The organism is Amycolatopsis sp. cmx-8-4, from assembly GCF_046548675.1.
GTDB lineage: Bacteria > Actinomycetota > Actinomycetes > Mycobacteriales > Pseudonocardiaceae > Amycolatopsis.
This window is the reverse complement of the sequence record NZ_JAEBDZ010000020.1, coordinates 57,672-159,486: the sequence shown is the minus strand read 5'-3', so window position 1 is coordinate 159,486 and position 101,815 is coordinate 57,672. Positions and strand designations below refer to the sequence as shown.

At 72.7% G+C, this 101,815-nt stretch carries 113 protein-coding genes (1 of these 113 running past the window's edge); 60 read left to right on the top strand and 53 right to left on the bottom strand.

The features are described from left to right. Positions 1 to 358: 358 nt before the first annotated feature. Positions 359 to 1,180, bottom strand: coding sequence for an SGNH/GDSL hydrolase family protein (locus ACLJQZ_RS34315; RefSeq protein ID WP_410624080.1), 822 nt, complete (start codon positions 1,178 to 1,180; stop codon positions 359 to 361). Beyond that, positions 1,177 to 2,511: an MFS transporter gene (locus tag ACLJQZ_RS34310; RefSeq protein ID WP_410624078.1), complete on the bottom strand. Its 1,335-nt coding sequence runs from the start codon at positions 2,509 to 2,511 to the stop codon at positions 1,177 to 1,179. The genes ACLJQZ_RS34315 and ACLJQZ_RS34310 overlap by 4 nt, the downstream gene beginning before the upstream one ends. Before the next feature lie 112 nt (positions 2,512 to 2,623). On the opposite strand from ACLJQZ_RS34310, the gene ACLJQZ_RS34305 reads away from it, so the two are divergent. Continuing rightward, entirely contained in the window at positions 2,624 to 3,280 is a 657-nt protein-coding gene (locus ACLJQZ_RS34305; protein WP_328649321.1) for a TetR/AcrR family transcriptional regulator, read from the top strand. A gap of 30 nt (positions 3,281 to 3,310) precedes the next feature. Here ACLJQZ_RS34305 and ACLJQZ_RS34300 read toward each other — a convergent pair whose 3' ends face one another. Continuing rightward, positions 3,311 to 3,703: a hypothetical protein gene (locus ACLJQZ_RS34300; RefSeq protein WP_410624076.1), complete on the bottom strand. Its 393-nt coding sequence runs from the start codon at positions 3,701 to 3,703 to the stop codon at positions 3,311 to 3,313. A gap of 85 nt (positions 3,704 to 3,788) precedes the next feature. After that, positions 3,789 to 4,694, bottom strand: a complete 906-nt coding sequence (locus ACLJQZ_RS34295; protein ID WP_410624074.1) for an aldo/keto reductase — start codon at positions 4,692 to 4,694, stop codon at positions 3,789 to 3,791. Between the two features lie 78 nt (positions 4,695 to 4,772). On the opposite strand from ACLJQZ_RS34295, the gene ACLJQZ_RS34290 reads away from it, so the two are divergent. The 5 genes from ACLJQZ_RS34290 (at position 4,773) to ACLJQZ_RS34270 (ending at position 7,916) form a co-directional block, all read left to right on the top strand. Next, a complete protein-coding gene (locus ACLJQZ_RS34290) occupies positions 4,773 to 5,354 on the top strand; it encodes a TetR/AcrR family transcriptional regulator (RefSeq protein ID WP_410624072.1) in 582 nt (193 codons plus the stop codon). A 97-nt stretch (positions 5,355 to 5,451) separates the two neighbouring features. After that, positions 5,452 to 5,856 (top strand): DUF6069 family protein, encoded by a 405-nt coding sequence (locus ACLJQZ_RS34285; RefSeq protein WP_410624070.1) that lies wholly within the window; start codon positions 5,452 to 5,454, stop codon positions 5,854 to 5,856. Positions 5,857 to 5,876: 20 nt separating this feature from the next. Then, entirely contained in the window at positions 5,877 to 6,347 is a 471-nt protein-coding gene (locus ACLJQZ_RS34280; RefSeq protein ID WP_410624068.1) for a polyketide cyclase, read from the top strand. A gap of 9 nt (positions 6,348 to 6,356) precedes the next feature. Continuing rightward, positions 6,357 to 6,710 (top strand): YciI family protein, encoded by a 354-nt coding sequence (locus ACLJQZ_RS34275; RefSeq protein WP_410624067.1) that lies wholly within the window; start codon positions 6,357 to 6,359, stop codon positions 6,708 to 6,710. Positions 6,711 to 6,716: 6 nt separating this feature from the next. Then, positions 6,717 to 7,916 (top strand): RNA polymerase sigma factor, encoded by a 1,200-nt coding sequence (locus tag ACLJQZ_RS34270; RefSeq protein ID WP_410624065.1) that lies wholly within the window; start codon positions 6,717 to 6,719, stop codon positions 7,914 to 7,916. An 85-nt stretch (positions 7,917 to 8,001) separates the two neighbouring features. Here ACLJQZ_RS34270 and ACLJQZ_RS34265 read toward each other — a convergent pair whose 3' ends face one another. Continuing rightward, on the bottom strand, positions 8,002 to 8,874 hold the full coding sequence (locus ACLJQZ_RS34265; protein ID WP_410624063.1) for a LysR family transcriptional regulator: 873 nt from the start codon (positions 8,872 to 8,874) through the stop codon (positions 8,002 to 8,004). Between the two features lie 92 nt (positions 8,875 to 8,966). On the opposite strand from ACLJQZ_RS34265, the gene ACLJQZ_RS34260 reads away from it, so the two are divergent. Further along, on the top strand, positions 8,967 to 9,794 hold the full coding sequence (locus ACLJQZ_RS34260) for a TIGR03620 family F420-dependent LLM class oxidoreductase (RefSeq protein ID WP_410624061.1): 828 nt from the start codon (positions 8,967 to 8,969) through the stop codon (positions 9,792 to 9,794). Between the two features lie 80 nt (positions 9,795 to 9,874). Continuing rightward, positions 9,875 to 10,369, top strand: a complete 495-nt coding sequence (locus ACLJQZ_RS34255; RefSeq protein ID WP_410624059.1) for a winged helix-turn-helix domain-containing protein — start codon at positions 9,875 to 9,877, stop codon at positions 10,367 to 10,369. Here ACLJQZ_RS34255 and ACLJQZ_RS34250 read toward each other — a convergent pair. The 4 genes from ACLJQZ_RS34250 to ACLJQZ_RS34235 all read right to left on the bottom strand — a co-directional run bounded on the left by ACLJQZ_RS34250 (position 10,356) and on the right by ACLJQZ_RS34235 (position 12,201). Further along, positions 10,356 to 10,877: a hypothetical protein gene (locus tag ACLJQZ_RS34250; RefSeq protein ID WP_410624057.1), complete on the bottom strand. Its 522-nt coding sequence runs from the start codon at positions 10,875 to 10,877 to the stop codon at positions 10,356 to 10,358. The genes ACLJQZ_RS34255 and ACLJQZ_RS34250 overlap by 14 nt on opposite strands. A gap of 271 nt (positions 10,878 to 11,148) precedes the next feature. After that, entirely contained in the window at positions 11,149 to 11,577 is a 429-nt protein-coding gene (locus ACLJQZ_RS34245; protein WP_247050188.1) for a cupin domain-containing protein, read from the bottom strand. A gap of 10 nt (positions 11,578 to 11,587) precedes the next feature. Then, entirely contained in the window at positions 11,588 to 12,007 is a 420-nt protein-coding gene (locus ACLJQZ_RS34240; RefSeq protein ID WP_410624054.1) for an RrF2 family transcriptional regulator, read from the bottom strand. Between the two features lie 8 nt (positions 12,008 to 12,015). Continuing rightward, positions 12,016 to 12,201, bottom strand: a complete 186-nt coding sequence (locus ACLJQZ_RS34235) for a hypothetical protein (RefSeq protein WP_410624052.1) — start codon at positions 12,199 to 12,201, stop codon at positions 12,016 to 12,018. A gap of 29 nt (positions 12,202 to 12,230) precedes the next feature. Here ACLJQZ_RS34235 and ACLJQZ_RS34230 point away from each other — a divergent pair, with 29 nt between their 5' ends. Then, complete coding sequence (locus ACLJQZ_RS34230; RefSeq protein WP_410624050.1) at positions 12,231 to 12,455, top strand: hypothetical protein; 225 nt, start codon at positions 12,231 to 12,233, stop codon at positions 12,453 to 12,455. 6 nt (positions 12,456 to 12,461) lie between these two features. Here the strand turns inward: ACLJQZ_RS34230 and ACLJQZ_RS34225 are convergent, their stop codons facing one another. Together ACLJQZ_RS34225 and ACLJQZ_RS34220 are read right to left on the bottom strand one after the other, a co-directional pair. Beyond that, a complete protein-coding gene (locus tag ACLJQZ_RS34225) occupies positions 12,462 to 12,863 on the bottom strand; it encodes an ATP-binding protein (RefSeq protein WP_410624048.1) in 402 nt (133 codons plus the stop codon). Positions 12,864 to 12,957: 94 nt separating this feature from the next. Continuing rightward, complete coding sequence (locus ACLJQZ_RS34220) at positions 12,958 to 13,908, bottom strand: collagenase (RefSeq protein WP_410624046.1); 951 nt, start codon at positions 13,906 to 13,908, stop codon at positions 12,958 to 12,960. Between the two features lie 290 nt (positions 13,909 to 14,198). Between ACLJQZ_RS34220 and ACLJQZ_RS34215 the strand changes: the two genes are divergently transcribed. The 5 genes from ACLJQZ_RS34215 to ACLJQZ_RS34195 all read left to right on the top strand — a co-directional run bounded on the left by ACLJQZ_RS34215 (position 14,199) and on the right by ACLJQZ_RS34195 (position 22,824). After that, a complete protein-coding gene (locus ACLJQZ_RS34215; RefSeq protein WP_410624044.1) occupies positions 14,199 to 16,859 on the top strand; it encodes a LuxR C-terminal-related transcriptional regulator in 2,661 nt (886 codons plus the stop codon). A gap of 621 nt (positions 16,860 to 17,480) precedes the next feature. Continuing rightward, positions 17,481 to 18,422 (top strand): ABC transporter permease, encoded by a 942-nt coding sequence (locus tag ACLJQZ_RS34210; protein ID WP_410624042.1) that lies wholly within the window; start codon positions 17,481 to 17,483, stop codon positions 18,420 to 18,422. Then, complete coding sequence (locus ACLJQZ_RS34205) at positions 18,422 to 19,417, top strand: ABC transporter permease (protein WP_410624040.1); 996 nt, start codon at positions 18,422 to 18,424, stop codon at positions 19,415 to 19,417. The genes ACLJQZ_RS34210 and ACLJQZ_RS34205 overlap by 1 nt, the downstream gene beginning before the upstream one ends. Positions 19,418 to 19,435: 18 nt before the next feature. Further along, entirely contained in the window at positions 19,436 to 21,118 is a 1,683-nt protein-coding gene (locus ACLJQZ_RS34200; protein ID WP_410624038.1) for an ABC transporter substrate-binding protein, read from the top strand. Then, positions 21,115 to 22,824 carry a dipeptide ABC transporter ATP-binding protein gene (locus tag ACLJQZ_RS34195; RefSeq protein ID WP_410624036.1) on the top strand — a complete coding sequence of 570 codons (1,710 nt, stop codon included), beginning with the start codon at positions 21,115 to 21,117 and terminating at the stop codon, positions 22,822 to 22,824. The genes ACLJQZ_RS34200 and ACLJQZ_RS34195 overlap by 4 nt, the downstream gene beginning before the upstream one ends. On the opposite strand, the gene ACLJQZ_RS34190 is transcribed toward ACLJQZ_RS34195, so the two are convergent. Both ACLJQZ_RS34190 and ACLJQZ_RS34185 read right to left on the bottom strand, forming a co-directional pair. After that, positions 22,816 to 24,087, bottom strand: coding sequence for an LLM class flavin-dependent oxidoreductase (locus ACLJQZ_RS34190; protein ID WP_410624034.1), 1,272 nt, complete (start codon positions 24,085 to 24,087; stop codon positions 22,816 to 22,818). The genes ACLJQZ_RS34195 and ACLJQZ_RS34190 overlap by 9 nt on opposite strands. Next, a complete protein-coding gene (locus ACLJQZ_RS34185; RefSeq protein ID WP_410624032.1) occupies positions 24,084 to 25,073 on the bottom strand; it encodes an LLM class flavin-dependent oxidoreductase in 990 nt (329 codons plus the stop codon). Before ACLJQZ_RS34185 ends, ACLJQZ_RS34190 begins: the two co-directional genes overlap by 4 nt. A 144-nt stretch (positions 25,074 to 25,217) precedes the next feature. On the opposite strand from ACLJQZ_RS34185, the gene ACLJQZ_RS34180 reads away from it, so the two are divergent. Together ACLJQZ_RS34180 and ACLJQZ_RS34175 are read left to right on the top strand one after the other, a co-directional pair. After that, on the top strand, positions 25,218 to 25,397 hold the full coding sequence (locus ACLJQZ_RS34180) for a hypothetical protein (RefSeq protein ID WP_247050215.1): 180 nt from the start codon (positions 25,218 to 25,220) through the stop codon (positions 25,395 to 25,397). Between the two features lie 50 nt (positions 25,398 to 25,447). Beyond that, positions 25,448 to 25,570, top strand: a complete 123-nt coding sequence (locus tag ACLJQZ_RS34175) for a hypothetical protein (protein WP_410624030.1) — start codon at positions 25,448 to 25,450, stop codon at positions 25,568 to 25,570. A gap of 115 nt (positions 25,571 to 25,685) precedes the next feature. On the opposite strand, the gene ACLJQZ_RS34170 is transcribed toward ACLJQZ_RS34175, so the two are convergent. From ACLJQZ_RS34170 to ACLJQZ_RS34160, 3 genes are all read right to left on the bottom strand, one after another. After that, positions 25,686 to 27,137, bottom strand: a complete 1,452-nt coding sequence (locus ACLJQZ_RS34170) for an MFS transporter (RefSeq protein WP_410624028.1) — start codon at positions 27,135 to 27,137, stop codon at positions 25,686 to 25,688. After that, a complete protein-coding gene (locus ACLJQZ_RS34165) occupies positions 27,134 to 27,607 on the bottom strand; it encodes a MarR family winged helix-turn-helix transcriptional regulator (protein ID WP_410624026.1) in 474 nt (157 codons plus the stop codon). Before ACLJQZ_RS34165 ends, ACLJQZ_RS34170 begins: the two co-directional genes overlap by 4 nt. Before the next feature lie 61 nt (positions 27,608 to 27,668). After that, positions 27,669 to 28,811 carry an AI-2E family transporter gene (locus ACLJQZ_RS34160; protein WP_410624024.1) on the bottom strand — a complete coding sequence of 381 codons (1,143 nt, stop codon included), beginning with the start codon at positions 28,809 to 28,811 and terminating at the stop codon, positions 27,669 to 27,671. Between the two features lie 195 nt (positions 28,812 to 29,006). Between ACLJQZ_RS34160 and ACLJQZ_RS34155 the strand changes: the two genes are divergently transcribed. After that, positions 29,007 to 30,002, top strand: coding sequence for an iron-containing redox enzyme family protein (locus ACLJQZ_RS34155; RefSeq protein ID WP_410624022.1), 996 nt, complete (start codon positions 29,007 to 29,009; stop codon positions 30,000 to 30,002). Positions 30,003 to 30,007: 5 nt separating this feature from the next. Here ACLJQZ_RS34155 and ACLJQZ_RS34150 read toward each other — a convergent pair whose 3' ends face one another. Then, positions 30,008 to 30,208: a CDGSH iron-sulfur domain-containing protein gene (locus ACLJQZ_RS34150; protein ID WP_410624021.1), complete on the bottom strand. Its 201-nt coding sequence runs from the start codon at positions 30,206 to 30,208 to the stop codon at positions 30,008 to 30,010. A gap of 47 nt (positions 30,209 to 30,255) precedes the next feature. Between ACLJQZ_RS34150 and ACLJQZ_RS34145 the strand changes: the two genes are divergently transcribed. Then, a complete protein-coding gene (locus ACLJQZ_RS34145) occupies positions 30,256 to 31,407 on the top strand; it encodes a glutamate--cysteine ligase (protein WP_410624019.1) in 1,152 nt (383 codons plus the stop codon). A gap of 45 nt (positions 31,408 to 31,452) precedes the next feature. Here the strand turns inward: ACLJQZ_RS34145 and ACLJQZ_RS34140 are convergent, their stop codons facing one another. Next, positions 31,453 to 31,719 (bottom strand): hypothetical protein, encoded by a 267-nt coding sequence (locus ACLJQZ_RS34140; RefSeq protein WP_410624017.1) that lies wholly within the window; start codon positions 31,717 to 31,719, stop codon positions 31,453 to 31,455. A 268-nt stretch (positions 31,720 to 31,987) separates the two neighbouring features. On the opposite strand from ACLJQZ_RS34140, the gene ACLJQZ_RS34135 reads away from it, so the two are divergent. Together ACLJQZ_RS34135 and ACLJQZ_RS34130 are read left to right on the top strand one after the other, a co-directional pair. After that, the gene (locus ACLJQZ_RS34135) at positions 31,988 to 32,329 is read left to right on the top strand and encodes an HPF/RaiA family ribosome-associated protein (RefSeq protein WP_410624015.1); all 342 of its coding nucleotides are present in this window, start codon (positions 31,988 to 31,990) and stop codon (positions 32,327 to 32,329) included. Positions 32,330 to 32,475: 146 nt separating this feature from the next. Then, positions 32,476 to 33,000 (top strand): STAS domain-containing protein, encoded by a 525-nt coding sequence (locus ACLJQZ_RS34130; protein ID WP_410624013.1) that lies wholly within the window; start codon positions 32,476 to 32,478, stop codon positions 32,998 to 33,000. 6 nt (positions 33,001 to 33,006) lie between these two features. Here ACLJQZ_RS34130 and ACLJQZ_RS34125 read toward each other — a convergent pair whose 3' ends face one another. Together ACLJQZ_RS34125 and ACLJQZ_RS34120 are read right to left on the bottom strand one after the other, a co-directional pair. Then, positions 33,007 to 33,249, bottom strand: coding sequence for a hypothetical protein (locus ACLJQZ_RS34125; protein WP_410624011.1), 243 nt, complete (start codon positions 33,247 to 33,249; stop codon positions 33,007 to 33,009). Between the two features lie 140 nt (positions 33,250 to 33,389). Continuing rightward, entirely contained in the window at positions 33,390 to 33,722 is a 333-nt protein-coding gene (locus ACLJQZ_RS34120) for a hypothetical protein (RefSeq protein WP_410624009.1), read from the bottom strand. Positions 33,723 to 34,027: 305 nt separating this feature from the next. Here ACLJQZ_RS34120 and ACLJQZ_RS34115 point away from each other — a divergent pair, with 305 nt between their 5' ends. From ACLJQZ_RS34115 to ACLJQZ_RS34100, 4 genes are all read left to right on the top strand, one after another. Continuing rightward, complete coding sequence (locus ACLJQZ_RS34115; protein ID WP_410624007.1) at positions 34,028 to 34,651, top strand: hypothetical protein; 624 nt, start codon at positions 34,028 to 34,030, stop codon at positions 34,649 to 34,651. Positions 34,652 to 34,746: 95 nt separating this feature from the next. Next, entirely contained in the window at positions 34,747 to 35,472 is a 726-nt protein-coding gene (locus tag ACLJQZ_RS34110) for a GAF and ANTAR domain-containing protein (RefSeq protein ID WP_410624005.1), read from the top strand. A gap of 42 nt (positions 35,473 to 35,514) precedes the next feature. Further along, positions 35,515 to 36,261, top strand: a complete 747-nt coding sequence (locus ACLJQZ_RS34105; RefSeq protein WP_410624003.1) for a GAF and ANTAR domain-containing protein — start codon at positions 35,515 to 35,517, stop codon at positions 36,259 to 36,261. A gap of 304 nt (positions 36,262 to 36,565) precedes the next feature. After that, complete coding sequence (locus ACLJQZ_RS34100) at positions 36,566 to 37,222, top strand: phosphoribosyltransferase (RefSeq protein WP_410624001.1); 657 nt, start codon at positions 36,566 to 36,568, stop codon at positions 37,220 to 37,222. Positions 37,223 to 37,237: 15 nt separating this feature from the next. On the opposite strand, the gene ACLJQZ_RS34095 is transcribed toward ACLJQZ_RS34100, so the two are convergent. Then, positions 37,238 to 37,882: a hypothetical protein gene (locus ACLJQZ_RS34095; protein WP_410623999.1), complete on the bottom strand. Its 645-nt coding sequence runs from the start codon at positions 37,880 to 37,882 to the stop codon at positions 37,238 to 37,240. Positions 37,883 to 37,900: 18 nt separating this feature from the next. On the opposite strand from ACLJQZ_RS34095, the gene ACLJQZ_RS34090 reads away from it, so the two are divergent. Continuing rightward, positions 37,901 to 38,077: a hypothetical protein gene (locus tag ACLJQZ_RS34090; RefSeq protein WP_328649286.1), complete on the top strand. Its 177-nt coding sequence runs from the start codon at positions 37,901 to 37,903 to the stop codon at positions 38,075 to 38,077. Between the two features lie 4 nt (positions 38,078 to 38,081). On the opposite strand, the gene ACLJQZ_RS34085 is transcribed toward ACLJQZ_RS34090, so the two are convergent. The 4 genes from ACLJQZ_RS34085 to ACLJQZ_RS34070 all read right to left on the bottom strand — a co-directional run bounded on the left by ACLJQZ_RS34085 (position 38,082) and on the right by ACLJQZ_RS34070 (position 40,416). Then, positions 38,082 to 38,222: a hypothetical protein gene (locus ACLJQZ_RS34085; protein ID WP_326948432.1), complete on the bottom strand. Its 141-nt coding sequence runs from the start codon at positions 38,220 to 38,222 to the stop codon at positions 38,082 to 38,084. Then, the gene (locus tag ACLJQZ_RS34080; RefSeq protein WP_410623997.1) at positions 38,219 to 38,719 is read right to left on the bottom strand and encodes a GNAT family N-acetyltransferase; all 501 of its coding nucleotides are present in this window, start codon (positions 38,717 to 38,719) and stop codon (positions 38,219 to 38,221) included. The genes ACLJQZ_RS34085 and ACLJQZ_RS34080 overlap by 4 nt, the downstream gene beginning before the upstream one ends. A gap of 135 nt (positions 38,720 to 38,854) precedes the next feature. After that, positions 38,855 to 39,703 (bottom strand): slipin family protein, encoded by an 849-nt coding sequence (locus ACLJQZ_RS34075; protein ID WP_410623995.1) that lies wholly within the window; start codon positions 39,701 to 39,703, stop codon positions 38,855 to 38,857. A gap of 38 nt (positions 39,704 to 39,741) precedes the next feature. Further along, positions 39,742 to 40,416 carry a BON domain-containing protein gene (locus tag ACLJQZ_RS34070; RefSeq protein ID WP_410623993.1) on the bottom strand — a complete coding sequence of 225 codons (675 nt, stop codon included), beginning with the start codon at positions 40,414 to 40,416 and terminating at the stop codon, positions 39,742 to 39,744. 91 nt (positions 40,417 to 40,507) lie between these two features. On the opposite strand from ACLJQZ_RS34070, the gene ACLJQZ_RS34065 reads away from it, so the two are divergent. Further along, positions 40,508 to 41,188 carry a response regulator gene (locus ACLJQZ_RS34065; RefSeq protein ID WP_247050248.1) on the top strand — a complete coding sequence of 227 codons (681 nt, stop codon included), beginning with the start codon at positions 40,508 to 40,510 and terminating at the stop codon, positions 41,186 to 41,188. On the opposite strand, the gene ACLJQZ_RS34060 is transcribed toward ACLJQZ_RS34065, so the two are convergent. Then, on the bottom strand, positions 41,148 to 42,047 hold the full coding sequence (locus ACLJQZ_RS34060; protein WP_410623991.1) for a hypothetical protein: 900 nt from the start codon (positions 42,045 to 42,047) through the stop codon (positions 41,148 to 41,150). The two genes, ACLJQZ_RS34065 and ACLJQZ_RS34060, sit on opposite strands and share 41 nt — an antisense overlap. 165 nt (positions 42,048 to 42,212) lie before the next feature. Here ACLJQZ_RS34060 and ACLJQZ_RS34055 point away from each other — a divergent pair, with 165 nt between their 5' ends. The 9 genes from ACLJQZ_RS34055 (at position 42,213) to ACLJQZ_RS34015 (ending at position 53,475) form a co-directional block, all read left to right on the top strand. After that, the gene (locus ACLJQZ_RS34055) at positions 42,213 to 43,811 is read left to right on the top strand and encodes a GAF domain-containing sensor histidine kinase (protein ID WP_410623989.1); all 1,599 of its coding nucleotides are present in this window, start codon (positions 42,213 to 42,215) and stop codon (positions 43,809 to 43,811) included. Positions 43,812 to 43,969: 158 nt separating this feature from the next. Continuing rightward, complete coding sequence (locus ACLJQZ_RS34050) at positions 43,970 to 44,368, top strand: STAS domain-containing protein (protein WP_410623988.1); 399 nt, start codon at positions 43,970 to 43,972, stop codon at positions 44,366 to 44,368. A gap of 20 nt (positions 44,369 to 44,388) precedes the next feature. Then, positions 44,389 to 45,885: an NAD-dependent succinate-semialdehyde dehydrogenase gene (locus ACLJQZ_RS34045; RefSeq protein WP_410623986.1), complete on the top strand. Its 1,497-nt coding sequence runs from the start codon at positions 44,389 to 44,391 to the stop codon at positions 45,883 to 45,885. A gap of 132 nt (positions 45,886 to 46,017) precedes the next feature. After that, positions 46,018 to 48,246, top strand: coding sequence for a glycoside hydrolase family 3 N-terminal domain-containing protein (locus ACLJQZ_RS34040; protein ID WP_410623984.1), 2,229 nt, complete (start codon positions 46,018 to 46,020; stop codon positions 48,244 to 48,246). Between the two features lie 278 nt (positions 48,247 to 48,524). Next, complete coding sequence (locus tag ACLJQZ_RS34035) at positions 48,525 to 48,965, top strand: MarR family winged helix-turn-helix transcriptional regulator (protein WP_326948442.1); 441 nt, start codon at positions 48,525 to 48,527, stop codon at positions 48,963 to 48,965. Continuing rightward, positions 48,958 to 50,343, top strand: coding sequence for an MFS transporter (locus tag ACLJQZ_RS34030; RefSeq protein ID WP_410623982.1), 1,386 nt, complete (start codon positions 48,958 to 48,960; stop codon positions 50,341 to 50,343). Before ACLJQZ_RS34035 ends, ACLJQZ_RS34030 begins: the two co-directional genes overlap by 8 nt. A 30-nt stretch (positions 50,344 to 50,373) precedes the next feature. Further along, positions 50,374 to 50,922: a cysteine hydrolase gene (locus ACLJQZ_RS34025; RefSeq protein ID WP_410623980.1), complete on the top strand. Its 549-nt coding sequence runs from the start codon at positions 50,374 to 50,376 to the stop codon at positions 50,920 to 50,922. 132 nt (positions 50,923 to 51,054) lie between these two features. Further along, the gene (locus ACLJQZ_RS34020) at positions 51,055 to 51,753 is read left to right on the top strand and encodes a hypothetical protein (protein ID WP_410623978.1); all 699 of its coding nucleotides are present in this window, start codon (positions 51,055 to 51,057) and stop codon (positions 51,751 to 51,753) included. Between the two features lie 159 nt (positions 51,754 to 51,912). Beyond that, positions 51,913 to 53,475: a DNA polymerase Y family protein gene (locus tag ACLJQZ_RS34015; RefSeq protein WP_410623976.1), complete on the top strand. Its 1,563-nt coding sequence runs from the start codon at positions 51,913 to 51,915 to the stop codon at positions 53,473 to 53,475. 1 nt (position 53,476) lies between these two features. On the opposite strand, the gene ACLJQZ_RS34010 is transcribed toward ACLJQZ_RS34015, so the two are convergent. Continuing rightward, complete coding sequence (locus ACLJQZ_RS34010; protein WP_410623975.1) at positions 53,477 to 53,851, bottom strand: fluoride efflux transporter FluC; 375 nt, start codon at positions 53,849 to 53,851, stop codon at positions 53,477 to 53,479. Continuing rightward, entirely contained in the window at positions 53,848 to 54,321 is a 474-nt protein-coding gene (crcB, locus tag ACLJQZ_RS34005; protein WP_410623973.1) for a fluoride efflux transporter CrcB, read from the bottom strand. Before crcB ends, ACLJQZ_RS34010 begins: the two co-directional genes overlap by 4 nt. A gap of 329 nt (positions 54,322 to 54,650) precedes the next feature. On the opposite strand from crcB, the gene ACLJQZ_RS34000 reads away from it, so the two are divergent. The 3 genes from ACLJQZ_RS34000 (at position 54,651) to ACLJQZ_RS33990 (ending at position 59,564) form a co-directional block, all read left to right on the top strand. Continuing rightward, positions 54,651 to 57,977 (top strand): error-prone DNA polymerase, encoded by a 3,327-nt coding sequence (locus ACLJQZ_RS34000; RefSeq protein WP_410623972.1) that lies wholly within the window; start codon positions 54,651 to 54,653, stop codon positions 57,975 to 57,977. Beyond that, positions 57,974 to 58,579, top strand: a complete 606-nt coding sequence (locus ACLJQZ_RS33995; RefSeq protein WP_410623970.1) for a GNAT family N-acetyltransferase — start codon at positions 57,974 to 57,976, stop codon at positions 58,577 to 58,579. The genes ACLJQZ_RS34000 and ACLJQZ_RS33995 overlap by 4 nt, the downstream gene beginning before the upstream one ends. A 178-nt stretch (positions 58,580 to 58,757) precedes the next feature. After that, on the top strand, positions 58,758 to 59,564 hold the full coding sequence (locus ACLJQZ_RS33990; RefSeq protein WP_410623968.1) for a polysaccharide lyase family 7 protein: 807 nt from the start codon (positions 58,758 to 58,760) through the stop codon (positions 59,562 to 59,564). Positions 59,565 to 59,611: 47 nt separating this feature from the next. Here ACLJQZ_RS33990 and ACLJQZ_RS33985 read toward each other — a convergent pair whose 3' ends face one another. Then, complete coding sequence (locus ACLJQZ_RS33985; protein ID WP_410623966.1) at positions 59,612 to 61,192, bottom strand: SMI1/KNR4 family protein; 1,581 nt, start codon at positions 61,190 to 61,192, stop codon at positions 59,612 to 59,614. A 100-nt stretch (positions 61,193 to 61,292) separates the two neighbouring features. On the opposite strand from ACLJQZ_RS33985, the gene ACLJQZ_RS33980 reads away from it, so the two are divergent. Together ACLJQZ_RS33980 and ACLJQZ_RS33975 are read left to right on the top strand one after the other, a co-directional pair. Beyond that, complete coding sequence (locus ACLJQZ_RS33980) at positions 61,293 to 62,132, top strand: LLM class F420-dependent oxidoreductase (protein WP_410623965.1); 840 nt, start codon at positions 61,293 to 61,295, stop codon at positions 62,130 to 62,132. Positions 62,133 to 62,329: 197 nt separating this feature from the next. Further along, the gene (locus tag ACLJQZ_RS33975) at positions 62,330 to 62,464 is read left to right on the top strand and encodes a hypothetical protein (RefSeq protein ID WP_410623963.1); all 135 of its coding nucleotides are present in this window, start codon (positions 62,330 to 62,332) and stop codon (positions 62,462 to 62,464) included. On the opposite strand, the gene ACLJQZ_RS33970 is transcribed toward ACLJQZ_RS33975, so the two are convergent. Continuing rightward, positions 62,461 to 63,558: an NADH:flavin oxidoreductase gene (locus ACLJQZ_RS33970; RefSeq protein WP_410623961.1), complete on the bottom strand. Its 1,098-nt coding sequence runs from the start codon at positions 63,556 to 63,558 to the stop codon at positions 62,461 to 62,463. The genes ACLJQZ_RS33975 and ACLJQZ_RS33970 overlap by 4 nt on opposite strands. Before the next feature lie 101 nt (positions 63,559 to 63,659). Between ACLJQZ_RS33970 and ACLJQZ_RS33965 the strand changes: the two genes are divergently transcribed. Next, positions 63,660 to 64,025 (top strand): MerR family transcriptional regulator, encoded by a 366-nt coding sequence (locus ACLJQZ_RS33965; RefSeq protein ID WP_410623959.1) that lies wholly within the window; start codon positions 63,660 to 63,662, stop codon positions 64,023 to 64,025. 4 nt (positions 64,026 to 64,029) lie between these two features. On the opposite strand, the gene ACLJQZ_RS33960 is transcribed toward ACLJQZ_RS33965, so the two are convergent. From ACLJQZ_RS33960 to ACLJQZ_RS33950, 3 genes are all read right to left on the bottom strand, one after another. Next, positions 64,030 to 65,406 (bottom strand): alpha/beta hydrolase, encoded by a 1,377-nt coding sequence (locus tag ACLJQZ_RS33960; protein WP_410623958.1) that lies wholly within the window; start codon positions 65,404 to 65,406, stop codon positions 64,030 to 64,032. A gap of 64 nt (positions 65,407 to 65,470) precedes the next feature. After that, entirely contained in the window at positions 65,471 to 65,929 is a 459-nt protein-coding gene (locus tag ACLJQZ_RS33955) for a DUF664 domain-containing protein (RefSeq protein WP_410623956.1), read from the bottom strand. After that, positions 65,926 to 66,495, bottom strand: coding sequence for a class I SAM-dependent methyltransferase (locus ACLJQZ_RS33950; protein WP_410623954.1), 570 nt, complete (start codon positions 66,493 to 66,495; stop codon positions 65,926 to 65,928). Before ACLJQZ_RS33950 ends, ACLJQZ_RS33955 begins: the two co-directional genes overlap by 4 nt. Before the next feature lie 68 nt (positions 66,496 to 66,563). Here ACLJQZ_RS33950 and ACLJQZ_RS33945 point away from each other — a divergent pair, with 68 nt between their 5' ends. Then, on the top strand, positions 66,564 to 67,178 hold the full coding sequence (locus ACLJQZ_RS33945; RefSeq protein WP_410623952.1) for a helix-turn-helix domain-containing protein: 615 nt from the start codon (positions 66,564 to 66,566) through the stop codon (positions 67,176 to 67,178). Here the strand turns inward: ACLJQZ_RS33945 and ACLJQZ_RS33940 are convergent. After that, entirely contained in the window at positions 67,137 to 67,529 is a 393-nt protein-coding gene (locus tag ACLJQZ_RS33940; protein WP_410623950.1) for a nuclear transport factor 2 family protein, read from the bottom strand. The genes ACLJQZ_RS33945 and ACLJQZ_RS33940 overlap by 42 nt on opposite strands. A gap of 54 nt (positions 67,530 to 67,583) precedes the next feature. Between ACLJQZ_RS33940 and ACLJQZ_RS33935 the strand changes: the two genes are divergently transcribed. After that, positions 67,584 to 68,606 (top strand): LLM class flavin-dependent oxidoreductase, encoded by a 1,023-nt coding sequence (locus ACLJQZ_RS33935; protein ID WP_410623949.1) that lies wholly within the window; start codon positions 67,584 to 67,586, stop codon positions 68,604 to 68,606. An 82-nt stretch (positions 68,607 to 68,688) separates the two neighbouring features. Here ACLJQZ_RS33935 and ACLJQZ_RS33930 read toward each other — a convergent pair whose 3' ends face one another. Further along, positions 68,689 to 68,886, bottom strand: a complete 198-nt coding sequence (locus ACLJQZ_RS33930) for a hypothetical protein (RefSeq protein ID WP_410623947.1) — start codon at positions 68,884 to 68,886, stop codon at positions 68,689 to 68,691. 33 nt (positions 68,887 to 68,919) lie between these two features. Continuing rightward, complete coding sequence (locus tag ACLJQZ_RS33925; protein WP_410623945.1) at positions 68,920 to 69,372, bottom strand: MarR family winged helix-turn-helix transcriptional regulator; 453 nt, start codon at positions 69,370 to 69,372, stop codon at positions 68,920 to 68,922. A gap of 89 nt (positions 69,373 to 69,461) precedes the next feature. Between ACLJQZ_RS33925 and ACLJQZ_RS33920 the strand changes: the two genes are divergently transcribed. The 5 genes from ACLJQZ_RS33920 (at position 69,462) to ACLJQZ_RS33900 (ending at position 78,381) form a co-directional block, all read left to right on the top strand. After that, positions 69,462 to 70,331 (top strand): alpha/beta fold hydrolase, encoded by an 870-nt coding sequence (locus ACLJQZ_RS33920; RefSeq protein WP_410623944.1) that lies wholly within the window; start codon positions 69,462 to 69,464, stop codon positions 70,329 to 70,331. A gap of 66 nt (positions 70,332 to 70,397) precedes the next feature. Beyond that, positions 70,398 to 71,852, top strand: a complete 1,455-nt coding sequence (locus ACLJQZ_RS33915; protein WP_410623942.1) for an FAD-dependent oxidoreductase — start codon at positions 70,398 to 70,400, stop codon at positions 71,850 to 71,852. Further along, the gene (locus ACLJQZ_RS33910) at positions 71,849 to 72,919 is read left to right on the top strand and encodes a hypothetical protein (RefSeq protein WP_410623941.1); all 1,071 of its coding nucleotides are present in this window, start codon (positions 71,849 to 71,851) and stop codon (positions 72,917 to 72,919) included. The genes ACLJQZ_RS33915 and ACLJQZ_RS33910 overlap by 4 nt, the downstream gene beginning before the upstream one ends. 28 nt (positions 72,920 to 72,947) lie before the next feature. Then, positions 72,948 to 73,547: a TetR/AcrR family transcriptional regulator gene (locus ACLJQZ_RS33905; protein ID WP_410623939.1), complete on the top strand. Its 600-nt coding sequence runs from the start codon at positions 72,948 to 72,950 to the stop codon at positions 73,545 to 73,547. Between the two features lie 301 nt (positions 73,548 to 73,848). Beyond that, complete coding sequence (locus ACLJQZ_RS33900; protein ID WP_410623937.1) at positions 73,849 to 78,381, top strand: RHS repeat-associated core domain-containing protein; 4,533 nt, start codon at positions 73,849 to 73,851, stop codon at positions 78,379 to 78,381. A 51-nt stretch (positions 78,382 to 78,432) separates the two neighbouring features. Here ACLJQZ_RS33900 and ACLJQZ_RS33895 read toward each other — a convergent pair whose 3' ends face one another. From ACLJQZ_RS33895 to ACLJQZ_RS33880, 4 genes are read right to left on the bottom strand one after another with little or no spacing between them, the layout of a single operon-like run. After that, positions 78,433 to 79,551 carry an alpha/beta hydrolase family protein gene (locus ACLJQZ_RS33895; protein ID WP_410623935.1) on the bottom strand — a complete coding sequence of 373 codons (1,119 nt, stop codon included), beginning with the start codon at positions 79,549 to 79,551 and terminating at the stop codon, positions 78,433 to 78,435. A gap of 21 nt (positions 79,552 to 79,572) precedes the next feature. Further along, positions 79,573 to 80,562: a transporter gene (locus ACLJQZ_RS33890; RefSeq protein WP_410623933.1), complete on the bottom strand. Its 990-nt coding sequence runs from the start codon at positions 80,560 to 80,562 to the stop codon at positions 79,573 to 79,575. Beyond that, positions 80,559 to 81,440, bottom strand: coding sequence for an ABC transporter ATP-binding protein (locus tag ACLJQZ_RS33885; protein WP_410623931.1), 882 nt, complete (start codon positions 81,438 to 81,440; stop codon positions 80,559 to 80,561). Before ACLJQZ_RS33885 ends, ACLJQZ_RS33890 begins: the two co-directional genes overlap by 4 nt. Further along, entirely contained in the window at positions 81,437 to 81,832 is a 396-nt protein-coding gene (locus tag ACLJQZ_RS33880; RefSeq protein WP_247050352.1) for a GntR family transcriptional regulator, read from the bottom strand. Before ACLJQZ_RS33880 ends, ACLJQZ_RS33885 begins: the two co-directional genes overlap by 4 nt. 148 nt (positions 81,833 to 81,980) lie before the next feature. On the opposite strand from ACLJQZ_RS33880, the gene ACLJQZ_RS33875 reads away from it, so the two are divergent. From ACLJQZ_RS33875 to ACLJQZ_RS33855, 5 genes are read left to right on the top strand one after another with little or no spacing between them, the layout of a single operon-like run. Beyond that, entirely contained in the window at positions 81,981 to 82,130 is a 150-nt protein-coding gene (locus ACLJQZ_RS33875; protein WP_410623929.1) for a hypothetical protein, read from the top strand. Between the two features lie 49 nt (positions 82,131 to 82,179). Continuing rightward, positions 82,180 to 82,902: a hypothetical protein gene (locus ACLJQZ_RS33870; RefSeq protein ID WP_410623927.1), complete on the top strand. Its 723-nt coding sequence runs from the start codon at positions 82,180 to 82,182 to the stop codon at positions 82,900 to 82,902. Between the two features lie 51 nt (positions 82,903 to 82,953). Continuing rightward, on the top strand, positions 82,954 to 83,433 hold the full coding sequence (locus ACLJQZ_RS33865; RefSeq protein ID WP_410623925.1) for a MarR family winged helix-turn-helix transcriptional regulator: 480 nt from the start codon (positions 82,954 to 82,956) through the stop codon (positions 83,431 to 83,433). Position 83,434: 1 nt separating this feature from the next. Next, positions 83,435 to 84,532 (top strand): FAD-dependent oxidoreductase, encoded by a 1,098-nt coding sequence (locus ACLJQZ_RS33860; RefSeq protein ID WP_410623924.1) that lies wholly within the window; start codon positions 83,435 to 83,437, stop codon positions 84,530 to 84,532. Beyond that, on the top strand, positions 84,529 to 85,188 hold the full coding sequence (locus ACLJQZ_RS33855; RefSeq protein ID WP_410623922.1) for a VC0807 family protein: 660 nt from the start codon (positions 84,529 to 84,531) through the stop codon (positions 85,186 to 85,188). Before ACLJQZ_RS33860 ends, ACLJQZ_RS33855 begins: the two co-directional genes overlap by 4 nt. A 21-nt stretch (positions 85,189 to 85,209) precedes the next feature. Here the strand turns inward: ACLJQZ_RS33855 and ACLJQZ_RS33850 are convergent, their stop codons facing one another. Then, positions 85,210 to 85,569: a hypothetical protein gene (locus tag ACLJQZ_RS33850; RefSeq protein WP_410623920.1), complete on the bottom strand. Its 360-nt coding sequence runs from the start codon at positions 85,567 to 85,569 to the stop codon at positions 85,210 to 85,212. An 84-nt stretch (positions 85,570 to 85,653) separates the two neighbouring features. Here ACLJQZ_RS33850 and ACLJQZ_RS33845 point away from each other — a divergent pair, with 84 nt between their 5' ends. Beyond that, positions 85,654 to 86,427: a maleylpyruvate isomerase family mycothiol-dependent enzyme gene (locus tag ACLJQZ_RS33845; RefSeq protein ID WP_410623918.1), complete on the top strand. Its 774-nt coding sequence runs from the start codon at positions 85,654 to 85,656 to the stop codon at positions 86,425 to 86,427. Between the two features lie 15 nt (positions 86,428 to 86,442). On the opposite strand, the gene ACLJQZ_RS33840 is transcribed toward ACLJQZ_RS33845, so the two are convergent. Continuing rightward, positions 86,443 to 87,324, bottom strand: coding sequence for an aminoglycoside phosphotransferase family protein (locus ACLJQZ_RS33840; RefSeq protein ID WP_410623916.1), 882 nt, complete (start codon positions 87,322 to 87,324; stop codon positions 86,443 to 86,445). A gap of 70 nt (positions 87,325 to 87,394) precedes the next feature. On the opposite strand from ACLJQZ_RS33840, the gene ACLJQZ_RS33835 reads away from it, so the two are divergent. Next, positions 87,395 to 88,156, top strand: a complete 762-nt coding sequence (locus ACLJQZ_RS33835; RefSeq protein WP_410623914.1) for an MBL fold metallo-hydrolase — start codon at positions 87,395 to 87,397, stop codon at positions 88,154 to 88,156. A 10-nt stretch (positions 88,157 to 88,166) separates the two neighbouring features. Here the strand turns inward: ACLJQZ_RS33835 and ACLJQZ_RS33830 are convergent, their stop codons facing one another. Further along, positions 88,167 to 88,730 (bottom strand): hypothetical protein, encoded by a 564-nt coding sequence (locus ACLJQZ_RS33830; protein ID WP_410623912.1) that lies wholly within the window; start codon positions 88,728 to 88,730, stop codon positions 88,167 to 88,169. A 195-nt stretch (positions 88,731 to 88,925) separates the two neighbouring features. On the opposite strand from ACLJQZ_RS33830, the gene ACLJQZ_RS33825 reads away from it, so the two are divergent. Beyond that, entirely contained in the window at positions 88,926 to 89,741 is an 816-nt protein-coding gene (locus ACLJQZ_RS33825) for a hypothetical protein (RefSeq protein WP_410623910.1), read from the top strand. 12 nt (positions 89,742 to 89,753) lie between these two features. On the opposite strand, the gene ACLJQZ_RS33820 is transcribed toward ACLJQZ_RS33825, so the two are convergent. The 7 genes from ACLJQZ_RS33820 to ACLJQZ_RS33790 form a co-directional block, all read right to left on the bottom strand. Beyond that, positions 89,754 to 91,598 carry a glycoside hydrolase family 5 protein gene (locus ACLJQZ_RS33820; RefSeq protein WP_410624084.1) on the bottom strand — a complete coding sequence of 615 codons (1,845 nt, stop codon included), beginning with the start codon at positions 91,596 to 91,598 and terminating at the stop codon, positions 89,754 to 89,756. 79 nt (positions 91,599 to 91,677) lie between these two features. Further along, entirely contained in the window at positions 91,678 to 92,412 is a 735-nt protein-coding gene (locus tag ACLJQZ_RS33815) for a cupin domain-containing protein (RefSeq protein WP_410623908.1), read from the bottom strand. A 15-nt stretch (positions 92,413 to 92,427) separates the two neighbouring features. Further along, positions 92,428 to 92,991: a TetR/AcrR family transcriptional regulator gene (locus tag ACLJQZ_RS33810; protein WP_410623906.1), complete on the bottom strand. Its 564-nt coding sequence runs from the start codon at positions 92,989 to 92,991 to the stop codon at positions 92,428 to 92,430. A 387-nt stretch (positions 92,992 to 93,378) separates the two neighbouring features. Continuing rightward, a complete protein-coding gene (locus ACLJQZ_RS33805) occupies positions 93,379 to 93,954 on the bottom strand; it encodes a PadR family transcriptional regulator (RefSeq protein ID WP_410623904.1) in 576 nt (191 codons plus the stop codon). A 34-nt stretch (positions 93,955 to 93,988) separates the two neighbouring features. After that, positions 93,989 to 94,384, bottom strand: a complete 396-nt coding sequence (locus ACLJQZ_RS33800; RefSeq protein ID WP_410623903.1) for a nuclear transport factor 2 family protein — start codon at positions 94,382 to 94,384, stop codon at positions 93,989 to 93,991. 51 nt (positions 94,385 to 94,435) lie between these two features. After that, a complete protein-coding gene (locus tag ACLJQZ_RS33795) occupies positions 94,436 to 94,696 on the bottom strand; it encodes a hypothetical protein (RefSeq protein ID WP_410623901.1) in 261 nt (86 codons plus the stop codon). Positions 94,697 to 94,806: 110 nt separating this feature from the next. Continuing rightward, positions 94,807 to 95,715, bottom strand: coding sequence for an SDR family NAD(P)-dependent oxidoreductase (locus ACLJQZ_RS33790; protein ID WP_410623899.1), 909 nt, complete (start codon positions 95,713 to 95,715; stop codon positions 94,807 to 94,809). Between the two features lie 134 nt (positions 95,716 to 95,849). Here ACLJQZ_RS33790 and ACLJQZ_RS33785 point away from each other — a divergent pair, with 134 nt between their 5' ends. Then, positions 95,850 to 96,515 (top strand): TetR/AcrR family transcriptional regulator, encoded by a 666-nt coding sequence (locus tag ACLJQZ_RS33785; RefSeq protein ID WP_410623897.1) that lies wholly within the window; start codon positions 95,850 to 95,852, stop codon positions 96,513 to 96,515. Here ACLJQZ_RS33785 and ACLJQZ_RS33780 read toward each other — a convergent pair. Next, the gene (locus tag ACLJQZ_RS33780) at positions 96,512 to 97,096 is read right to left on the bottom strand and encodes a TetR family transcriptional regulator (protein ID WP_410623895.1); all 585 of its coding nucleotides are present in this window, start codon (positions 97,094 to 97,096) and stop codon (positions 96,512 to 96,514) included. The genes ACLJQZ_RS33785 and ACLJQZ_RS33780 overlap by 4 nt on opposite strands. A 107-nt stretch (positions 97,097 to 97,203) precedes the next feature. On the opposite strand from ACLJQZ_RS33780, the gene ACLJQZ_RS33775 reads away from it, so the two are divergent. Continuing rightward, a complete protein-coding gene (locus tag ACLJQZ_RS33775; protein ID WP_410623893.1) occupies positions 97,204 to 98,100 on the top strand; it encodes an SDR family oxidoreductase in 897 nt (298 codons plus the stop codon). A gap of 3 nt (positions 98,101 to 98,103) precedes the next feature. Here the strand turns inward: ACLJQZ_RS33775 and ACLJQZ_RS33770 are convergent, their stop codons facing one another. Further along, positions 98,104 to 98,829 (bottom strand): helix-turn-helix transcriptional regulator, encoded by a 726-nt coding sequence (locus ACLJQZ_RS33770; RefSeq protein WP_326948509.1) that lies wholly within the window; start codon positions 98,827 to 98,829, stop codon positions 98,104 to 98,106. Between the two features lie 53 nt (positions 98,830 to 98,882). Here ACLJQZ_RS33770 and ACLJQZ_RS33765 point away from each other — a divergent pair, with 53 nt between their 5' ends. Then, positions 98,883 to 100,154 carry an MFS transporter gene (locus tag ACLJQZ_RS33765; protein WP_410623891.1) on the top strand — a complete coding sequence of 424 codons (1,272 nt, stop codon included), beginning with the start codon at positions 98,883 to 98,885 and terminating at the stop codon, positions 100,152 to 100,154. On the opposite strand, the gene ACLJQZ_RS33760 is transcribed toward ACLJQZ_RS33765, so the two are convergent. Beyond that, positions 100,144 to 100,761, bottom strand: coding sequence for a hypothetical protein (locus ACLJQZ_RS33760; RefSeq protein WP_410623889.1), 618 nt, complete (start codon positions 100,759 to 100,761; stop codon positions 100,144 to 100,146). The two genes, ACLJQZ_RS33765 and ACLJQZ_RS33760, sit on opposite strands and share 11 nt — an antisense overlap. A gap of 222 nt (positions 100,762 to 100,983) precedes the next feature. Here ACLJQZ_RS33760 and ACLJQZ_RS33755 point away from each other — a divergent pair, with 222 nt between their 5' ends. Further along, positions 100,984 to 101,815: the 5' portion of a GMC family oxidoreductase gene (locus ACLJQZ_RS33755; protein WP_410623887.1), read on the top strand. It continues 812 nt past the right edge of the window; only the first 832 of its 1,644 coding nucleotides appear in the window; its start codon is at positions 100,984 to 100,986; its stop codon lies beyond the right edge, outside the window.

The window sequence follows — 101,815 nt, the reverse complement described above, 5'->3', positions numbered from 1 at the left end:
ACGTCCGCGAGTGGATCAAGGACTGGAACGAGGACCCCAAGCCGTTCGTGTGGAAGAAGACTGCCGAAGAGATCCTCGACTCGCTCGCCCGATATATCTCACGAATTTCCGGCGCAGGACACTAGTGTCGCGCGTCGTAAGTCCCCTGACGGCCAGGAGGCCAGTCCAGGGTCGCCCTTGAAGCTCACTTTCCCGGCCGGGCCGCGATGGTTCCGGGAGCGTCCCGGCCCCCAAACGCCCCAATGTGGCGTTGGGTGCGTCCAACGCACCCAATGTGGCGTTCGGTGCGTCCAACGCACCCAACGCCACATTGGGGCGCATCACCCGGACCCCGCCAACGAACCTCAGACGCACGACACTAGCGGGCGACCGCGGCGGCCGCGATGATCGCGGCCGCCGCGGCCATGCCCGCGGCGTTCGGGTGGTACGGGTACGCCGGGGACGCCGGCACCGCGCCTTCCAGCCACCGGGTCGCGGGTGCCGCGCACAAACCGTGCCGGGCACTCGGGTTCCGGATGTCCACATAGGACGCCTTGTTACGGGCCGCTTGGCCGGCCAGCATCACCATCAGCCGGTCGAACGTCGCCTGGATGTAGTTCGCGTCGGCGGCGGTGTACGGGTCGGCCGGGTAGCAGCCACCCGGTTGCCAGTAGGTCAGGTAGCCGACGACCACCACGCGGGCGGCGGGGGAGCGGCGGTGGATCTCGGCCAGCGCGGCGGCCACTTTCGGTGCGGTGGCGGCGATCCGGGCCTGGAACTGGTCGACGCCACCGGTGGTGTACTGGTCCCGGCACGACGGGACGACGGGTCCGTCCGGGCTCGCGCACGTCACGAACGCCGAGCTGAGGACGATGTCGTTGGCGGCGATCGCGAGCGTGACGAGGTCGGTGTCCCGGCGCAGCGCGTCGAACTGCGGTGCGACGATCCCCGCCTGCCGCCCGGTGAGGTCGGCGGTCGTCGCGCCGGAGCACGTCACGTCGGTGAGCGTCGCGCCCAGCCGGCCGGCCAGGACGTGCGGCCAGTTCCGGTCGGAGCGCAAGCACGTCGCGTCGATCTGGTCCGGGATCAGGGGGCCCGCGGCCGACGAGTCGCCGAGCGCCACGTACCGGATCCGCCCGCTCGCCGCCGCCGGTGCGGCGGCCAGGCAGGCCAGCAGCACCAGCACCAGTACGTACCTCACTGGACCGGCTGCCCTTCGCTCGCCGTGACGGCCTGGTCCTTCACCGCGGCGCGCCGGATCGACATGCCCAGTACCGGCACCAGGGCGACGGCGACGCAGGCCGCGGCGGCGAACACGTAGTACGGCGTGACGAGGCTGTCCGTCGAGCCTTCGATGAGGCCGTAGACGTACGGCCCGACGAAGCCGCCGGTGATCCCGAGCATGTTGATGAACGCGAGCCCGGCCGCGGCCATCAGGCCGGACAGGCGTGACATCGCGACCGACCAGAACAGCGGCAGCGTGCCGAAGGCGAAGAAGTTCGAGATGAAGAGCAAACTGATGCTCCACACCGGGTTCCGCGACACGAGGAAGCCCACGAGGACCAGCAGCACCGCGCCGGCGCAGATCCCGATGAGCGTCACCTCGTGGCCGTACCGGCGCTTGAACCAGGGGAAGAACAGCACTCCGGCCAGCCCCGAGATGCCGCCGCTGCCCGCCACGAGGCCGATCAGGAACGGGCTCTGCAGGCCGAGCGACTGGATGTAGGCGGGGAAGTTGAAGCCGATCCCGCCGCCGATCGACTGGTTGATCAGGTAGATCGCGCCGAGCAGCAGCACGGTCGGGTGGCCGAACGCCCGGCGCAGGTTCCCGCGCACCCGCGTCGGCGACGCCGTGGTGTCGCCGACGGCCCGCTCCGAGAGCATGGCCGCTTCCTCCGCCGTGAGCCACTTCGCGTCGGTGGGCCGGCTGGGCAGCGCGAACCAGACGACGATGCCGATGAGGACGGTGACCAGGCCTTCGACGAGGAACATCCACTGCCAGCCGCGCAGTCCGGCGACGCCCTGCAGTTCCATCAGCGCGCCGCCGACGGGGGAGCCGATGATGACCGCGACGCAGGGCGCGACGTAGATCAGGCCGACGATCGTGACGCGGTGCTTCTGCGAGAACCACTGCGTGACCATGTACATCATCGCCGGGAACAGGCCCGCCTCGGCGGCGCCGAGCAGCAGCCGCAGGACGTAGAACGACACGTCGTCGCCCACGAACATCATCGCGGCGGAGACGATGCCCCACGTGATCGCGATGCGCGTGATCCACAGACGCGCGCCGACGCGGTAGAGGATCAGGTTGCTCGGCACCTCGAGCAGCGCGTAGCTGATGAAGAACAGGCCGGCGCCGAGCCCGTAGGCGGCCGCGCTGAGGCCGATGTCGGCCGCGAGCGAGGTCTTGGCGAGCGCGACGTTCGTCCGGTCCACATAAGACATGAAGTAGGCGAGGCCGAGCACCGGCAGCAGCCGGGTGACGGCCTTCTTGGTGGCGAGTTCGTGCAGGAGGTCTCGTGCGTTCGTCATTGGACGCCTTTCAGGTGACTTCTCACGCTGATACCGTCTGACCTGCAATACTACGGAGTATCACGGTAGAGTTCGGCGCGTGTTGGTGTCAACAGCCCGAGCCGGACATGGGATGATGGGACACCTGAAGAACGAGGAGGACGACCAGGTGAGCGCGAGTCCCGACGTCGAGCCCGGTGCGCGGAGCAGGATCCTCGACGCCGCGGCGGAGGCCTTCATGGCGACCGGGTTCGCCAACGCCACGATCGACGACATCGCGCGCGACGTGGGTGCGACCAAAGGCCTGGTGTACTACCACTTCCGGTCGAAGTTCGACATCTTCCTCGCCGTCTACGAGGAGGCGATGGGGCGCGTGCGCGAGCGGATCGAGGTGCTCGCCCACGGCGACGGCACGGGTCGCGACCGGCTCGTGGCGATGTCGGAGGCGCACGTGGTCAACCTGATGCAGGACCTGGCCTACCACCACGTCGTCCACCAGGCGGTGCGTGGCCAGGTGGCGACCGCGCTGAAGGCGCGCCAGGTCGAGGCGCTGCAGGAGCTGAACCAGCTGCGCAGCGACTACGAGCAGCTGTTCCGGAAGGTGGTGGAGGCCGGCCTCGCCGACGGCTCCCTGCGCGCGGTCGACGCGTCGCTGGCCACGCGGACCCTGCTGAGCAACCTCAACGCCGTCGACACGTGGTTCCGCCGGATCGAGGGCCAGCCCGCCGAGGAGATCCACGCGCTGGCGCGCGGCGTCGTGGACCTCCTGATCGGCGGCCTGGCCGGCTGAGCCCGGCCAGGGCCGCCTATCAGCGCGGGATCAGAACTCGTCCGCTTTGGTCAGCTCGTGCTCGAAGGCGTCCGCCCGGGCGACGAGCGTCTTGAGGGGACGCTCGAACTCGAGCTCGATGCTGAGGTCCTCCAGGGGCAGCGTGTGCTTGAGCAGCGCGACCCCGTCCACGACCGCCGCGCCGCCGGCGGCCGCGGCCCCGGCGAGTTCCAGCAGCTGCCGCAGGTCGATCTTGTCGGCCCAGCCGACCGGCGAGGAGATCTCGACCCACGCGCCGCCGTCCAGCTCGGGCAGGTGGTGCACCGTCGCCTGCTGCGTCCGGTCCTGCGGCCCGGCGAGGCGGAAACGCAGCCAGTCGTCCTGCTCCTCGAGGACTTCATACCGCGTCCGGACAAAGTTGATCACATCGGTCCAGGTGGTCACCCGCTCCGCCTCTCGCCTAAGACCTTCCAGCGAGAGGAGCATCTCACGCCGCCGTCGGCCCCGGCACTCCGGACATACCGACGGCTCAGCCGAGCGCCATGTCCTGAGAGCGCGACGGGACGGCGTCGAGCGTGGCGAGCGTCGCCTCGTCGAACACGATGGCACCGGCGGCGACGTTCTCCTCGAGGTGCCCGGCGGTCGCGGTGCCGGGGATGAGGTGGACGTTCGGCGCGTGGTGCAGCAGCCAGGCCAGCCCGATCTGCGACGGCGTGGCGCCGAGGGACTCCGAGACGGTGTGCACGGCCGGCTCGTCGGTCACCTTCGGCAGGCCCGGGAACGCGCCGCCGAGCGGGAAGAACGGCACCCAGGCGATGTCCTCGGCGAGGCAGAGCTCGAGCATGTCCTCGTCCTCGCGGCTCACCAGGCTGTACGCGTTCTGCACGCAGGCGATGCCCGCCGGGAGCGCCCGGCGCAGGATCTCCAGGGTCACGCTGCTGAGCCCGATCGCGCCGATCTTGCCTTCGTCGCGCAGTGCCGTCATGACCTCGAGCTGGTCGTCGAGGTCGACCAGCTGGTCGCCTTCGGCCTTCAGGCCGGGCCGGGTGTCCAGGCGGCGCAGGTTCACGACGCCGATCTGCTCGGTGCCGAGGGTCTTGAGGTTGTCCTCGACGCTCGCGCGCAGCTCGTGGGGGCGCTGCGCGGGGCGGAGCCGGATCGGCCCGCCGGGGTTGGGGTCGGCGCCGACCTTGCTGACGACCAGCACGTCGTCCCCGGGGCGGAGCGCGTCGCGGATGACGCCGTTGACGAAGGTGTTGCCGTAGAACTCGGCGGTGTCGAGGTGGTTCACGCCGAGGTCGATCGCGTGGCGCAGGAGCGTGACGGCCGCGTCGCGGTCGTCGTGCAGGCGTTCGAGCTGCATCGCCCCGTACCCGACGCGGTTGACGGTGCGGCCGGCGAGCGGAGCGGTGGTGGTGATGGGGGGCATGGGCATCCCGTCAGTCGTGCGATGATGGCGAAGCGGAGGAACCTCCGCTAAGTCGACCGTAGCACAACCGGAGGTGCCTCCGTTTTGTCGTCACCCGATCCGGCCGCCGCTGACCGCCCGGTCCGCTCCGACGCGCGCCGCAACCGCGAGAAGCTCGTCGCCGTCGCGCAGGCCGCCTTCGCCGGCGCCGACGGCCCCGTCGCGCTCGAAGCGATCGCCCGCGAGGCCGGCGTCGGGATCGGCACGCTCTACCGGCACTTCCCGACCCGCGAAGCCCTCGTCGAAGCCGTCTACGCCGCCGAGCTCGACGACGTCGCCACCAGCGCCCCGGCGCTGCTCGGCCGGCTCCCGCCCGAGGCCGCCCTGCGCGCCTGGCTGGATCGCTACGCCGCCTTCTTCCAGACCAAGCGCGGCATGGGCGACGTCTTCCGCGCCGGGGTGGCGTCTGGGCGCATCGCGACCCCGGTGACGCGCAAGCGGATCACCGGCGCGATCGGCACGATCCTCACCGCCGGGGCGGCGGCCGGCGTCTTCCGCGCCGACGCCGACCCCGAAGACTTCACACTGATCGTGCTCGGGATCTTCCTGTCCACGGTGGAGGACCGCGACCCGGAGCGGATCGGGCGGTTGCTCGACCTCGTCGTCGACGCCCTGCGCCCGAAGTGATTTTCTTTTCGCGGCGATGTCGAATGGGGTCGCCGTCGTTCGTCGCTCCAGTGAGAGACCGGCACCGGGCCGGTCGCCCCCACACCGGAGGCCCGCGATGTCCGTCATCACCGTCACTCCCGCGAAGTCCCTGCTCACCGGCGGTCTGACCGCCGTCGTCGCCGCCACCGCGGCGACGTCGCTCCTGGCCGCGGCGGCCGAGTTCGCCGGCATCGGCGCCGTCGTCGCCGGCGCGCCGATCCCGGTGTCCGGGTTCGCCGTGCTGACCGCCCTCTTCTCCACGGTGGGCGTGGTGCTCGCCCTGGTGCTGGCCCGCACGGTGCGCCACCCCCGCGCGGTGTTCCTCCGCACCACGCTCGCGCTCACCGCGCTGTCGCTGGTCCCGGACGTGCTCGCGGACGCGCCGGCGAGCACGAAGGTGCTGCTGATGCTGGCCCACGTGGTCGCCGCCGCGATCGTCATCCCGGCCGTCGCCCGCCGGACCCCCGCCGCGCGGGCGTGACCGCCGTGGACCACGAAAACGTGAGTGCCACCTTGACGATCGCCGAGCCCGCCGCGACGGTGTTCGCCGTGCTGGCGGACCCGGCGGCCCACGCCGCGATCGACGGCACCGGCTGGGTCCGGGACCCCGTCGAACAGGCGCCGTTGACCGCGGTGGGGCAGATTTTCCGGATGGACATGCACCACTCCGGCCACCCGGACGGCGACTACCAGGTCGTCAACAAGGTCGTGGTGCTCGACGCGCCCCGCGTCATCGGCTGGCTCACCGGGTCCGCCCAGGGCGACGGCGAGGTCGAGTACGGCGGCTGGATCTGGCGCTACGACCTGACGCCGCGCGGTCCGGCCGGCACCGAGGTCACGCTCACCTACGACTGGTCGGGGGTGCCGCGGTTCGTCCGGGAGCGCGGCATCGAGTTCCCGCCGTTCGGTCCCGCGCACCTCATCGACTCGCTGCACCACCTGGCCGACCTCGCCCACCGCGTGTCCGTTTAGGAGTTCGTCATGACGCAGTACCTGCTCGCCGTCCAGCTCGACGAGAGCGTGCCGGAGACCGAGGAAGAGACCCGGACGCAGATGGCGCGGACGGGCCGGGTCGTCGACGACATGAAGGCCGCCGGGGTGTGGGTGTTCGTCGGCGGCCTGAAGCCCTCGCACGCCTCCACGGTCGTCCGCCCCGGCGGCGGCACGACCACGATCACCGACGGCCCGTTCGCCGAGACGAAGGAGCAGCTCGGCGGGTTCTGGGTGATCCGGTGCGCCGACCTCGACCAGGCGCTGGCCTGGGCCGGGAGGTGCGCGCTCGCCTGCGGGCGGCCGATCGAGGTGCGCCCGTTCGACGAGTTCTCGCAGGACTGAGCGCGGATGGACCTCGACAGCGTCTACCGGGCCGAGTACGGCCGGTGCGTGGCCACGCTGACGCGGCTGCTCGGGGACATCGGGCTCGCCGAGGAGGCCGTCCAGGACGCGTTCGCCGTCGCCGCCGTGAAGTGGGCCGAGGCGCCGCCGGCCAACCCCGGCGCGTGGATCGTGACCACCGCCCGCCACCGCGCGATCGACCGCCTGCGCCGGGAATCCACCCGGGAGGCCCGCCACGCGCAGGCCCTGCTGCTGCACCAGCCCGACGAACCGGAGGAGGCCGGACCGGTGCGTGACGACCAGCTCCGCCTGATCTTCACCTGCTGTCACCCGGCGGTGTCACCGCTCGCGCGGACCGCGCTCACGCTGCGCCTGCTCGGCGGGCTGGAGGTGGCGGAGATCGCGCGGGCCTACCTGGTGCCGGAGGCGACCGTCGCGCAGCGGATCGTCCGGGCCAAGAAGAAGATCCGCGACGCCGGCATCCCGTACCGGGTACCCGGCGCCGCCGAGCTCCCCGAGCGGCTGGGCTCGGTGCTGACCGTGCTGTACCTGGTGTTCAACGAGGGGTACACCTCGACGTCGGGGGAGCTGCTGCGGACGGACCTGTGCCTGGAGGCCGTCCGGCTGACGCGCGCGCTCGCCGACCTGATGCCGGACGAGCCCGAGGTGATCGGGCTGCTGGCGCTGCTCCTGCTCACCGAAGCCCGCCGGCCGGCGCGGGTGGGGCCGGCGGGGGAGCTGGTGGTGCTCGCGGAGCAGGACCGCTCGCGGTGGAACCGCGAGCTGATCGCCGAAGGACACGACCTGGTGCGCCGGTGCCTGCGCCGCGACCAGCCGGGGCCGTACCAGATCCAGGCCGCGATCAACGCCGTGCACACGGACGGGCCGGCCACCGACTGGACGCAGGTACTGGCGCTCTACGACCAGCTGCTGCGGCACACCCCGACGCCCATCGTGGCGCTCAACCGCGCGGTCGCCGTCGCCGAGGTCCACGGCCCGGCACTGGCCCTGGCCACCGTCGACGAGCTGGACCTGCCGGGCTACCACCTGCTGCCCGCCACCCGCGCGGACCTGCTCACCCGCCTGGGCCGCACGCCGGAGGCGACCGCCGCCTACGACGCGGCGATTTCCTTGGCCACCAACGAAACCGAACGAACCTTCCTGGAGACGCGGCGGGCGCGGGCGGCTGGGGTCCGGATGTCCTGAAGGGCACCCTCAGGGACGTGCAGTCCCTGAGGGTGCCCTTCAGGACGTTGAGCCCCGGGGTCACTCGGCGGCGACGGGACAGGCGTCAGGTCGTCACGGCGTCGCGGAAGGCCTCGACGTGGGCTGCGGCGCACTCGGTCGGGAGGTCGGCGGGGATGACGACGCTGCCGGTGATCGTCATGGCCGGCTTGAGCGGGATCGCGCTGACGCGGGTCGAGCCGATCTCGGCGACCTGCCCGGCGGGCAGCACCGCCCAGCTGCCCGGGTCGGAGCCGACCTCGACGATCGTGTCCTGGGTCGTGCCCACCGGCCGGCCGAGCCGGGGGCTCACGCCGGCCTCGCGCAGCGCGGCGGTGAGGGCGTCGTGCAGCGGCGGGTCGTGCTGCCGCGACGGGAGCCGCAGGACGCTCTCGGCCAGTTCCGCGATGCCGACGACCGTCCGGTCCGCGGCCGGGTGCTGCCGGGACACGACCGCGAACAGCGGTTCCGTCCAGGTCGGCAGCACCTTGAGCCCGGGGGCCGAGAGCACGCCCCGGGCCAGCGCGACGTCGAGCTCGCTGTGGCGCAGCGCGTTCAGGCGGGCGTCGAGCGGCAGGTCGACGAGCACGACGTCGAACGGCGAGCCGGCTTCGCGCAACGCGTCGATGCCGCGCTCCAGCCGCGTGGTGAATCCGGCGGCCGTGCCGATGCGCATGGTGCCCGCTGACGTCGTGGCGGCGAGCCGGACCCGGTCGGCGGCCGCGAGGGCGGCCCGCGCCGCGTCGAGCACGCGGCGGCCGGTCGCGGTGAGCTGGACGCGGCGTGGCGAGCGGTCGAACAGCCGGACGCCCAGCTCGCGTTCCAGCCGGGCGATCTGCTGGCTGACCGCGGGCTGCGCGATGTGCAGCCGCTCTGCGGCCCGGCCGAAGTGCAGCTCGTCGGCGACGGTGACGAAGTACCGCAGCGCCCTCAGTTCCACTGGTCCTCCCACCTGCGACGATAAGGCCACCTTATCGCTGCGCGTGCGCCCTGGACCTGGTTCGCCGCGGGGCGCGGTGCTGAAGTCGTCCCATGAGTATCGACCTGGGTTTGCTCGGCGCCCACCTGCGTGAGCACGAAGTGTCCCCGGAACGGGCCGCCGAACTCGAGGCGGCCGGTTACGGCACGCTGTGGCTGGACGCGTCGCCGCCGGCCGACCTGAAGCTGGTGGAGGAGCTGCTCGACGCGACCACCCGGCTGGCCGTCGGGACGAGCGTGGTGAACGTCTGGACCGCCGACGCGCAGACCGTCGCCGCGTCCTACCACCGGATCGTGGCCCGGCACCCCGACCGCTTCCTGCTCGGCGTGGGTATCGGGCACCGTGAAGTCGACACCGGATACGCGTCGCCGTACGAGAAAATGGCGTCCTATGTGGACACCTTGACCGCGGCCGGGGTGCCCGCCGACCGGGTGGTACTGGCGGCCCTCGGCCCGAAGATGCTGCGGCTGGCCGGCGAGCGCACCGCCGGGACCGTCCCGTGCATGATCACCACCGAGCACACCCGGCGGGCGCGGGCCGTCCTCGGCGCGGGGAAGCTGGTGCTGCCCGGGCACTTCGTGCTGCTGGACACCGACGTCGACCGCGCCCGCGCGACCGCCCGGTCCGCCCCGCCGGGGACGGCGCTGGTGGTCACCAACTACGTCGCCAACCTCCGGCGGCTCGGCTTCACCGACGACGACTTCGCCGGCCACGGCAGCGACCGCCTGATCGACGCGCTCGTCCTGCACGGCGGGCCCGCCGCGATCGTCGCGGGCGTGCAGGCGCACCTGGACGCGGGCGCGGACCACGTCGGCATCTACCCCCTCGGCGACGACCCGATCGGCACCCTCCGCGGCGTCGCGGAGGCCGTGTTGGCTTAAGACATCCCGGCGGCGAAGGCCAGCGGTTCCGCTCCGTGGACGCGCTGGCCGGGCGCGGCGCGGGTGTCCAGAATGCCCGCATGACAGCGTGGACGGACGAAGTCTGGACCGACGAAGCCCGGCCGGCGGTCGAGCTGACCGTGGCCGTCCGGATCCGCATCGACCCGGGGCACGCGGCCGGCCTCACCGCGCGGCTGCTGGAGTCCTTTGAGGACACTCTCGGCGTGCGGTTCGACGAGCGCCCGGACGCGCAGGTGGTGGACCTGGCGACGCGCCGCCCGGCCGTCCGGATCGAGGCGGGCTCGCGGCGGGTGCTGGTCCGGGGCACCGCGCTGGAGCTGACGCGGCTGGAGTTCGAGCTGCTGCTGTTCCTGGGCCGCCACCCGGACGTGGTGTTCAGCCGCCGCACGCTGCTGACCGAGGTCTGGGGCTCGCCCCACCACGGCGGCGAGCGCACGGTGGACGTCCACGTCCGCAAGCTGCGCCACAAGTTCGAGCCGGAGCCGGCCCCGATCACGACGGTCCGCGGGGTCGGCTACCGGTTCGACAGTTCGGCGGAGGTCATCGTGGTGTGAAGCGTGGTGGCCGCAGCGCCGTGGCCTCCGGGACCGGGCCCTCGAACCGCTCGACCTCCACCGCCGCGTGCTGGCCCGCGCAGCCCTGCGACAGCCGGGACGACGGGACGTCCGCCGTCAGGACGTTCGGGTTGCCGTGCGCGCACAACGGGCCCGTGGGGTGGTCCTCGACCGGGTCGAACCACGCGCCCGTCGGGAGCTGGACCACGCCCGGGCGCAGGGCGTCGCCGCCGTCGAGCTGGCTGTGCAGGCGCGTGCGCGGCTGGTTCGCGATCAACCACAACGGCCCGGATTCCCGTGGTGGCAACCAGACCGGGTGCCCGGGGCAGTCGTCGTACCCGAACCCGGCCACGACGAACCGGCCGCCGGGGCCGGTGAAGGTCAGCGTCGGCAGGGCGTAGCGGACGTGGTGCTCGAGGTGCTTCGCGCGGCCGCTGTGCGGTCCGGGCGCGGTGATGTCGAGGACTTCCGTGCACGGGTTCCGGGTTTCGCGCCAGTCCGCGCGCACGGCCCTGGCGGACGGCGTCGCTCAGCATGGCCGCGTGGTCCAGACCGGGGACGCCGTCGACGGCGGCGAGCACCCGATCGGTGTCGTCGGCCGGGGTGCCGAGGACGAACGTCGTCTCGCGCAGCCGGCTCAGGACGTCCTCGGCGACGGTTTCCCCTTGGGCTTCAGCGGCTTTCGCCGCCAGAGAAGCCGGCCAGCTCGTTCGCGCCACCCAAGCCAGGTGCGGCGCCTTCGGAGCGCCGGTGTATTCGACGACTTCGAGCGCCACGGGTCACTCCGTGGGGACGTCGACCGGGGACCAGAGACTCGGCAGGTTGACCACGATGCCTTCCTGGCTGCTGCGCGCGATGATCACGACCGCCTCTTCGTCGGTCGGGTTCTCCTCGCGGTGCGGCACGTACGGCGGCACGAAGATGTAGTCGCCGGGCCCGGTCTCCAGGCGGATTTCCTCGTCACCGTCGGCGAAGACGAACACCGGGTGGCCCGACTTGACGTAGATCGCCGTCTCGGCTTCGCCGTGGTGGTGGTCGCCGGAGTTGGTCACCGGCGCGACGTGCGTCTCGCCCATCCAGACCTTCTGCGACCCGACGGTCTTGCCGGAGATCGCCTCCAGGCGCTTCATCCCGGTGGTCTGGTTGGTGTCGCCGGTGAGGTCCGCGCCGCGGATGTGGCGCAGGGGCTGGTGCCAGAGGTCGGTCATCGGGGTCCCTTCAGGTGACGGCTTCGGCGGCCGCGTCGGTGAGCAGGTCGGCGATGGTCGTCGCGCGCAGGATGGCGGCCAGGCCGGACTCGAGCCCGGACCAGAACGGCGTGAGCCCGGCGGCCGTGCCGTGGTAGGCCAGCGCCGGGCGTGGCTCGCCGCGGACGCTCAGGAACTCGCCGTCGACCGCGACGACGGCGTCCCGCACGGTGATCTCCGCGGCGTCCCGGGCCAGCCAGTAGCCGCCTTCGCAGCCGCGCTGGCCGCGGACCAGCCCGGCCTGGCGCAGGTCGCGCAGCACGGCCTTGATGAACCGCGCCGGGATGTCCTGGGTGGACGCGACGGCTTCGCAGGTGATCGGCCGCGCGGTGTCCGCGGCGCGCTCCAGCAGGACCCCGATCGCGTAGTCCGCCCTGGCCGAGATGCGCATGCCCGCCATCATCCCCGGACCAGCGCCGGTGTGCCCGTTCCGGTCCGCAGCCATTCCAGGAACTGGACGATCTCGGCCGCGATCTCCTGGACGCCCGCCGGGTCGTAGCCGAGGCGGGCGAAGACGGCGAAGGCGGCCGTGAGGATCGCCTCGCGTTTGTCGATCCGGCCGCGGGACCCCGTCGCGTTGGTCACCCGCGCAGTTCAACTCGAAGGAGTACAACGTGATCGTCAACTTGCTCCGGTTCAGCTTCCGCGTCGAAGACCTCGACGCCCTCCAGCGCTACCTGCACGACCCGGTGCACCTGGCCGGCGACCACGAGATCTGCCGCGGCCGGCCGTGCTCTCCGCGGTGCGGTTCGCCGACGACGGCGTCCGGACGTCGGCGCGAAGATCGCCGGACTGCACGGGTGAAGTACCCCGGGTGGGGGAGCCTCCCGAACGCGTGAGCGGGCTCAGCTCAGCGCGACTCGCGCCCACACGGTCTTGCGGCCGTCGCGGACCCGCTGGCCCCAGCCCGCGCTGACCGACTTGACCAGCTGCAGCCCGAGGCCGCCGTCGGGGATGGCCGGGCGGGTGCTCTCGTCGACGACCTCGAGCAGCGCGTGCTCCTCGTCGACGGTCAGCCCGATCCGGCGGCGGCCGGCGCCGTGGAGCAGCGCGTTGGAAGCGAGTTCGTCCAGCACGAGCAGCACGTCGACGACGCGGTCCTGGTCGATGCCCGGCAGCTGGCCCTCCAGCACGGCGCGGGTCCACTGGTGCGCCTGCGGCAGGTCGTCCCGGTCGGTCAGGCTCATGTCGCAGTGCACCGCGGCCTGGGCGGTGAGTGGGCTTTCGTACCTGTCGTCGGACGTCACCCGGGTCCCCCTCGTGGTTCGGCAACGCCGGGAGGTACCCACTCCGCGGCCGGTTCAAGCACGCCGGTTCGCCCGGCGTGCTTGAACCGGTTCATCACGTCAGCAGCCAGCGGTACCAGTCGGTGTCGTAACGGGTGCCGATCGTCTGCTTGAGGAAGGTGCGCGCGGCGGTCCAGGCGCCGGTCCGGTAGTAGCCGAGCAGCTTCGTGACGTCGGCCGGGTGGTTCTCGACCATGTACCAGACCGCCAGGTAGCCCCACACATATGTACGGGTCTGGTCGTTGCCGGGCGCGTTGTCGAAGACCGTGCTCAGCGCGTACGTCCGCTTCGGCGCTTCGGTGGCGGCCTGGCTGTTGAAGACGCCGCGGTAGCCGTAGCCGACGTATTCGGCCAGCCCTTCGATCCACCACTGCGTCGGCGTGGCGATATTGGCCTGGTAGTCGCCGTACAGGTCGAACCGGCCGTCGAGGTAGTGGGTGTACTCGTGGTTGAGGTTCTTGATCTCGAACGCGGACTTCGTGTCGTCGCGGTAGGCGACGAACCGGGCCTGGTTGCCCGTCGCGGCCGGGTTGCCCTCGAGGTAGACGCCGCCGTTGTCGGTGCTGACGCCGAACATCGACGGCGCGTAGTACTGGTAGTCGGCCCGGGAGGCGAAGACGTCGACCTCCAGCGACGTGTTCTTGTCGCCGGCCACCGGCCCGCTGTCGCTCACCAGCCGGTGGAAGTAGCCGTCCTGCCCGGTGAGGCTCGTGCAGGTCGCGGACAGCTGGGCGGCCGTCATGGCCTGGGCGCGGATCCGCAGCGACGTCGTGCAGGAGCGGGTCACCGGCAGGACGTCCACGGCGGCCTTCGCCGGTGTCGCCGCGGTGCCGATGTCGGCGGCGGCCGGGCCGAACGGGTGGGCCGCGGTGGTGGTGGCCGGGACGCCGGGCCGGGCGGTGAGGCTCGACGCCGGCGGGGCCGTGACGAGCGTGAGGGTCGCGCACAGGGCGAGGGTGGGGACGGCGGCGCGTTTCAGGCCGAGGCCCAGTGCCATGCGTTTCATGGACGTGCTCCAAGCGGAGAAGGGGAGGAGAGGGAGTGCGGTGCCCGGCTCGGGGACCGGGCACCGCACCCGGGCACGGATCGCGGTGACGTCGTCGTGCCGGCAGGTCCGGGGCCGCCCGTTCGCGGATCGGGAGGACGGGGTCTTCCGCCGGCCCCGGGACGCTGCGGGACCGATCCTGAACCGCCGTCCGGCCGGTGACCATGCGCGCCGGCGGAACTACGGATACCCAATCAATTCCCCGCCTTTCGTTCGGTGCGCGGGTGTGGCGGCCGATCTAGGCTGCGCCGATGAGCCCGCCCACGGCGCCGGGCGACCTCGTGGCCGAGGCCGTGCGGCGGACCCTCGCCGGGGACCAGGCCCGGCCGCTGCTGCTGCACGTCACCGGGGCCGCGGGCACGGGCAAGACCGTCCGGGCCGCGGGCCTGGTCGCTCTCGCGCGCGCCGCGCCGGTGTCCTCGCTGGACCTGTCGTTCACCTCGGCCGGGAGCCTCGTCGTGCGGTCCGCGTCCGGCGTCGGCCCGCCGCCCGACCCGGCGCTGCGCGACGACGTCCGGGAGTGGCGCGACCGGCTGGCGCGCGAGGTGCCCGCGCTGCTGGTGGTGGAGGACGTCCAGCGCGCGCCGGCCGGGTTCGTGGCGCTGGTGCGCGACTGGGTGGAACGCGCGCGGGGCGGCTGCGTCACGGTGGTCACCGCGCGCCCGGAGGAACTCGCGGACCCCGCGCTCCCGCTGGGTGCGGGACTCGCGCTGCCGTCGGCCGTCGTGGTGCGCCACGAGCACCTGGCCGGCTGGGACGGCGACCGCGTCCGCGACGCCGTGCACGACCGCCTGGGCCCGCAGCGGTGCTCGCGCCAGGTCGTGGCGCGGATCGCCGGGCTCTCCGGCGGCAACCCGCAGGTGGTGGCCGACCTGCTCGACCTGCTGGCGGAGGCCGGGGCGCCGGGGGAGCCGTTCTCGCTCGCCGACGTCGACGCGGCGGGCGTCCCGCCTCGCCTGGCGCAGCTGACGGTCGGCCGGCTGGCGGCGCTGTCGCCGGACGCCCGGGCCGTGACCGCGGTGGCCGCCGTCCTCGGCGGCCCGGCGAGCGGCGCGGATCTGGGCAGTGCGGCCGGTCTCGCGCCCGGCGACGGGGAGCGGGCGGTCGCCGAGGCCGTGGCCGCCGCGCTGCTCACCGAAGACGAGCGCGGCTCCTGCGACTTCGCCGTCCCGCTCGCCGCGGCCGCCGTGCGCGCGCGGCTGGCCGGGGCGCAGCGGCGGCGGCTGCACCTGCGGGCCGCGGACGTCCTGTGCCGGCGTCGGCCGGTGCCGTGGGTGCACGTCGCCGAGCACCGGCGCCGGGGCGCGTCCCCGCGGGGCTGGCTGCGCGCGGTCGAACGCGCCGCGAGCGACCCGGCCGCGTTCGGCGACCCCGAGTCGGTGATCGACACCGTGCGGCCGGTGCTCGCGTCCACGGAGATCGCCGAAGACGTGCGGGCCCGGCTGGCGCTGCGGGTGTCACGCAACGCCGTGCTGACGCTGCCGTCGCCACGCACGGTGGCCGTGCTGCGGGAGATCGTCGCGCAGACGGGCCTCGCCCCGGGCGTGCGCGGCGAGATCCGCCTCGAACTGGGGCTGCTGCTGCACAACCAGCTCAACCAGGCCGAGGGCCGGGCCGAGCTGGAACGGGCCGCGGCGGAGCTGCGGGACCGGCCGGCGCTGCTCGTCCGGGCCATGACGGCGCTCGCCAACCCGTTCCAGGCCGGCGCCGCCCGCGCCGACCACGAGACCTGGCTGGCCCGCGCGGAGGACGTCGCCGCCCGGGCCGGTGACGACACGTCGCGGGCGGCGGTGGAGTCGACGCGGATCACCCTCGCCGTCGCCTGCGGTCGGCGGGGCCCGGGGCGGCCGCGGGCGCCCCGGGCGGAGTTCGAGGTGCGGCACAACGAATACCTCGCGCGGGGCTTGACGAATACCGCCGTCGCCGCGGTCTTCGCGGGCCGCTTCCGCGGCGCCGATGTGCTGCTGGAACGGGCGCGGCAGTGCTCGGCCGTGCTGGGTTCGCCGTTCCTGGAGCAGTGCGACCGCGGCACCGGGCTGTTGTTCGACTTCGAGCGCGGTGCGTGGGACGGGCTCGCCGACCGGAGCCGGCGCAGCCTGTCCGACGCGGGTGTCCAGGCCGACGCGCGGCTGGTGCTGGTCCAGCTGGCCCTCGCCCGGGGCGACTGGGCGGAGGCCGAGGAGATCTGGCCCGCGCGCGGCGGGTTCGCGTTCGTGCCGTACGACGCGACGGCGGTCGCGGCGCGGGCCCGCATGGACCTGGCCCAGGGCCGGACGGCCGAAGCCGTGACGGCGGTGGAGGAAGCCTGGGCGGCGATCGCGGCGAAGGACATCTGGGTCTGGGCGGCCCGCCTCGCCCCGGCGGCCGTGCAGGCGTGGCTCGCCGCCGGCCACCACGACCGGGCCGTCTCGGCGGTGGCCCGGTTCGGCCGGGGCCTGCGCGGCCACGACAGCCCGGCGGCGGCCGCCGCGCTGCTGTGGACCCGGGCGCTCTTGGCCGACCACGCGGACGACCCGGCGGCCCCCGGCCTGTACGAGCGAGCGTCGGCCCTGTTCGCCCGGCTGCCCGCGCCCTACCCGGCGGCCCTGACGCAGGAGGGCGCCGGTCTGTTCGGCCCGGCTCTGGACACGTTCACCCGCCTCGGCGCGGCGTGGGACGCCACCCGCGTCCGCGGCCGCCTGCGGGCGGCCTCGGTCCCGCCGGGCCGCCACCGAGGCCGCCCGGCCTACCACGACGGTCTTTCCCCGCGGGAGCACGAAATCGCCGAGCTGGCGGCGGGCGGCCTGACGAACCGGGCGATCGCGGAGACGCTGCACCTGTCCCAGCGGACGGTGGAGCACCACGTGGCCCGCGCGATGCAGAAGACCGGGGTGCGATCGCGGCGGGCGTTGCTCGGCGAGGCGCACACCTGAGCCGTGGTTGTGTCTGGTGCCAGTGTCGGCCGTTGCCGGGCGCTCGATCGTTCACGAACGGCCACCACGGCCACCACGGCGACCGGATCGGCCGATGTGGCGACGAAGGGCCGCCACGGCGGCCGGAGTGGCCTATGTGGTGACCGGAAGGGCCCACCGCGGCGGCCGGAGTGGTCACTGCGGCGGCCGCGGCGGCCGGCGCGGCCGACGTGGCGACTGGGAGCGGCCACCGCGGCGACCCGAGCGGCCAACATGGCGACCCGAGCAGCCAACATGGCGACCCGAGCAGCCAACATGGCGACCCGAGCGGCCAACATGGTGACCGGAGTGGCCAACATGGTGACCGGAGTGGCCAACACGGCATGGTCGGACACGCGAGTCGCCTCGCGGCGGGAGCCGCTGGAGCGCGAGAGCGCCGAACCGCCCGCGTCGCGGAAGCGGGATCTGCGCCTGACGACGTCCGCGTGGTGGACAGAAAATCGGTCGCCAGGTCATAAACCGCCAGGAAACCACCGCAAGTGCGGGTTACTTCCCGTCCAGATCGTGAGACAGTAGGGCGATCACCGCGAACTTCCTTAAGGTCCCTGATCGTCACTCGATCGGCTGAATCTTGAAGGTGCTGTGGCCAACCCTCCGCCGACACCCGCCAGCGGTGTCTCGCCCGTCGCGGCGCGTTCCTTGCCGTCCGCGGTGTGGCGTGCCGTCCGTTCCGGGTGGTGGACCTCCACCTGTGCGGTCCTGATCGTCCTCATCGTGCTGCTCGCCGCCGCGGCCGATCTGTTCGTGCTGGCCGAAGGGCAGAGCCTGAACCCGGACATCGCCACCCTCGGCCCGACCGGGCTGCCCGCCGGGACGCTCGGCGGCGTCAGCGCCGCGCACTGGTTCGGGGTCGAGCCGCTGACCGGCGTCGACCTCTTCGCGCTCGCCGCGCACGGGGCGCGGACGTCGCTGCTCGTCGGGCTCGGCGCCACCGTGCTGGCCACCGCGCTCGGCGTCGTGATCGGCGTCAGCGCCGGCTACCTCGGCGGCTGGTGGGACCGGCTGGTCACCTGGACCGCTGACGTCATCCTCGGCTTCCCGTACCTGATCTTCATGATCGCGCTCGGCGCGGTGCTGCCGGTCGACTTCCCGCGGCAGTTCACGCTGGTCGTCGTGCTGGGGCTCTTCGGCTGGCCACGCGTCGCGCGGATCGTCCGGTCGCAGGCCCTCACCCTCGGCAAACGCGACTTCGTCGCCGCGGCGCGGGTGATGGGTGGCGGGCCGTGGCACGTGTTCACCAAGGAGCTGCTGCCCAACCTCTGGGCGCCGATCATCGTCGTGGCCAGCCTGTCCATCCCGTCGATGATCGGCAGCGAGGCCGCGCTGTCGTTCCTCGGCGTCGGCGTGCTGCCGCCGACCCCGAGCTGGGGCCGCACGATCAGCACGGCCATCGACTTCTTCGAGACGGACCCGATGTACCTCGTCTTCCCCGGCCTGCTGCTGTTCCTGATCACGCTGGCGTTCAACGTCGTCGGCGACGCCATCCGCGACGCGCTCGACCCGCGGTCCGGGGGCGCGGCCTGATGCGCACCGCCCGCTTCGTCGCGACCCGGTTCGCCGGGATGCTGCTGGTCCTGTTCGTCGTCGCCTTCGTGACGTTCGTCGTCTTCTACGTCCTGCCCGCCGACCCGGCCCGGATGGCCTGCGGCCGCCCGTGCTCGCCGGAAAGCCTCGCGCTGGCGCGGGACTTCATGGGCTACAACAGCCCGTGGTACCAGCAGTTCTTCGACTTCCTCGGCGGCATCTTCGGCGGCCGCACGTTCGGCACCGGCGTCTCCGCGATCCACTGCACCGCACCGTGTTTCGGCTACGACTTCCAGAACAGCGTCGACGTCCTCAGCGAGATCGGCGGCCGGATCGGGGTCAGCTTCTCGGTGGCGCTGGGCGCGGCCGTGATCTGGATCGTCCTCGGCGTCGGGCTCGGCGTGCTTTCGGCGCTGCGCCGCGGTTCCGCCGTCGACCGGATCACCATGGCCGCCGCGATGGCCGGGGTGTCCATGCCCGCCTACCTGGCCGGGATGATCGGCATCACGATCTTCGCGTTCGCCCTCGACGTCGTGCCGAAGAACGGGTACGTGCCGCTGACCGAGGATCCCGCGCAGTGGGCGTGGCACCTCGTGCTGCCGTGGCTGGTGCTCGCGTTCCTGCACACCGCGATCTACGCCCGGCTGACCCGCGGGCAGATGCTCGAGACCCTCGGCGAGGACTACATCCGCACCGCGCGGGCGAAGGGCCTCACCGAACGCAAGGTGGTGGGCCGCCACGCGCTGCGCAACGTCCTGCTGCCGGTGGTCACCGTGTTCGGCGTCGACCTCGGGGCGCTGCTGGCCGGCACCGTGATCACCGAACGGATCTTCGGCATGGCCGGGGTCGGCCGCCTGCTGGTCGACGCGATCTCCTCGCTCAACCTCCCGGTGCTCCTCGGCGTCACGCTGTTTTCCGCGCTGCTGGTCACCTTCCTGAACTTCCTGGTCGATCTCTGCTACGGCGCGCTCGATCCGCGAGCCCGCCTTGTCTGAAGTGCTGAAGGGGAAACGATGAAACGGGGACACTGGCTCAAGTCGGCCGCAGGGGTGACGGCCGCCGTCATGCTGCTGACGGCATGCGGGGCCAACGACACGCCCGCCGCGCAAGGCGGTTCCGTCAAGCCGGGCGGGAACCTGGTCCTGCTCAACGACGCGCCGTCGATCACCTGGGACCCGGCGAAGAGCTCCAACCTCGTGGTGACCACGCTCGGGCTGGTCCACCGGCGGCTGACGTCGTGGGACGTCGCGCCGGGCAAGGACACCACGGTCGTGCCGGACCTGGCCACCGACACCGGGCGCGCCAGCGACGGCGGCAAGACGTGGACGTTCACCCTCAAGGACGGCCTGAAGTACAGCGACGGCACGCCGATCAAGTCCGAGGACGTCAAGTGGGGCCTCGAGCGCTCGTTCGCGCCCGCGTTTTCCGGTGGCCTGTCCTACCACAAGGACCTGCTTTCGCCGGGCCTGGCGTACAAGGGCCCGTTCGACGGCGGCAAGGAGCTGGACTCCATCCAGACGCCCGACGCCAAGACGATCGTCTTCCACCTCGCCCGCGCGTACGGCGACTGGAACTGGGTCGCCAGCACCCCGGCGTTCTCGCCGGTGCCGAAGGGCAAGGGCGCCGAGGCGAACTACGGTGACCACTCGATCGCGTCCGGCCCGTACCAGATCCAGAGCTACGAGCGCGGCAAGTCCGCGAAGCTGGTCCGCAACCCGAACTGGGACCGCGCGACCGACCCGACGCGCAAGGCGAACGCCGACACCGTCGACTTCGAGCTCGGGCAGGACACCAGCGTCATCTCCAAGCGCCTGATCGACGACACCGGCAAGGACCGCAACGCCTTCGGCATGTCGTTCGCCTCGCCGGCCCAGCTGGCGCAGATCCAGGGCAGCCCGTCGGCCAAGGCGCGTCTCGTCACGTCGGAATCCGGGGCGCTGTCGTACCTTTCGCTCAACACCCAGCGCGGCAAGCTGGTGGACCCGAAGGTGCGCCAGGCGTTCCAGTACGCCGTCGACAAGGCCGCCTACCAGGTGGCCAGCGCGGGCAACGCCCAGCTCGCCGGCGACGTCGCCACGACGCTGATCACGCCCGGCCTGCAGGGCCGCGAACAGTACGACCTCTACCCGGCACCGCCCTCCGGTGACCCGGCGAAGGCCAAGCAGCTGATCGCGGACGCGGGCCTGCCCAACGGGCTCGACGGCCTGGTTCTCGCCACGCACAACGAGAACGGTTACCCGGAGAAGGCCGCGGCGATCCAGGCCTCGCTGGCGCGGGCCGGCATCAAGGTGACGATCAAGCCGCTCGACGAGGACACCTACACGTCCGAAGTGGACACCAAGGGCCTGTCGGACTACGACCTGACGCTCACCTCGTGGCAGCCGGACATCCCGTCGGCCAACGCGAACATCCAGCCGCTGTTCCAGTCGACCGAGATCGGCAACGGCGGGTACAACGAGTCGCGCTACAGCAACCCCGACGTCGACCGGCTGATCGCCGAGGCGCAGGCCACCATCGACCCGGCCGAGGCCGGCAAGAAGTGGGCGGCGCTGGACAAGAAGATCCTCGCCGACTCGCCGGTGGTCCCGTTGCTCTACAACCGCAACTCGTTCCTGCACGGGTCGAACGTCGGCGACGTCGAGATCGGCAAGTTCCCGGCCTACGTCGACTACCGCAAGTTCGGGATCGTCCAGTGACCGGAGCCGGGCTCCTCAGGCTGCACGACGTGGCGGTCTCCTTCGGGGACGTCGAAGCCGTCCGCGGGGTCGGCTACGAGGTCCGTGCGGGCGAAGTCGTCGCGGTGGTCGGGGAGTCCGGCTCGGGCAAGACGGTCACCGCGATGTCCCTGCTCGGCCTGCTCCCGCCCACGGCGAAGGTGTCCGGGCGCGCGGAGCTGGCCGGGCGGGACCTCTACGCCATGGCCCCGGCCGAGCTGCGGGAGGTCCGCGGCGGGGACGTCGGCATGGTGTTCCAGGAACCGATGAGCGCGCTCAACCCGGTGTTCACCATCGGCGACCAGCTCGTCGAGGCGATCCGCACGCACCAGCCGATCCCGCCGGCGGCGGCTCGTGAACACGCCATCGAGCTGTTCGGCCTGGTCGGGCTGCCCGCGCCCCGCGAGCGGTTCCGCTCCTACCCGCACGAGCTGTCCGGCGGGCAGCTGCAGCGCGTCGTCATCGCCATGGCGGTGGCCAACGACCCGAAGCTGCTGATCGCCGACGAGCCGACCACGGCCCTGGACGTCACCGTCCAAGCCGAGATCCTCGAGCTGCTGCGGGACCTGCGCTCCCGGCTCGGCACGGCGATCCTGCTCATCACGCACGACATGGGCGTGGTCGCCGACCTCGCCGACCGCGTCGTGGTGATGCACGACGGCGTCGTCGTCGAGCAAGGTGACGTCCGGACGGTCTTCACCGCGCCCGCCGAGGCCTACACGCGGCAGCTGCTCGGCTCGGTCGTCTCGCTCAGCACCGCGGCGACGACCGGCCTCCAGCGGGCGCTGGCGGCCGACATCGAGGTCTCGCCGGGACACGTCGCGGCGGCCGAACACCCGGCGGTGGCGTCGGTCCCGGACGTCCCGGCCGAAGCACCGTTGCTGCGCGTGGAAGATCTCGCCGTCACCTACCGCGGCCGGTTCCGGGCGATGGCCGTCCACGCCGCCGAAGGCGTGAGCCTGCACGTCGAGCCGGGGGAGGTCCTCGGCCTGGTCGGCGAGTCCGGTTCGGGGAAGAGCACGGTCGCCCGCGCCGTCACCGGCCTGCTCGCGCCGACGGCGGGCTCGGTCCGCATCGGCGACGTCGACATCACCCGGGCGCGCGGCCGGGCGGCGAAGGCGTTGCGGCGGCGCATCGGCGTCGTGTTCCAGGACCCGCTGTCCTCGCTCAACCCGCGCACGACGGTGGGGGAGAGCGTCGCGACGCCGTTGCGGCTGCACAAGGCGGTTCGTTCGTCCGAAGTGGACGGACGGGTGGCCGAGCTGCTGTCGGCGGTCCAGCTGTCGCCGACCCTGCGCACGCGCTACCCGCACGAGCTTTCGGGCGGCCAGCGGCAGCGCGCCTGCATCGCGCGGGCCCTGGCGCTGCGCCCGGACCTGCTGGTCGCCGACGAGCCGACGAGCGCCCTCGACGTCACCATCCAGGCCCGGATCCTGGACCTGCTGCGCGAGCTGCGGCACGAGTTCGGGTTCGCGTGCCTGTTCATCAGCCACGACCTCGCGGTGATCGAGCAGCTGGCCGACCGGGTCGCGGTGATGCACCGCGGCCACGTCGTCGAGCAGGGCCCGACCAAGGAGGTCCTGACGGCACCGGCACACGCGTACACACGCCGGCTGCTGTCGGCGGCCCCGGTGGCCGACCCGGAGGCGCAACGGTTGCGGCGAGAAGCCTGGCGGCAGCTACGTTAGGTCCAGGTGCTCCCGCAGCGTCGTCCCTTCGTACTCCGTGCGGTACACGCCGCGGTCCTGCAGTTCCGGGACCAGCCGGTCGACGATGTCGTCCAGGGCGGCCGGGACCAGGTGGGGGCTGATGTTGAAGCCGTCGACCGCGCGGGTGCGGACGTAGCGCGCCCATTCGTCGGCGATCTGGCCCGGCGTGCCGACGAAGCCGTGCTGGCGCGGCTGGACCTCCAGGACGAGCTGGTGGATGGACAGCTTCTTCGCCTCGGCCAGCTCGCGCCACTGCCGGATCCGGTCGAGCTTGCCGGTGCGGTCGGCGATCGAGATCGTGCCGCGGGACGGGTCCAGCTCACCGTCGATCGGCTCGACGTCGGGGAGCGGGCCGTGCGGGTCGTAGGCCGAGAGGTCCCGGCCCCAGTACTGCTCCAGGAACGCGACCGCGCGCTGCGGGGAGATCTGCCGGCGCCGGATGTCCTCCGCGCGCTCCGCCGCGTCCGCCGGGGTGTCGCCCAGGACGACCGTGGCCCCGGGCAGGATCCGGACGGCGTCGGCAGGGCGGCCGTGGCGGGCGAGCCGGGCGCGCAGGTCCTCGGCGTAGGCGAGCGCCTTGTCGTAGGCGGTGTTGGCCGAAAAGACGACGTCCGCGTACTTCGCCGCGAGTTCCCGCCCGCCCGCGGAATCCCCGGCCTGGAACAGCACCGGCCGGCCCTGCGGGCTCGGCGGCACGGTCGGCGTCGCCCGCAGGCCGACGAGGTCCGTGTGCCGGGCGACCGGGCCGGTCGCCGACCACAGCGCGAGGGCCGCTTCGACGAACTGTTCCGCCCGCTCGTACCGTCGTTCGTGGTCGAGCCAGCCGCCGCGGCGGAAGTTGGCGCCGGTCCAGGCGTTGTCCGTGGTGACGATGTTCCAGCCCGCCCGGCCGCCGGACAGGTAGTCCAATGTGGACAGCCGGCGGGCGAGGTCGGCCGGGAAGTTGTACGTCGTGTTCTGCGTCGCCACCAGGCCGATCCGGCTCGTCGCCGCGGCGAGCGCGCTCAGCTGGGTGATCGCGTCCGGGCGGCCGGCGACGTCCAGCGCGTGCACCCGGCCGCGGTTCTCCCGCACCCGCAGGCCTTCGCCGAGGAAGAAGGCGTCGAACAGGCCCCGCTCCAGGGTCCGCGCGACCGAAACGTACGTCTCGATCGCGGTGTGGTCCGCGTTCGACGGGTCGTCCCACAGGAACTGCGGGCCGACGCCGGTGTAGAACACCCCGAGGTGCAGCCGGGCGCTCATGCGGCACCCGCCGCGAACATGCTCGCCGGGCGCGGCAGGCCGAGCGACGTGCGCAGCGTCGCCCCGGGTTCCGGGGGGACGAGCAGATTGTCCTTGCGCAAAGCCGGAAGCATCTCCTCGATCAGCACGGGCAGGCCGTGGACGCCCGCGTGCAGCCGGACGCCGTCGACGCTCGTGGCCAGCCAGCCCAGCAGCTCCGTCAGGCCGGCCGCGGATCCGGTGTAGCGCAGCCGATCGTGCGGCCGGCGGCCGGCGGGCACGTCGGTGTCGAGGAGGACCTCCACCTCGGCGAAGACGAGCGGCGCGCCGGACTCGCGGGCCCGCTGGGCGCGGCGCCGGACGTCTTCGAGTCCCGTGCCACCGATCAGCACGACGTCGGGGCGCACCGCCTCCGCCAGGTCGCCGGGCGCGAGCACGACCGGCTGCCCCTGCGGCGGCCGCGGTGTGATCAGCGGGCCCTTGACCGAAAACGTGGCGCCGGTGAAGTCGACGTGGTGCACCCGGTCCGGGTCGAGGTAGCGGCCGGTCGTGACGTCCTTGACGACGGCGTCGTCATCCCAGGAATCCCACAGCCGCCGCACGGCTTCGACGATGTCGGTGGCTTCGCGGTGCAGCACGGCCGGGTCGAGCTTGCTGCCGCCGATCGTGGCGAGGGCTTCGGCGGAGCCGTCCGCGGCGACGATCCAGGCGGCGCGGCCGTGGGAAGCGTGGTCGAGACTCGCGAGCTGGGCGGCCAGGTGGAACGGCTCGGCCGTCGTGACGTTCGACGTCGCCGCGAGCCCGACCCGGTCGGTCAGGGTCGAGACGTAGGCGGCGCGGCCGGTGGCGTCGAGCCGGAAACCGCCGGCGGGCGGGAGCGGCGAGTCGTCGAAGGTGACCAGCGAGAAGCCGCTGGATTCGGCGGCGGTGACGGCGTCGGCCAGTGCTCGCGGAGACACCCGCGCGCCGTCGCCGTCGAGTTCCACCGCGAGGTGCAGGCTGGTCATGAACCCCCCCTTTTCGTTCCCTTCCAGAGGTATCCGCTCCGGTTCCCGCCCGCACGCGCGTTCAGGATGTGGACGGTCTGTCCGGCGCCCGCTGCCGCGCCGACAATGACCCGCATCCGGCTTGCCGGCGGGAAAGGGGTGGCCATGCGCATCCTCCGGGCCTTCGCGAGGGCCTTCACCGCGTTCGGCTGGGTGCTGACACCCCCGGCCGGGCCGTACGACCTCGGCACCGTCGTCCCGCTCCCACGCCCGGACGCCGACGTGCCGAGGGTGCCGCTGAGCGCGCGGGAACGCGAAACGTTCTGGAGGATCGTGGCAAGCTGAGGGCAACGCGATCGACGACGAAGCGGTGGGAAACGACCGAGGCGCCGGAAATGCCCCTGCACACGCGGCGGGTCCGGTTCGATCCGGTCCCGGAGCTCGCGCGGGTGCGCGACGGCGACGGCATCACGGCGTGCACCACTGCCTCGGCGCGCCGCTCGCGCGGATGGAGCTGAAGATCGCGTTCCCCGCACTGCTGCGGCGGTTCCCGGAGCTGGCGCTCGCCGTGCCCTACGAGGAGATCGGGGTTCCGGGCGTTCCACGTCGTCTACGGACTGCACGAACTGCCCGTCACCTGGTGAGCGGACCGGCCGGTGCTTCCGCGACCGGCTCGGCGGGCAGGTCGACGTCGTCGGGGCGGGCTCGGCGGGGGAAGAGCGGGGAGATCAGCAGGAACAGCCCGATGACCACCGCCTGGACCACGAGGGCGTCGCGGAAGCTTTCGGTTACCCGGCCGGCGACGGCGCAGGCGAAGAACACCGTGCTGAACACCGCGACGCCGACCGAGCCGCCGATCGACTGGACCGCCGACAGCACGCCGGAGGCGGAACCGACCTCGTCGTCGGCGACCGCGCCGAGGACGGTGTTGAACACCGCCGCGATCACGATGCCCGCGCCGATTCCGGTGACGACGCTGCCGGGCACGATCCGCCAGATCGTGAAGGCGCCGTCGCCGGCCAGTGCGAACCACAGCCAGGCGACCCCGGCCAGCTGGACGACCGCCCCGGCCTGCAGGACGCGCCGGCCGAGCTTGGCCGCGAGCAGCCCGCCGCTGATGCCGCCGCCGACGGCGGTGCCCAGCGCGATCGGGAGGTTGCCCAGCCCGGCCTGCCCGGCGGTGAAGCCCTCGCCGAGCTGCAGGAAGAACGTCAGCACCAGCTGGGTGCCGATCAGCCCGCCGAAGAACAGCGCGATCGCGACCAGCCCGACGGTGAAAGCGGACTTCCCGAACAGCGTCGGGGTGACCAGGGGAGTGCGGTCCCGGCGCACGATCCGGCGTTGCCACAGGGCGAACGTGACGTAGCCGAGCGCCGCGGCGGCCAGGGAAAGCCACGTCCACAGTGGCCACCCCGACGACTGGCCCTCGTTGAGCGGCAGGACCAGCAGAGCGGAGGCGCCGGCGACGAGCGCGGCCCCGGCGACGTCCACCCGCAGGCCCCGGGTCCGTTCGCCGTGGGGCACCAGCCGCCGGGCCAGCACGAACGCCGCGAGCCCGATCGGCACGTTGACCAGGAACACCAGCCGCCAGCCGAGGCCGAACAGGTCCCAGTCGACGAGCGCGCCGCCCAGCACCGGGCCCAGCACACCGCCGAGCCCGAGCACCGGGCCGAAGACGGCGAGGGCCTTGGTCAGGTCGCGGGGCGTGAGGTTGTCCCGCAGGATCCCCAGTCCCTGCGGCAGCATCATCGCCCCGGCGACGCCCTGGATCAGCCGGAAGGTGATCAGCAGCCCGATGCTCGGCGCGAGCGCGCACAGCAGCGACGCGAGCGCGAAGGCCGCGAGGCCGACGAGGAACATCGGCCGCCGGCCGTACCGGTCGCCGAGCCGCCCGCCGAGGACGAGCCCGGCGCCGAGTGTCAGGGCGTACCCGCCGATCACCCACTGCAGCCCGACCGGGCTCGCCCCGAGGGAGCGTTCCAGCGCCGGGCCCGCCACGTTGACGATCGTCGAGTCGAGCAGGTCCATCAGCTCGACGACGAGGACCGTGGCCAGCAGGCACCACATCGTCTTCTTTTCGGTCATGCGGTGCTCCCGAGGGCATCGGCGGTCCCGGTGTAGATCCGTACGACACCGGCGAGGAAGTTCTCGACGACCTCTCGTTCGCCGGGGCTCAGCGCCCCGACGAGGCCCTCGACGCCGCTGAGCAGCGGGTGCAGGTGGCCGAAGATCCGCGTCATCGACTCCGGCACCGGCTCGACGAGCACCTTGCGGCGGTCGGTGGCGTGCGGGCGGCGGGTGATGTGCCCGGCCTGCTCGAGCCGGTCCACGATGTGCGTGCTCGCCGCGGTCGAGACCCGCAGCCGGTCCGCGAGCTCCTTCGCGGTCAAGGGACCTTCGCTGGTGAGGTGCTCCATCGCCGCGAGGTCCGTCGGGTTGACGCCCAGGGCGCCGCTGAGACGTTTCTCGATGACGCGGGTCAGCGTGCCCACCACTTGGAGGCGCTCCATCACCGCGTTGCCCACGCCCGGGGCGTCGACGTGCCAGGAAGTCATGACAAGAAGACTACTGAAGAAGTTACTAACTAGATTAGCGAAATACTGTGGTCCTCGACACTCACGCCCGGTCCAGCCGGGGGTAGAGCACCTCGCGCAGGAGCAGCAGGACCGCCGCGGCGACCGGGATCGCGACGAGCGCGCCGACGACCCCCAGCAGCGCGCCGCCCAGGATCACCGCGACCACCGTGACCAGGGCCGGGATCTTCACCGCGCCGCCGATGATGCGGGGCACCAGCAGGTAGTCCTCCACCAGCCGGTAGACGACGAAGAAGACGATCGTGGCGAGGCAGACCGGCAGGGACACCGTCAGGGCGACCAGGCTGACCAGGACGCCGCCGACGACGGAACCGACCACCGGGATGAGGTCGAGGATGGCGACGGTGATGGCCAGCAGCGCGGGGTACGGGACGTCGAAGATCAGCAGCCAGACCAAGGAGAGCACGCCCGCGATGACCGAGATCGCCAGGTTGCCGAGCACGTAGCCGCCGACCTTGGTGAAGATCGCGTCCCCGATGAGGATGGCCCGCGGCCGCCGCGAGCGCGGCAGCAGCCGGTACGCGCCGGCGCGGATGCGGGGCAGGTCCACGACGAAGTACACCGTCAGCACCACCAGGATCAGGATGTTCGTCAACGCGCTGAACACGGCCTGGCCGGCACCCAGCAGCCCGCTGGGCAAGGCCGACCCGCCGATCAGGCCTTCGAGCTGCTGCTGCAGGTGGAACCGCTCGTTGAGCCGCCCCAGCAGCGTGCTGTGGTCCTGGGCGTCACGCAGGTACGCGGGCGCCTTGGCGATGAGCTGGCCGGCCTGCTCGACCAGGACCGGGATCGCGGCGGTGAGGAAGCCGCCGACGGCGAGCAGTGCGACGACGAACACCGTCGTGACGGCGAGCCAGCGCGGGAAGCGGTGCCGGGTCAGCCACGCGACGGCGGGTTCGAGCCCGATCGCGAGGAACAGGGCTAGGCCGACGAGGACCAGGACGTCCTGGAGGCCGACGACGATCTGCACGAGCCCGTAGGTGACGGCGACGCCGGCGGCCGCCGCCATGCCGATCAGGAACGGCGAGCGCCGGTTGAGCGGCTTCCCCCTGGCCCCCAACGGTTCCTCGAGGGTGCTGAGCTCGGCGGCGGTCGCTTCGTCGGCGGCGAAACCGTCGGGCGTCCGGGAATCTTCCAGGGGGATCTGTTCTTCGGGGGAGGGCAAGACAACCTCCTGGGTATCCGCCACCGAGGGCGGTGAACCGGCGCGTCCCGCCGGAGGCTGTCGGCTCAACCGGTTCCCATCCAACCACGCCGGGACCCGGCCCGCGACGGTCGCGCTCAGCTCGGTGCCCCGCCGAGGCGTGGGGTGCGCGATCACGGGGTATCCGAAGATTTCCTGAACCTGTCTGGAGGTCCGATGCGCCTGCCCGCCACCCGGGGGCCCGTCAGCGAGGAGGTCGTCCGCCTCCTGCGCGGCGCGACCCCGGCCGAGGACCCCGACCACGGGCCCGCACAGCCGGCCGTGCACGACGAGGACCTGCAGCTGTCCCTGTGGATCTGTTACGAGCTCGGCTACCGCGGCTTCGACGACCTCGAACCGGACCAGGACGGCGGGCTCGCGCTCTACGCCCTCCGGAAAGACCTCGAAAGACGGTGGCTGGCCGGGCTGACCGACCTCGTCGCGCCGGTCGCCACCGACCCGGCCGACGTCCCGCGGGCGCTGGCCCGGCTGGTCGCCGCCGACGACGGCCCGCCGCTGGCGAAGTTCCTGCAGCGCAAGGCATCCGCCGCGCAGTTCGGCGAGTTCGTCGCGCACCGGTCGGTGTACCACCTCAAGGAGGCCGACCCGCACAGCTGGGCCATCCCGCGCCTGAGCGGGCGGGCGAAGGCCGCGCTGGTCGAGATCCAGGCCGACGAGTACGGCGGCGGGCGCGTGGAACGCATGCATTCGGAACTGTTCCGCACGACCATGCGGTCACTGGGGCTGGACGACACCTACGGTCACTTCGTCGACGACGTGCCGGCCGTCACGCTGGCGGTGAGCAACCTGATGTCCCTGTTCGGGATGAACCGGCGCTGGCTCGGCGCCGCGCTCGGGCACCTCGCGGCGTTCGAGATGACGTCGTCGCTGCCGAACCGCCGCTACGGCAACGGGTTGCGCCGCCTCGGGGGTGACCCGGTGGCGACCAGGTTCTTCGACGAGCACGTCGAGGCCGACGCCGTGCACGAGCAGATCGCGGCCCACGACCTTTGCGGCGGCTATGTCGCGGAGCACCCGGAGGCCGCCGGGGACGTCCTGTTCGGGGCCGCGTGCGCGCTGGCGGTGGAGGCCGAGTTCGGGGCGCGGCTGCTGGACCGCTGGGCGGCCGGGTCCCCGAGCCTGCGCACCCGCGCGCTCTCCGGTGCGGCGTGACGCCGTCACTGCCCGCGGCCGCGGACCTTGTGCGTCCCGTCGCAGAACGGTTTCACGGCCGAGCGGCCGCACCGGCACAGGGCGACGACGGTGCCGCCGGGGCGCAGGACTTCGCCGTCCTGGGACCGGATCTCGACGTCGCCGCGGACCAGCAGCGGCCCGTCTTCGTAGGGCGTGATGGTCGCCGGTGCGGGCTGGTGTTCCATCGGCGGCGGGTACCCCGGCGCGCCGGAGCCCAACCGGCGGGCGCCCGATGACCGCCCGCGGTCCGGGCACCACGATCGGCGTCGAAGAGGAGTTCCTGGTCGTCGACACGGGGTCGCGGCGTCCCGTGCCGAAGGCGGCCGCGGTGCTCGCCCGGCTGGACGGCGACGCCGGCGGGATCAAGCCGGAGCTCTACGAGTCCCAGGTCGAAGCGGTCACCCCGGTGCTGACGAGCCTGGCCGACGTGGCCCGGTCACTGGTCACGAACCGCGCGTCGCTCGCGCGCGTGGCGGCGGCGGAAGGGGTGGCCGCGGTCGGCGTCGGCACCCCGGTCCTGGCCGGGCCGCTGCCCGTGCTGTCCACCGGCGACGACCGGTACCGGCTCGTCGCCCGGACCTACCAGGGAGCGTTCGCGGACTACGAGGCCTGCGGCTGTCACGTCCACGTCGGCGTGCCCGGCGACGACCTGGCCGTCGCGGTGGTCGACCACCTCCGCCCGTGGCTGCCGACGTTGCTGGCGCTGTCGGCGAACTCGCCGTTCCACCACGGCCGCGACACCGGGTACGCGAGCTGGCGGACGATCGACCAGGCCCGGTTCCCCGGCGGCGGGGTGCCACCGCGTTTCGGCGATTTCGCCGGTTACGAGCGGTGCCTGGACCAGCTCGTCGACTGCGGTATCCTGGTCGACGAGCGCATGACGTTCTGGGCGGCCCGGCCCTCACCGCGGTACGCGACGGTCGAGGTCCGGGTCGCCGACGTCGCGGCGTCGCCGGACGGAGCGCTGCTGCAGGCCGCCCTCGTCCGCGGCCTGGTCCGCGCCGCGCTCGACGACCTCTCCCACGGCCGCGAAGCCCCGGAGATCGACGGCCAGCTCGCCGCCGGCGCCCTGTGGTCGGCCGCCCGCTACGGCATCCACGGGCCCGGCATCGACACGATCGGCGGCCGCCGGGTGCCCGCCCGCACCCTGCTGGCGGCCCTGGTGCGCCGGGTCCGCCCGGCGCTGGAGGACACCGGGGACGTCCTGGCGGTCGACGCGCTGCTGCCCCCGGTGCTGGCCGGCGGTGCCGCTCGGCAACGCGCGACCGCGGCCGCCGGTGGCCTCACCGCCGTCGTCGACGAGCTGGCGGGCGTGCTGACGGAACCGGTGACCGGTCCGGCGGCGGGGGAGCGGAGCGCGGAGCACGCCCCGGTTCCCCTGTGACGGCCGACGTTCCGCACAGTCCACAAGGGACAGTGTGGCCGCCGGTCAGCCGGCCGGGCCGGAGACGTCGAGGATGTCCCGCTGCTCGATCCAGCTCACCGCGTACGCGGGCCCGTCGTCGGCGATCACCGGGACGACGATGGTGCCGGCGGGCCGGTACCGGGGCCGGCCGGCGAGGGTTCCGGTTCGGGGCGACGCCGGATCCGTACCCGAGTAGGTGACTCGCCACCGGCCGACGCTGTATGCGATCTGCCGCCGCGGCCGATGGCCTGGGCCGGTGGCCGCGCTCGTCGGCGGGATTCCTGGTGTCATCGTGTTTTCCTCGCTTTCCGGTGCACCCACGCGAGCGTGGGGCGACTGCGGAGCCGAGGTCCGGGGCAGCCCCGCAAGTCTAGGCAGCGCTGCTCCGCCGGGCGGAAAGGTCCCCCGATCGAGTTAGTCTCCCGGGTGGTGTCCGGATCTTCGTACACGCCGGGAAAAGGTTCCTTCGCCTCCCGATCCGGGGACCTGTGACCCTGGGCGCCGCCGGGTCCGGCGCGCACGATGAACCGAGAGCGGCAAGCCGTCGAGAGGACACCACATGCTGATCCGGATCAGCACGGACCGGACCGTGCACGGCGGCGAAGAGCTGAACCGGTACTTCGAATCGGAGCTCGCGACGAGGCTGTCGCGGTTCAGCGGCCACCTCACCCGGCTGGAAGTCCACTTCGGCGAGGAAACCGCCGCCGACGACGGTCTCGGCCACCGGTGCCTGATCGAAGCCCGGCCGGAGGGACGACGCCCGGTGGCCGTCAGCCACCACGCCGCTTCGGCCGCGGAGGCCTGCCGGGGCGCCGCGCACAAGCTCGAGAGCGTGCTCGAAACCGCGTACGGCCGAGTGGAGCACCACAAGGGCGGCGACTCCATCCGCCACCACGACTGACCGTCCTCAATGGACTCTTCCGCGCCCGGTCGCGGGGTATGATTCAGCCGTACAAGCGCCGGAGCGCCCAGTCCCCGCCTCGCGACGAACAACCCACCGAAGGCGGCCGCGGTGAGCACCGGTGCGGCCGGTCAGGAGCTCCGATCGTGAAACTCAACGTCTTCGACTTCCCCCGCCCTCGCCGTCCGCTGCCGGAATCCGCACCGGCGTCGCCGCCGGTCCCCGGAAACCGTGGCCACCGCGAAGGACACGGCGTCATCCATGCGGTCTTCACCGCTTCCGGTGGCGGTGAGCCGCCGGTGCCGCGTTACCACGACCTGGCGATCACCGTGGAGCGGTCCGGCTGGACGTTGGTCGTCGCCGTGGTCGGCGACGTCGACCTCAGCACCGCGCCCATGCTCCGGCACGCCCTCGACGAGGCCCTTGACCGGACACCGCGACGGGTCGTCGTGGACCTGTCCCTCGTCCGGTTCCTGAACACCGCCGGGCTGGAGGTGCTGCTCGACGCGCACCACCGGGCCGGGCCGGGCACCGACCTGCGGCTGGTGGCCACGACCCGCGCGACGTGGCGGCCCTTGGAACTCACCAGGATGCACGAGCTCCTGGTCGTCCACGCGTCCCGGGCGGCGGCGATCGCGGCGCCGCGGCGGCCGGGCGAAGGCGTCCGCTGACCCGCGTCACCGCCTCCTCGGCTGTGCGGTGTGCGGCCGCCGGCCGGGGAGGTGCGGTGGTTCCGTCGCCTGCGCCGGGACGTCCACCGCGGGAAGGCCGTCGGCGGGGCTGAGGCCGAGGACGGCGAGCAGCAGCCCGCAGTCGGCGGCGTCGTGCGCCTTCGACGCGACCACGCGGGTGGCCCGGCGCCGTTGCCCGTCGTCGAGGGTGAACGGATCCGCGGTCATCGCGTCCGGTGTTCCTGCCATTGCGGGCCCCTTCGGTCGGCCACGTGGGTGCGTGCCGCCGGGGGCCGGGGCGGTGCCGGGCCGCCGGCTGTGCACCGGCACCCGGACCCGCCAATGTAGTCCTCCGCGCGGGCGGGCTGGGGTGGCGAACGGGTGGGAGCTCAGTTCCGGGCCCGGTCGGCGGGGCCGGGCGGGTGCGCGTCGAGGATGTCGGCGGCCCGGACCAGGCTGACCGGCGTGTCGGTGGCGGAGCCCTGCGGGCGGACCGGCACCCAGGTGGTGCTGGTGTGCTCGTCGCGCAGGCTGCGCCCGGCGACGGTCCCGAGCCGCTCGTGCCACACCGGTGTCGCGCACGAGACGGACCGCGCGCGGCCCACGCGGCCGCGGAACCGGTAGCGGACGTGCCAGCCGAGCGGGTAGCCACCGCCGTGACGCGTGGGCCAGGCCCGGTGCGCGCTCCCCGCCGGGTGCGGATCGGTCTGCTCGTCGTCCACCGGTGCCCTCTTTCACTCCCGGTGCGCGAGCGGCGCACCGTCATCGGACGCCGGGGTCCGGGGCGCGGTTCTTCCCAGCGTAGGGGCGGCGGCGCCGATGGGGTTCGGCCAGCCGAGTGGTTCACCGCCCGGGGGCCGTCGTCGTCGTGGCCGGCCGTCGCGGGGTGGGCCACTCGGCCCGTTTTCCCGCTGCTCCAGGGGCTATAGTGAGGTCGACGCCCCGGACCTCGGCATCGTGGTTTCCGCGGCGCGGGCCCGCCGGCCCGCGCCCGATCCGAACGGCGAGGCGCACCATGGTGGCACGCGTGGCAGGGGTGGTCCTGCTCGTCCCGGTCTGCGTCCTGGCCGTGATCGGCGTGGCGCACACCTCGGCGGACGCCCTGATCGGCTGGAGCCTGGTGGGGCTCGGCGCCGGGATTCTCGTGGCGGTCGGCGCACCCCGGCTGCGGCGGGGCCGCCAGATCGGGTCGCACGGGCCCGACCTGCCGCTGGGCGTGGCCGCCGCGGCCACGTTCGTCACGGTGTGCCTGGTGATCGCCGGGATGCTGGCCGCGTTCGGCGGCGGCCTCGCGACGGCCGCGCTGCTCCTGTTCGCGGTCTCCGGGCTGTGGGCCGGGAACCACCACCGGCCACGGGCGCGCGCGACGCCGGTCGCGAACCCGCACGACGTCCTCGCGGCGGTCACGCTCCCCGCGTCGTCGACGCTGGTCGCCGACATGGGCACGGAGGAGCTGTGCGTGGCCTGGCGGCGCAGTTACTACCAGCTGGTCCTGGCCACCGACGAGCCGGCGCGCCGCCTGGTCGTGCAACGGCGCCAGGAGTTCCTCGACGAGATCGAGCGCCGTGACGGCCGCGGCTTCCGCCGCTGGCTCGACAGCGGCGCCCGCGCCGGCGGCGATCCCGGCCCGTACCTGACCACCCGAAGCTGACCGGACCATCCTCAGTGGACATACGCACGGAAAGGACGCCATGCCGCACCCGGACGGCGCGCCTTCGACGGCCGTGGCGCCGCGGCTGGTGCGCGGTGGCTGAGGTCGAGGTGCTGCGCGCCGGGGTGCTCGCCGCGTTGCGGGAGCACGGCAGCGGTTCCGGGGTCGACGTCGTCGGCCGGGTGTGCCGGGCCTGCGTGCGGCTGCTGCCGGTCGACGGCGCCGCCGTGTCGGTGACCGTCGACGCCGGGCACCGGGAAGTCGTCTACGCCAGTGACGCCGTGAGCGCCGCGTTGGCGGAACTGCAGTTTTCCCTCGGCGAGGGGCCGTGTTTCGAGGCGTACGCCGTCGGCGGGCCGGTCCTGGTGCCGGATCTCGCGGCCGGGCTGCCGCCCGCGTGGCCGACGTTCGCCGCCGAGGCCGGGACGCACCCGGTGGCCGCGCTGTTCACCTTCCCGGTGCAGATCGGGGCCGTCCGGGTGGCGACCCTCGACACCTACCGCGCGACCCCGGGTTCGCTGCTGCCCGGCGAACTGTCGACGGCCCTGCAGGTCGCCGACGTCGCCGCGCTCGCCTTGTCGGGGCTGCAGGCCGGTGGCGACCGCTGGCTCGACGGGGACGGCCGGTGGATGGCGGGGGCGGGGATGCGCTACCGGGAGGTGCACCAGGCCACCGGCATGCTCATCGCGTACTTCGACCTGCCCGCTTCCGCGGCGCTGGCCCGGCTGCGGTCGTACGCGTTCGGGCACAGCCGCTCCCTGCTCGACGTCGCCGCCGACGTCGTGACCGGGCGGCTGGGATTGGACGGGGAGTTCCGGTGAGGAGCACCCTGGTGACCGCCGGCATACGAGGAGATGGTGGAGATGCCCGACCGTGAACGGCAGGTGATCCGGGCGTTCGTCGCGCTGGCCGACACGCTGGTCGACGACTACGACGTCGCGGATCTGTTGCACACGATGGTGGTGGAATGCGTGGAGCTGCTCGACATCACGGCCGCGGGGCTGACGCTCGTGGACGAGCGCGGCGGCCTGCAGGTGCTCGCGTCGTCCACCGAGCAGGCGCGCCTGCTCGAACTGTTCCAGCTCAACATCGACGAAGGACCGTGCGTCGACTGCTTCACCGGCAGCGCGCCGGTGCTGGTGGCCGACGTCGCCGCGCAGGCGTCGCGCTGGCCGCGGTTCGCCGAAGAGGCGGCCCGGGAGGGCTTCGCGTCCGTGCACGCGCTGCCCCTGCGGCTGCGCAAGCAGACGATCGGGGCCCTGAACCTGTTCGGGCCCCGGCCGGGCGAGCTGTCGGCGGACGACGTGGCGCTGGCGCAGGGGATGGCCGACACCGCGACCATCGGCATCCTGCACGAACGCGCCCTGCGCCAGGGCGAGATCCTGTCCGAGCAGCTGCAGACCGCGTTGAACAGCCGGGTGATCATCGAACAGGCGAAAGGGGTGCTCGCCATCAGCGGGCAGCTGAGCATGGACGCGGCGTTCTCGGCCCTGCGCGGTTACGCCCGCCGCAACAACCGCCGGCTCAGCGACGTCGCCCGGGCTTTGGCCGACCACGACCTCGACCCGCGGGTCGTGCTGGCCCCGGCGAGGGCGGATCATCATCGCTGACCGGCTCTTCGTCACCGGGCGGCGGCAGCGGCGGTTCGAGGAACAGGCCGCCGTACCGCTCGTCCTGGGGCTTGACGAGCGCGCCCGGGCGGACGGGCTCGTCGGGGCTGTGACTGTCCATTGTGGAACCTTCCGGGCCGGTTCACCGGCCGGGGCCGGGGCTGGGAGCCGAGGACGGCACGGGCTCGACCACCCGCGCACGAGGTGCTCTCGGACGCCACCCACGCTACACGGCACCGGCGGTCCTCGCCCCGCGTCGCGGGCCGCCGGGTGATGCCGAGGACAGTCTTCGATGGGAGTGGCCATGCGGTTCCGTGATCGCCGGGAGGCCGGCGAACGACTGGCGCTCCGGCTGCGCCCGCTGCGCGGGCACCCGGCCGTGGTCCTCGGCCTGTCCGCGGGCGGGCTGGTGGTCGGTGGCGAGATCGCCGACGTTCTCGGCGCGCCCCTGGACATCCTGCTGACGCGCCGGATCGAGTACGACGGCCCGCCGGCGACCACGCTCGGCGCGGTCGGCGAGGGCGGCCTGCTCGTCTCGGACCACGACGCCATCAAGCGGTTCGACGTCACCGCCGGCGAGCTGGCCCGCCTGGCCGCCGGCGCGCGGTCCGAGCTGGCCCGGCAGGTCGCCGTCTACCGCCAGACCGGAGCCCCGGCCCCGATCGCCGGCCGCACGGTCGTCCTCGCCGACGACGGCGCCGCCACCGGCACGACCGCCCACACGGCGATCCGCGTCCTGCGCGCCCGCCAGGCCGGCCGCATCGTGCTGGCCGTCCCGGTCGCCCCGGCCCGCGTCCTCGACCGGCTCGCCCGGGAGGTGGACCAGGTGGTCTGCCTCCGTTCGCCGACGTGGGTGCACGCGGTGCGCAACAGCTACCGGAAGTTCGGCGCGGTGGCCGAGACGGAGGCGTTGGCGCTGTTGCACCGCGAACCCCGCCTGCCGACGGAAGTTCCGCGGTAAGTCCACAAGGGACGGTCAGCCCGGGAGGCGCACCGCGATCTCGTCGCCCAGTTCGGCGCCGTCGGCCAGTTCCAGCTGGTCGCCGCTCCAGAAACGGCCCGGGTCGTACCAGTTGGGGCGGCGGCCCTTGGGCAACAGGCCCATGGCCTCGTACGTGACGGCGACGATCTCCGCGCAGTACCCCGACTCGAGGTCGACCTCCCGCGGCTCCCGGCCCTCCCGCTTCCAGGACGGCACCCGGCCGCCCAGCCAGCGGGACGCGAGGCGCGCCGTCGAGGGGAACGGCGTGCCGTCGAGGCGGGCGACCGTGCGCAGGGCCGCGTCCTCCATCGCCGCGGTGACCGGGTGGACGAGCTGGCGCAGCCAGACCCGCTGGTGGTACTTCTCCGCCCACACCTGCACCGCCCGGCTCAGGTCGTGCAGCTGGGCACCCCGCTGGTGCGTGCCCGACCAGACGTCGGGCAGCGACCGGCCCAGCTCCGCGTGCCACATCAGCGGCGGCAGGTCCTCGATCACCACGGCCATGCCGACGTGGTTGACCGGGCTGTTGGTGACCACGCGGATGGTGCGGTCGGCCGCCGACCGGCCGCGGAACAACCACAGGTCGCCGGTGCGTGTCACGGCTACTGCTTCGTCGAGATCCAGCTCGGTGCCCGGCACGGGCAGTAGCCTAGGCCGATGCGCTGGTGGAAGACAGTGGGCCTGGCCGGGCTCGTCGGAGTGGCCGCGACCGGAGTGGTCGTCGCACGGCAGGAGCGCCGGCGGCGCGCCTACACCCCGGACGAGATCCGCGAACGACTGCACGCACGCCTCGATGGCCCTGATGCCACTCCGGAGGCCCCCAAGACCGACTGACGGGCTACGCGTCGGCCGGCTCCTCCTTGGCGGGGATCCGGCCGCCTTCGACTTCCCAGCGCTGCACGGCCGCGACGTCGGACGGTGACGTCTCGGCGGTGTCGTCGTCGCGGTGCGCGGCGGCCACCGGCGGGCCCGGCTTCACGCCGGGGCTCCCGGCCGTGAGGCGTCGGCGCCGGGCCGGCACGGGATGCCCAGGGCCGCGAAGACGCCGAGCAGCTTCGCGTTCTCCGCGCCGACGTCGACGACGAGGGCGCGGACGCCTTCGTGCTCCGCCGCGACGACGAGCTGTTCGAGCAGCAGGGTCGCCACGCCGAGCGCCCGCGCGCCGCCGTCGACGACCAGGACGACCGCCGCCTCGGCGGAGTCGGCCAGGATGTCGTAGCGGGCGACGCCGGCCAGCCGGGAGTGCAGGAAGCAGCCCATCGCGGTGTGCCCGACCCCGGCGTTGCGGGACAGCTGCGCCGCGAGGTCGGTCAGCCCGGTCTCGCCGAGGCCGAAGAACCGGAGGTGCCGGTCGCGGCCGGCGAGCCGGGCCCGCAGCGCGAGGACCGCCGCGGCGTCGGCGGCTTCCAGCTTGCGCACCCAGGCGATCTCGCCGTCGGGGAGCAGGGCGCGCGCCGGTGGGGTCGCGGTGGTCATGGCGTCTCCTCTCGGGCCGGCCCGAGGTACCGCTCGGCTTCCCGGCCCTGTGTGCGGATCGGTCGGAATGGCCCGGGTCCACAGTGTCCTGTCCTTTTCGCACAGAACACCGCGGAGTCCGGGGGCCGGCCGCGATCAGTTCCCGTCGGCCCGTGCGCCGTTCACGGCGGCCGGGGGCGGCACGATCGCGGCGGTGACGGCCGGGTTCGGCCGGCTCGCGGCGGCGGTTTCGCGGGCCAGGAAGGCCCCGAGCTCACCGATGGTGCTCATCAGCGGAGCGGGGAAGACGACGGTCGTGTTCTTGTCCACGCCGATCTCCACCAGGCTCTGCAGGTTGCGCAGCTGCAACGCGAGCGGGTGCGCCATCATCGTGTCCGACGCCTCGCCGAGGGCCGCCGCGGCCTGGGACTCGCCTTCGGCGCTGATGATCTTGGCGCGCTTCTCGCGTTCCGCTTCGGCCTGCCGGGCCATGGCCCGTTTCATCGTGTCCGGCAGCTGGATGTCCTTCAGCTCCACCAAAGTCACTTCCACGCCCCAGTCCAGCGTGGTGACGTCGAGGATGCTCCGGATGTCGACGTTGATGCTGTCGGTCTCGGACAGGGTCTCGTCCAGCGTGTGCCGGCCGACGACCTTCCGCAGCGTCGTCTGGGCGATCTGGTCGATCGCGGCGTAGACGTTCTCGATCGCGACGACGGACTTCACCGCGTCCCGCACCCGGAAGTAGGCGACGGCGGACACGTCCACGCTCACATTGTCCCGGGTGATGATGCCCTGGGACTGGATCGGCATGGTGATGATCCGCAACGGCACGCGACGCAGGACGTCGATGACCGGGATGATCAGCCGCAACCCCGGTTCGCGCACGCCCAGCACCCGGCCGAGCCGGAACAGGACGCCCTGTTCGTACTGCTTGACGATCCGCACCGAGGAAGCCAGCAGTATCAGCACGACGACGACGATGACGACGATCACGAGAACGTTCATGGTGCTCCAGAGTTGAAAACGACGGGCCTGCGGGCGGTTCAGCCCGAGAGCTTCACCTGGTTGTCGACCGACGTGACGCCGGGGGCGAACCAGGCGGTCTGCTCGGCCGACCGGCGTTCGGCGGGGGTGAGCACCTCGCCGGTCAGGGTGACCTGGCCGTCGTCGATGCCGACCTCGACGTGCTGCGCGAAGCCCGGCGCGTGCCGGGCCAGCGCCGCGGTGATCTTCAGCTTGATGTCGGCCGGCGAGATCGACGTCGAAGCCTTCAGGGTGATCAGGTTCCGCACCCCGCTGATCCCGGGGAGCGAGGCGACCGCGAGGCGGGCGGCTTCGCGCTGGTACTGCCAGTCCACCGAGCCGCGCAGGGTGATGACCTGGTCGCGCACCTCGACCTGCACCGAGTCCTTCGGCACGACGACGGTGCGGCGGTCGAACACGATCATGGCCTCCCGGGCGAGATCCGCGTCCTCCGGGATGTCCGTGCCGTGGCGCACCAGGATCTTGTCCGCGGTCGTGGTCACGCCGTGGACGCGGGCGGCCGCGCGCAGGGCCTCTTCCTTCTCCGGGTACGTGCCGACGTGTCCCGAAAGGGTCGCGACGCCGTCGGTGACGGCCACGCCGATCTCTTCGGCGTTGACGCTGGGGGTCCAGGCGAGCTCATCGGTCACCGCGGTCTTGAGCTGGTGATCAGGCCTGTGCTGGATCTGTGTCATAGCTCCAGCGTTTCCCCCGCGCGGCGCGCGGCCTAGAGTCGCGGGACCCTTTCTTCCGGGGTCGTTCGGCGCGCGGGCGTAGCCTGGGGCAGTGGATGACCGCACTCGGCACGACCGGCCCGTCATCACCGTCTTCCTGGTCGACGACCACGAGCTCGTGCGGCGCGGCGTCGCCGAGCTCGTCGACGACGAACCGGACCTCACCGTCGTCGGGCAGGCTTCTTCCGTCGCCGAAGCACTGGCCAGGATCCCCGCGCTGCGCCCGGACGTGGCGGTGCTCGACGTCCGGCTGCCCGACGGCAACGGCGTCGAGCTCTGCCGGGACCTGCGCACGGCGCTGCCCGGCCTGCGGTGCCTGATGCTGACTTCCTTCACCGACGCGGATTCCATGGTCGACGCGGTCCTGGCCGGGGCCGAGGGGTACGTGATCAAGGACGTGAAGGGGCTGCAGCTGGTCGACGCCATCCGCCGGGTCGGGTCGGGCGAGACGCTGCTGGACGGCCGGGCGGTCGCCGCGCTCGTCGCCGAACTGCGGGCCACGACCGGGAAACCGGGCCCGCTGGCCGGGTTGAGCGAGCAGGAGCTCGTCCTGCTGGACCTGCTCGGGGAGAGCCTGACCAACCGGCAGATCGCCGAGCGGATGTTCCTGGCGGAGAAGACCGTCAAGAACTACGTGTCCCGGCTGCTGGCGAAACTGGGGCTGGAGCGGCGGTCCCAGGCCGCGGTGCTCGTCACCGGGCTCCACGGCGCGCAACGCCGTCCGGGCGGCTAGCGGCGAACGGGTGCTCGTCGCTGATCACGACGTCTTCGAGCAGCGCCTGCGCGGACACCGGCACGGCGGTGCCGTGGCCGAGGCGCAGCATGATCTGGGGCCAGAGCCCGCCGCCGATCAGCTGCCGCAGTTCGCGCCGGGTCGCCGGCGCCGCCATCGGCTGGGAGGACAGCGACGCCGAGATCCCGGCGGCGGTGGCCGTCAGCAGCACCCGCTGCATGGCCTGGCCGGCCTGGAGCCGGGCGAGCGCGGTGTCGTGCAGCGAGCCGATGACCACGACCAGCCGCTCGGGTTCGACGTCGAGGTCCGTCCCGCTGCCGGGCCCGGGTGTCGCCGGCGGGAGCTCCGAGCGGCGCATGATCTCGCGCAGCTGCGGCACCTGGTCGGCGGTGACGGTGGCCAGCCACGCGCGTTCCATCTCGGCGCCGCGGCGCAGCTGCCGCTGCACCGATGACGGCACGACGGCGGCGGTGAACGGACGGCGGTTGCTGTGCCGGTCGGCGATGGCCGTCACGAGCTCCTCGTCGTGCGGGGAGATCGTCTCGTACCCGTGCGGCCGCACGATGGCGAGCAGCTCGGGCCGGCCGGCGGTGGGGAACAGCCGCACGTCGGCGTGGCTGCCCTGCGCCTTGATCGCCAGCCGGAGGTTCAGCAGGGCCGCGCCGCAGTCCAGGAGCCGTTCGCGCTGGTCGCTGTCGTTGCCGGTGAGCGGGTTCGCGTACAGCTCGATGGAGTCCGGGGTGCACTGGAACCGCCAGGGCCGGGAGTTCCGCAGCGGCGGGGGAGCCGTCGCCGAGAGCAGGACGGATCGCACCTGGCTGGCGCTGAGGTGCCCGACGGGCATGACACCGGTCTTCATGGACGGCTCCGAACTGTGGGTACCCGGGATGACGCTTCCCGCACACCGTCCGCCACGGCCGGGGGCGGGCCAAGTGCCGAACGGCCTCCGGCGGCCGGGCGAAGGTCGTCGGTTGCGGTTCGGCCGGATCCCGTCCCGGTCCCGTGGCTGTGCGAGGGTGGGGGCATGCCCGAAGGAAGTGTGTCGGGCCGGGACCGGATGGCCGCGCTGCCGGCGGCCGTCCTCGCGTTCTCCGCCGGGCTGGAGCTCGAGACCACGCTGCGCCGGATCGTGGCGGCCGCGGCCGGACTGGTCGACGCCCGGTACGGCGCCCTCGCCCTGCTCGACGAAGACGGCCGGACGACCGGGTTCGCCGTCACCGGCATCGACGATGTCACCCGCGACCGGATCGGCCCGCCGCCCGCCGGCCACGGGCTGCTCGGCGCGCTCGTGGCCGGCCGGGATCCAGTGCGCCGGGCCGACCTGGGCGTCCCCGGGTTCCCGCCGGGGCACCCGGCGATGCGGACCTTCCTGGGCGTCCCCCTCCTCGTCCGCGGCGAGGTGCTCGGCCGGCTCTACCTGAGCGGCGAGCGGCCGTTCACCGCCGACGACGAACGGGCGATCGTGGCGCTCGCGGCGGCCGCCGGGATCGCCGTCGACAACGCGCGGCTCCACGAGCAGACCCGCAGCCGGCAGCGGTGGCTGGAGGCCACCGGGGAGATCGCCGCCGAGCTGCTGGGCGGCACCGACGTCCACGAGGTGCTGCGCCTGATCGCGAGCCGGACGGTCGAGCTCACCGGCGCCGACGACGCGCTGATCGCGCTGCCCGTCGACGTCGGCGGTGCCCTGGTCGTCACGGTGTGCGCCGGCCCGGACGCCGACGCCCTGACCGGCCGCCGGATCCCGCTCGACGGGTCGACGTCGGGCGCGGTGCTGGCCGACCACGTGCCGCGCAGCGTGCCGAGCCTGGCGTTCGACCTGGCCGACGGCCTGGGCGTCGACCTCGGGCCGGCGCTGGCGGTGCGGCTGCGGTCGGGGGAGTCCACCGCCGGGGTGCTCCTGGCGATCCGCGCGCCCGGGGCGGCGACGTTCGACGAGCACGAGCTCCAGATCGTGTCCGCATTCGCCGACCAGGCCGCCCTCGCCCTGCGCGACGCCGAGAGCCAGGCCGCCCGCCGCGAGCTCGACGTCGTCGTCGACCGCGACCGGATCGCCCGCGACCTGCACGACCAGGTCATCCAGCGGCTGTTCGCGGTCGGCCTCGGCATCGAGGGCACCCGCCGCCGCACGGACTCGCCCGCGGTCGTCGTCCGGCTCACCCAGCACATCGACCAGCTCCAGGACGTCATCGAGGAGATCCGCGGCGCGATCTTCGACCTGCACGCCGAACCGGGCGCCGTGCGCGGCCTGCGGGCGCGGCTGCAGGACGCGATCACCGACACGACGGCCGACTCCGCGATCCGCACCACCGTGCGGTTGTCGGGGGCGTTCGACCGGGTGCCCGCGGCCTTGGCCGAGCACGCGGAGGCCGTCGTCCGCGAAGCCGTCAGCAACGTCCTGCGGCACGCGCGCGCCGCCGAGCTGACGATCACCGTGTCCCTGGAGGGCGACCTGGTCGTCGAGGTCTCGGACACCGGCATCGGGATGCCGGAAGCCGTGGTGCGCAGCGGGTTGCGCAACCTCGAGCAGCGCGCGGCCGAAGCGGGCGGGTCCTTCCGGGTGGAACGCCCGGCCGAGGGCGGCACCCGGGTCGTGTGGGCGGTGCCGTTGCCCGGGCGTTCGTGAATGTTTCGTGATGCTTGAAGTTCACCCGATCCGGGTACATCCCGGGTGTCCACGGTTCAGCCGAGTAGCCGTTGTCCCATTCGCCGGTGCCCCGCACCGGCCTCGCGGCGACGGCTCGGTCCGCGGAGTCGCCGTCCGCCACGGAGGTGACAGCCATCATGCGCGATCCCCTGGACCGCTTCCACCGCAGCACCTCGACGCTCACCGTGACCACCACCCACGACTCGACGGTCGTGGCCGCCACCGGTGACCTCGACGGCGCCATCGCCGAGCACCTGCTCGGCCGCCTCGCCGACGAGGTCGCCCTGCGGCCGCAGGCGCTGGTCATCGACCTGAGCCGGGTGGCCTTCTGCTCGGCCCGCGTCCTGCGCGTGCTGCTCACGACCTCGGCCGACGCGCACGCCGCCGGCATCCCGTGCGTGCTCGTCAGCGACCAGCGCGCGGTCCTGCGCCCGATCGCCGTGCTGGGGCTGGACCACCTCCTGCAGGTGCAGCCCAGCCTCGCCGCCGCCCGGGAGTGGCTGGAGGTGCTGGGCACCGCCGACGTCACCGGGTAGCGCCGGTCGGGAAGCCGGGTGTGCCGTTCGCGGAGCAGGTGCGCGAGGTGGTCGCCACGCCGGGTGACCGGCGTTTCCCGTACTCCTCGCGCGGGTACGCGAAGCTCGACGATCTTTCGGAGAACGATCTTTCGGCGAGCGAGGAGTGCACTGTGGCCATCGCGACGGTCAACCCGGCGACGGGCGAGCGGGTCCGGGAGTTCGACGCGCTCACCGAGGAGCAGCTGGACGGCAAGCTGCGGCTCGCGGCGGAGGCCTTCCGCGCCTACCGGAAGACGTCGTTCGGCGACCGCGCCGCGCTGCTGCGCCGGGCCGCGGACATCCTCGAGGCCGAGGCGGACGAGCTGGGCCGCCTCGCGACGCTCGAGATGGGGAAGACCCACGCCGCCGCCGTCGCCGAGGTGCGGAAGTCGGCCAAGGGGTGCCGCTGGTACGCCGACCACGGCGCGGAGATGCTCGCCGACGAACCCTGGCCGGTCGAGGGCGCGAAGGTCTTCACCCGGTACGAGCCGCTCGGGCCGGTGCTCGCCGTCATGCCGTGGAACTTCCCGTACTGGCAGGTCTTCCGGTTCGCCGCGCCGGCGCTGATGGCGGGCAACGTGGGCCTGCTCAAGCACGCGTCGAACGTCCCGCAGTGCGCGCTGGCGATCGAAGACGTCCTGCGCCGCGCCGGTTTCCCCGAGGGCGTGTTCCAGACGCTGCTCGTGCCGTCCTCGGCGATCGAGGCCGTGATCGGCGACGAGCGCGTCCGCGCGGTGACGCTGACCGGCAGCGAGCCGGCGGGTCGTGAGGTCGGGGCCGCCGCAGGCCGCAACGTCAAGGCGAGCGTGCTCGAACTGGGCGGCGCCGACGCCTTCATCGTGATGCCCTCGGCGGACCTGGACAAAGCCGTCGAAGCCGGCGTCGGCTCGCGGACGCTGAACAACGGCCAGTCCTGCGTCAACGCCAAGCGGTTCATCGTCCACGAGGACATCGCCGAGGAGTTCACCCGGAAGTTCACCGAGAAGATGGCGGCGCTGACGGTCGGCGACCCGATGAAGGACGACACCGACCTCGGCCCGCTGTCCTCGGCCGACGCCGTCGAGACGATCCACCAGCAGGTGAGCGACACCGTCCAGGCCGGCGCGCGGCTGCTCACCGGCGGGAAACCCCTGGACGGCCCGGGCCACTACTACCCGCCGACCGTGCTGGCCGACATCCCGGACGGCTCGCCGGGGCACCACGAGGAGTTCTTCGGCCCGGTGGCGCTGATCTGGCGGGTCCGCGACGTCGACGACGCCATCCGCGTCGCCAACGACTCGCCGTTCGGCCTCGGCGGCAGCGCGTGGACGGCGGACCCGGGGGAGCAGGAGCGGTTCATGACCGAGGTCGAGACCGGGATGATGTACCTCAACGAGTTCACCCAGTCCACGCCGGAAGTCCCGTTCGGCGGCGCCAAGAACTCCGGGTACGGCCGCGAACTGGCGTCGTTCGGGCCGCGGACGTTCGTCAACGCCAAGACGGTCTGGATCGCCTGACGCGCGGTCGCGGTGACCGGCCGAATTGACGGGCCCTGGCGGGCGGGAACGTGTCTATCCTGATTGGCCGGTTTCGCTCGCGAAAGGGTCCCCGCCATGGAACAGACCGATCGTCCGACCACGACAGACGGAGTGAACCGGCGCAGCCTGCTCGCCGGGGTCGGCGGCCTCCTCGCCGCCAGTGGTGTCGCGTCGAGCAGCTTGCTCGCGCCACCCGCCGCCGCCGATCCCGTCGCCGCCCGGCCGGAACGCGACGACCGCGTCGAGGGCCTGCTCAAGAAGATGACCCTCGCCGAGAAGCTCGGCCAGCTGCAGCTGCTCGGCAACGAGACCGACGCGCGCACGGCGCTGGCGACCGGCCAGCTCGGCGGTGTCTTCTCGGTGGTCGGCGCGGCGAAGCTCAACGCGTTGCAGCACATCGCCGTCGAGCAGACGCGGCTGCGGATCCCGCTGATCTTCGGCCTGGACGTCATCCACGGGTACACCACCAACTTCCCGATCCCGCTGGCCCAGGGGTCGAGCTTCGACCCCGCCGTGGCGGGCGCGGACGCGTCGGTGTCGGCGAAGGAGGCCCGGCGCAGCGGCATCCACTGGACGTACGCGCCGATGATGGACGTCACCCACGAGCCGCGCTGGGGCCGCATCGCCGAGGGCTACGGCGAAGACCCCTACCTGGCCACGAAACTCGCCGTCTCGAAGGTCCGCGGCTACCAGGGTGACGACTACTCGTCGCCGGACCGCCTCGCCGCCTGCGCCAAGCACTTCGTCGCCTACGGCGGGGCGGAAGGCGGGCGCGACTACAACACCGTCGACGTCTCGCTGCAGCGGCTGCACAACTTCTACCTCCCGCCGTTCAAGGCGTCCGTCGAGGCCGGCGTGGCTACGGTGATGGCCGGCTTCAACACCATCAGCGGCGTGCCCGCGCACGGCAACGGTTACGTCCTGCACGACGTCCTCAAGGGCGCCTACGGCTTCCGCGGGTTCGTCGTCAGCGACTACACCGGCGTCGAGGAGCTGATCCTGCACGGGCTCGCCGGTGACGGCGCCGACGCCGCGGCGGCCGCGCTGCCGGCCGGTGTCGACATGGAGATGGTCAGCACGAACTACGTGCAGTACGGCCAGCAGCTGCTGGCGCAGCGGCGGATCACGCGCGACCAGATCGACGACGCCGTCCGCCGGATCCTGCTGGTCAAGGTCAAGCTGGGGCTGTTCGAACGGCCGTACGCCGACGAGGCCGTCGAGGTCAAGGCGCCGTCGCCGGCCGCGCTTGCGGCGTCACGCCAGGCGGCCGGGCGGTGCATGGTGCTGCTCAAGAACGACGGCCCGGTGCTGCCGCTGGCGAAGTCGGTCGGCTCGGTCGCCGTCGTCGGCCCGCTGGGCAACGCGACCTACGACCTCAACGGGACCTGGTCGGGCCTCGGCACCGGCGCGGCCACGACGCCGCCGGTGACCGTGGTCGACGGGATCAAGGCCGCGGCACCCGGGGCGGCGGTGACGTTTACCGCGGGCTGCGCCGTCGAAGGGACCGACACCAGCGGGTTCGCCGCCGCGCAGCAGGCGGCCCGCGCGGCCGACGTCACCGTCGTGGTGGTGGGCGAGACGGCCGCGATGAGCGGTGAGGCGGCGGCGCGCAGCAACATCGACCTGCCGGGCGTCCAGCAGCAGCTGGTGGCCGCGATCAAGGACACCGGGAAGCCGTTCGTGGTGGTGCTGGTCAACGGCCGGCCGCTGACGATCCCGTACCTGCACGACAACGCCCCCGCCATCCTCGAGGCGTGGGCGCCGGGCGTGCAGGGCGGCCACGCGGTCGCGGACGTCCTGTTCGGCACCGTGAACCCGGGCGGCAAGCTGCCGGTGAGCTTCCCGCGCGCGGTCGGGCAGATCCCGATCTACTACAACCACGAGAACACCGGCCGCCCGGCCGACCCGGCGAACAAGTACACGTCCAAGTACCTCGACCTGGCGTCCGGCCCGCTCTACGAGTTCGGTTTCGGCCTGTCGTACACGACGTTCCGCGTCGACGGCCTGCGCCTGTCGGACACCCGGCTGCCGGCCCGCGGCGGCCGCATCCAGGTGAGCGCCAAGGTGACCAACACGGGCGGCCGCGCCGGCGACGAGGTCGTCCAGCTGTACGTGCGCGACCCGGTCGCCTCGATCGTCCAGCCGGTCCGCCGGCTGCGCGGCTTCCAGCGGGTGACCCTGGCCGCGGGCGCGTCGACGACGGTCTCGTTCACCCTCACCCCCGAAGACGTCGGCTTCTACGACAACGCGGCGAAGTTCCGGGTGGAGCCGGGCAAGATCGAGGTCTACGTCGGCACCAGCTCGGCCGCCACCCTGACGTCGACCTTCACGGTGGTGTGACCCGTAACTCGCGTGCTCAGGCACGTGACCCGCGTGCTTGAGCACGCGATTCGCGTGACTGGGCACGTAACTCGCGTGATGGGGGCCGGAACTCACGAGTTCCGGCCCCCATCACGTCGGATCCGGTCCTGATCACGCGAGTTCCGTCTCCGATCACGCGAATCACGTCTCCGATCACGTGAGGGACGGGTTCGGTCCGCCGGTGTGACCCACGAGACATACAGGTAACTGTACAGTCTGACTGTACATTTCCTGCCGCCGCGGTTACGGTGACGGGCATGGGTGATCAACTGTCTCCGTCGGCCGTCGAGGCGTCACAGCGGGTCCGCGCCGTCATCCGGCGGCTGCGGCGGGGCATCGCCGGCGCCTCGGATCCCGGTGATGTCACGCTGTCGCAGGCCACGGTGCTGACCAGGCTGGCCGACAGCGACGGCCGCACCACCAGCGACCTCGCCGCGGCGGACGGGGTGCGGCACCAGTCGATGACCTCGACGGTCGCCGCGCTGCTCGACCTCGGCCTCGTCAAGCGGCGGCCGGACCCCCGGGACGGCCGCCGCCTGCTGGTCACCGTCACGGCCAAGGGGCGCCGGCACGTCGAGGCGGGCCGGCAGGCTCGTGGCGAGTGGCTCGCCGCGAGGCTGCAGGAGGAGTGCACGGAGGAGGAACGGCAGACCGTCCTGGCCGCGATGGCCGTGCTGGACCGGCTCGTCCATGAGTGACCGGACCGTGGACGACCGGACACCGGAAGCCACGAAGACCGGCTTCGACCGCGGGCTGATCCCGCCGATGCTGCTGGGGTCGATCCTGAACCCCGTCAACTCCACGATCATGGCCGTCGCGCTCGTCCCGATCGGCGCGGCGCTCGGTGCCCCGCCCTCGCAGACCGCGTGGCTGGTCTCGGCCCTGTACCTGGCCACGGCACTCGGCCAGCCGATCGTCGGCCGGCTGATCGACATCTTCGGCCCGCGCAAGCTCTTCCTGATCAGCGCGAGCCTGGTCGGCGTCGCGGGCGTCATCGGGACCGCGGCCCCGGGCCTCGGCGTGCTGATCGCGGCGCGGGTGCTGCTCGGCTTCGGCACCTGCGCCGGCTACCCGGCCGCGATGGCGTTGCTGCGCAGCGAAGCCGAGCGCACCGGGGAGGACAACCCCGCCGGCGTGCTGACGGCGCTGGCCGTGGCCAACCAGACCATCGCCGTCATCGGCCCGCTGCTGGGCGGCCTGCTGATCGGCCTCGGCGGGTGGCGCGCCACCTTCGCGCTCAACGTGCCGCTGGCCGCGGCGGCGGTCGTGCTGGGCCTGCTGCGGCTGCCCCGCGCGCGGGAGACGTCCACGCGGGAACGCTGGACCGCCCGGCTCGACCTGCCCGGCATGGGCCTGTTCGCCGTGATGCTGGTGGCGCTGCTGCTGTTCCTGATGAACCTGCGGCCGAGCAGCTGGTACCTGCTGGTGCTCGCCGTCGCGGCCGGCGCCGCCTTCGCCGTGCGGGAGCTGCGGGCCGCGATCCCGTTCATCGACCTGCGGGTGCTGGGCGGCAACGCGCCGCTGCTGGCCACCTACGGGCGTGCGCTGGTCGCCTACATCGTCTCCTACGCCTTCCTCTACGGCTTCACGCAGTGGACGGAGGAGGGCTTCGGGCTCTCGCCGTTCTACGCCGGGCTCGTGCAGATCCCGATGTTCCTGGTGGCGATCGTCATTTCGATCACCACCGGCCGGCGCCGGGGCATGCGGGGCAAGCTCCTGGTCGGCGCGCTGGCGCAGATCGCCGCCTGCGTGCTGATGCTGGTGCTCACCGGCGAGGGGCCACTGTGGATGTTGCTGCTGATCGCGGTGGTCTTCGGCATCCCGCAGGGCGCGGTCAGCCTGGCGCTGCAGAACTCCGTGTACCACCAGGCCGATCCCGAGCGCACCGGCTCGTCGGCCGGGCTGCTGCGCACCTTCGCCTACGTCGGCTCGATGGTCGCCTCCGCCACGACGGCGGTGGCCTTCGGCCCGCACGCGAGTACCGCGGGCATGCACACCCTGGCCTGGGTGATGCTCGCCGCCGGCGTCCTGTTCCTGCTGATCACGGTTGCCGACCGCAGCCTGCGCCACGTCTGAACTCCCTTGTCCGGCAAGAAAGGCACGACCTTGTCCCGCACCGCCCTGCTCGCCATGGACCTCCAGAACACCCACCTCGCGCGCGTCCCGGACGGCTACCTGCCGCGCGCCGCGCGGGCGCTGGAAACGGCGCGCGGTCACGACGTCCCGGTGATCCACGTCGCGCTCCGGCTGCGGCCGGACCACGCCGACGTCCACCCGCGCAACCGGATGTTCGGCGCCGTGCCGGCCGGCCGGTACACCGCGGCCGACGAGGGCGCGGCCATCCACCCCGGTGTCGCGCCCCTCGACGGCGAGATCGTCGTGTACAAGAACCGCGTCAGCGCGTTCGCCGGCAACAACCTGCACCAGATCCTCGGCGCCCAGGACGTCGGCCACCTCGTCCTGGCCGGGATCGCCACCAGCGGCATCGTCCTGTCCACCGCGCTGCAGGCCGCCGACCTCGACTACGGCGTCACGGTGCTGTCCGACGCCTGCGTCGATCCCAGCCCCGAGCTGCACGACGTCCTCGTCACGCAGCTCTTCGCCCGCCGCGGCGACGTCGCGACGGTCGGGGAGTGGGCCGGAAGTCTCTCCTGACGCGCTCGACTTGACAGTGGCCGCTGCCGTCTCGCAGGATGCGAACAGGTGTTCGATAGTAGTCCTGGGTTCGCCCGCGGGTCCCTTGCGGGTGTCTCCGGTACGGGTTCGTGGTGCTGGAGGTGAGCGGTGGTGGCGGTACCGGAAGCGCTCACGTCCATCCCCGGCGTCCGGGTGGCTTCCCAGCTGCGCGAGCCGCATCCGGACGTCACTCAGACGGGTGAATCTCTGCCGCTGACCCCGGCGCTCGCCGGCCTGTTCCCGGCTGGTGGCTTGCGGCGCGGCAGCACGGTGTCGGTCGCGGGGTCGACGTCACTGGTGCTGGCGTTGCTGGCCGAGGCGACGCGGGCCGGGTCGTGGGCGGCGGTGGCCGGGCTGCCGGACCTGGGCCTGGCGGCGGCCGCGGAACTCGGCGTCGACCTCGACCGGATCGCGCTGGTGCCCCGGCCCGGCGCCGAGGTGGTCGCGGTGCTGTCGGCGCTGGTCGACGGGTTCGACCTGGTCGTGGTCGGCCCGGTGGTCGCCCGCGGCGTCCAGCCCCAGGTGGCCCGCCGGCTCGCGGGCCGGGTCCGCAACCGGGGCGCGGTCCTGCTGGCGGCCGGGCCCTGGCCGGGGGTGGACCTCGAACTGCGCGTCTCCCGGCGTCGCTGGCGAGGAGCCACCACCGACGGCCACGGCCACCTGCGGGCACGCGACATCGTGGCGACCAGCCGGGGCCGCGGCGCGGCGGCCCGGCCGCGGACGGTGGCGCTGCAGCTGCCGGGCCCCGGCGGCGCGGTCGCGCCGGGCGAGCCCCCGGCCGGACGGCGGCTGGTCGAGGTGGCCGGGTGAGCGGGGCGGCCTGCCGCGCGCGAGGTGAGCCGGGCCGGTGTGCGATGTTTCGTTGGCGGCCGAGCGATCGCGCGTGCGCGGTGGGCGTGGCGCTGCCGAGCGATCGCGCGCACCGAGGGGCCGGGGAGCAGTCAGGCGATCACCCGCCAAGGCCGCCGGGTGAGTGACGCGCCGCGGCTGCTGGTGCTGTGGTGCCCGGACTGGCCGGTCGTCGCCGCCGGGGCCGCCGCCGGGACGCCGCCCCTCGCCCCGGCCGCGGTGTTCTCCGCCAACCGGGTCGTCGCCTGTTCCGCGGTCGCGCGGCAGCACGGCGTCGTGCGGGGGATGCGGCGCCGCGACGCGCAGTCCCGCTGCCCGGATCTCGCGGTGCATCAGCACGATCCGGAACGGGACGCGCGGCTGTTCGAGCCGGTCGCCGCCGCCGTCGAGGGGCAGGCCGTGGGCGTGGAGGTCGTGCGGCCGGGGATCGTCGCGGTGCCCGTCACCGGTGCGGCCGGGTACTTCGGCGGCGAGGAGGCCCTGGCCGAGCTGCTGCTCGACGAGGTGTCGGCGAACGCCGGGGTGGAGTGCCAGGTCGGGATCGCCGACGGCCTCTTCGCCGCGACGCTGGCCGCCCGCCGCTCCGCGTTGGTGCCGGCCGGCGCGGCGGCCGGGTTCCTGGCGCCGCTGTCGATCGCCGAGCTGAACCAGCCCGGGGACGACCGCGGCGAGCTGGTCGGCCTGCTCAAGCGGCTCGGGCTGCGGACGCTCGGCGCGTTCGCCGCACTGACCGAACGGGACGTCGCGGGCCGCTTCCCGCGCGACGCGATCACCGCGCACCGGCTGGCGCGCGGGCTGTCGGAGCGGCCGCCGTTGCGGCGGGCCCTGCCGCCGGAGCTGTCGATCACCGAGGAGTTCGAGCACCCGCTGGAACGCGTCGACGAAGCCGCGTTCGTCGCGAAGACGCTGGGGGAGCGGTTCTTCGCCGGGCTGGCGCGGCACGGGCTGGCGTGCACGCGGCTGGCGATCGTGGCCGTGACGGAGGCGGGCGAGGAACGGGTGCGCGTCTGGCGCTGCGCCGAGCCGCTGACCGCGCGGGCGACGGCGGACCGGGTGCGGTGGCAGTGCGAAGGCTGGCTCACCGCCCGCGACGGCCGGCCCACCGCCGGGATCGTCCGGCTGCGCCTCGACCCGGAGGAGGTCGTCGGCGGGCAGGCGTTGCAGCTGCAGCTCGGGTCGATGGGCCGGGACGCCGACGCGGCCGAACGCGCGGCCCGCGCGCTGGTCCGGATCCAGGGCCTGCTCGGCCCGGACGCCGTCGTCACCCCGCTGCTGGACGGCGGCCGCGGGCCCGCCGAGCGGGTGCGGCTCATCCCGTGGGGCGACCCGCGGACGCCGGTTTCGCCGGACGCGCCCTGGCCGGGACGGCTGCCCGCGCCGTCCCCGGCCGTCCTCGCGGCCCACCCGGCCCGGGTGCTGGACGACCGCGGTGCCGTCGTCGGCTGCACCGATCGCGGCGAGCTGACCGGCCCGCCGGCGACCGTCGCCGTCGAGGGCCGGTCACCGCGGCCGGTGCTCGCCTGGGCCGGCCCGTGGCTGCACCACCCGGCGCTGACCGCCCGCGGCCGGCGCCTGGCGCGGCTGCAGGTGGTGGTCGAGGACGAGACCGACGAGGTCGCCCTGCTGCTGACCGTCACCGTCGGCGGTACTCCACAGTGGACGGTCGAGGGCAGTTACGACTGACTCACCCGAACACCGCCTGGGCCACCGCCGTGCCGAGGTAGGCCGCGCCCAGCCCGGCGAGCACGCTCGCGACGACGTTAGCGGCGGCGGAGAGCTTCGTCCCGGTTTCGGCCAGCCGGAGCGTTTCGTAGGAGAACGTCGAGTAGGTGCTGAGCGTGGCGCACAACCCGGGGCCGATCAGGTGCTGCAGCGGCTGGGGCACGGTCGTCGCGGTCGCGGCGCCGGTCAGGAAGCCGAGCACCGTGCAGGCGACGAGGTTCACCGTGAAGGTGCCCCAGGGGAAGCCGGTGTCGTGGCGGGCCTGGACGGCGCGGTCGGTCAGGTAGCGCAGCGGGGCGCCGACCAGGGCGCCGGCGATGACCATGAGCCAGTTCACGAGCGGCTCCCGAGACGCGGGGCGCGGCGGGTGAGCGCCGCCGTCGCCCACACCGCGGCGACGGCGGCGGCGACCGTGGCCACGAGGTAGAGCAGGGCGGTCAGGGCGTGGCCGCCGTCGAGCAGGTGCTGGGCGTCGACCGCGTAGGTGGAGAAAGTCGTGTAGCCGCCGAGGATGCCGGTGCCGAGGAAGGGCCGCACCAGCGGGTGGGCCGCCGGCATCGCGGTGATGACCGCCATCAGGACGCCCATGGCCGCGCAGCCGGTGACGTTGATCCAGAACGTCGTCCACGGGAACCCGCCGGAGGCGGTGGGCCACAGCAGGGTGGCGCCGTAACGGGCGCAGGCGCCGAGCACCCCGCCGGCCGCGACCACGGCGACGGTCTGGCGGTGACGGCGCCGCGGATCACGCGGCGGCGGGGGATCGTCGGCGATGTCCGGGTCGATGGGCTCGGAGTGGTCCAGAGGCACGGCGGGCAGGCTCCTACCTGATCGGGGCACGAGAGCGGCCTCGTACGGCGTGGTTCAGGTAGGGACCGTTGGCGGCCGGATCGCCGCGGTTCGGGTACGGCGGGCCCCACCGCCGCGCGGCCCGGTGAAGGCGGCCGCGCACTCAGGGTAACAGCGCCCCGACGCCCTCGATCACAGCCCTCACCGGACGGTCTACCTGCGGTTATCGATGTCACGCCGAGTTGACAGCGCGCTCTTCCCGGCCCAGGATCAAGGGCGATAGTCGTACATGTGTTCGAACAGTAGTCGCTGACTTCCCCGCAGCGAACTCGTGTCGTGGGGAGCTGGCGTTGGCGTTCAACAACCCGAACGTGCCGTGGTCCGAGGTCGAGCGGGTCGCGTCCGGTCGCGCCCCCTTCCCGGGGGACGGCGGCGATTCGCCCGCGTGGTCGCGCAAGCGTGACGGCTACGCCGGGGCGCCGGCCGACCTGCGCAACCGCCGCGGCCGCGACGACGGCGGCGAGCGGCTCCGGGCGCCGTACGCGGAACTGCACGTCCACTCCAACTTCAGCTTCCTCGACGGCGCCTCCCACCCCGAGACGCTCGTCGAGGAGGCCGCGCGCCTCGAACTGGACGCGCTGGTGCTGACCGACCACGACGGGATGTACGGCGCGGTCCGGTTCAACGACGCCGCCCGCGAGCTCGGCGTCCGCGTCGGCTTCGGCGCCGAGCTGTCGCTCGACCTCCCGGCGCCGCAAGGGGGTGAGCCGGATCCGGCCGGGTCGCACCTGCTCGTGATCGCCCGCCAGCAGGAGGGGTATCACCGGCTCTGCCGGGTGATCTCCCGCGCGCAGCTGGCCGGCGGCGAGAAGGGCCGCCCGGTCTACGACGTCGAGGAGCTGGTCGACGAGCTGGCCGGCCACGTCGTGGTCTTGAGCGGCTGCCGCAAAGGCGCCGTCCGCCGTGCCCTCGCCGAGCGCGGGCCGGCCGCCGCGCGCGCCGAGCTGACCCGGCTGGCCGGCTGGTTCGGGCGCGGCCACGTCGCCGTCGAGCTGATCGACCAGCGGCTCCCGCACGACTCGGCCGCCAACGACGTCCTCGCCGAAATGGCCGCCGACCTGCGGTTGCCGACGATCGTGTCGAACAACGCGCACTACGCCCGCCCGGACGACGCCGTCGTGGCCGAGATGGTGGCCGCGGTGCGGGCGCGGCGGTCGGCCGAGGAGCTGGACGGGTGGCGGCCGCCGTCGGGGCAGGCGTTCCTGCGATCCGGGGCCGAGCAGCGACGCCGTTTCGAGCACCGGTATCCCGGCGCGGTCGGGCGGGCCGCGCTGCTGGGCGTCGAAGTCGCGTTCGACCTGCAGGTGGTCGCGCCGGACCTGCCGCCGTTCGACGTCCCGCCCGGCCATGACGAGATGTCGTTCCTGCGCGACCTGACCTGGGCCGGCGCGCTCACCCGCTACGGGCGCCGCGAGGACAACCCGAAGGCCTACGCCCAGCTCGACCACGAACTCGACGTCATCAAGCAGCTCGACTTCCCGGGCTACTTCCTCGTCGTCTGGGACATCGTCCGGTTCTGCCGCGAGGCGAACATCCTGTGCCAGGGCCGGGGATCCGCCGCCAACAGCGCGGTCTGCTACGCCCTCGGCATCTGCCACGCGGACCCGGTGAAGTGGAACCTGCTGTTCGAGCGGTTCCTGGCGCCGGAGCGGGACGGGCCGCCGGACATCGACATCGACATCGAATCCGACCGCCGCGAAGAAGCCATCCAGTACGTCTACGAGAAACACGGCCGGTTCCACGCCGCGCAGGTCGCGAACGTCATCACCTATCGGGCGCCGTCGGCGATCCGAGACGCGGCGAAAGCCCTCGGCCACAGCGTCGGGCAGCAGGACGCCTACGGCAAGCTCGTCGACCGCTGGGGCGGCGTCACCGCCATGAAACAGCAAGCTGCGGGCGACATCCCCGACGACGTCCTCGACCTGGCCGCGCGGCTCGAGGACTTCCCGCGCCACCTCGGCATCCACTCCGGCGGCATGGTCATCTCGAAGCAGCCGGTGTCCGAAGTGGTCCCGGTGGAGTGGGCGACGATGGCCGACCGCAGCATCCTGCAGTGGGACAAGGACGACTGCACCAGCGTCGGCCTGGTGAAGTTCGACCTGCTCGGCCTCGGCATGCTCTCGGCGTTGCACTACATGATCGACCTCGTCGCGGTGCACCACGGGTCCACTGTGGACATCGGGAAGCTGGACCTGGCTGATCCGGGCGTCTACGACATGCTGTGCGAGGCCGACGCGGTCGGGGTGTTCCAGGTCGAGTCCCGCGCGCAGCTGGCGACGTTGCCGCGCTTGCGGCCGCGCAAGTTCTACGACCTGGTCGTCGAGGTCGCGTTGATCCGGCCCGGCCCGATCCAGGGCGGTTCGGTGCACCCCTACATCCGGCGCCGGCGCGGTGAGGAGCAGTGGCAGCACGCGCACCCGCTGCTGTCCGGCTCTCTCGACCGGACGCTGGGGGTGCCGTTGTTCCAGGAGCAGGTGATGCAGATGGCCGTCGACGTCGCGTCCTTCACCGGCGCCGAAGCCGACCAGCTGCGCCGCGCCATGGGCGCCAAGCGGTCGAGTGCGAAGATGCACGCGCTGATGGCGCGGTTCTTCGCCGGGTGCGAGGCCAACGGCCTGGACCGCGAACTGGCGACGCGGATCTTCGAGCAGATCCACGCGTTCTCCGGTTACGGCTTCCCCGAGGCGCACTCGATGTCGTTCGCGTTGCTGGTCTACGCGTCGGCGTGGTTCAAGCTGTACTACCCGGCCGCGTTCTGTGCGGGGTTGCTGCGCGCGCAGCCGATGGGGTTCTACAGCCCGCAGTCGCTGGTCGCCGACGCCCGCCGCCACGGCGTCCTGGTGCGGGAACCGGACATCGACGCCAGTCTCGCCCACGCCACCCTCGAACCCGAACCGGACAGCACCGGCGCCGTCGCGTTGCGCCTCGGCCTCGCCGGCGTCCGGCACCTCGGCGACGACGTCGCCGAAGCGATCGTCGCCGAGCGCGACGCGCACGGGCCGTTCGCGTCGATCGGTGACCTCACCCGCCGCGTCCAGCTGAAGAAGACCGCCGTCGAAGCCCTGGCCACGGCCGGCGCGTTCAGCGGCTTCACCCCCGATCGGCGGCAGGCGCTGTGGGCCGCGGGGGCCGCCGCCGCGACCCGGCCCGGGCACCTGCCCGGCCTCGCGCCCGGCCTGGACGCGCCCGCCCTGCCCGGGATGACCCGGTTCGAGGTCACCGCGGCCGACCTGTGGGCCACCAGCGTCTCGCCGGACAGCCACCCCGTGCAGTACCTGCGCGAATACCTCGACAAGCGCGGCGCGTTGACGGTCGCGGATCTGGCGCGGGCGAAGGACGGGACGCGGGTGTGGGTCGGGGGAGCGGTGACCCACCGGCAGCGGCCGGCGACCGCGGGCGGGATCACGTTCTTCAACCTCGAAGACGAGACCGGCATGGCCAACGTCCTCGTCTCACCCGGGCTCTGGAACCGGCAGCGCCTCGTCGCCCGCACGAGCGCGGCGCTGCTGGTCCGCGGCCAGGTGCAGGCGGCCGAAGGCGTCGTCACGCTCGTCGCGGACCGGCTGGAACGGCTCGACCTCTCGATGGCGACCGGGCCGTCGCGTGACTTCCGGTGAGCCGGGCGACCGTCGGCGGGCCGGCGTCCGGGACGCGCGGCGAGTACGGCGAGCTCCTCCCCGTGCGCCCGGCGACCGCGGCGCCGCCGGTGGTGTGCCTGCGCGGCCACTACCTCGCGCTCTTCGGGATGATCAAGAGCCACAGCCCCCGCTACCGGCTGCACACCACGCTCTGCGAAACCTGCCGCAAGCAGGAGGCCCCCGACCCGGGCGAACGCCGGCTCGCCGAGTGGGCGCACCTCGACGTGAAGGTCCAGCACGCGCCGGGCGCCGCGCCGCAGGACGGGCTGGTCCTCGTCGCGGTCCCGCCCGCCGCCGGGTCGGCGACGGGGAAGATCGAACTGCGCCTCGACGGGCGGGCCACCGGCACGGCGTCGCTCACGTCCTGTCCGCTGTGCCGCACGGCCACACTGGACTACGTCCACGTCGAGGCCGCCCACCGCCGTCTCGGGTACGGGCGCACGCTGGTGAGCGCCACCCTCTTCCGCGCGCCGGGCTACACGTGGACGGCGCCGGTGCCGGACGGCCCGGTCGCGCGGGCCTTCCGCGCGCGCATCGCGCTGCCCCGCACCGGCCCGCTCTGCGTCCACCGCGGGAAGTGAGTGTCCCACTCAATGTGAACCTCACCTTGACAGCGAGCAACACCGAACTTAATCTCCTTCATCGTTACTCTCTTTTCGGAAACGCATTTATTCACATACGTGAACAAACACATACGTGAACAAATGAGTGAGCGAAGTCCTCTCCCCGCTTCGCTTCTTGCCGTGAAAGGACGCCACCATGCGTGTGCGCGCTATGCTCACCTTTCTCGCGATCCCGGCATTGCTGGCCGGGACCGCGATTTCCGCCGAGGCATTCCCCAGTGCCGAAGTCAGCGGAATCGCGTTGGCCCCCATGGCCGACCCGGGAGTTGCCCCCGGTGGCAACTTCGACCTCTCGACCTGGCAGCTGCAGGAGCCGGTGGGGTCACCGGGTTCGCCGACGACGATCTCGTCGTCCCGGCTGCAGGGCTCGAACGGATTCCAGGACTCCTACTTCTACACCGACACGCGCGATGGCGCGATGACATTCTGGGCGCCGGAAAAAGGCGTCACCACACCCAACTCGAATTACGCGCGATCCGAGCTGCGTGAGATGAACAAGAGCGGCTCCGCGGCGAACTGGTCGTTGAGCGGGTCGCACAAGCTGAGCGCCACCCTGCGCGTGGTGTCGGTGACGTCCAACGTCTGCGTCGGCCAGGTCCACCTCGGCACCGGCGGTTCGTCCACGAAGCCGCTGCTCGAGCTGTACTACCACTCGAACGGCGACATCGTGCTGGGCACGGAGAACTCACCCGACGGCGGCCAGACCGCGCACACCGTCGGCCACGTGGCCATCGGCAAGACGTGGACCTACACGATCGGCATCTCCGGCGGCAACACGATCGACCTGACGGTGAACGGCAGCACCACGCACTACGGCATCCCGTCGTCGTTCAAGGCGTACAAGCAGTACTTCAAGGCCGGTTCCTACAACCAGTCCTCTTCGGACAGCACGACGAAGGGTGCGAAGGTCGCCTTCTACGGGCTGACCGTGTCGCACAGCTGATCGGCTCGGTTCCCCGGGTGGGCGGACACCGGCGGGTGTCCGTCCACTCAGGACAGAACGGCGGAGATCTCGACGACTTCTCCCGTCGAATCGCCGCCACCGAAGGCTTGACGCAGTTCGGCCATCTCCGGCAGCGTCGTGCGGCCGGTGACGAGCAGCGCGGCGAGCCGGGGCAGTGGGCGGCCCGCGTCGAGCAGGCGGCGCACCTGGTCGCCGTCCACCTTGAGCACGCGCAGCTCCGGCAGGTCGCAGACCTGAGCCAGGTCCGGCACCGCCGAGCCGGACAGGTTGAGCCGGGTCAGGCGGGGCAAAGTGGTCAGCACCGCGAGGTCGAGCGGCAACCGGATCTTCTCCAGCTGGAGGTCCCACAGCACCGGGTGCCCGGCCAGGACGCCGAGGTCGACGCGGCCGCCGCTGATCCGCAGCGACTCCAGGGCCCCGAGCCCGCCGATCGACGGGGTCACCGCCGCCGCGCGGTTGACCTTGAGCATCCGCAGCGACGTCAGCGGCTCGAACACCGCGAGGTCGGTGTCGGCGGGGTCGTTGAGGTAGACCTCCTGGACCAGCTCCGGATCGCGCAGCCCGGCCACCACCGCGGGCAGGCTCAGCTCGGACGCCCGCGAGACGACCTCGCTGTAGGAGCGTTCCCCGCCGTCGCGGAGGCTGGTTTCGGCGAACAGGTACTGCTCGCCCGGATCCTCGTACTTCCCGGCCCGCAGCGTCTCGACGACCTCGGTGAGCATGGCGGTGAGCGACGCCGACACGTACCGCAGCGGGCCGTAGATGTCCCGGCCGTACTCGAGGACCTGGCCGGCATGGCCCCGCTCGGCCGGGTCGAGGTCCACCGCGAGGTAGTTCATCGCGCGGTCGCCGCCGAAGGTGACCCACGAGTCGTTGCGGGACAGGCGTTTCACCCGGCCGAACGGCACCGTCTCGAACACGACGCCGTCGTCCTCCACGTCGTCTTCCCAGCCGTAGGAACCGGGATCGCCTTCGGTGTAGTTGCCGACGAGCCGGTCGAGGGAGTCGTAGGAGTACGGGCTCAGCAGCCCGGTCTCCTCCGGGTCGCCGTCCGCCAGCAGGTACAGCGCGCGCAGGTCTTCGGGCAGCCGGACGCCGATCCGGGCCTCGGCGGCGGCCAGGTCCGCCTCGGTGCGCCCGGGCGGCCACGGCGGGGGAGTGCCCTTGATCCCGGCGTACAGCTCGGCGAACTCCCCGGCGAGCCGGGTGACCTCGGCGAGCACCGCCGGGTCCGTCGGCGCTCCGGTCGGCACCGCGGGCCGGGGCAGGCCGGGCAGGGGGTGCCCGGGGTAGCGGAACGCCTCGTCGAACACCAGCCGCCCGGGTGACACGGCCGCGATGTCCGGCCGGGCCGTGAAGACGTACGCACCGCCGGCGGCCAGCCTGACCTCCAGCACCGCCGGTGGCCGTTCGAACAGGCGCCGCGCGATCGACGTGTAGTCGACGCGCAGGCTCTCCCGCACGTCACTCCACGCGGTGCACGAAACCGAGCCACCCGTGTGGCGCAGCTGCAGGGTGGCAGCCGACCACAGTTCTCCCGCGGCCGCGCGCAGCGCCGCGGCCATGTCCTTCGCGATGTCGCCGTACCCGGCGTCCCCCGTCGTCACGCGACGGAGCCTAGCGACGGGGTCCGACAAAAGCCGCGCATCGGCTGTGACCGCCCGCGATGACCCGCCCTGGAGGAACTCCAGGGTTACGCTCGTGATCATGCGATTCGCCATCAAGACCTCGCCCCAGGACACCGTCTGGGCGGACATGCTCGCCGTGTGGCAGGCCGCCGATGAGATCGAGCTGTTCGAGTCCGGCTGGACGTTCGACCACTTCTATCCCATTTTCTCCGATTCGACCGGTCCGTGCCTGGAAGGGTGGGTCACGCTCACCGCGCTCGCGCAGGCCACCCAGCGGCTGCGGCTGGGCACGCTGGTCAGCGGGATCCACTACCGCCACCCCGCACTGCTCGCGAACATGGCCGCGACGCTCGACATCGTCTCCGGCGGCCGGCTGGAGATCGGCATCGGCGCGGGCTGGAACGAGGAGGAGTCCGGCGCGTACGGCATGGAGCTCGGCACGGTCAAGGAGCGCAGCGACCGGTTCGAGGAAGGCTGCGAGGTGCTCGTCGGGCTGCTGACCCAGGAGACCACGACGTTCCAGGGGCAGTACTACCAGCTGACCGGCGCGCGCAACGAGCCGAAGGGCGTGCAGCGGCCGCACCCGCCCATCTGCATCGGCGGCAGCGGTGAGAAGCGCACCTTGCGCACCGCCGCGAAGTACGCCCAGCACTGGAACTTCGTCGGCGGCACGCCCGAGGAGTTCGCCCACAAGCGCGAGGTGCTGCACCGCCACTGCGCGGACATCGGCCGCGACCCGAGCGAGATCACGCTGTCCTCGCACGTCCGGCTCGGCCCGGACGCGGACTACGCCAAGGTCGCCGCCGAAGCCGAAGCACTCGGCGAAGCCGGCCTCGACCTGGCGATCGTCTACCTGCCGCCGCCGCACACCCCGGCCGTGCTCGAGCCGCTGGCGAAGGCGCTCGAGCCGCTGCGCTGACCTGATCCACTTCCCGAACAAGGAGCCGAAGCGGCTCCGGACCACGAAATTGGCCGAACAGCGCGCGGACGGCGCCGGTACTCGGTAGCGTCGTGCCCGCGGGTCGGCGCGCTCCCTCCCCCTCGGCGCGCCGACCCGCGTTTACGCCGGCCGGGTGCGGCCTTGGTGTGTAGCTCAACCGGCCGCGGCCCGCCGGAGTGTGCGAGACGTTCCTGATCCCGGAAGCCGAAGACCCGGACGCCCGCAACCAGGCGCTTGCCGGCTGGCGGACCCGCAACGACAGGCTCGGCACGCTCACCACCTGGCCCACCATCAGCCTGCGTGCCGGCTAGTGCAGCACGCCCAGCGCCGCGGGTGAAAACGGCGTGATGTCCTCCTCGCGGCCGGTCACGATCTTCGTGGCCCACTCCGGGTCCGCCAGCAACGGGCGGCCGACGGCGATCATGTCGAACTCGTCGGCCTCCAAGCGGTCCAGGACGTCCTTGATGCCGGTCGTGGACGCCGAGACGCTCGACGTGAACTCGGTGTCGAGGCCGATCGAGCCGACCGTGATGGCCGGTTTGCCGGTCAGCTTCTTGGCCCAGCCCGCGAGGTTGAGGTCGGAGCCGTCGAAGGCCGGCTGCCAGTAGCGGCGGGTCGAGGCGTGGAAGGCGTCCGCTCCCGCGTCGGCCAGCGCGCCGAGGATGACGCCGAACTCCTCGGGGCTCTCGGCGATCCGGGCGGTGAAGTCGTTCATCTTCCACTGGGACAGCCGCACGACGATCGGGAAGCCGGGGGCGACCGCGCGGCGGATCTCGCCGACGACCTCGGCGGCGAACCGGGTCCGGGCGCGCAGGTCGCCGCCGTAGGCGTCGGTGCGGTGGTTGGTGCCCGACCAGAGGAACTGGTCGATCAGGTAGCCGTGGGCGCCGTGCAGTTCGACGCCGTCGAAGCCGAGCCGTTCGGCGGTGCCGGCGGCCTCGGCGAACGCCCGGACGACGTCGTCGATGTCGGCCCGCGTCATCGTCCGGCCCGGCTCGCCGGGGCTGCCGTCCCCGGACACGGGCACTCCGGACGGGCCGATCGCGGGGGCGTCCGGATGCGGCACCGCGGCCCCCTTGCGGGTCATCCCGACGTGCTGGAGCTGGGGGAAGATCACGCCGCCGGCCTGGTGGACGGCGTCGACGACCCGGGTCCAGCCGGCCAGGGCCGCGTCGCCGTAGAGGCGTGACACCTGGTCGTGCTCGCCGGACGACGGGTGCCCGACGTAGCTGGCTTCGGTGATGATCAGCCCGGTGCCGCCGGCCGCGCGCCGGGCGTAGTAGGCGGCGAGCTGCTCGGTCGGTACGCCGTCGGGTGACTGCGCGCGGGTCATCGGCGCCATCGCGACCCGGTTCGGGACGGTGAGGTCGCCGAGCACGAGCGGGCGGGACAGGGTGTGCGTCACTGGAATCGCTCTCCTTCGTGAGGTTCCCTGTTACGCTAGAACCTCACGTAGACGTGAGATTCAACGTCGAGTGCGACGGATCACTCCGAGAGGGAGCGGCGATGCGGATCGGGGAACTGGCCGCGAAGGCGGGCGTGAGCGTCCGGGCCTTGCGGTACTACGAGGAGCAGGGGCTGCTCGTGCCGGAACGCAGCTCCGGCGGCCACCGCCACTACTCCGACCGCGGGGCCGACCTGGTCTGGCTGATCCAGCAGTTCTACGCCGCGGGGCTGTCCAGCAAGTCGATCCTCGCGATCCTGCCGTGCGTCGAGACCGGGAAGACGACGCCCGAGGCGCTCGCCCTCCTCGTCGCCGAACGGGGGCGCATCGACCGGCAGCTGACCGAGCTGGCGCGGGCCCGGGACAAGCTCGACACCGTCATCGCGAACGCCGAGGCGCCGTGCGACCACGCCTGCCGCCCGGAATGACCGATCAGGCCGGGCAGCTGACGTCGTGCCGCGGGGTCTTCAGCGTCAGCAGGTAAGCGTCGACCGCCGACCGCGTGCAGGTGGTGCGCGGGTAGACGACGTGACCCGAGCCTTCGTAGGTCAGCAGCGTGGTGTTCGCCGGCGCCTGGCGGTGGATGGTGCGCGCCCAGGCGTACGGCGTCGCCGGGTCGTAGCGGGCGTTCAGCAGCAGGACCTGGGGCGCCCGCGAGAGGTCCAGCCGGTGCGGCGGGTTCGCGGGCGGGCCGGCGACGCCGAGGCACGCGGTCGCCTCGTCGTGGCCCAGCGTGCTGCCGCGCATGATCGGTCCCCGGCGCAGCTCTTCGGCGCGCACCGCCGAATACTGCGTGAAGTCCCGGATCCGGAGATCGAAGTCCTGACAGACCACGGCCAGCCGGATCGACCGGTAGTTGTACTCGAACCGGGCCGTCAGCGGCGGCCGGCCGGCGGCCGCGTCGGCGATCAGCTGCGCCGCGTCGTCCCAGTTCGGGCCGTACATGTCCGAGAACACCCCGTCGCGCAACGATGTCCCGGCGTTGGCGAAGGCCCGCTCCCAGGTCGCCCGGACGTCCTGGCCGTGCAGGGCACAGGTTTCCGTCCGGTCGCACCACGCGGTGAACTGCCCGAACAGCTCGTCCGCGGCGGTGGCGCGGTCGCCCACGAAGTGCCGGAGGTCGGCGCTGTGGTCGATGGAGCTGTCCAGCACCAGCGCGCGCACGTGCTCGCCGTACTTCTCGGCGTACTGCTGGCCGAGCAGCGTGCCGTAGGACATGCCCTGGAAGCTGATCTTCTCCTCGCCCAGCGCCCGGCGGAGCGCGTCCATGTCCTGGGCGTTGACGGCGGTGTCGGCGTGGTCGAAGACCGGCAGGTTGCCGGCCCGGCAGTCCGCGACCTCCTGCCGGCTGTACTGGCGCAGGGCGTCGAACTCAGCCCGGTTCGCGGGCTCGTCGTTCGGCGGGGCGGTCGTGTCGTCACACCGGATGAACGCGCTGCGGCCGGTGCCCCGGACGTCGAAGCCCACGGTGTCGAACCGCGCCCGGACCTCCGGGCTGAAGAAGCTCGTGGCCAGCGCGAACTCCGCGCCGGAGGTGCCGGGGCCGCCGGCGTCGGCCAGCAGCACGCCGATCCGGTGCGCCGGATCGGTGGCCCGGTGCCGGGCCACCGCCAGGTCGATCGACGGGCCGTGGGGCCGGTTCCAGTCCAGCGGCACCCGCAGCGTGCCGCACTCGCCGTCCGGCGGTGCGGGGCTGTCCGGGTCGTCGGGGCAGGCGCCCCAGGTGATCGGCGACGGGCTCGCGTCCGCCGTGGCGGCCCCGGACAGCAGGAGCGCGCTCACCATCAGGACTGCGCCGAACACCCGCACGGGAGCCTCCAGAGTTGCCGGTGAGTTTCCGACCGTAGGGGTGGTGTGGTCCGGACCACAAGGCTCAGCGGCCGGTCGTGCCGTCGGCGAGCTCGCGCAGGATGTCGGCGTGCCTGGCGTGGCGGCCGGTCTCTTCGACCAGATGGGTCAACGTCCAGCGCCGCGACGCGCGGCGTGGCCCCGGCGCACCGAGGTCGTCCCAGCCGGCGATCACCGCGTTCGCCCGCGCCGTGGTCGCGCGGTAGGCGGCGAGGATCTCCCCGGCGGTCTCGGCCGGCTTCGGCCGGAAGGTCGCCGGCCAGTCGGTGACGGCGACGCCGAGCAGCCAGTGGGCCTCGACGTGCGTGAGGTGCTTGACCAGGCCGAGCAGGTTCGTGCCCGACGCGACGCCGGGGGAGCGGACCTGCGGTTCGGGCACGCCCTCGGCCTTGGCGGCCACGGCGGCGCGCAGGTAGTCGAGAAAACCCACCAGCACCTGGACTTCCGCGGCTCCGGTGGCCGGCGGCCCGGCGTCGCGCGTCATCGCGTCCGCCGGACGAGCAGCACGTGGTCGGTGACGGTCGCGGTCTCGCCGGCGGGCCCGGTCGCCAGGCGCTCGGGATTGTCCGCGCGCTCGACCGCCCACCGCGCCGGGTCGAGGTCGAGCGTGGTCCGGACGCCCGCCTCGCGGCTCCACGACCACGGCGCGGCGGACCCGTGGTCGACGACCAGCAGCCGTCCGCCGGGCCGCAGTGCCTCGGCGGCCCGGCGCAGCACCTGCTCACGCGGCAACGGGAACGGCGTGTGCAGGTACTGCGCGGACACGAGGTCGAAGGTGCCTTCGGGGAACGCCTCGGCCAGGTCGACGCGCACCGCCGTCACGGACAGGCCCTCGGCCCGGTCCCGCAGGGATTCGACGGCGACGCCGGACAGATCGACGGCCGTCACCCGCCACCCTCGGCGGGCCAGCCAGAGCGTGTCGCCGCCGGCGCCGCAGCCCAGATCGAGCGCGTCCCCGGTGGGCAGCGGGCCCGCGATCTCGGCGAGCAGCGGGTTCACTCGGTCCGCCTGCGGGGTCCGGTAGTGGTCGTCCCAGAAACGTACGTTCATGCCGCCACCGTCACCCCGGCAGTGCCGCCGGGAGCACGAAAACTTGCCGTTCCGGCAAGATGGCGGTCATGGCCGACATCGACGACGAGGTCCTGGACGCGGTCGGCCCGCGGCTGCGGGTGCTGCGCCGGCAACGCGGGTTCACCCTGGCCGACCTGACGGCGGCGACCGGGATCTCGGAGAGCACGTTGTCCCGGCTGGAAAGCGGCGGCCGCCGGCCTGCCCTGGAGCTGCTCCTGCCGCTGGCGCGCACTTACGGCGTCCCGCTGGACGACCTGGTCGGCGCGCCCCGCACCGGCGACCCGCGGATCCACCTGCGGCCGATCCGCCGCCACGGCATGACGTTCGTGCCGCTGACCCGCCGGGCCGGGGGACTGCAGGCGTTCAAGATGCTCATCCCGGCTCGCGGCGAACCCGCCGAGCCGACACCGCAGACGCACGGCGGCTACGAGTGGGTCCACGTCCTCGACGGCCGGCTGCGGCTGGTGCTCGGCGACCGCGACCTGGTCCTGCCCGCCGGCGAGGCCGCCGAGTTCGACACGGCGCTGCCGCACTGGCTCGGCTCGGCCGACGGCCGGGCCGTCGAGACGCTCGTCCTCTTCGGACCGCAGGGCGAACGCGCCCACGTCCGGGCCCGTTCGTCAGCCGTGGCCCGGGATGGGCTCGGCCAGCTCGGCCCGTGAGGGTGACGCCGGGAAGGGATCGGCGAAGTACTGCGTCTCGTGCGTCACGAAACCGTCGGCGAACTCCATGACGCTCACCGAATGGGTGGCCGCGCCGTCGTAGGTGATCACGCACTCGCTCACCCAGAAGTCGCCGCCGCCCGAGATCCGGCCGATGGCGAAGTGCCGCTCGGCCGGGTGACCGCCGCGTTGCGCCCGGATCTTGGCGCGGCCCCGGAAGCGCTCGCCGGACTGGGGATAGTCCAGGACCGCTTCGACGGCGTAGATCGCGTGCTCGGTGTCGACGTCTCCACGCTCGGAGGCCGTCCAGTGCTCCTCGATCCGGGCGCGGGTCTCGGCGTCACGAGTCACGCGACGCAGGTTACCCGGGGGAATCAAACCGGGCCCCCGGACGCTTGGACCTGCGTGAAGAAGATTGGTTTCCTCTCGTTCGGCCACTGGTCGGCGAGCGCGCACTCCGAGACCCGGTCCGCCGCCGACTTCCTGCACCAGTCGATCGACCTGGCGGTCGCGGCCGAGGAACTGGGCGTCGACGGCGCGTACTTCCGCGTGCACCACTTCGCGCGGCAGGCGGGCAGCCCGTTCCCGCTGCTCTCGGCGATCGGCGCGCGGACGTCGAAGATCGAGATCGGCACCGGCGTGATCGACATGCGCTACGAGAACCCGCTGTACATGGTCGAGGACGCCGGCGCCGCCGACCTCATCTCGCGCGGCCGGCTCCAGCTCGGCGTGAGCCGGGGATCCCCCGAGCAGGTGATCGAGGGCTGGCGGTACTTCGGGTACGCCCCGGCCGAGGGCGAGACCGAAGCCGACATGGCCCGGGAGCGCGTCGAGGTCTTCCTCAAGCTGCTCGAAGGCGAAGGGTTCGCGAAGCCGAACCCGCGCCCGATGTTCGCCAACCCGCCGGGCCTGCTGCGGCTCGAGCCGCACTCCGAAGGCCTGCGCGAGCGCATCTGGTGGGGTTCGAGCTCGAACGCGACGGCCATCTGGGCCGCGAAGCTGGGCATGAACCTGCAGAGCTCCACGCTGAAGGACGACGAGACGGGCGAGCCGCTGCACGTCCAGCAGCGCAAGCAGATCGAGGTCTACCGCGAGGCGTGGAAGGAGGCCGGCCACGCGCGGGAGCCGCGGGTGTCGGTCAGCCGGAGCATCTTCGCGCTGACGAACGACCTGGACCGCGCCTACTTCGGCCGTGACCGGAATTCCCGCGACCAGGTCGGCATGATCGACGAGAACACCCGCGCGATCTTCGGCCGCTCGTACGCCGCCGAGCCGGACGAGCTGATCCGCGAGCTGAAGGAGGACGAAGCCGTCCAGGCCGCGGACACGCTGCTGCTGACCATCCCGAACCAGCTCGGCGTCGACTACAACGCCCACGTGCTGGAGAGCATCCTGACCCACGTGGCCCCGGCGCTCGGCTGGCGCTGACCCCGGCCCGTCGTGAGTGTTCAGGGCGGTTAGAACCGCCCTGAACACTCACGACCGTCAGGTGCGCAGGAGTGCGGTCGGCTCACCGAGGTCGGCCCGGCAGGTCCCAGCGCTCGCCGAGGCCGTCGACGATCGCGTCCACTTCGGGCTGATCGCCGCAGATCGCCGTCGCGTCCAAGCCGCGTTCGAAGAACACGGAGTTGCCCGGTTCCTCGTCGTAGCCGGTCGAGCAGCTGGGCGCCGGTCGCCCCGCGCGACTCCGCGGCGATGGTGAACGCACCCGCTTCGCGCTGTCGCACGCGGTGCCCGAGCGCTACTCGGGCGCGTCGACGACCGGGGTCGTCCCCGCGGTGAGGCGGGTCAGGTGCGCTTCGAGGGTGGCGAGCCGGTCCGGGCCGATCTCGGCCGCCCAGCGGTCGCGCACCTCGTCCAGCAGGGTGCCGCCGATCCGCATCATCTCGTGGCCGCGGGGCGTGACCCGCAGGCGCTTGCGGCGCGCGTCGGCCGGGTCGGCTTCGCGCTCGACGTAACCCAGGTCCTCGAGGATGGCGATCCGCTGCGCCGCCGCCTGCTTGGTGACCGACAGGTGCCGGGCCAGCTCCGACGCGGTGTCGGCACCGTTGTCGACCGCGCGCAGGGCGAACTCGTCGGCGGGGCGGACCTTCGGGTGCCCGTGGTCGGCCAGCTCGATCGAGACGTCGTCCACCATCGACCGGAACCCGCGCAGCAGCAGGAGCGCCAGCTCGGCACCCGAGGATCGCTCCATGGGCAAAGCATAGACAGCCGACATTATGGACAAGGGCCTTGTCTATCTGTAGCTTGGACAAGCAGCTTGTCCATCAATGAAGGAGTCTCATGGACCTCCCCGGCGTCGACCACCACCGCGTGCGCGTCAACGGCACCGAACTGCACTACGTCACCGCGGGGGCGACCGGTTCGCCCGTCCTCCTGGTGCACGGCTTCCCCGAGTCCTGGTGGGTCTTCCACAAGCTGATCCCGCTGCTCGCCGCGCACCATCGGGTGGTCGCCGTCGACCTGCGAGGCTTCGGCGACTCCGCCGTCGCGGGCGACGACCACGACAGCGTCACCGCCGCGAACGACCTGGCCGCTCTGATCGTCGCGCTGGGCCTCGGTCCCGTCCACCTGACCGGGCAGGACGTCAGTGGTGGCACGACGTTCCGGCTCGCCGCCACGCGTCCCGAACTGGTGCGCAGCTACGCGGCCATCGAGACCGGCCTGCCCGGGTTCGGCGTCGAGGCGCTGGCCGACGTCACCCACGGCGGCGCCTGGCACATCGGCGTGCTCGTCGCGCCCGGGATCCCCGAGCTGCTGCTGGCCGGGCGCGAGCGGGAATTCCTCGCCGAGTACGCCATTCCCGCGCTCAACGCCACGCCGGACGCGTTCACCGACGCCGACATCGACGAGCTCGCCCGCACGTACAAGCGGCCCGGCGCGTTCCGGGGCGCGAGCGGCCTCTACCGGTCGATGCTCCGCGAAGGCGACGAGATCCGTGAGCTGGCGAAGGAGAAGCTCGAGATCCCGGTGCTCACCGTCAGCGGACGGCCGGGTGAGTTCTTGCCGTCGACGATGCGGCAGGTCGCCACGGACGTGACGACCGTGGCGTTCGACGGCGTCGGCCATTACGTGGCCATGGCGGCACCCGAGCGGCTCGCGGACGCGATGCTGCGCTTCTACCACGACGTCGAGGGTTCGCCGGTCCCTTGACAGGCGCCCAGCGTCATTCATACATTCGACGTCCATCTGTATGAATGACGCTGGGAGTTGATCCGCATGCGGCTCGGCAAGACGGCCGTCGTCCTCGGTGGCAGCGCCGCCGGTCTGTGCAGCGCCGGGGCGCTCGCCCCCTACTTCGACCAGGTGCTGGTGCTGGAGCGCGACGAGCTGCCCGCCGAGGCCGAGCACCGCCGGGGCGTGCCGCAGAGCAAGCACCCGCACTTCCTGCTGAACTCGGGCCGGCGCGCGATCGGGGCGCTGTTCCCCGGCTTCGAGGACGACCTCGTCGCCGCCGGGGGACTGCACCTGATGCCGTCGCTGGACGCCGCCTACCTCGACGGCGCGGGCTGGTCGGCCCGCAAGCGCAGCGCGATGACGATGATCTACAGCTCGCGGATCCTCATCGAACGCGTGCTGCGCGACAAGGTGCGCGGCCTGGCGAACGTCGTCATCCGCGAAGGCGTCACCGTGAGCGGCCTGACCACCCGCGACGGCGCGATCACCGGGGTCACCCTCACCTCCGGCGGCGAGGAGCAGGCCGATCTCGTCGTAGACGCGCTGGGCCGCGGCTCCTCGGTCAGCGCGTGGCTGGTGGCGGCGGGCTGGCCCGAGGTCGAGGTGCGGACGCTCGACGCCAAGGTCACCTACACCTCACGCTGGTACGACCTGCCCGCCGAACGGCCCGCGTCCTGGTGGTGGCAGCACCTGGTGATCATGCCGACGCCGGACCAGGGCGACCACCCGGCCGAGCACGACTTCCTGGTCAACTTCTTCCCGATCGAAGGCGACCGGGTCATCGCGTGCATGGGCTCGTGGGGACTCGAGATGCCGCGCACCACCGACGCCTTCGTCGAGACGGCCCGCCGCGTGCGGACGCCGTTGTTCGCCGCCGCGATGGACCGGTGCGCGCCCACCTCGGAGGTGCACCTGACCCGCTCGACGGGCAACAAGTGGCGCCGCTACGACCGGCTGCCCGGCCCGCCGCGGGGGCTGGTGTTCGTCGGGGACTCGATCTGCGCGTTCAACCCGTTCTACGCACAGGGCATCAGCTCCGCGGCGGGCTCGGCTTTGCTGCTGCGCGAACACCTTTCCCGTGCCGGAACGCTCGACGCCGGGTTCGTGACGAGGTTCCTGGCCGCGCAGCGCAAGCTGCTCGGCGTGCCGTGGTCCCTGGCCATGGCGCGGGACCAGGGCTACGCGTGCGCGGTGGGCACGGAGAAACCGCCGGAGTGGCGGCGGCGCATCGTCGCGGCGTTGTCCGCGCCCGCGTTCAGCCTCATCGTCGGGGCCGCCCGCGAGTACGAAGTGGTCGACGAGCACTTCGCCAAGGTGTTCAACCTCGACGAGTCGCTGGGGGAGATGCTGCGGAACCCGCGGGTGCTCGCGGGGCTCGTGCGCTACCGCCTCCGCGCGGCGCTGGGCCGGCACCGGGTGCCCTTCGGGTTCGACCCCCAGGCCGAGCCGCCGGCCACGGACTACTCGCCGGCCGCGGCACCGGCCGGCGCCCGGTGAGCGACGGCTGCGGACCGGACGCCGAGGCCGTCACCCGCACCCTCGGCTTCGACTGCCACGACGTCTCACCGGTGGTCTCGGTCCGCGCGCCTTGGGACCTCGCAGACTGGACGATGCCGCTGCTGGAGGTGGTCATCGTCGGCGGCGCCGTGTTCGCGCTGGTGCACGCGCTGCGCCGGTACCGCGCCGGCGACCCGGTCAACCTGGCGCTGTGGTGGGCTTCGCTGGTCTACCTCTTCGTGACGGAGCCGCCGCTGTACTTCCCGGAGTGGTTCGGCCTCGACAAGGTGTACGGCTTCATCTTCGCCCACAACCTGTTCACCGTGCAGTTCATGGGGGACCGGCTGCCGCTCTACATCGTCGCGTTCTACCCGGTGATCAGCCAGCTCGCCTACGAGCTCGTGCGGTCACTCGGCGTCTTCCGGCGCCGCGGCCCGCTGGTCGCGTCGGTGGCCGTCGCGTTCGTGTGCCAGCTGTTCTACGAGGTCTTCGACCAGCTCGGCCCGCAGCTGAGGTGGTGGGCGTGGAACCCGGGCAACGACCTCGTGAACCACCCCGCGCTGGCGTCGGTGCCGATGACCAGCATGCTGCTGTTCGCCTCGGTCTCGATGGGCGGCCTGACCTACCTCGTCGTCCGGCTGGCCGGCACCGGCCCGCGACGCGGGTGGTCGCTGGCGTGGCGTGTGCTGGTGGCCGGCGTCCTGACGCCGTTGACGATGGCGATCGGCGGGCTCCCGTCGAGCCTCTTCACCGGGAACATCCCGGCGCAGGCCTGGGTTCTCGGTGTCGAGCTGGCCCTGCTCTGGCTGGCGGGTGCCTGGATCCTCTTCACGCGCCGGGGGGAGCCCGAGCCCTTGTCCGCCTTCGTCCGGATCTATCCCGCCGTCTACCTTGGCGGACTGGCCGTGTGCTGGATCCGCGCGCTGCCGGCGTACTTCGCCGCGGCCGGCGGCGTCACCCGCGACGGCACGCCGATCGGCAGCGGGCTCTACGCGCTCGGCTGCTTCGCCGCGGCCGGCCTGTTGCTGGCCGCGCTCCACCGCGCCCGCCGACCTGCTCCCGTCTGAGACTTCCGGCTCGGGGAAGATGGACCGCATGGGGTACCACGGCTGGCGGGGCAACCCGCCCGGCACCGAAGACGAGGCACGCCGCCGGATCGTCGAAGCGGCGACGGCGTGCCTCGACCGGGCCGGGCTCGCCAAGACCAGCCTCTCCGACGTCGCTGCCGAGGCCGGGGTGACGCGGCAGACCGTCTACCGGTACTTCCCGGGCCTGAAGGACATCCTCCGCGCCGTGGGCCTGGCCGGCGTCGAGGAGTTCGCCGGGCGGATGGAGCGGCACCTGGCCTCGTTCGGGACCGCCGCCGAAGCCGCCGTGGAGTCGGTGGTGTTCGCCGTCCGGACGGTCCCGGACGAGCCCTACCTCGGCCTGCTCCTGCAGGCGGGCGAAGGCGAGTACTTCACCGCCGGCGTCACCTCGCAGCTCGCGTTCTCGGCCGGGGCGGGGATCCTCCGCAACGTGCCGGTCGACTGGGCGGCGGCCGGCGTCGAGTCCGACGACGATCTCCAGAGCCTGGCCGAGATCCTGATGCGGCTGTTCCTGTCGTTCCTGCAGTACCCCTCGACCCCCGCCCTCACCGACGACGAGCTGCGCGCGCTCGTCCGCCGCTGGCTCGGCCCGGCGCTGCGCGGGTAGCGCCGTCCGACGCCGGACCGCTGGGATCCGCCGACGATCTTGGTCGCGCGGGCGGAGCCGGCAGGCCGCCGAAGTCTCGGCCTTCGGCGGCGGCAGGCACTGCACCCCAACGCGAGGTTGGGTGCGGCCGGAAGGTACCCGCGCAGGTGCGGAACGTCAGCGAAAAGGTCGAACGGGCAATGATCGCGCCCGTCCGGCGCCGGTTCACCCGGACGTGCTCGAACACCTTGGCGGCTTCCGGTACCGTGCTCGGGTCACCCGGAGCCGGGCACCCCGCTGGAAGCGCAAGGATGGTTGTGTAGTGGCGAATCCGCTGGTCGCGGAGACCAAGGACTCTACAAAGGCGTATTCGGGCGTGTCGCTGCTGGAGTCCGCGGCCGACCTGAAGTCCGCGATCGAGTCGGGTGACTGGGCTTCCGTCGCGATGGGCGCGGTGGGTACCGCGCTCGACGCGTTGTCGATGGCCATGGACCCCTTCGGCGCGATCCTCGCCGCCGGTGTCGGCTGGCTGATGGAGCACGTCGGCCCGCTCAAGGAAGCCCTCAACGGGCTCACGGGCAACGCCGACGAAATCGCCGCGCAGTCGGAGACCTGGAAGAACATCGCGACGGAGCTGGGGAGCATCGGCGAGGACCTGACCGGGATGGTCAAGGCCGACACCGCGTCCTGGACCGGCCCGGCCGGGGACAGCTACCGCCAGCGCGCCGATGACACGGTGACGTTGCTGAACACGGCGCAGAAGGGGTGTGAAGGCGCTTCCAGTGGTGTGAAGACCGCCGGTGAAGTCGTTGCCGCGGTGCGGGCGTTGGTGCGCGACATCATCGCCGAGCTGATCGGGCATCTGATCAGCTGGGCGCTCCAGGTCGTGTTCACGTTGGGAATCGGCCTGACGTGGGTGGTGCCGCAGGTGATCGGCGCCGTGGCGAAGACGGCGTCGAAGATCGCGGACCTGGTGAAGCGGCTCGTCACGGCGTTGAAGGCCTTGGTGCCGTTGCTCAAGCGGGCGGGTGATCTGTTCTCGGATGCGGCGAAGGCGTTGCGGAAGATCAAGCCGGGTAAGGCGTCTCCGCCGCCGAAGAGCATCGATATTAAGGGCAACCCGAAGGGTTTGGACGGGCCGAAGGGCAAGGGCGGGCCGGACGCGCCGCCACCCAAGACCGACCCGCCGCCGAAGGGCGGGGACTCCACCAGCCCCTCCGGGGACAAGGGCGACGGCACCTCGACCTCCGGGGCCAAGGGCGGCGGCCCCGACGCGCCGCCGAAGTCGGACCCGCCCCCGGCGTCCAAGGGACCCGACGACACCCCGTCGTCCAACGGCGACACCACACCCTCCGGCGGCGGCAAGGGCCCGGACGGCGGACCGAAGGGCGACGGCGGCAAGCCGAAGGACGGCGGGCTGTCCAAGGACAACAACGCCCCCAAGGAGAACTCGACCCCGATCGACTGCCGCCCGGGCAGCGGTGACCCGATCGACATGACGACCGGGCGGATGATGCTCGCCCAGACCGACGTCGAGATCGACGGCGTGCTGGCGCTCGTGCTGGACCGCAGCCACTTCTCCGGCTACCGCAGCGGTGTCCACTTCGGACGGTCCTGGGCGTCGACCGCCGACCAGCGCCTGGAGTTCGGCGCGGACCGCGTCGACTTCGCCGCCGAAGACGGCACCCTGCTGATCTTCCCGGTGCCGGGCGCCGACGGCGTCACCCCGGTGGAGGGCCCGCGGTGGCCGCTGCGGCGGCTCGGCGACGAGTACCTCCTGGCTCAGCCCGACCGCGGCCGCACCCTGCACTTCGCCACCGGCGGCGCGGTCCGCTGGCTGAGCGCGATCTCCGACGCCGACGCCAACCGGATCGACTTCGACCGCGACGAGCACGGCGTGCTGCGCGAGGTCCGGCACTCGGCCGGGCACCGGATCGCCGTCACCACCGTGGACGGCCGCGTCACCGAGTTCGCCTCGGCCGGCGTGACGCTCGCCCGCTTCACCTACGACGACCGGGCGCACCTGGTCGAGGTCGTCAACTCCTCCGGGCGGCCGTACCGGTTCGCCTACGACGAAAGCGACCGCATCACCGGCTGGCAGGACCGCAACGGCTGGGGTTATGGCTTCACCTACGACGAGCTCGACCGCTGCGTGCGCGGCACCGGCCCGCGTGGGTTCCTCAGCTACACCTTCGCCTACGACAAGGAAAACCGCGTCAACCGCGCGACCGACTCGCTCGGGCACACCACCACCTACGAGCTCAACGAGGAGTTCCAGCTCGTCCGCGAGACCGACCCGCTCGGCGGCGTCACGGCCTACGAGTGGGACCGCCACGACCGCCTGCTCGCCTACACCGACGCGCTGGGCCGCGTCACCCGCTACGGCTACGACGAACAGGGCCTGCGCACCTCGGAAACCCTGCCGGACGGGAGCGTCCGCGGCGTCCGCTACGACGGGCGCGGCCGCCCCGCCGCCACGGTCGAACCCGGCGGCGCGACCTGGACGTACGCCTACGACACCGGAGGCCGGCTCGTCGCGGCCACCGACCCGGCGGGCGGGGTCCGCCGCTACGGCTACGGCCCGCGCGGCGCGCTCACGACGTTCACCGACGAGGAAGGCCGGCGCACCGGCGTCGAGTGCGACGCGCTCGGCAAGCCGCTGACGGTCCTCGACCCGGCCGGCGGCCGCACGGCCTACGCCTACGACCCGCTGGGCCGCGTCGTGTCGATCACCGACCCGGCCGGGCACACGACGAACCTCGCCTGGACGGTCGAGGGCGAGCTGTGGAAACGCGTCGCGCCGGACGGGTCCGTGGAGCGCTTCACCTACGACGGCGAGATCAACGCGGTCGAGCGGACCGACGCCGCGGGCGCGGTGACCCGGACCGACTTCGGCCCGTTCGACCTGCCCGTGTGCGAGATCGCCCCGGACGGCAGCCGGACCCGGTTCGCCTACGACACCGAACTGCGCCTCGTCTCGGTCACCAACGCGAGCGGCGCCCAGTGGCGGATCGACTACGACGCCGCCGGGCGCGTGGTCGGGGAGACGGACTTCGACGGCCGGGTCGTCACCTACGTCCGGGACGCGGCCGGGCAGCTGCTCGAGAGCAGCAAGGGCGGCGAACCCACCACCTACACCTGGGACGCGCTGGGCCGGCTGACCGGCAAGCGGCACGGCGACGACGTCACCACCTACGCCTACGACGCCGCCGGCCGGCTGGTGCGCGCGGTGACCGCCGACGCCGACCTCACCCTGACCTACGACGCGCTCGGCCGGGTCGTGGCCGAGACCTGCAACGGGCGGGAAGTCCGGTCCGCCTACGACCGCAGCGGCCTGCGGACCGCCCGCCGCACCGCGTCGGGCGTCGAAAGCACCTGGACCTACGACGCGGCGAGCGCGCCGACCGGGCTGGTCACGGCCGGCCGGTCGATCCGGTTCGCCTACGACGCCGCCGGCCGGGAGATCGGCCGCGTCTTCGGCCGGACGACGCTGTCCCAGGCGTGGGACGCCAACGACCGGCTGGTCGAACAGGTCCTCACGGCCGAGGGCGGCCACCCGCTGCAGCGGCGCGCCTACGAGCACCGGGCGGACGACGTGCTCGCCGGCGTCGACGACCTGCTCGCCGGGCGCACCGACTTCGACCTCGACCGGCTGGGCCGGATCACCGGCCTGCGCCGGCCCGGCGGCGCCGAGCGCTACGCCTACGACCAGGCCGGCAACGTCACCGCGGCGGAGTGGGGCGCGCACCCCGCGGGCGGCGTCCGCGAGTACGCCGGCACCCTGCTGCGGCGGGCCGGCGAGGTGGGCTACCGGTACGACGAGCACGGCCGCCTGACCTGGCGGCAGCAGCCCGGCACCGAGGCCGGCTGGACGTTCGGCTGGAACGGGGACGACCGGCTCGTCCAGGTGCGGACGCCGGACGGGCGGGTCTGGCGCTACGCCTACGACGCGCTGGGCCGCCGGGTCGCCAAGCGCCTGCTCGACCCGGCCGGCGAGACGGTCGCCGAGACCGTCTTCGTCTGGGACGGCGTGCTGCCGGCCGAGGAGATCGTCACGACCGCGGGTGTGCCGTCCCGGACCACGACGTGGGACTGGGAGCAGGACCGGCCGGTGCCGGTCAGCGTGCTGGATCGCCGGCACGGCACGGACGGCACGCTCGACGAGCGCTTCCACGCCGTCGTCGCCGACCTCGTCGGCAGCCCGGCCGAGCTGGTGGACGAGGCCGGGCAGGTCGCCTGGCACTCGACGCAGTCGCTGTGGGGGGTCGGGACCGCGAGCGTGTCGCCGACCCCGCTGCGGTTCCCCGGCCAGTACTTCGACGCCGAGACGGGCCTGCACTACAACGTGAACCGGTACTACGAGCCGGAGACCGGGCGCTACATCAGCCCGGACCCGATCGGGCTGGGCGGTGGCACCAACCCGCACGCCTACGTGCGCAACCCGACCGGCTGGCTCGACCCGGTCGGCCTCAAGGGCGGGAAGTGCAAGGGCGGCAAGGCGAACAACCCGGTGCTGGCCAACAACCGGCCGGGCCAGCCGGTGTTCCACGGCAACGCCAACGTCCCGGTCACCGAGATCAGCGACAAGAAGTTCGTCGGCATCCTGGAGAACCTCGCCAACGGGCGCGGTGAGGGCTCACGCCGGGCGAAGGAACTCCTCAAGCAGATGCAGGAAGGCCGCGGCTGGCAGCAGACGGCCGGCATCCACCAGGGCGGCCTGGGCGGCGCGGCCGGTGGCGCCGACCCCCGCCCGCACATCACGGTGAACGTCGGCGGCCGCGGTTACCACGTGCACGTCGGCAGTTCGAACGGCGGCCTGTTCGCCCAGGACATCACGCCGAACCCCATCCGCTGACGGAGACGGGCCGGCCCCGGCCCCCAGGCCCGGGGCCGGCCCTCGCTCCCGTCAGCGGATGAAGCTCACCTCCGGGTAGGCGGGCGACGGCGCGGCCAGCAGGGGCTGGGGCCGGCAGCGCAGGTGCTGCTCGAAGAACGCCCCGGCGTAGGCCCGCATGATCGCCAGCGCGCGGGTCCCCTCGATCGACGCGCCGATGTCGACGCCGAGCTGGTCGGCCAGCACGCCGAGGTCGGTGAACGAGCTGTGCACCGTGCCCGACACCATGAGCCAGCGCTTCCAGCCGGTCAGGTTCGGCCAGTCGGTTTCCCAGTCGTCGTACGGGTTCGGCGTGCCCGGGGTGTAGTTGTCCATGCTGCCCAGGAACAGGAACGGGCGGGACAGCCCGGACGCGGGCAGCGGGACGTGGGTCGAGCCGTCGATGTCGATCCCGGCCCGGATGCGCGGGTCGGCGAGCATCGCCTGCAGGGTGTTCGCGCCGCCGGCGGAGTGCCCGGCCATGCCGACCCGCTGGGGGTCGATCAGCGCGCTGCCACGCCACTTCGGGTGCGGGCCGATCAGCTCGTCCAGCACGAACGACGTGTCGGCCGACCGCGTCCCCGCCACCTTTTCCCAGATCCCCGGCTGGTCGTCGACGTCGCAGGCGGCGCAGCCGGTGACGTGGCCGTCGGGAAAGGTGGTGGCGCGGTTCTCGTAGGTGTGGTCGATGACGGTCACGACGTAGCCGTGGCTCGCCAGGTCCTCGGCCAGGCCGCTGAGCACGGCCCGGGGCTGGGTCCAGCCCGGTGACAGCACGACCATCGGCAGGCTGTGGCGGCGCCCGGCCGCCGGCGCGTCGACGACGGCGTTGGTCCGCACGGTGCTCAGGGCGTCCAGCGACAGGCCGGGAATGCCCTCGCGTTCGAGGTTGCGTTCGGACTCCAGCGGCGTCATGTACGGCTTCGTCGGCCCGTGCGCCGAGGTCGCCGGGTAGAAGACGGAGACCATCAGCTCCCGGTAGGGCACCGACGGCACCCAGGGATCCGGCCGTGAAGTGTCCACAAGCGACAGTGAGGTGACACCGACCGGCTGTGACCCGGTCGGTCTGGGCAGGTGCGGTGTCGTGCTCGCCGCGGCGGGTGTCGCGGACAACGCGAGGCCCAGAGCGGTGGCGACAACGAGTGTGCGCATGGTTCCCCCAGTGGGATCGGATCAGGACAGGTGGCGGATGCGCCGGTAGCAGAACCAGGTGAGCAACGCGGACAGGGCGAGGAGCAACGCGAGTTCGAGCCACTGCAGCGGCCAGAACCGGGAGCCCGGCTGGTAGGTCAGGCGCTGGTGGTAGCCGTGGGTGTCCAGCTGCGCCATGCAGGCGTCGACGCCGCGCGGGTCCGGCGGGCCGGCCTTGTCGCCCGGCTTCGGCACGCAGTTCTGCACGAAGTCGGGCAGCGGAGTGACGACGTTCCCGGCCGGGTCCACGGTTTCGTCGGCCAGCAGCCAGACACCGGCGGGGGTCGCCACCCCGATCTCCTCGATCACCCCGGACCCGTTCCCGCTGATGTTCCTGATGGCCGAGTTCCCGATCGAGACGTCCTGCTGCACCGCGGGCAGGAGGTACGGGCGCACGTACAACGGGACGGCGAGCAGCACGGCGGCGAGCACGACGAGGGTGACGGCCATGGCGGCCACCGTCCGCCGCAGCACCATCCCGACGGCGACGCCGAGGACGAGCGCGAAGACCGCGTAGCCGATCGGGACGACACCGCGCGCGGCGAACACCACCGGCGAGATGCGGGACAGCGTTTCACCGTCGGTCTGCTTGCTCGCGAGCGCGTCGATCGGGGACGCCCACCACGTGACCGCCAGGCTCAGCAGCCCGGCGGCCACCGCCGCGGCCGGCACGCCGACCACGAGCTTCGTCGTGAGCCACCGCCTGCGGGTGATCGTCTGGTTCCAGACCAGGTTGTGCGTGCCGTGTTCGAGCTCGCGGGTGATCATCGGCGCGCCCCAGAACAGGCCGATGGCCGCGGGCAGCAGGTACAGCGCGAGGATCGTGCCGCCGAACAGCGTGTCCTGGTCCGAGAAGTTCGTGCGGCCCACCAGGTCCGGGCCGGTGATCGCGAGGATCACGGCGATCAGGAGCAGCGCGGCGAACACCGCCAGCGCGGGGACGCGGATCTGGCGCCAGGCCAACCAGGTCATCGGAGCACCTCCAGGGCGGGACGGGCGGCGGCCGGGTTGCTCATGTACTCGAGGACGAGGTCCTCCAGGCTGAGCTGCCCGACCGTCCACACGGGATCGAGAATGGGTGCTTCGGTGCGGACGAGCACCGTGGTCTGGCGGTCGGTGTGCGTCGCGGAGACGACGTGCTGGTCGGTCGGCAGGGTCTCGACGTCGCGCAGCGGCCCGGACAGGCGGTGGTGCGTGGCGAGCAGCTCGTCGACGTCACCCATCACCCGGACCTGGGACGCCACCAGCACGACGAGGTGGTCGCAGACCCGTTCCAGATCGTTGACCAGGTGCGAGGACATCACGACGGACAGCCCGTCCTCCGCGACCGCCTCCATCAGGACCTGCAGGAACTCCCGGCGCGCCAACGGGTCGAGCGCCGCGACCGGCTCGTCGAGCAGCAGCAGTTCGGGGCGCTTCGCGAGGCCGAGGGTGAGGGCCAGCTGGGCGCGCTGCCCGCCGGACAGCTTGCCCGCGGGCTGTTTCGGGTCCAGCCCGAGCCGCTCGATCCGCTTCGTCGCGAGCGCGGCGTCCCAGCGCGGGTTGAGGTGGGCGCCGAACCGCAGGTGCTCGTCGATCGACAGGCCCGGGTAGACGGGCGTGTTCTGGGCGACGTACCCGACCTTGGCCAGCTGGTCCGGCCCGCTGCCGGGCACCCCGCCGCACACCTCGATCGTGCCGGTGGTCGGCTCGAGCATGCCGGAGGCGATGTTCAGCAGGGTCGACTTGCCGGCGCCGTTGGGGCCGACGAGCCCGGTGACGTGGCCGGCCTCGATCTCGAGCGTGCAGCCGGTCAACGCCCACTCGCGCTTGTACTTCTTGCCCAGTCCCTGGGCGCGCAGCACGGTCACGCTATGTCCTCTCTTGCGGAGTCGCGAAACGTGGACATCAACAGGGCCTCGATGCTCTCTTCGTCGAGACCGGCCTTGCGGGCCTGGGAAAGCCAGCGGTTGAGGTCGCGGCGCAGCGGCCCGATCGCCGCGAACGACACGCCGTTGCCGAGCGTCGCCGTCACGAACGTGCCGACGCCGGGCCGGGCCGAGACGAGGCCGTCGTGCTCCAGCTCCCGGTAGGCCTTCAGCACGGTGTTGGGGTTGATCGCGAGGCCCGCGACCACGTCCTTGACCTTCGGGAGCTGGTCTCCCTCGTTCAGCAGGCCCAGGCGCAGCGCGTGCCGCACCTGCTGGACCAGCTGCTGGTAGGGGGACAGGCCCGACCGGGCGTCCAGGTGGAATTCGATCATCGGCAACTCCATTTAACTAGGTGACTAGCACTATAGCTAAACAGGCGACGTCGGCGCCAGTGCCCCCTGTCTCATAGTGAGACCCGGGCGCTACGGTGCTCTGTGTTGTGATCGGAAGGCCTTGCCGGGCAACGAAAAGGGGTGTCGGATGCCGGAGGTCATGAACGAGTCTCGCCGAGCCGGCGCGGCGGACGACGTGCCGCAAGCCGAGGATGAGACGCACCTGGAGTGCCTGAAACGCGCCCGGCGTGAGCTGGCTCCGGCCGGCTGGCGTATCGACGGCGTCGCCGACGAGTGACACTCGGTCGGCGTGCCTCCGGCCGGCGGACCAGTCGTAGGGTGACCGCGTGCCCGAGGACGCGAACCCATGGCCGCTCGCCCCGTCCGGCACCGCCGACTGGTTGCGGGAGAGGTGCGGCGACGGCCTGACCGGGTTCATGCCGCCGGCGATGCCCGACGCGGCCTGGGTGCTCAACGCCGTGTACGAGCACGAGCGAGGGCCGGCCGAGACGTCGTACCACGAGTACCACCAGGCGCGGCTCGCGGACGGCAGCGTCCGGCCCCGCGTCATCGGCGGCGTCGACCTCGAAGCCGGGAGCGTGGCCACCGGCGGCGGACTGGGCCGCGCCGAGCACCCCGGCGCCGGCTGGCGGCGGCTGCGCTGGGCGGAACTCGCGCAGCGCACCGGCGACCCCGTCGTCCCCGAGGGGTTGCTGCCGTCGTACCGCTGTTTCCCCTCGGCCACGAAGGACGGCAGCTGGCCGCTCGGCATCATCCCGCCTGCCGAGGGCAGCCTGGACCGCGAGACCTGGACGCGGCTGGTCGGCATCCTCACCGAACACAGTCCCGCGGGCCCGAGCACCCGTTGCCTGGCCTACTACAGCCCGCTGACGCTCGGGGTGACCGACTTCGAGCCCCTTCACGTGCGGGTGGGGACGCTCGGCGACGCCGAGAGCTTGTACGACGATTCCGGGATCGGCTTCAGCCCGTCCAACCTCTGGGCCGAGGACCGCTCATGGTGCCTGTGCACCGACTACGACCTGTGGGCCACGGATCAGGGACATCCCTGAACTTCTCACGAACCACTTGTTTGCGTGACGCAAATAGCGCACTCTGGTGTCATGCCCCACGACTACGAGGACCTCGAACAGGTCGTCTACCCGCTGGCCCGGATCGGCCAGGCGATGCGCCGCGCGCAGAACAAGGCCATCGATCCGACCCGGCAGGCGATCCTGCAGCAGGCGGCCGTCAAGCAGCAGGTGCGCCCGTCCGAGCTGGCCGCCGAGCTCGACCTGTACCCGTCGTCGATCACCCGGCAGACGCGCTCGCTGGAGGATGACGGCCTCATCGCGGTCGAGGCCGACCCGGCCGACCGGCGGTCCTGCCTGATCTCGCTCACCGAGGCGGGCTGGGACGAGGTCCGCACGCTGACCCGGATCGGGCTGGACCGGTTCGCCGACTTCATGGCCGAGTGGGACGCCGAAGACGTGCGGACGCTCGGCCGCCTGCTCACCCGGCTCGAGACCTCGGTCGACGAGGCCAAGCGCCGCACCCAGCGGCCCGGTGGCCGGCCGTGGCAGCAGCGGACCGGGGGCGAGTGACGTGCACGTGCTGATCGCCGGGGCCGGCGTCGGCGGCCTGTGCCTCGCCCAGGGACTGCGCGCGGCGGGGGTACGGGTGAGCGTCTTCGAGCGCGACCCGGACCTCGGCGAACGCGACCAGGGCTACCGGATCCACATCGACGGTCACGGCGGCGAAGCGCTGCGACGCTGCCTGCCCGGGCACCTGTACCGGCGCTACCTGGCGACGTCGTCGGTGCCGGGCGCGGGCCGGATCAGCACGCTCGGCACCGACCTGACCGTGCTCTCGACGTTCGACGTCGGCACCGGCGGCGAGCACAGTGCCGTCAACCGCCGGACCCTGCGCCAGATCCTGTTCACCGGACTCGAGCAGGACGTCCACTTCGGACACAAGGTGACCGGAGCGGACCAGGACGAGCACGGCGCGCGCGTCCGGTTCGACGACGGCCGGGAGGTCCGCGGCGACGTGCTGGTCGGCGCCGACGGCGTGCACTCCGCGGTCCGGGCGGCGGTCGCCCCCGGCAGCGCCCCGATCGACACCGGGCTGCGCTGCGTCTACGGCCGGACGCCCCTGGCCACGCTGCCGGACCTGCCCGCCCGGTTCTTCGACGGCTTCACCGCGGTGGCCGGCGGCCCGGCGACGCTGGCCCTCGCCGCGTTCCGGGCGCGCACCCCGGTCTTCCCGCCGGAGCTGACCCCGGTGGCCGACTACCTGATGTGGGCGGTCGTCGGCGCGGCGCCGCAGGAGCGGGAACCCGCTGCGCTGCACCGGTTCGCGCAGGACGTCGTCCGGGGCTGGCACCCGGAGCTGGTGCGGATCGTGCGGCACGCCGACGTTTCCGCCACGTTCCGCACGCCGATCCGGACGTCGCCACCGGTCCCCGAATGGCCGGCCGGGCGGATCACCGTGCTCGGCGACGCGATCCACGTGATGCCGCCGTCGGGCGGGGTCGGCGCGAACACGGCGTTGCGGGACGCGGCGCTGCTGGCGGCAGGGCTGGCGGGCGGTGATCCGCTGACCGCGATCGCCGCGTACGAAACGGAAATGCGGGAGTACGCCACGGCCGTGGTGCGCCGCAGCAACCAGCTCGCCGGAGTGAAAACGGGGGAGAACCGATGAAGGGGAGAATCCGCGTACTGGCGCCGTTCGCGCTGGACCTGGTGCTGCCGATCGTGGCCTACTGGCTGCTGCACACGGTGGCCGGGCTCAGCTCGTTCTGGGCGCTGGGCATCGGCGGCCTGGCCACGATGGTGAACGCGATCATCACGACCGTGCGCCGGGGCAAGCTCGACGGGTTCGGCATCCTGGTGGTCGTCGAGGTGGCGCTGTCGGTGGTCCTGCTGTTCGTCGGCGACGACCCGCGGGTGCTGCTGCTGAAGCCGGCGTTCTACGTCGGCGTGGCCGGGGTGTACGCGCTGGGCAGCCTGTTCGTGGGCCGCCCGCTGGTGTTCGAGGCCGGAAAGCCGTTCGCTACCCGGGGCGACCCGCGAACGGTCGAGGCCTACGACCGCAGCTGGGCGGTGTCCGAGCCCTTCCGCACGGCGATCCGCTCGGTGACGCTGGTGTGGGGCGCAGGCTTCCTGGTGGACGCGGTGCTGCGGGTGATCATCGTCTACAGCTTCTCACCGGCGGAGATCACGGACTCGCTGCTGCTGTCGCAGGTGCCGTTGATCGCGGTGCTGGTGGCGGTGATCGCCTACACCCGGCTGCGGATGCGCAAGGTCCGCCCGATCCTGCTGGCCGAACGCGACCGCCTGCCGGCCGAGCGGCACTGACCGGCCTCCCCGGAATCACAGCTAGCGCAGCCACCGCAGCGCGGCGTCGACGCAGTCCTCGGGGGTGCTGTCGAAGGCGATGGCCGCACCGGGAGCGTGCAGCCGGACCAGGTTGATCACCTTCTCGAAGAACCCGAGCAACGGTTCGTGGGTGCGGATGCCGCCCCCGATCACCACGCAGCCGTAGTCTGCGCCGGTCAGAGCGGTCACCAGCGTTTCTTCGGCGTTGCCGCCAAGCGTCAGCAAGCACCAGTCGGCCTCGACGCCGTGCTCGACGAAGCGCGCCCGGCCGCGGGCGATCGCCGCCTGGACCGGCGCCGGGTCCCAGCCGTCGAGCTTGGCCGGATCGAGACCGACCACCAGCACACGTCCCGTTGTCACGCGTCCTCCTCGGGCGAGCGGCGCTTCCTCACCGGAAACGGTGATCAGTGGAACACACACGTCCCTCCGGGAGTTGAGCGTGGCATGAGTCAACTCGTGGACCGCACCATCGCCGCCCTCCGCTCCGAGCACGACACGCTCGCCGGCCTCGTCGGCGGCCTCACCGACGACCAGCTCGCCACCACCAGCGGTGCGTCCGAGTGGACCGTCGCCCAGGCGCTGTCCCACCTCGGCAGCGGCGCGGAGATCGGCCGCGCGCCCATCGCCCGCGCCGCCGGGGAGACCGTGGCGGCCGAAGACAACCAGACGATCTGGGCCCGCTGGGACGCGTCCGCGCCGCGAGCGCAGGCCGAAGGCTTCCTGGAGCACAACGCCCGCTGGCTCGACACGGTCGAGGCGCTCACGCCCGAGCAGCGCTCGTCGCTGACCGTCGACCTCGGCTTCCTGCCGGAGCCGGCCCCGCTGCTGACCGCGCTGGGCATGCGGTTCAACGAGGTGGCCAACCACTCGTGGGACGTGCGCGTGGCCTTCGAGCCGGACACCGGCGTGGACCCCGGCTCGGCCGAGGTGCTCGTCGAGCTCCTGTCCGGGCCCGTGGGCTTCCTGCTGGGCTTCCTCGCCAAGCCGGCCGAGCTTGCGGACCCGGTGTCGGTCGCGGTCCCCGGCGGCGCGCTGGTGATCGACGACGCCGTCACCCTGGTGGATCACCTGGAGGCGCCGACCGCGACGTTCGACGGGCCGGCGGAGGCGTTCGTCCGGCTGATCAACGGCCGGCTCAAGGCGCCCTACGACAAGGGCGTCACCGTCGAGGGCGGCGTCACGCTCGACGACCTGCGCCGCGTGTTCCCCGGCTTCTGACCGAACCGGCCCGGCTCACCGGGCCAAGGCGAGCAGCTCGTCGATCACCGGCTCCGGGCCGTCGTGGGTGAGGTGCGCGATCGCGAACATCGGCGCGACCACGCGGCTCCAGGCGTAGAGCCGGTCGCCGTCGAGCCCGCACGCGGCCGCCACCCGCCGGCACCGGGTCTCGACCCCTTCGAGCCCGGCGCCGGCGATCACGTAGTCCACGGCGTCGAAGCACGGATCGCCGAGGCACGCTTTCGGGTCGATCGCGACCAGACCCCGCGACGGGCTGCCGTCCAGGGCGTTGCCTAGGTGCAGGTCGCCGTGCAGCAACACGACGGTGTCCTGCGTGTCCAGCAGGTCCCCGCAGCGCCGGATCGCGCGGTGCCAGGTGGCCTGGCCGATCCGGGCGCCGATCGCCGGGTCGGCCGGTTTCCGGCCGATCCGGTCGAAGGACTCGTCGAACCGGCCGCGCAGGTCCCACGGCCAATGCGCGGGCGGGGCCACGGCGTGCAGCGCGGCGAGCAACTCGCCCCACAACCGGGGCAGTGCCGTCCGCGGCAGGTCTTCGGCCTCGGTGCCGGGCCGGATCTCCGCCAGCACCATGGCCCCGGCCCGCGGGTCGGTGGCCAGCACGGCCGGCACCCGGCCCGAGGCCGCGAACACGCGCAGCATCTCCGCCTGCTTGGTCAGCAGCGTCCGATCCGGACTGAGCTTGAGCACCGCGGGTGTCCCGTCCGGCCGGCGGCAGCGCAGGACGACGGACGCGGCCCCGCTCGCGAACACCGCACCGAGCCCGAGGCCCCACCGGGCGGCCGGCCGGGCCGCGAGGGCGGGGACGCCGGCGAGCCACCCCGCGGCCCCGGGACCGAACCGGTCCACCAGCCGCACGCGCATGTCGTCCAGGTCCACCCCGGCAGTTTGCCACCGCCGGAGGGTGTCGTTTCTCGCGCCGGCCGGGGACATCTGGCAAAGTGGCCCGATGCTGAAGCAGGTGGCCGACGGGGTCTGGGTCCGGCAGAGCGAGTGGGTCTGGAGCAATGCCGTCGTCGTGCGCGGGGAGACCGGGCTGGTCCTGGTCGATCCGGGCATCGACGGTGCCGACCTGAACCAGCTCGCCGACGACGTGGACGCGCTCGGTGTGCCGGTGGTCGCCGGGTTCTCGACCCACCCCCACTGGGACCACCTGCTCTGGCATTCCCGCTTCGGCGACGTCCCGCGCTACGCCACCGCCGCCGGCGCCCAGGTCGCGGGTGAAGCCCGCGAGCGGGCGCAGAAGATGGCGGAGGAGAGCGCGTCGGGCATCCCGCTCGAGCTGATCGGGCTCCTCACCCCGCTGGCCGCGGACGGCGGACCGGTGCCGGGTGAGATCCTCGAGCACCAGGCCCACACCATCGGCCACGCCGCGATCCTGCTCGCGGACCGCGGCGTCCTGCTCGCCGGAGACATGCTTTCCGACGTCCTGATCCCGCTGCTCGACCCCCGCCGCCCCGACCAGCTGAGCGCCTACGAGGCGGCCCTCGACCGGCTGGCCGAGGCGTCCCGGCGGGTGGACGTCGTGGTCCCCGGGCACGGCGCCGTCGCCGAGGGCGCCGAGGTGGCGGGCCGCCTCGCCGCCGACCGCGCCTACATCGAAGCCCTGCGGCGAGAAGAAGAACCGGTCGACGCGCGCCTCGAACAGCACGACTGGCTTTCCGCTCCGCACCAGATGAACCGGAAGCAGGCCGGCCACACCTCCGGCTGACGGACGTTTCCTAGTTCGCGCCGAACCGGTGTGCGCCAGCCGCGGACGCCATGAGGGTCATCGGCCAGCGGACGTCGCCGGACTCGTCCCCGGTTCGACGGCGCAGCACGGTGTCCAGCTGCTCACCGGTGAGGCGGCCGCCGGTGGCGACGCACTGGCGCACCAAGGAACGCGTCTCCTCGTCCGCCGAGGCGTGTTCGGGCTCCCACAGCTTCAGCGCGTGCACAGCCGCGCGGCGTGACAGATCCGGCGTCGCCGCGTACCAGTGGCCGGTCTTGCCCGGCGGCGGATCGGTGGGCACTCGGCGGCCGAGCCGTTTCTGCTTCACGCGCGAGTCCGCGTAGGCGGCACCGGCGCTACGCCACTGCGCCCGGCCGGCTTCCAGCGCCGCCAACGCGTCCAGGAGGGCTCGCTCGTGCCGCTGGTACGGGCCGGCGAGCTCGGCGAGGAAGCTCAACGTCGCCCGGTGACCGATCGGGTGGTAGAGGCGCACGCACGAACACAGTGCCGCGACGCGCTGACCGTGGGCCAGCCGGCCGTCCCGCACTCTGCGTGCTCGCTCGCCGAACCCCATTCCGGCAGCCTACCGAGCGGCACCTACCGGATTACGCCCATTGGGGCCGGCCAGGCGTTACAGAAAGACGCATTCAAGAATTGCAATCACTGAATCTAGTGAATTCGCGGCGTTTGCGGTCACGGACGGCTGGCGGCGACGTACGGTTGTTGTTTCCGCACCTCTGTTCCGGGCCGTCGAGCACGGACGGACGGTGTGCGTTCCGGGCTCTACCAATCCAAGGCGGCGAGCTACGGCATGCAGGCGGACAGCCCGCTCGACTGGGACCTGTCCGAGTGGCAGGGGGCGACGATCATTCGCCCGTCCGGGGTATTGGACGTCGGCACGTACGGAGTGCTGCGGGACGCGCTGCTCAAGTGCGCGGCCGACCAGCCTCGGGCGGTGATCGTCGACCTCGAAGCGCTCGTGATCACCAAGGATCAGCTGACCAGTGTCTTCGTCGCCGTGTGGCTGCGGATCTCGCAGTGGTCGACGGTGGCGCTGGTGGTCGTCCCGGGCTCGGCGCACGCGGCCCTGGCGCGGTACGGCCCGATGCGGCGTTTCGTGACGGTCCGGCCCACGGTGCTCGACGCCCTGGCCGGGCTGGGTGACCCGCCGCCGCGTCGCCGCACGGAACTGTGGTTGCCGTCCTCGCCGCGCAGTGTGGCCGCGGCGGCGCCGTTCGTCACCGACACCTGCGGCAATTGGGACATCGATTCGCTGGGGGAGCCGGCGGTCAGGGTCGCGGGTGAGCTCGTGGCGAACGCCGCCGAACACGCGCGTTCGCCGGCGCGGTTGCGGTTGGAGCTGCGGCTGGGCCGGCTCACCGTCGCGGTCGCCGACGACGACGTGCGTCCGGTGTCGCTGCCCCAGGTCGGCAAGAGGTCGCCGGAGCCGCGTAGCGGGCTTCCGCTCGTCGCGCACCTCGCGCACGCCGCGGGCTGGTCGCCGCGGCAGTCCGGCGGGAAGATCGTCTGGGCCGTCCTCCGGCCGCCGCACGCGCAGCCGGTACCGGTGCTCGACGGCGACTGAGCCGGCCCCGGTTCAGGAGCGGCAGAGCAGCGCGTCCGGCGTCCGGTTCGAGCCGACGCGGCCGGTGTAGGCCACCCCGGCGACGTACTCGCCCGGGGCGCACTGGCCCTTGTAGCTGCCCGAGGCGAAGTCGCCCCCGAGGTCGCCGGAGGGGCGGTTGTCGCCGCGGTCGAACCAGACCGTGCGGCCGCTGCGGCCCAGCGGGGTCGCCGACTTGCCGCACAGCACGGCCGAGACCGCCGCGCCCGTCACGCTGTAGCCGACCACCGCGTGGTCGGCCGGGCACTGCAGCTTGGTGTAGCCGGACGCCCAGTCCGTGTCCACAAAGGACTCGTCGCGGACGGCCGCGTACCCGGACGGCACAGGGAGCGTGCCCGTGCACAGGCCGCGGTTGCCGGTGTGGGCGAGACCGGTGAGGCGCTGGCCGTCGGGGCAGACGCCCTTGCGGGCGCCGGGATTCCAGTCCGGCAGCGTGCGGACCGCGCGGGACTCCTGGAAGTCGCCGTAGTCCAGGTCGAGCATCGACCAGTGGTCGGCCTGCGGGATCGGGCCGGTGCGCGACGGCGCGGTCACCAGCCGCTGCCACGCCGGGCCGCGCCAGTCCCGGCCGTCGAGCACGTCGATGCGGTTCCCGGCGCTGTCCCACGCGAGCAGCGACCAGCCGTCGCCGGTGCCACCGGTCTGGAACCCGACCGCGGGCCAGTAGGCGAAGTCCGTGTCGGTCTCGGCGAGGTAGTTCACGAAGGTCTCGAAGAACGCGCGGGACGCCGGGTCGGTGGTGTTGCGGCCCTCGCCGAACTCGCTGATCCACAGCGGCGCGGTGTAGTGCTTGCCGGTGTCCTGCTCGACGAAGAACGCCTGCCGGTACAGGGTGTCGCGCAGTTCCTGGGGCGACAGGTCGCGGTAGCGCGGGTCGTGGGTTTCGCCGATGCCGGTCGCGCCGGAGTGGTTCGGCCCGGTGTAGCCGTAGAAGTGCGCGGAATAGACCAGCTTCCCGGAGTCCACGAGCGTGTGCGACAGCGTCCGGGCGGGTTCGAGGGTGGGCCGGCCGTGCGCGAAGCCGTCGATCGGCAGGCCGGTCCAGTTGATGCCCTCGACGATCATCAGCAGGTCCGGGTTCGCCTCGGTCAGGATGCGGTCGGCGACCTGCTGGCTCGCGCGCTGCCAGTCCTTGTCGTTGCCCCAGCCCCAGTTGGGGTCGTCGAAGGTGTTGCGGCGGACCTCGTTGTACAGGTCGGCGCCGGCCACCCGCTTGTTCGCGGCGTAGCGCCGCGCCATGAACAGCCAGTCGTCCTGCCACTGCTGCTCGGTCTGCGCGGTGTTCCAGCGCTCGTTGCCGTCGAGACCGCAGCACCAGCGCGAGGTCGTGGTGTGGTTGTTGAGGATCACGGCGAACCCGCGCGCGGTCAGCCGCTCGACGACGCGGTCGTAGACCTGCAGCGGCGTCTTGCCGCGCAGGTCCGGGTTGGCCGGCAGGTCGGGCACCGGCGTCGCGTCGTGGATCATCGCGTTGGAGAACTGCAGCCGCACGCTGTTGAGGCCCAGTTGCGCGAGCCCGTCGATGACGGTGTCGATCGACGCGCGGTCCAGCCCGAGCGGCGTCTGGTAGGCGATCTCGCCGGCGTGGTGGTTGGCCGGATCGTTGATGTCACCCGACCCGGTCCACGTGCCGCTCGCGCCGTGCCAGTTGGCGGCCTTCAGCTTGAACCGGTTGCCCGCGGCGTCGACGATGTAGCGGCCGCGGGTGCTGAGCGGGCCGGCCCAGGGCGCCGGATCCGCGTGGGCGGGATCCGCCGCCAGTGCGGAGATCGGGGCGGCGACGCCGGTGGCCAGCAACGCGGTGAGCAGCGCACTCATGATCCTCACGCGCGGAGGCTAACGGGTGTTTCGCCCGGTTGTATACCGGCAGCCGGGTGCGGGCCCGCCGTTCGTCGGGTCAGCTCCCGAGCGGGGTCAGGCTGGGGGTTTCGCCCGGACCGACGGGGAAGCAGGCCAGGAACGTGACGCCGTCCTCCTGCGCGTCGAAGCGCGCGATGCGGGCCGCTTCGGGCTCGTAGAAGACGTCTCCGGGCGTGAGCACCGATTCCGGCTCGCCGTCGATCTGGTAGACGGCCGAACCGGTTTCGATGCTGCCGAAGACGGGTCCATTGTGGACGTGCAGCCCGGTGCCGAAGTCCGGCGCGATGGTGATGCGGCGCAGCTCGACGTAGTCGACCACGCGCGGTTGGGGGAGCCGCTGCTCCAGCACCAGCGTGCGCGTGACGGGCTCGGCGGGCGCCGTCTCGGGTTCGGCGGCGCTCACCGGCTCGGCGAACTCCGCCGTGGTCCCGTCTTCGGGCAGCTCTTCGATGGCCAGGTGCGTCATCGACGTCGTGTCGGTGGCACCGTGCCAGTGCCACTCGCCAGGCGCGACGCGGACGGTGTCGCCCGGCCGGATCAGCTGGGCCGGGCCGCCCCGGCGCTGGACGTAGCCGGTGCCCTCGGTGACGACGAGCACCTGGCCGAGCGGGTGCCGGTGCCAGCGCGTGCGCGCGCCGGGGGCGAACTGCACGCGGTCGACCTGGGTGCGCGACGGGCCTTCGGGGACGGCGAGCGAGGTGACCCACGCGCTGCCGGTGATCACCTCGGCGGGCGCGGCGGTGGTGGCGGACGGAACGTGACGGACGTGCACGGGAACTCCCCAGGTTCAGCGGGTGTGGGCGGCGAGCAGCGAGAGCACACCGGAAACGGCTTGGTCGAACGGTTCGGGCGCTGCGGCGGCGCGAGCCAGCACGTACCCGCCCTGCAGCACGGCGACGATCGTGGCGGCGAGCGCGGCGGTGTCCAGCTCGGCAGGCAGTTCTTTCGCGGCCCGGCCTTCGTCGAGAACCGCGGCGAGTTTGGCCCGCAGGAGAGTCAGGGTTTCGTCGACCGGAGCCCGCAACTGCGGGTCGGCCACGATGTCGGGATCCTGCGTGAGCCGGCCGATGGGACAGCCCCGCAGCACTTCGCGCTCACGGCGCAGGTACGCGGTGACCCGTTCGACGGCGGTCCCGGGCCCGCGCAGCTGCGCGTCGGCCGCGGCCAGCAGCTTGTCGGCACTGCGCCGCACGGCGGCCAGCGCCAGCTCCCGCTTGCCGGCGAAGTGGTGGTACATGCTGCCCTGCCCGGCACCCGCGCGCTGCTGGATGGCCTTGGGGCTCGTACCCACGTAACCGCGTTCCCACAACAGTTCCCGGGTGCTGTCGATCAGCTGGTCTCTCGTCCCCATGGGGCCGAACTGTACATACTAGTAGGTACAGAATCAACACCGTAGCCTCGCGCCGGATCCGCCGTTGTCGTGTTGGCCACTCCGGTCACTGTGTTGGCTGGTGGCGGCAGGACCGTCGGCTGTGAACAGCCACCTCGGCGATGGGAAGGGGTCAACTCGGTTGCCGGAGCGGCCAACACGCGGTCCGGAGTGGCCAACACGGTGACTGGAGCGGCCAACACGCGGTCCGGAGTGGCCAACACGGTGACTGGAGCGGCCAATTCAGGTACCGGAGTGGCCAACTCGGTGGCCGGAGTGGCCAACACGGCGACTGGAGCGGCCAACACAGTGACCGGAAGGGTCGACATGGCGGCCGGAAGGGCCGGAGCGAGCGACACCGCCGTGCGGTCAGGGTTTTGTCGGTTGCGGCACCTGCGCGCGGAGGTCGAGGGTCCGGAGAGCCTGCCGGCACCAGCGGAGGTTCTCCCGTTCGAACGACAGGCCGCGCATCAGCGTGAGGTACGGCCCGATCCGGTCGGCTTCCACGAGGTAGTCGTCTTCGAAGCGGCCGTCCAGCAGGCGCGCGCGGAGCTTCTCGTAGCGGGCGATCTTCGCCTCCGCCGCCGTCGCCCGCTCCTCGAGTGCGGTCCGGACGGCCGGTTCGTCGCCCGCGTCGACCGCCTGGACCTGCACCATCAGCTCGTCGCGGATCGTGCCGGGGCGGGGTGGGCCGGCCGTGAACGCGTGCAACGCTTCCAGGCCGGCTTCGGTCAGCGAGAACAGCCGCTTGTCGGGCCGCCGTTCCTGGTGGACGACCCGGGCGCGCACCAGGCCGCCGGCCGCCATCCGGTCCAGCTCGCGGTAGAGCTGCTGCGGGGTGGCCATCCAGAAGTTCGCCACGGACGCGTCGAACACCTTCGCGAGGTCGTAGCCCGACGCCTCCCCTTCGAGCAGCGCGGCCATCAGCGCGTTCCGCAGTGCCACCGGGTTCCCTTCCGTGACCTGGTCAACGAATTGACTAGGCGCCGACGGCCTCGCGCTGGATCTGCTCGAACTGCACGGCCATCGCGGCCGAGAGCGCCTGGGCGGCCGACAGCGGGCGCACCATCACCGTGAACTCGTCGATCAGGCCGTTCTCGTCCAGGTGCAGGAAGTCGCAGCCTTCGACCGCGGTGTCCCCGATCCGGGCCTCGAAGACGAGCGCGTGGTCCCGGCCCTCGCCGCCGTCGAGCTCCCGGACGTACCGGAAGTCCTCGAACACCCGGAGCACGCCGCGCAGGATCGCGGCGGTGATCGCCTTGCCCGGGTACGGCCGGAACGCCACCGGGCTCCGGAACACCACCTCCGGCGCCAGCGCGGCCGCCATGGCCTCGGGATCACGTGCCTCGACGGCCTTCCGGAAGCTGCTGCTCACATCGCACCTCGGGTAGTCAAAAAGTTGAGTACCCGACCAGCTTAGGGAGTGCTACTCCGGCATGGTCACCGGGTCGCGTTCGGACTCGGTCGTCCACAGCCAGGCGTCGTGCAGCGCGGCGATGAGCCGCTCGTCGTCCTCTTCGCTGGGCTCGTCGCCGACCGGCAGCCAGGTCTCCTCGGCCGGCGCGCCGTCCAGCTCGCGCCGGAGCACGATCCCGGAGTACTCGAACTCCGCGTCCGGGTCCGGATCGACACTGACATGACGTGGCTGAGCGGCCACATCGACCCGCCGAGCTCGACGTTCGGTCATCGGCACCCCAGCCTTCCCGCGCGATACTGGACAGTCGCTGCGGCAGCGGGACTCGTTACAGCCGTGAGGGTAGAAATACCCTCGTGCGAGATGAATTCACCGGGTAGGGGTCACCCGACCGGATACTCGACGGCCGTGAGCTCCTCCGAAACCTGCCACAGACGCCGCTGAAGCGCCAGGTCGTGGGACTGCGGGCTGGAGGCGACGACCTCCGGGTTGCCGCGGTAGCCGCCCAGTCCGTCGGGGCCGTAGTACTGGCCGCCGAGGGCGCCGGGGTCGGTGGCGGCACGCAGGATCGGCAGCGAGCCCCGCGCCGAGTCCTGGGTGAACAGGGGCGCGACCGCGGCGAAGACCCCGCGGAGGGCGGCGGGGGAGTTGCGCATCAGCTCGGTGCGGGCCACGCCGGGGTGGGCGGCGAGGGCCACCGTGGTGCCGTGCGGCGCGAGCCGGCGCTGCAGCTCGTACCCGAACAGCAGGTTGGCGAGCTTGGACTGGCCGTAGGCCGCGACGCGGTCGTAGGAGTTCTCCCACTGCAGGTCGTCGAAGTGGATCGCGGCGCGAAGGCGGTGGGCGATGCTGGCGACCGCCACGACCCGCGAACCGGGCACCGGCAGCAGGAGGTCCAGCAGCAGGCCGGTGAGCGCGAAGTGCCCGAGGTGGTTGGTGCCGAACTGCAGCTCGAACCCTTCGCGGGTGGTCTGCCGCGGCGGGTACATGACGCCGGCGTTGTTGATCAGCAGGTCGATCTTCGGCAACGCCGTGTGCAGCTCGGCCGCGGCGGTGCGGACGGACTCCAGCGACGCCAGGTCCAGCTCCTGCACGGTGACGTCGGCTCCGGCGCCGAAGCGGGCCGCCGCCTGCTTGCCCTTTTCGACGTCGCGGACGGCCAGCACCACCGACGCGCCGCGCTCGGCGAGCACCTGGGCGGTCTCGAAGCCGAGGCCGGTGTTGGCGCCGGTCACGACGGCCACGCGGCCCGTCTGGTCCGGGACGTCGCGGGCGGTCCAGTGTTCGGCCATGTCGGTCGCTCCTTCGGGGATCGGCCCTTGCGGACCGGCGGTCTGTTATGCCGTCGACGTTAAAGAACCGTCGGTCTATTGTCAAGAGACTGCCGGTCTTTAACTCCGGGTGCAAGACGGTTACCCTGTGTCGCATGACGTTCCAGCGGGCGCGCAGCGCGGAGCAGCGGGAGGAGCGGCGCCGCAAGATCCTCGACACGGCGCTGGTGATGCTCGGCGAGATGCCGGTGGCCGAGGTGAGCCTCAACGAGCTCAGCCGCCGGGTCGGGCTGGCCAAGTCGAACGTGCTGCGCTACTTCGAATCCCGCGAGGCCGTGCTGTTCGAGCTGCTGGACCAGGCGCTGGGGGACTGGCTGCCCGACGTGGCGGCCGAGCTGGCCGGCGGCGTCGATCCCGGCCTGTCCGTGCGGGAGCGCGGCGACCGGCTGGCGGCGATCGTGGCGAGCTCGCTGGCCGGGCGCACCGTGCTGTGCGACCTCATCAGCGCGCAGGCCGGGGTCCTGGAGCACAACGTCTCCGTCGACGTCGTCGTGCGCTACAAGCGATCCGCGCTCGCCAGTCTCGACGCCATGGTCGAGCTCTTCGACCGGCACGTGCCGGAGGTCGGGGCCGCGGCGAAGCAGGTGTGCCTGCTGGCCATGATCCTGGCCGGGGGCCTCTCGACGCACTGCCGGCCCTCGGTCAGCACGCTCGCCGCGTACGCGACCGACCCTGCGCTCGCCGAGCTCCGGATCGATCTGGCCGCCTCGCTGGAAAGCGGCCTCGCCCTGCTGATCTCGGGGGCCGTGGCGCGGGGTTAGCCCGCCGGCGTGGGGCTCGCGCTGGTCAGGGCGCGCAGCTCGGCCAAGACGTCGTCGGCGATGTCGGCCAGCGACCGGTCCTCGCCGTCGCGGATCCACTGCGTGAACGCGATCCCGAACACCGCGGTGACCGACTGCCCGGCCAGTGAGGCCGCCGGATCGGCGACGCCCCGCGCGCGGAAGGCGTCGGCGAGCGTGGTGGCGAGGACGGCCATCTTGTGCAGTTCCCGTTCCTGCAGCGCGGGATTCCGGTCGATGACGGACTGGCGGGTGCGGGAGTACGGGCGGCGCTCGTCCGGGAAGAAAGCCGACGCGGACCGCAGCGCGCCGGCGACGACCTCGATCGGCGACGCGTCCGGTGGCGCGGCGTCCATGCCGGTGAGGAACGCCTGCGCGAACAGCTCCTGCCCGTGGAAGAGGGCCTCGCGCTTGTCGCTGAAGTGGCGGAAGAACGTGCGCTCGGTCAGGCCGACGGACTGGGCGATCTCCGCCGCCGTCGTCTCTTCGAACCCACGGGTGGCGAACAGCTCGAGCGCGGCCCGCTGCAGCCGCTCCGGGGTTCCCGGTTCCCAACGCACCATGCCGTCGAGTCTAGGTGATGACAGCGACTGACTTCGGGAGTACGTTGATGTCAGTCACCGACGTCAGTCGCTGACATCGAGTTGAACCACAGAGGGAGCTACACCTCATGCGCGTTTTCGTCACCGGAGCCTCCGGCTGGATCGGCTCCGCCGTCGTCGACGAACTGCTCGCCACCGGCCACGAGGTCACCGGGCTCGCCCGGTCCGACGCCTCCGCCGCGACGCTCGAAGCCAAGGGCGTCCGGGTCCGCCGCGGCGACCTCGACGACCTCGACGGCATCCGGGCCGGCGCCGAGGCCGCCGAAGCCGTCATCCACCTGGCCAACAAGCACGACTTCGCGAACCCGGCCGTGTCGAGCGCGGCCGAACGGGGCGCCGTCCAGACCATCGGCGACGCGCTCACCGGCACCGGCCGCCCGTTCCTGCTGGCGTCGGGGATCGCCGCGCTCACCCAGGGCCGGCCCGCGACCGAGGCCGACGCGTCCCCGTTCCACGGCCTGGAAAGCCCGCGCGGCGGCAGTGAGAACCTCGCGCTCGAGTTCGCCGGCCGCGGCGTGCACCCGGTGAGCCTGCGGTTCTCGCCGACCGTCCACGGCACCGCCGACCACGGGTTCATCGCGGTCCTCACCGCGATCGCCCGCGAGAAGGGCGTTTCCGGCTATCCCGGCGACGGGACCAACCGCTGGGCCGCCGTGCACGTGACCGACGCCGCCCGGATGACCGTCCTCGGCCTGGAGAAGGCGCCCGCGGGCAGCCGCCTGCACGCCGTCGCCGAGGAAGGCGTGCCGACGCGCGAGATCGCGGAGGCCATCGGCCGCGCGTACGACCTGCCCGTCGCCTCCATCGCGGCCGACGACGTCCAGGACCACTACGGCTGGATCGGCGGCTTCTTCGCCATGGACCTCGCCGCGACCAGCACGCAGACGCGCGAGCTGCTCGGCTGGACGCCCACCGGGCCGACGCTCGTCGAGGACCTCGACGCGGGCGCGTACGGCACCAAGTAGCCGCTAACCGCCGGCGGCCGCGGCGCGGTAGGTGCCGGGGGTCTGGCCCATGGTCCGGGTGAAGGTGTCGACGAAGGCGCTGGTGGTGGCCCAGCCGCAGCGGTGCGCGGTCTCCGTGACGGTGCTTCCCGCGGTGAGCTCGAGCATGGCCTGGAAGACCCGGGTGGTGGTGCGCCACTGGGGGTACGTCGTGCCGAACTCGCCGCGGAAGAGCCGCGCGAGGTGACGGTCACTGGCGCCGACCTGACGGGCGAGCCAGGTGATGGTCCGCGGGCTCCCGAGGTCGTCGGTCACCAGCCGGCAGGCGTGGGCCAGCCGGGGGTCGCGGGCGCGGGGGAGCGTCAGCGGCGCGACGTGGGCGCGGCGGACGCGGTCGTGGATCACGGCCCGCAGCCGGCGTGCCTCGCCCGGCGCCAGGCCGGGCTCGGTGGCGGCGATCAGCAGTTCGCGCAGGAGCCCGGAAACGGCGATGACGGTGGGCGAGTCGCCGGGGAGCAGCGCTTCCTGCGTCGCGAAGGCGAGGGTGTGGACCTCGGCGTGCCCGTGGACGCGGTGCTCGTGCCAGGTGCGGGCGGGAATCCAGGCGGCGCGGTGGGCGCCGGCGGCCCACGTGCCATGGTCGGTGTGGACGGCGAGGACCCCGCTGCTCACGTAGATGAGCTGGTGCTCCTCGTGCCGGTGCCGGGTGATGACCTCACCCGGGTGGTGCCGATGGCGGGTTTGCGACACGAGGTGGCAGTTTATCGGAAGTCTGCCGGGTGGATGCCGACCATCGTGGAGGGATGACCCCTGTCGCGCCGCCCCGGTTCCGGGACCGCCTGCGCCGCGTCGTCGCGGACACCCGGCCGCTGGCCGTCCCCGCGTTCCGGCGGACGTTCCTCGGGCAGAGCACCGCCGTCATCGGCATGACCGTCACCGCGGTCGCCGTCCCGGTGCAGCTGTACGCGCTGACGCGGTCGTCGCTGGTCGTCGGGCTCGGCGGCCTGGTCGGGTTCGTCCCGATCGTCGTGTTCGGCCTCTACGGCGGCGCGGTCGCCGACGCCGTCGACCGGCGGAAGCTGTACCTGCTGACGTCGCTCGTCACGTGGGTCGTGACGCTCGCGCTGCTGGCCCAAAGCGTCCTGGAGGTGCGGTCACCGGCGCTGATCCTGTCGCTGGTCGCCGTCCAGTCGGGCGGGTTCGCCGTCTCCGCGTCCGTCCGCAGCGCGATGGTGCCGCTGCTGGTACCCGGCGAGTACATCCCCGCGGCCAACGCCCTGAACTACACGGCCGGCAGTGTCGGTCAGGTGGTGGGCCCGCTCGTCGCGGGTGTCCTCATCGGACTGCCGGGCGGCTTCGGCTGGGCCTACGGCGCCGACGCCGTGCTGTTCGCGGCGGCGCTGTACGCGGCGATCCGGTTGCCGTCCTTCCCGTCGGCGGCCCCGGCCGGGCGTCCCGGCCTGCGGTCGGTGCTCGAAGGCCTGCGGTTCCTCGGCGGGAACCCGGTCCTGCTGATGTCGTTCGCCGTCGACATCGCCGCGATGGCGCTGGCGATGCCGGAGGCGCTGTTCCCGCAGGCCGCCGCCACCCAGTTCCACGGCGGCGTGGGCCCGCTGTACTCGGCGATCGCCGTCGGCTCGATCCTGGCCGGCTCACTGAGCGGGTGGATCGGCCGGGTGCGCCGGCAAGGCGTCGCGCTGACGTGCGCCGTCGCCTGCTGGGCGGCCGCCGTCGCCGCCGCGGGGTTCGTGCACAGCCTCTGGGCCGCCGTCGCGCTGCTGGTCCTCGCCGGGGCGGCCGACCTGGTCAGCGTCGTCTACCGGCAGACGATCCTGCAGACCTACGTGCCGGACCGGATGCGCGGCCGGCTGCAGGGTGTCTACACGGTGGTGGTGTCGGGCGGCCCGCGCCTGGGCGACGTCCGGGCGGGCGCGATGGCCGCCGCGACGACGTTGACGATCGCCTGGTCGGGGGCGGCGCTGCTCTGCATCGTCGTGGTCATCGCCGGAGCGCTGAGCGTGCGGCCGTTCTGGCGCTACGACAGCCGGGACCACGCCGGGGAAGTCAGAACCTGACCTGGCCGAGGAGTGCGCCGGCGGCGGTGTGCAAGGCGTCGTCACGCAGTTCGGGCGCCTCGGAGGTCACCATCAGGGCCGCGTCCCCGCCGGTGGCCGCGAGCCCGCCGACGGCCACCGAACCCCCGACGACCTCGACCTCGCCGGGGCCGGGCTTGGTGTCCAGGAAGGCCCGCAGGTCGTCGACCGCCAGGCGGGCGTCCCGCTGGAGCTGCGGGGCGAGCAACGCCATCGCGCCCTTGGCCCGGGTGGCGACCAGCCGGACCGTGAGCGCCTGGCCGCCGACCTGGTAGCCGCACTCGAGGTACGCGCCGGTGGCCGCGTCGAGCGCGGACATCCCGTTCTGCTGCGCGGCGATCGGATCGGCCGCGGGCGTGCCGGTCTTCGACACCTCGACGTCGACGGCGTCCGGCGTGACCGGGCGATCGACCCCGGCGGTCCGCAGGGCGCCGGGCACGTCGAAGCCGACGGGGCAGGTCGCGGGCTTACCACCGGAAGCGGCTTGGCGGACCGCGTCCACGGCGACCTGGTGGTCGTCACCCGACGAGCAGCCGGCCGGCACCGTGGCCCCGGCGAGCAGGGCCAGGCAGAGCAGAGAGCGCACCATGAAGGGAAGTTAGCGCGCCGGCTCCGGTCCGCGAGGCGGAATGCGTCAACCTCACGGCGTGGTGGGCGCCCTCGTCGTGGACGTGCGCAAGCCGCGGTCCGGCCGACCGCGCCCGCCGGGGGCCCGGGGGGACATTGCGCGTCGTGGGCGAACGCTATACGGTGACGCCAGAACTAGAACAGGTTATAGTTTCTGGGTGGCGGGCCGGACCGAGGAGCGGACATGGCGAACAAGGCGCCGCGCGGCGACGAAGCCGACTACGTGGTCGTCGGGTCGGGGAGTTCGGGGGCCGCGATCGCGGGGCGGCTGGCGGCGTCGGGCGCGAGCGTGATCGTGCTCGAAGCCGGCAAGACCGACGAGAAGCTGCTGCTCAAGAAACCGGGCCTCGTCGGACCCATGCATGCCGTGCCGCAGCTCAAGAAACCCTTCGACTGGGGCTACTACTCGGTGCCGCAGAAGCACGCGCTCGACCGCCGGATGCCGGTGCCGCGGGGCAAGGTCGTCGGCGGCTCCAGCTCTATCAACGGCATGGTCTACGTCCGCGGCAACCGCGCCAACTTCGACTCCTGGGCCGCCGAGGGCAACACCGGCTGGGACGCCGACAGCGTCAACGTCGCGTACAAGCGGATGGAAGACTTCGAAGACGGCGAGAACGCGTTCCGGGGCGCGGGCGGGCCGATCCGGGTCACCCGCAACAAGAGCCCCGAAGAGGGCGCCCTGCAGTTCATCCAGGCCACCGCCGACACCGTCGGCTGCAAGATCCTCGACGACTACAACGGCGAGTCGCAGGAAGGCGTCAGCCGGATGCAGCAGAACGCCGCCGACGGCCTGCGCTACAGCGCCTCGCGCGGCTACCTCCACCACCTCGCGCCCCCGACGCTGCAGCTGCAGTCCGGGGTGCTGGCCAAGAAGGTCGTCATCGAGAACGGCCGCGCGGCCGGCGTCGAGGTCGTCGACGCCGACGGCACCCAGCGCACGATCCGCGCCGGCAAGGAGGTCATCCTCTCCGCCGGCTTCGTCGGGTCCGCGCAGCTGCTCATGCTGTCGGGCGTCG

Coding starts and splice junctions, on each gene's coding strand:
- ACLJQZ_RS34310 (WP_410624078.1), bottom strand. CDS start 2,511: ATGACGAACGCACGAGACCTCCTGCACGAACTCGCCACCAAGAAGGCC.
- ACLJQZ_RS34305 (WP_328649321.1), top strand. CDS start 2,624: ATGATGGGACACCTGAAGAACGAGGAGGACGACCAGGTGAGCGCGAGT.
- ACLJQZ_RS34295 (WP_410624074.1), bottom strand. CDS start 4,694: ATGCCCATGCCCCCCATCACCACCACCGCTCCGCTCGCCGGCCGCACC.
- ACLJQZ_RS34285 (WP_410624070.1), top strand. CDS start 5,452: ATGTCCGTCATCACCGTCACTCCCGCGAAGTCCCTGCTCACCGGCGGT.
- ACLJQZ_RS34275 (WP_410624067.1), top strand. CDS start 6,357: ATGACGCAGTACCTGCTCGCCGTCCAGCTCGACGAGAGCGTGCCGGAG.
- ACLJQZ_RS34270 (WP_410624065.1), top strand. CDS start 6,717: ATGGACCTCGACAGCGTCTACCGGGCCGAGTACGGCCGGTGCGTGGCC.
- ACLJQZ_RS34260 (WP_410624061.1), top strand. CDS start 8,967: ATGAGTATCGACCTGGGTTTGCTCGGCGCCCACCTGCGTGAGCACGAA.
- ACLJQZ_RS34255 (WP_410624059.1), top strand. CDS start 9,875: ATGACAGCGTGGACGGACGAAGTCTGGACCGACGAAGCCCGGCCGGCG.
- ACLJQZ_RS34245 (WP_247050188.1), bottom strand. CDS start 11,577: ATGACCGACCTCTGGCACCAGCCCCTGCGCCACATCCGCGGCGCGGAC.
- ACLJQZ_RS34240 (WP_410624054.1), bottom strand. CDS start 12,007: ATGCGCATCTCGGCCAGGGCGGACTACGCGATCGGGGTCCTGCTGGAG.
- ACLJQZ_RS34220 (WP_410624046.1), bottom strand. CDS start 13,908: ATGAAACGCATGGCACTGGGCCTCGGCCTGAAACGCGCCGCCGTCCCC.
- ACLJQZ_RS34215 (WP_410624044.1), top strand. CDS start 14,199: ATGAGCCCGCCCACGGCGCCGGGCGACCTCGTGGCCGAGGCCGTGCGG.
- ACLJQZ_RS34205 (WP_410624040.1), top strand. CDS start 18,422: ATGCGCACCGCCCGCTTCGTCGCGACCCGGTTCGCCGGGATGCTGCTG.
- ACLJQZ_RS34200 (WP_410624038.1), top strand. CDS start 19,436: ATGAAACGGGGACACTGGCTCAAGTCGGCCGCAGGGGTGACGGCCGCC.
- ACLJQZ_RS34190 (WP_410624034.1), bottom strand. CDS start 24,087: ATGAGCGCCCGGCTGCACCTCGGGGTGTTCTACACCGGCGTCGGCCCG.
- ACLJQZ_RS34185 (WP_410624032.1), bottom strand. CDS start 25,073: ATGACCAGCCTGCACCTCGCGGTGGAACTCGACGGCGACGGCGCGCGG.
- ACLJQZ_RS34180 (WP_247050215.1), top strand. CDS start 25,218: ATGCGCATCCTCCGGGCCTTCGCGAGGGCCTTCACCGCGTTCGGCTGG.
- ACLJQZ_RS34175 (WP_410624030.1), top strand. CDS start 25,448: ATGCCCCTGCACACGCGGCGGGTCCGGTTCGATCCGGTCCCGGAGCTC.
- ACLJQZ_RS34170 (WP_410624028.1), bottom strand. CDS start 27,137: ATGACCGAAAAGAAGACGATGTGGTGCCTGCTGGCCACGGTCCTCGTC.
- ACLJQZ_RS34165 (WP_410624026.1), bottom strand. CDS start 27,607: ATGACTTCCTGGCACGTCGACGCCCCGGGCGTGGGCAACGCGGTGATG.
- ACLJQZ_RS34155 (WP_410624022.1), top strand. CDS start 29,007: ATGCGCCTGCCCGCCACCCGGGGGCCCGTCAGCGAGGAGGTCGTCCGC.
- ACLJQZ_RS34150 (WP_410624021.1), bottom strand. CDS start 30,208: ATGGAACACCAGCCCGCACCGGCGACCATCACGCCCTACGAAGACGGG.
- ACLJQZ_RS34145 (WP_410624019.1), top strand. CDS start 30,256: ATGACCGCCCGCGGTCCGGGCACCACGATCGGCGTCGAAGAGGAGTTC.
- ACLJQZ_RS34140 (WP_410624017.1), bottom strand. CDS start 31,719: ATGACACCAGGAATCCCGCCGACGAGCGCGGCCACCGGCCCAGGCCAT.
- ACLJQZ_RS34135 (WP_410624015.1), top strand. CDS start 31,988: ATGCTGATCCGGATCAGCACGGACCGGACCGTGCACGGCGGCGAAGAG.
- ACLJQZ_RS34125 (WP_410624011.1), bottom strand. CDS start 33,249: ATGGCAGGAACACCGGACGCGATGACCGCGGATCCGTTCACCCTCGAC.
- ACLJQZ_RS34105 (WP_410624003.1), top strand. CDS start 35,515: ATGCCCGACCGTGAACGGCAGGTGATCCGGGCGTTCGTCGCGCTGGCC.
- ACLJQZ_RS34100 (WP_410624001.1), top strand. CDS start 36,566: ATGCGGTTCCGTGATCGCCGGGAGGCCGGCGAACGACTGGCGCTCCGG.
- ACLJQZ_RS34090 (WP_328649286.1), top strand. CDS start 37,901: ATGCGCTGGTGGAAGACAGTGGGCCTGGCCGGGCTCGTCGGAGTGGCC.
- ACLJQZ_RS34080 (WP_410623997.1), bottom strand. CDS start 38,719: ATGACCACCGCGACCCCACCGGCGCGCGCCCTGCTCCCCGACGGCGAG.
- ACLJQZ_RS34075 (WP_410623995.1), bottom strand. CDS start 39,703: ATGAACGTTCTCGTGATCGTCGTCATCGTCGTCGTCGTGCTGATACTG.
- ACLJQZ_RS34070 (WP_410623993.1), bottom strand. CDS start 40,416: ATGACACAGATCCAGCACAGGCCTGATCACCAGCTCAAGACCGCGGTG.
- ACLJQZ_RS34060 (WP_410623991.1), bottom strand. CDS start 42,047: ATGAAGACCGGTGTCATGCCCGTCGGGCACCTCAGCGCCAGCCAGGTG.
- ACLJQZ_RS34055 (WP_410623989.1), top strand. CDS start 42,213: ATGCCCGAAGGAAGTGTGTCGGGCCGGGACCGGATGGCCGCGCTGCCG.
- ACLJQZ_RS34050 (WP_410623988.1), top strand. CDS start 43,970: ATGCGCGATCCCCTGGACCGCTTCCACCGCAGCACCTCGACGCTCACC.
- ACLJQZ_RS34035 (WP_326948442.1), top strand. CDS start 48,525: ATGGGTGATCAACTGTCTCCGTCGGCCGTCGAGGCGTCACAGCGGGTC.
- ACLJQZ_RS34030 (WP_410623982.1), top strand. CDS start 48,958: ATGAGTGACCGGACCGTGGACGACCGGACACCGGAAGCCACGAAGACC.
- ACLJQZ_RS33990 (WP_410623968.1), top strand. CDS start 58,758: ATGCGTGTGCGCGCTATGCTCACCTTTCTCGCGATCCCGGCATTGCTG.
- ACLJQZ_RS33980 (WP_410623965.1), top strand. CDS start 61,293: ATGCGATTCGCCATCAAGACCTCGCCCCAGGACACCGTCTGGGCGGAC.
- ACLJQZ_RS33965 (WP_410623959.1), top strand. CDS start 63,660: ATGCGGATCGGGGAACTGGCCGCGAAGGCGGGCGTGAGCGTCCGGGCC.
- ACLJQZ_RS33955 (WP_410623956.1), bottom strand. CDS start 65,929: ATGACGCGCGACGCCGGGCCGCCGGCCACCGGAGCCGCGGAAGTCCAG.
- ACLJQZ_RS33950 (WP_410623954.1), bottom strand. CDS start 66,495: ATGAACGTACGTTTCTGGGACGACCACTACCGGACCCCGCAGGCGGAC.
- ACLJQZ_RS33945 (WP_410623952.1), top strand. CDS start 66,564: ATGGCCGACATCGACGACGAGGTCCTGGACGCGGTCGGCCCGCGGCTG.
- ACLJQZ_RS33925 (WP_410623945.1), bottom strand. CDS start 69,372: ATGGAGCGATCCTCGGGTGCCGAGCTGGCGCTCCTGCTGCTGCGCGGG.
- ACLJQZ_RS33920 (WP_410623944.1), top strand. CDS start 69,462: ATGGACCTCCCCGGCGTCGACCACCACCGCGTGCGCGTCAACGGCACC.
- ACLJQZ_RS33915 (WP_410623942.1), top strand. CDS start 70,398: ATGCGGCTCGGCAAGACGGCCGTCGTCCTCGGTGGCAGCGCCGCCGGT.
- ACLJQZ_RS33905 (WP_410623939.1), top strand. CDS start 72,948: ATGGGGTACCACGGCTGGCGGGGCAACCCGCCCGGCACCGAAGACGAG.
- ACLJQZ_RS33895 (WP_410623935.1), bottom strand. CDS start 79,551: ATGCGCACACTCGTTGTCGCCACCGCTCTGGGCCTCGCGTTGTCCGCG.
- ACLJQZ_RS33890 (WP_410623933.1), bottom strand. CDS start 80,562: ATGACCTGGTTGGCCTGGCGCCAGATCCGCGTCCCCGCGCTGGCGGTG.
- ACLJQZ_RS33880 (WP_247050352.1), bottom strand. CDS start 81,832: ATGATCGAATTCCACCTGGACGCCCGGTCGGGCCTGTCCCCCTACCAG.
- ACLJQZ_RS33875 (WP_410623929.1), top strand. CDS start 81,981: ATGCCGGAGGTCATGAACGAGTCTCGCCGAGCCGGCGCGGCGGACGAC.
- ACLJQZ_RS33865 (WP_410623925.1), top strand. CDS start 82,954: ATGCCCCACGACTACGAGGACCTCGAACAGGTCGTCTACCCGCTGGCC.
- ACLJQZ_RS33855 (WP_410623922.1), top strand. CDS start 84,529: ATGAAGGGGAGAATCCGCGTACTGGCGCCGTTCGCGCTGGACCTGGTG.
- ACLJQZ_RS33845 (WP_410623918.1), top strand. CDS start 85,654: ATGAGTCAACTCGTGGACCGCACCATCGCCGCCCTCCGCTCCGAGCAC.
- ACLJQZ_RS33835 (WP_410623914.1), top strand. CDS start 87,395: ATGCTGAAGCAGGTGGCCGACGGGGTCTGGGTCCGGCAGAGCGAGTGG.
- ACLJQZ_RS33830 (WP_410623912.1), bottom strand. CDS start 88,730: ATGGGGTTCGGCGAGCGAGCACGCAGAGTGCGGGACGGCCGGCTGGCC.
- ACLJQZ_RS33820 (WP_410624084.1), bottom strand. CDS start 91,598: ATGAGTGCGCTGCTCACCGCGTTGCTGGCCACCGGCGTCGCCGCCCCG.
- ACLJQZ_RS33810 (WP_410623906.1), bottom strand. CDS start 92,991: ATGGGGACGAGAGACCAGCTGATCGACAGCACCCGGGAACTGTTGTGG.
- ACLJQZ_RS33795 (WP_410623901.1), bottom strand. CDS start 94,696: ATGACCGAACGTCGAGCTCGGCGGGTCGATGTGGCCGCTCAGCCACGT.
- ACLJQZ_RS33790 (WP_410623899.1), bottom strand. CDS start 95,715: ATGGCCGAACACTGGACCGCCCGCGACGTCCCGGACCAGACGGGCCGC.
- ACLJQZ_RS33785 (WP_410623897.1), top strand. CDS start 95,850: ATGACGTTCCAGCGGGCGCGCAGCGCGGAGCAGCGGGAGGAGCGGCGC.
- ACLJQZ_RS33780 (WP_410623895.1), bottom strand. CDS start 97,096: ATGGTGCGTTGGGAACCGGGAACCCCGGAGCGGCTGCAGCGGGCCGCG.
- ACLJQZ_RS33775 (WP_410623893.1), top strand. CDS start 97,204: ATGCGCGTTTTCGTCACCGGAGCCTCCGGCTGGATCGGCTCCGCCGTC.
- ACLJQZ_RS33765 (WP_410623891.1), top strand. CDS start 98,883: ATGACCCCTGTCGCGCCGCCCCGGTTCCGGGACCGCCTGCGCCGCGTC.
- ACLJQZ_RS33760 (WP_410623889.1), bottom strand. CDS start 100,761: ATGGTGCGCTCTCTGCTCTGCCTGGCCCTGCTCGCCGGGGCCACGGTG.